This is a genomic window from Ancrocorticia populi (assembly GCF_003123745.1).
Classification (GTDB): domain Bacteria; phylum Actinomycetota; class Actinomycetes; order Actinomycetales; family Actinomycetaceae; genus Ancrocorticia; species Ancrocorticia populi.
Genome location: NZ_QETB01000004.1, coordinates 57,672 through 173,014, shown reverse-complemented (window position 1 = coordinate 173,014; position 115,343 = coordinate 57,672). Strand labels below are relative to the sequence as shown.

Genomic DNA, 115,343 nt, shown 5'->3' with positions numbered 1-115,343 from the left:
GCCGGAATGCGGTTTTGGTTCCACCACTTTCTTGGTCCCGAAAGCGGCAGTTCTTGAAACACACAAGAGCTGCGAGTAAACACTAACCACCTAGTAGAGGAAATCAACGTGGATTTTGATCCCCTATGGCTGATAGCCGCCTTCGGTGGCGGCGCATTCGGCGCAGCAATCGGCGGCCAGACCGCCTTTATTATGACCGGCTTCATGTACATGGTTGGCCTTGCCGGCTACATGGGCGGATTCGACGCCGCCACGTTCATGGATTCCGTCGTGTTCGGCCCAGTGTTCGGCCCGCACATCGCCTTCGCTGGTGGTGCTGCAGCCGCGGCATACGCCGCTAAAAAGAACTATATGCCAGCTGGCATGAATGGACGTGACATTATCACGCCGCTTTCGGGTCTTTCGAAGGCGGACATTTATGTTGTTGGTGGTGTCTTCGGCATGGTCGGCTACACCCTCAACCAGTTCATCGGTTGGATTCTGCCTCAATTCAAGGTGTCCGACGCTTCGATGCACTATGACAACGATGTTCTGGGTTCCACGGACACCGTGGCGCTCACGATTATCATCGTCGCAATTGCCTGCCGTTACATGTTCGGTAGCACTGGCTTGTTCTCCACCGAGCAGGGCCCGCTCCTGTGGGTTGGCGGAGACAAGCATTGGGTTGCACATCAGGAGAAGTGGTCACACTCAGCTTTGATCGGATTCTTCTCCGGCCTTTTGTCCGGCTTCGCTACCCTCATGTTGATCATGTACATCTACCCGATCAACCCAGGAATCGTAGGCCACGCACAGCTCGTTGGATGGGCGATCTCGGCTATTACTTTGGTCTTCCTGACGTGCGGGCTCAACACACCAGTTACCCACCACATGACGATCATTGCTTCGATCGCGGCGCTCCAGTTTGCACCGCTGTTCGCTGGCTCAGATCCGGGCACGTGGACCAGCGGGGCGCTTGTTGTGCCGTTGCTGCTCGCGGGTCTCTTCGGCCTGATTGCCGGCGTGGTTGGCGAGTTCCTCTCGCGTACAACGTGCGCCAATGGCGATACACACATCGATCCTCCGGCATTCGCCATTTGGACGATGACAACGGTGCTCTACGCAATCGGCGCGATCGTCGCCTAGTAAGGCCTGTTGATCCTTTCAACAAACTGGTGGTGCCGGGTTCGCCCGGCACCACCGCCCCAAAACAACATGAAAACCAAGGAGCGCCAAGGTGCAGTACACGTCACCAACTAAGCTTTATGACGCCTACGTATTCGATATGGATGGCACCATTTACCTAGGTGATCATCTTCTCCCCGGCGCAAAGCGGCTGATCGAAGGCCTGCGTACCTTGGGAAAGCCCGTGAGGTTCCTGTCCAATAATCCGACTAAGGATCCCCACCAGTACCTAGCAAAGCTTGAAAAGCTCGATATTCCAACACCCGTAGAGGAAATCGCTAACACCGTAGTCACAACAACGCGGTGGCTTAAGGCCAATCACCCCGACGCGACCGTGTTCCCGATTTCGGAACAGCCACTCAAGGATGCTTTGGCTGCCGCGGGAATCAAGATGAGCGACAATCCTGAGGAAATCGACATCGTCATTGCCTCCTACGATCGCACGTTCGAGTATCGCAAGCTTCAAATCGCTTTCGACGCCATTTGGTATCACAAGCGAGCAATTCTCATCACCACAAACCCTGATCGCTACTGCCCGTTCCCTGGCGGGCGCGGAGAGCCCGACGCGGCCTCTATTGTGGCAGCGATTGAGGCTTGTACCGGAACAAAGTGTGTAGCGAACATGGGTAAGCCCGAAGCTGTCATGCTCACGGCAGCCCTTGGCGATCTAGATGTTGATCCCACCAACTGCATGATGGTTGGAGATCGTCTTATGACAGATATTGGGATGGCGATCAACACTGGTATGGCATCAACACTCTTGTTAACGGGCGATTCAACTTTGGAAGAAGCTCAGGCCCTTCCTGAAGCTGAGCAGCCCACATATGTCCTAGAGCGAATCGATCACCTCATTCCTGAAGAGATCCGGAATGAGTGGGGATGGTCTGATTCCGATTCCTGATTGGTAAGTCCGGATCTCGTTGGCCCGATGTCCGCGTCTGCTCGGGCACGGTAGCCAGCGCATTATTTATCAGCAGCTCCAACTCGAACTTCATTGTGGAGGTTTTCATTGTCCGTTAACCAAACAACACGTCCTGGTGGCCCATTCGTCATGGGAATCGATTTCGGTACCGAATCGTGCCGAGTCGGGATCTTCGATCTGGCCGGATCGCCCGTTTCCTTTGCGGCAACCACTTACAAGACGATTCACCCCCATCCCGGCTGGGCTGAGCAGTCCCCCGATGATTGGTGGCAGGCACTCGTGGCCTCCACCCGTCTGGTTCTGCAGCGCTCGGGCTTGCAGCCACACGAAATCGCCGGCATCTCCTATGACGCAACAACGATGACGGTGGTTGCGCTGGACCGCAATGGTGACGCGCTGCGAAACGCCATCATGTGGATGGACGTTCGGGCAACCGAGCAGTCTGCCCGCGTGATCAACACGCAGTCCACGGCGCGCCGCTACACCGGTAACGGCACCCTGCCCCCAACGGCTGAGTGGTACCCCTTCAAGGCAGCGTGGCTCCGGGAAAACGAGCCCGATACGTACAAGAACGCCTATCGCCTGATTGATGCCCCCGACTGGCTGACCTTCAAGCTGACCGGCGAGTACACGCTCAATATCAACACGGCCGCACATCGCGCTTACTACGATCGCGACAACGGCGGATGGCCTGTAGACCTCTACGAAGAGGCCGGCGCGGGTGACGTTTTTGAGAAGCTGCCAGAAGTAGTGAACGATCTTGGCAGCAACATTGGTGGTCTCCAGCGTAGCGCCGCCGAAGAACTTGGCCTTATCCCAGGCACGCCAGTTGCTCAGGGTGGTGGCGATGCATGGCACGGCCAGATCGGCCTTAACGTTCTCCGCCCAGGCAAGATGACGCTAGTGACGGGCTCCTCTCACGTGATGTCTGGGCAGTCTCCAGACCCAGTTTCTGGCCCAGGCTTCTTCGGTGGCTACACCGATGGTGTGGTGCCCGGTCAGTACACGGTGGAGACCTCGCTAGTCTCCTCCGGTTCTGTGCTCAAGTGGTTCAAGGATCAGTTCTGCACTGATATCTCGGCCGCTGCTGATCAGATTGGCCTTTCGGTTTACGACATCATGAACCGCCGTAGCGCTGATATTCCGATCGGCTGCGATGGACTGATCCTTAACGAGTACTTCCAGGGTAACCGCACCCCGTATTCGGACTCGAAGGCACGGGGTGTATTTACCGGCCTCTCGCTGGCACACACCCGCGAGCACATGTACAAGTCCATTCAGGAAGCCGTGTGCTACGGAGTCGAAGCGAACATGCGTAAGCTGCGCGACGCCGGCTTCGAGGTCAAGGAGTTCGTCGCCTGTGGTGGTTCGACGAAGTCCCGCATGTGGACCCAGATGCACGCCGACGTGACCGGTGTTCCGATCACCCTTACAGAGGTGGGCGACGCGGTCACCCTCGGGTCTTGCATCCTCGCGGCCGCCGGTGCTGGCCTGTACGGCTCAGTTCAGGAGGCAGCGGACAACATGGTTCACGAGCGCGAGCACATCGAGCCGAACATGGCCCGTCATGAGGAGTACAAGTTCTTCGCCGATAAGTACTGCGAGCAGTACCCACTGGTTCAGGAACTTACGCACGAAGTTGTTGACCATGTGGTGGCAGCTCAATAGGAACTAAGATGGTGGCGGGCTGCTTTGCAGCCCGCCATCCGAACTTTGGCCTATAGGTAGAGAGTGAAAGAGGAAGATTATGGCAAGCGAACTCATTGACAAAGCCCTGAAAACGGCTGATGAGACAAAGGCAATCGCGTTCGGAGATGATGTCCTTGGCGAGACTGGCAAGATCTTCGCTGAGCAGTTCCCGGGCGTCCGGGTTCTCGTTGTCGCTGACGAAAACACATTCGCCGCAGCGGGCGAAACCGTTGTGGCATCCCTCAAGGAAGCCGGGGTTGAGTTCGCCGAGGATCCATACCTCTTCCCGGGCAAACCCACGGTATATGCCGGCTACGAGAACGTGGAAATCCTTCGCGATCACGTCAAGGTACTGGACAACACGTTCATCTGCTCAATCGGTGGCGGTACCATCAACGATTTAGCCAAGCTCGCTTCGGGTGAGCTGGGGCGCCAGTACCTGAATGTATGCTCCGCAGCATCAGTGGATGGCTACGCTGCTTTCGGTGCTTCTATCGCCAAAGACGGCTTCAAGATTACGCGTGACTGCCCGGCCCCTCAGGCTCTGGTTGCAGACAACGCCGTGATGGCAGCGGCGCCCGCGCGCCTGACCTACACCGGTTACGGCGATCTGATCGAGAAGATTCCCGCTGGTGCGGACTGGATCCTTGCCGATCGGCTTGGAATCGAAGCAATCGATCCCTACGTCTGGAGCCTTGTTCAGGGCCCGCTGCGCGAGTCTCTGGCCCATCCGGCAGAGCTTGCTGCTGGCGATCTCAAGGCAATCGAGCTCCTCGGTGAAGGCCAGATCATGTCTGGCCTCGCCATGCAGGCCGCTAAGTCCTCGCGTCCGGCCTCTGGGGCTGGCCACCAGTTCTCCCACACGTGGGAGATGGAGGGACACGGCCTCGATTGGGAACCGCCGCTATCTCACGGCATGAAGGTGGGCGTTGGCACCATTGCCTCTTTGGCCATGTGGGAGCTATTCCTGAAGATGGAGCCGGAGGACTTCGATATCGATCACGCGCTTGCGTCCGTGAAGTCGCCCGAGTATATCGAGAGCACGGTTCGCTCGATGCTTCTTCCCCGTATTCAGGGTGAGGCGGTTAAGCACTCGCTCAACAAGCGTACTGAGGGCGATGAGCTCGTTGCCCGCATCGAGCTCCTCAAGAAGGTATGGCCCGAACTGCGCGAGAGCGCTGCCAAGCAGATCATTCCGGCTCAGGACGCGATGGACCGCATCAAGACAGTTGGCGGCCCATACCATCCCGAGATGCTCGAAATTGACTGGGATCGCTTCCGCGAGACCCACTTTAAGGCACAGATGATCCGGTCTCGTTACACGATTCTGGACATCTTTACTGACCTCGGCATCCTCGACACAGTAGTTGAGGAGCTGTTCTCTCCCGAAGGTTTCTGGGGGCAACACCGCCACCCAGAAGCCTGAGGCAACCACATAAGGAGACGATCTCTATGTCCGATCACAAGTACCTTGTAGGTATTGATTTCGGTACCCTGTCTGGGCGAGCCGTGGTGGTAGATGCCGCCGACGGTAAGCAGATGGGTACGGCTGTCACGGAATATCGTTATGCGGTTATGGACCGCACCCTAACGGCCGGTGACAACCAGCCGTTGCCGCCCGAGTTCGCTTTGCAAAATCCGGATGACTACCTTGAGGTACTTGCAACAGCGGTCCCGGGAGCTGTCAAGGATGCCGGCGTTGATCCAGCCGATATCGTGGGTATTGGCGTGGACGCAACGTCTGCAACCGTCTTCTTCACGGATAAAGAGGGCGAGCCGCTGTGTAACAAGCCGGATTTCAAGAACAACATTCATGCATACGTGAAGCTGTGGAAGCATCACGGTGCCCAGAATCAGGCCGATCGCCTGGTGAAGGTTGCTGAGGCGCGCCGCGAAAAGTGGCTCGGCCGTTACGGTGGCGTGCTCTCCTCGGAGCTCCTCCTGCCCAAGGCCCTCGAGGTATTCGAGGTTGCCCCAGAGGTTTACGAGGCCACAGACGAGATCGTGAATCTCCTCGATTGGCTGACTTGGCGGATGACGGGCAACCTAACATACGCGGAGGGCGATTCCGGTTACAAGCGGATGTTCCAGGATGGCAAGTATCCTTCCTACGAGTACCTTGAGGCCGTCAAGCCGGGCTTTGGCCATGTGTTTGATGACAAGATGAGCCACGAGGTCCTTCCGCTGGGCGGCAAGGTTGGCGAGCTGACCGAGGACATGGCGAAGCTGATGGGGCTGACCGCTGGGACAGCCGTTGCATCCGGCAACATTGACGCGCATGTGGTGGTTGCTGGCACGAACGCAGTTCGCCCCGGTCAGCTCACCGCAATCATGGGTACCTCGTCCTGCTACGTGGTGAACGGCAAGGAATACCACGATTGCCCAGGAACCTTCGGAACGGTTCTCGGTGGCGCAGTTGACGGCCTCTGGGGATTCGAGGGCGGCCAAACGGCCGTGGGTGACATCTTCGCCTGGTTTATCGACAACTGTGTCCCCGCAGCCTTCTACGAGGAAGCGGATAGCCGCGGTGTCTCCATCCACGAGCTTCTCGCAGAGAAGGCCGCGGCTCAAGACGTTGGCCAACATGGCCTCGTGGCCCTTGATTGGCACAACGGTAACCGTTCAATCCTTGCCGATGCACACCTGTCGGGCTTGATCATGGGCCAAACGCTAACCACAACGGCCGATGAGATGTACCTTGCCCTTTTGGAAGGTACGGCCTTTGGTGCCCGTGTGATCGTGGACAACTTCGAGGATCACGGTATTGCGATCGATGAGATCGTCGCGGCTGGTGGCCTGCTGAAGAACAAGTTCTACATGCAGTTGTTCTCCGACATCACCCGCCGTCCGATCACCGTCTCGCTTTCGGAGCAGTCCGGGGCACTCGGTTCGGCCGTATTTGCCGCTGTGGCTGCTGGCATTTATTCGGATGTGTACGCGGCGGCTGAAGCAATGGCAAACGTGGAGCATCACGCATACGTACCCGATGAGGATCGAGCCCGTAAGTATGATGCGCTGTACGACATCTATAAGGAAATGCACGATTACTTCGGACGCTACAACGGTCAATCGCCAATGCACCGTCTGAAGGACATCAAGCTTCAGGTATTCGAAGAGCAACGGGGGTATGTAGCAGAATGACACTGGTACTTTCAGAACTATCGCAGGACATTCAGAACGCCGTTCAGGCCACTCGGGAGGAGGTGGCGGCGCTCCACGCGGAGCTTCCAGCCAATAACCTCGTGGTATGGACGGCAGGGAACGTGTCCAGCCGCGTGCCGGGTGCCGATCTGTTCGTTATCAAGCCGTCGGGCGTTCGCTACGACGAGCTGTCTGCGGACGCCATGGTGGTATGCACCTTGGACGGCAACAAGATCGTTGATGGAACGCCGGATCGCCTTTCGCCATCCTCGGATACAGCGGCACACGCCTACGTGTATCGCCACATGCCCGAGGTTGGTGGCGTGGTACATACCCACTCTACATATGCCACGGCTTTCGCCGCGGTGCATCGGCCCATCCCGTGCGTCCTCACGATGATGGGTGATGAGTTCGGCGGGGAAGTCCCCGTAGGCCCGTTCGCCATCATCGGTGACGATTCGATTGGTCGAGGTATCGTTGAAACGCTGCGTGAATCGCGATCCCCTGCGGTCCTCATGGCCAATCACGGGCCGTTCACGATCGGCAAGAACGCCACGGGTGCCGTCAAGGCGGCTGTCATGGTTGAAGAGGTGGCTCGTACCGTAGCTGCGGCAGAGCAAATCGGCACGCTTGTTCCTGTTGCTCAGGAGCACATCGATTCGCTCTATGACCGATACCAAAACGTGTACGGCCAGCACTAGCAGATGAAGAGGCCCACTCGTCTGGTGGCGAGTGGGCCTCTTCAATCCGCTGCATTCTCATACAAATGAGCCGGCACGGTCAGCTACCACGGCAGCCGGCTCACCTCACGGCCAACGAAGGAGTTGCAATGTCTGAGACCAAGGAACAATCTAAAACCACGGAACCACTAGTCATTGCTATCGATTCGTCAACATCCGCAACCAAAGCGGTAGTTGTTAATAAAGTGGGTGAGGTTCTCTCCTCCGGCAAGGCAGAGATCGATCTATTCACCCCGGCGATGGATCAGTACGAACACGATCCAGCCCAATGGTGGGAGTCCACCTCAACGGCAATCGCCCAAGCTGCCGCCGGCCTGAGCGTCGAAGACCGTGCGCGCGTATCCGCCATGTGCATCACTCATCAGCGAGAATCCTTCGCCCTCGTGGATGAAAACGGTGCCGCCCTCCGCCACGCCGTCTTGTGGCTGGATTCCCGGGCTGGCGAAGAGATCAAAGAATTCGGATCGCCCCATATCCACGAACTATCGGGCAAGCCCGCGGATACCACTCCAGCCCTTTACAAAATGACATGGCTGTCCCGCCATGAGCCTGAAGTGCTAGCTGCTGCCGACAAGGTTGTAGATGTCCACGCTTACCTAGCAAAGAAGCTCGTTGGCCGCTGGGTCTCAGCCATGGGCAGCGCAGATACCCTCAACCTCCTAGATATCGCAGGCCGCGACTATTCTCCAGAACTCCTAGATATCGCTGGCGTACGGCGTGACCAAATGGCTGACCTTGCAGAACCAGCCTCGATCATCGGTCCTATCGCCCCGGATCTCCTCTCCTCATGGGCCCTGCCCGAGGGCGTGGTACTTGTTGCCGGTGTGGGCGATGGCCAAGCCGCGGGATTAGGAACCGCCGCGATCGCGGAGGACCTCGCCTACGTCAACGTGGGAACTTCGATTGTCTCCGGCGTTCACTCATTTGAGTATCAGTATTCGCCGGCCTACCGCACCCTTCTTGGCGGCATCCCAGGTTCTTACGTGCTCGAAATTGTTCAAAATTCAGGCTCGGTTCTGGCCAACTGGTTCCGCAAGGAATTGGGAAACCCACTTCTGGATGGAGCACTCGATCCAGAACTGGACGAGGCAGCCGCCGGCATTGAACCGGGAAGCGCCGGCCTACTGACTGTCCCCTACTGGAACGCCGTGCAGTCTCCTCATTGGGACCCTTTTGCCAAGGGTATGATGGTGGGATTTGGCTCGGCCCACACAAGGGCCCACGTGTACCGCTCGATCCTCGAGGGAATGGCCATTGAGCTGCGCGAGAACCTAGAACGTGTGCAGGCGTCCACGGGCCGCCAAATCCGCGAGCTCCGCTGCACGGGTGGCGGATCCCGCAGTCCGCTGTGGCGCCAAATCATTGCAGACGCTACGGGCCTGCCCATGGTTGTTTCCGGCGTTGAGGAGGTAAGTGCTCAGGGTGCGGCGATGATGGCAATGGCCGGAATTGGTGCCTACTCAGATGTGCAGAGTGCCTCCGAAGCCATGGCCACCTTCATTGAACGCACCGAACCTAATATGGAGGCGTACGAGACATACGGGCAGTGGGCGGATATCCAAAAGGACATCTACCCGGCCCTTGCCCCGCTTTTCGAGCGGATCTACGCTCAGTCAAACAAGAAATAGGAACAGAAAGAATAAGAAGGTACAGAAAATGGCAAAGATCGCAGTACTTGGCGCGGGAATCATGGCCACGGCCCTCTCTTTCCCGTCCTCTGAAAATGGAAACGATGTTCACCTCATCGGAACCTTCCTTGACCGCGAGATCATCGATTCGATCCAGAAGACTGGCGTCCATCCGGATCTTGGCCTGAAGGTCAACGATGGCGTGACAGCCCATCAGCTTGAGGAAGCCGCTGAGGTTGTTCACGGCGCGGACGTTGTGATGTGCGGTGTGAACTCCTTCGGAATTGAGTGGGCCGGCGAGCAGTTGGCCAATCTCCTAGAGCCGGGACAGAAGCTCCTGACTATCACGAAGGGTATGCGCGCCGATGATGATGGCACGCTCAAGCTCCTTCCGAATGTCATCAAGTCCTACCTTGATCCGGAACTCGCAGAGCAGATCTCTTGGAACGCCATCACCGGCCCTTCGATCGCTGGCGAGCTTGCAGTCCATCACGACACATGCGTGGTGTTCTGCGGACACGATCAGGACGATCTGGACTTTATCGCTAACCTCTTCCGCACGGATTACTACCATGTGTGGACTTCGCTCGATTTCGATGGATACGAGACGGGTGCGGCCACCAAGAACGTATACGCGTTCGCGGCTGGCTTCGCAGATGGCATGCTCCGCAAGGCGGGCAAGGAAAATGACCGCTACGTCATGTACAACTACTCGGCAGCGGTGTTTGCACAGGGGCAACGCGAGCTGACCTCCTTCATCAAGCTCATGGGCGGCAACCCGGATACAGCCACCGGGCTTGGCGGAGTTGGCGATATGTACGTGACCTCCGCTGGCGGCCGCAACGTCAAGGCCGGCGGATTCGTTGGCGAAGGCGTCCCCTTCTCCGAGGTGCGCGATCGCCTGATGAAGGGCGTAACGCTCGAAGGCGTTGCCGCCATCAACGTGATTGGTGCAGCCCTCAAGCCACTGACCGAACGTGGAGTGATCGGCCCGGAGGAATACCCCCTCTGCCGCTTCCTGTACTCCGTTGTGGCTGAAGATGCTCCGCTCGAGATGCCGTGGGACAAGTTCTTCGGCGGCCTCAAGTAAGACCATTTAGTTGAAAAGTGGCGGGGTTCCGACCCCGCCACTTTCAGCACCTGCCCCCTTTACCACTTGCAAATTCCAGCACCTACCATGCACTGACATGCAGATGGTTGTGAGGGGAGGGAAGTGGTTCGTCGTCGTCGGGAAAAACCCAACGTCACCACCTAGCCAACGGAACGGACATGCCAAAGCCACAAAACAAAGAGGAGCGGCAGCGCGCCATCACTGAGTTTGTGCTGGAACACGGCTCGGTGAAGATTGATGATCTACAGCAGATCGTCAGCGTATCGCCCATGACGCTATATCGGGACCTGCATGATCTGGAGAGCGGGCGGATCATCGATCGCTTTCGCGGCGAAGTGACAGCCGTTGCCACAACGCTCTCGGAAACCTCGATGCGATACCGGATGGAACACGACATTGAGGAAAAGGCAGCGCTTGCGCAGGCCATGCGTCCCTATGTTTCGCGCGGGATGTCCGTTCTGACCGACGATTCTTCCACCGCGTATTCCGCGATCGCCGCCCTCGCGGACATTCCCTCCCTGACCATCATCACGAACAATTGGAAGATCAGCCAGTTGGCGATTGAGAATCCCCGTTGGGACCTCATCACGATCGGGGGCCAGTACGATCGGCATTTAGACGCGAATTTTGGGCCAGCCGCTATCGATATGCTTGGCCGGATGCGCGCGGACGTCGCGATATTTTCTGCCGCCGCGGTCACCGACGGCGTTGTGTATCACCCCTACGAAAATGTGGCCGAGTATAAGGATACGATGCGCCGTACCGCACGTACCTCTTACTTACTAGTAACGACGACGAAATTCCACCGCTCCGCCCTCTACCGCGTGGCGGATGCCGCTGACTATGATGGCGTGATCGTTGAAGCGGATCTGGATCCCGAGATCGTCAGTGATCTCGAGGCTCGCGGGGCCAATGTTGTGCGGGCGGGCGGGAGCTGACGCGGTCTCATTCGGGGTGGTTGGCGCTGTGGGTTGGGCTTAGCTCTTTGGGTTGTGCTTAGCGCTGTGGGATGCCACTACACTGGCAACTCACAGCGGCACTGGCAACCCAAAACGGGGAGTCTCGCGAATGGATATAGATTCGCGACGATGTAGTCAGCTAATATCTTCTTAAGTGACTACATTGTTGGGGTGGGAAAGATGACTGTAGTTGGTGTACGTGACCTCAAGGCGCATTTGAGCGAGCATCTTCGTACGGTTGCTCAAGGCGATGAAGTGGTTGTTACAGATCGCGGAAAGCCTGTTGCTCGGCTAGTCCCGATCGAAGACGGTGCAGGCTGGCATCGGTTAGTTGAATCGGGTGTGATCACTCCCGCAATAGCCATCTCTAGGCCGGAACCCGCACCTGTGAAAGGTACGGGGACGGTGAGTGATCTTGTTGCTGAGCAGCGCGGATAACGGCACTGCCTACTTCGATACGTCGACATTCGTTCCTCTTGTGATTGACGAGCTGGGGACTGCCCGGTGTGTGCAAATCTGGCACGCAGCACGCAGGGTTATCGCCACCCGATTGTTGATAGTGGAAACGGCGGCGGCACTCGCGAAGGCGCGGAGGCTCCACAGATTGACGGATCAGCAGTATGCCGCTGCGCAAGCGCAAGGAGATCGCCTTCTGACAGGTGTGGATTTCATCGATGTAGATAGCCGGCTGATCGGCACTGCCGCTGGCCTCGCGAGGCGGTTTCCCTTGAGAGGCTTCGATGCAGTGCACGTGGCCGGTGCCGCACTGATCGAAGGGACAACGATGGTCTCTGGTGATCGGCAGGTTCTTGATGCTTGCCACGAGCTGGGAATGGCTACGGCTGATTCAGCTCACAGTTTCCGTTGAGACAGTGGCAACCGGTAGCGGCAGTTGTAACTCACAACGAGATTTTCCGTGGCTGAATTAACGCTTCGGAACGGTTTGGGGCGGGATTCGTCACGGTTCAAGAATTAAGCGGCCGAAGCGTGCCGGTTCGGCCGCTGAGCATCACGATATCTAGATACGGACGGTCTATCGGGATTTGCCGATAGTCCCAGTGTGGAGGTGGGGAGCGTCCATGGTTCCCGCCCACGATCGTCTTTGCGCTCGTACACTAGAACTATGGTCGCGATCACAGCAGTACTTGGAGATATAACTGAGCAGGACGTTGACGCCGTTGTGAACGCCGCTAACAATCAGATGAGAGGTGGAGGCGGCGTAGATGGCGCCATCCACCGGGCGGGAGGGCCGGCCATCTTGAAAGACTGTATCGCGCGCTTTCCGAACGGCCTGCCTACGGGTGACGCGGGATGGACTACCGCGGGAAACATGCCTGCCCAGTGGGTCATCCATACAGTCGGGCCGAATTATCGGGCGGGTCAGAAGGATCGGGCGCTGCTCCAGTCGTGCTATAAGCGATCGCTTGGCGTTGCCGATGAGCTGGGTGCTGAGATCGTAGCGTTTCCGCTCATTAGCGCGGGTATCTACGGGTGGCCTCTGGATGACGCGATTGATGTAGCGATTTCGACGATCGCAAAGACTCCTACGAGCGTGGACGATGCTGTCATCGTTGTACGCGATCCGGGAATCCTCGATGTGGTCGAAAGCCGGTTGCCGTAACGTAACAATCCGCTTGGGACCTCGACGCCCCGCTATTTCCATGGCCAAACACATTCTGGGCGGTTGATCCGCATAACTTCGTGCGTGAATGCACGCGGAGCGTTATTGGGAGGGCGATGCGCCCTGACGCGAAACCATGCATGCTCAATTGCGGAATCGGACAATCTTCGGAGCAAACTGAGTGACTCGGCGGCGGCTGTTGATGCTGGAAGGTATACGCAATCGCCACCGCAGCTGATACTTAGCGGTGCAAGGATACTGTTGAGGCCCGTCAATGGTTGGGGCGTGTTTGGATCCTAAGTGTTCCAACCTTCGGAAGTAGTGTTTTCAATACTCTGGGAGAGGCTCGGAGGGGATTCCTGAGAATGCTCGTGCTACCCAAAATGGTCCGCGAGAGCCTCATCAATCTGCCCCATGGCGACCTTCGTGCGTTAGCGCATGTCATATTTGTTCGGACGAGTTCAGAAGGTTCTGAACGTGTAGCAGGGTGGGACGGTTAGCCTCATCGAGGAGCTCTCGGCCCAGCCTCTTTTTGACGACGACAAAAGGGCGGGGCCATACCGGCCCCGCCCTGGGTGTCATCATCCGCAATTGCGTCAGAAATGGAGTGAGGCGCTGTCGCCTCAAGCAGAGAGTTGACGCTGTAAGTATGGGGTTGGCTGGTCTGGGACTGGCTGGCAGGGTTGGTGGTGGCTGTTCTTGGGGCTGGGCGTGACTCTAGTTGACGCTGTACCCACTCTTGGTGGTGTCTAGGGATTGATATGTCCGTCTAGTACTCGGGGGTGGCCGCTACCTGCCCGGTCCACGATGGTGATTTGATTAGAAGCTTGTCCACCCCGAAAGGGGCGTGACTTTTTACAGCATTATCCCGCCGTGAAACTTTCCCGGACTGGTAACGGCCTACGGTCATTCTTTATCAGTTCTAGTGAAAGGATCACCGCAATGTCTATCGTTGCAGATCATCACGGGTTTGTCATAGGCGTGGACTGCCACGCCAAAAACCATGTCTACAGTATCGCCGCCGCTAGGGGCGATATTCTCGCTACTCGCCAGTTCCCGGCCACGAAGGCGGGGATGGATCGGGCTATCTCGTGGGCCGGGAAACACACCGGTGGGGACATGTCGGCACTGTTCGCGATTGAGGGGACCGCCACCTATGGGGCCAACCTGTCCCGGCACGTTGTCCGGGCCGGCTACAAGCGAGTCGAGGCCCCCTGGACGGCCACCTCCTGTAAGGGTAAGAGCGATGAGCTCGATGCCGGCAAGATCGCACGAGCGACCTTGGCCTGTCAGATCGACCAGTTGAGGGATCCACGCGCGGACGGGATCCGCGGGGCCCTCGCCATTTTGCTGGCTAGCCGCAACCAGATCCAAACAGCCAAGACCAGTGCGAAAAACCAGTTAACCGCACTGATGCGTTTCCATGATCTGGGTATCGATGTACGCAAGGCCGTCAGCATGAAACAGGTCAAGACGATCGCTATCTGGCAGGCTCGCGATACTGGGGATATTGCCGTGTTCTACGCGATGAGGGAAGCGATCGACCTCGCACAGTCGATTCTTCAGTTGGAGAAGAAAGCGGACAGTAACCGGGCGGAGATTCTGGCGTTGGTTCGCCAGTGCGAAGCCGCGCCTTTGTTGGAAGAGAAAGGATATGGTCCGATCTCGGTAGCCCAGATCTTCGTGTCTTTCTCCCATGCCGGCCGGATCGCAACCGAGGCCAAGTTCGCCGCCTTGGCCGGGGTTAACCCGGTTCCTGCTTCCTCAGGCAACACCGTGCGCCACCGGCTCAACAGGCGCGGTGACAGGCAGCTTAACCGTGCTTTCCATACGATCGCGTTAACGAGAATGAGGACCGACGAGGAAACCAAAGCCTACGTCGCTCGCCGCCGCCTCGAGGGTAAAACCGACCGTGAAATCCGCCGCTGCCTCAAACGCTACCTCGCCCGCCACGCCTACCGCACACTCAACCACACCCCACCCACCCAACCTTGACAAACATAGAAGCATCAATCCCGGGGAATTAGCAGAGGGTGTGCAGCGGCTCTCCCTTTAGGTATCGCGTCAGCTCCTCAACTCCGATCTCCACCGAGGCCTGCATCGTGTCCGCTGAGGTGCCCGCCAGATGCGGTGTCAGCGTGATGTTGTCCAGGCTGAGGTAGGGTGATCCTCAGCGAGTGGCTCATCGGCGTACACATCGATTGCGGCGCCGCCGATGCGGTGGTCGGACAGAGCGCCGGCTAGGGCTTCCTCATCCACAAGATCGGCGCGCGCCGTGTTTACTAGGTAAGCGGTGGGCTTCATGAGCGCGAGAGCATCCGCGTTGATCATGTGATGGGTGTCCTCGCTAATGCGCATGTGCAGCGAAACGAAATCGGACTGGGCTAGCAACTCCTCGAGCGTTTCCACACGCTCAATTCCGAGCTCCTCAACCTGTTCTGGCCGCAGGTACGGATCATAGGCGATCACGCGAGACTCAAAGCCTGCGAGGCGCTTCGCCACACGCGAGCCGATGTTGCCCACGCCAACCAGTCCCACAGTGCACTTACGCATGTCCCGAATGTGGCTCTGGTTGGCATACTTCTTGCACCAGACTTCGTCCATGAGAAGCTTGTAAGACCGGGCAAGATTCTTGTTCTCCGAGATCCACGCAAGGATGGCCAGAGGGCCTCCAGCGAACAGGGACTGGAGGGTAACAGGCTGGCACTTCTCCTGGAAGCTGCCATCGTTTATCCAGCGGTCCACGATCGGCTGGGCGCGCGAATCGCTGGATACGATGCCGTTGCGCACTTGGTTGCCGAATTCGTCTGCGAGGTAGAGACCGTTACCGTGCCCAGTAAGGATGATCCCTGCAATGTCATGCGGGTCAACGCCTGTTGTCGGTTTTACAGTGGACTCAGCAATTTTGGTTGTCGAGGTCATACTGACTGGTCGTCTATACATCCTGATAATACTGGGAAATATGGGTGGTGATATAGGTTACACTGGCGTCAGTAAGTGTATGTTGAGGAAGCTGCCATGACTCAAGAAGAAACAAATGATCGAACGTTGAGTACGGACGTTCACGGCACACCAGTGGTTACAGGTATGGCGTACGCGCCTGCAATGTGGGTGATCCGGCCGGATGTGCCTCCAACTCAGGCCCCTTCGATTTCGACGGAAAAACGCGCGGGTGAGTTCGCCAAGTATCAAGAAGCTGCCAAGACGGTTTCGAGCAGGCTGGCCTCGCGAAGTGCCACAACGATTGGCTCTGCTGGCGATGTACTGAAGATGTCCGCGGCGCTGGCGGTGGACCGTGGCGTGGAGAAGGACGTTCAGTCCTACATCATGAAGGCGGGCTTGCCAGCCGTTCAGGCCCTTGTCCGTTCAACCGAGAAATACGTGACGCTCTTCGAAAAGGCCGGCGGTATGATGGCCGAGCGCGTGACGGACCTTCGTGATGTGCGGGACAGGATCGTTGCCGAAATCCTCGGCGAACCCGAGCCGGGTATTCCCACTCCGGACGAACCTGTTGTTCTCCTTGCTGACGATCTGGCACCAGCTGATACGGCGGGCCTGAACCCGAAACTCATTATTGGTGTAGCTACGGAGTTCGGTGGGCCCACATCCCATACCGCGATTATTGCTCGGCAGTTGGGTATTCCGTGCATCGTAGCCATGCGTGAGCTGAGGGAAGTCAAAACCGGCGAACTTGTTTTGTTGGACGGCGGCCTTGGCAAGATCACTAGGAACGCGGACCCGGAGCGCGCCCAAGAAAGCGTGACGAAGTATCACGCGTGGCGCGAAAAGATCCATGAGTGGCGTGGGCCCGCGCAAACAACGGATGGCCATCACGCAGAGCTGCTTGTGAATGTTCAGGATGGGCCAACCGCCACAACAGCAGCGCACGGTGAGGCCGAGGGCATCGGCCTGTTCCGCACGGAGATGTGTTTCTTGGACACGGTTGTGGAACCTTCGATTGAGGAACAAGCGGCGGTCTACGCGCCTGTGTTCCACGCTTACCAAGACGGCAAGGTTGTTGTCCGCACACTCGATGCCGGATCCGACAAACCTGTTCCGTACGCCAACAGTGAGGAGGAGGAAAACCCGGCTCTGGGTGTACGTGGCCTGCGCACCAGTGGCCAGAATCCTGAACTGCTCCAACACCAGCTGGACGCCATCGCGCTAGCAGCCAAGGATCACCCCGGCAAGAACTGGGTTATGGCACCGATGGTGGCAACCCTGCGTGAGGCCGAATGGTTCGCCGAGGAGGTCCGCAGGCGTGGGATGGTTGGTGGCATCATGGTTGAGGTTCCAGCTGTGGCGGTTCAGGCCGAACAGTTCTTGGAGCTCGTGGATTTTGTTTCGGTTGGCACCAACGATCTCACTCAGTACGTGATGGCGGCCGATCGCCTCTCGCCTCACCTCGCGGAATATACGGATCCGTGGCAGCCAGCCGTCCTCCAACTAATCGCTCACACGGCCGCCGCTGGCATGAAGCTTGGCAAGCCCGTGGGGGTATGCGGGGAGGCCGCCGCCGATCCGCTTCTGGCCTGTGTACTGCTTGGCATGGGCGTGACGTCCTTGTCCATGGCCTCTTCGGCAGTTTCCTCAGTTGGCGCCCAGATCTCTGCGGTTAGCTTTAGACAATGTGAGGCTGCCGCCGAGGCGATCAACCAGGCTAGGGATGCCAAACACGCTCGCATCCTCGCCAGCCAAGCGCTCGAGATTCGGTAGGCTCGCAAGCCACTGTGGTCGGAGTCTCAAATGTGCTGAAAGGAGCTTCAATCAGACCAATGAGTTCGCACTCATCCGAAAAGTGCGCAACGCATGAGCAATGAAACAACAAGGAGAAAACGATGACCAAGATTGTGAATGACCCGGAAGAGTTTCCGAAGGATTCCCTTGAGGGATTCACTGAGATCTACAGTGAGTATGTGCAGCCGGTGCACGGCGGCGTTGTCCGAACCGCCGCAAGCCCCGAATCCGAGGTTGCGCTGGTAGTGGGCGGAGGCTCGGGACACTACCCGGCGTTCGCGGGGTGGGTTGGCCCCGGCATAGCTCATGGATCGGTATGCGGCAACATCTTTGCCTCCCCGTCCGCGTCTCAGGCACGCTCTGTGATCCGCGCAGCGGACAACGGTGCTGGCACCCTGATGATGTTCGGGAACTACGCAGGAGACGTGCTTCATTTCGGTCAAGCAGCAGAGCAGCTGCGCGCCGAAGGATACGACATTCGAATCGTCGAGATCACTGATGATATCGCCTCAGATTCCCCGCAGAACCATCTGCAGCGTCGCGGCATCGCGGGAGATTTCCCGGTAGTTAAGGTTGTGGGCGCTGCGGCCGCGGAGGGGCACTCGATCGATGAGGTGGAGGCTGTGGCCCGCCACGTCAACGATAAGACGCGCTCTTTAGGTGTGGCCTTCTCAGGCTGTACCTTGCCCGGATCCACTGAGCCGCTCTTCACGGTGGAGGAAGGAACCTTCGGCCTTGGCCTAGGAATCCACGGCGAACCCGGAATTGCGACGGAGAAGCTGGGAACGGCCGATGACCTAGCCGAACTGCTGGTGTCCAAGATCCTCGAAGAAGAGCCTCCCCGGGGAGAAGACGGATACGACGGCCGCGTAGCCGTGCTGGTGAACGGTCTGGGCGCAACAAAGTACGAGGAGCTCTTCCTCCTCTACAGCCGGATCTCTAAGCTGCTGCGCAAGGCGGGCCTCGAGATCATACGCCCCGTGGTGGATGAGCAGGTGACCTCGCTGGACATGGCGGGTGTTTCCCTCACGCTCACGTTCCTCGATGAGGACCTAGAGCGCTACTGGTTGGCAGCGGCTGATACGCCGGCTTTCCGCTCGGGATCGGTGGAGAACAGCGGTGCAACCCGCCGCGAGGTGACCGCGGAGACCGAGGAAGCAGCCAGTGCTGGTGCCCCGGAATCGGCTGAGCAAGCCAAGAAGATCGCGGTCATCCTCGAAGCGCTCGAGAAGACTACGCGGGATGCGGAGCATGACCTAGGCAAGATGGATTCGGTTGCCGGGGACGGCGATCACGGCCAGGGCATGGTGCTCGGTTCAACCGCCGCAGCTGAATCGGCCCGCCAGAGCGTAGCGGCCGGAGCCGGATCGAAGACTCTGCTGGCCCGTGCGGGCGCAGCGTGGTCCGAAGGAGCAGGCGGAACAGCCGGCGCTCTTTGGGGCGGAGCACTTGCTCGCGTTGGAAACGGCCTATCCGATGGCGAAGCCGTAGACGATGCTGCGATCATTGCCGCCGTGGTAGGAGGCACGAAGGCCATCGAGGAGATGGGCGGAGCGGTTGTAGGCGACAAGACGATGGTTGACGCAACGGTCCCGTTCGCAGACGCCCTCGAAGGTGCTGGCGACAAGCCGCTAGCTGAGGCTTGGGATGAGGCCGCAACAGCGGCCGAGAATGCCGCCGCAGATACCGCTTCGTTTGCAGCGAAAAAGGGCCGTGCACGCACGCACGGCGGCAAATCGGTGGGAACTCCGGATCCCGGTGCCATTTCGTTCTCAATGCTTATGAGAACGGTGGCTGACCAGCTGGCAACAAAGTGAGATAATGAGGAAGTAAGGCTTTTCAACGAAAGGTAATGATATGGGTTTCCGTGTAGTAGTCGCGGGCGACAGCGCTGGTGTTGATTACAAGGACGTTATCAAGGCTGACCTTGAGGCGGATCCTCGGATCGACGAAGTGATTGATGCTGGCATCACAAAGGGCGAAGACGTGGATTACCCCCACGTTGCCGTTAACGCCGCACGCATGATTGCGGACGGCAAGGCGGATCGTGGTGTCTTCATCTGTGGTACCGGCATGGGCGTTGCAATGTCCGCTAACAAGGTAAAGGGCATTCGCGCCTCCACCGCGCACGATTCGTTCTCCGTTGAGCGCCTCGTGCTATCCAACGATGCGCAGGTTCTCTGCCTCGGTGAGCGAGTGATCGGCCTTGAGCTGGCCCGCCGCCTCGCCAAGGAGTTCTTCAACTACACCTTCGATCCCGAATCTCATTCGGCTCCGAAGGTTGCAGCGATCTGCTCCTACGAAGAGGACTGAGACTAGCAGTTCGAAGAGGGCTTCCCTTTTGGGGAGCCCTCTTCGTGTAAATAGCTGCGCTGGCATCCGTCGTCGTCGTTAGAAATAGCCCCAAAACGGCCTGAAGTCCGCTACGTGGTGGCCTAGAATGAAAGCGTGCTGAATTCTCCAAAAACCATCAACGACGTGGCCACCTCACTTGGAATTCCAGAGCGATCCGTGCTGCGGTACGGCTCCGATAAGGCCAAGATCGATCTCAACTACCTGCTGGATCTGCCGGAGCGGGATTCGCGCCTGATTCTCGTAACCGCGATCTCGCCTACACCGGCGGGCGAGGGCAAGACCACCACAACAATAGGGCTGGCGGATGGCCTACGTCAGATCGGCGTGAACGCAGTGATGGCGCTGCGCGAACCCTCGATGGGCCCCGTATTTGGTATGAAGGGCGGGGCCACGGGCGGCGGCAAGGCTCAGCTGATTCCCTCAGATGACATTAATCTGCATTTCACGGGCGATTTCGCCGCAATCGCCGAGGCAAACAATCTGCTGGCGGCTGTAGTGGATAACGCCCTGCATTTCGCAACGGTGGAGATCGATCCGCGGACGATCTGCATTCGCCGGGCAATGGACGTCAATGATCGGGCGCTGCGTGACGTTGTAGTGGGGCTGGGTGGGCGCACGGGTGGCGTAACGCGCGAATCCGGATTCGATATCACCGCGGCCAGTCAGATTATGGCCACTTTCTGCATGGCAACGTCGCTTACTGACCTGTCCGAGAGGCTCTCCCAGATCGTGGTGGGTGCAGATTTTGAGGGCGACGACGTCACCGTGGCGGACCTTGGCGTGACAGGGGCCCTTACTGCGGTCTTGCGTGATGCACTCGCGCCGAATCTGGTGCAGTCACTTGAAGGATCCCCGGCGATTGTGCACGGTGGCCCCTTCGCCAACATCGCTCACGGCTGCAATTCGGTGATCGCAACGAAGGCGGCGCTGGGGCTAGGAGACGTTGCCATCACAGAGGCTGGCTTTGGGGCAGACCTGGGAGCGGAGAAGTTCTTTGACGTCATGTGCCGGCAGGCGGGGCTGGCACCCGATCTTTCGATCGTGGTGGCTACCGTGCGCGCTCTCAAGTACCACGGCGGCCAAGACTTGGCCGATCTAGAAAAAGAGAACGTGGAGGCAGTGCGCGCCGGCATGCCCAATCTGACCAAGCATGTGAGGACCCTTCAGGAGGTGTTCGGGCAGAAGGTGCTCGTAGCCATCAACCAATTCGGTGCGGATACGCCGGCGGAGATCGCAGCGATCGAGGAGGCAATGGGAGAGCTGGAAGTTGATGTGGCTCTTTCGAACCACTTTGGGGAGGGCGGCGAAGGCGCGGTCGATCTGGCCCATGCCACCGTGCGCGCGCTGGAGAGCCCGAGCCACACCACCTTGTGTTACTCGAACGAAGCGACGTTGGAGGACAAGGCTCAGACCGTGGTCCGCCGCGTCTACGGAGGGGCAGGTGCCACGTTCACCCGGGCCGCCCAACGTGAATTAACACGGCTCCAGAAGGCCGGATATGGCCGCCTCCCCGTGTGTATTGCCAAGACTCAGTACTCCTTCTCCACAGATCCAAAAGTCCTAGGTGCGCCGTCCGGCTTCGATGTGCCGATCCGGGAGGTGCGGCTCTCGGCCGGGGCGGGATTCGTCGTGCTGATCTCGGGTTCGATCATGACCATGCCCGGCCTGCCCAAGAGACCTTCGGCCTGTGATATCTCTGTCTCAGCCGATGGGACAATTTCGGGACTGCACTAGGGGACATCCGGGCGTTTGCTGAGGTTCGCGGGTGGCCAAGAGGCGGAAATGCCGCGATCCGGCTTGTTCCAGCCGGTTTGAGCGAGGTCTGCTTGGGCCAGAAGGCCCGGTTTGCCTTGATAATTCGCAGAAGAACGTGCCGGTTCTGCGGCGCTCCGGATCGCCCCGAGGGCTGCGCAAGCGTATCGCCTAGCGATACTTTGGTCAGGCCGGTATATCCGGGACCATAGTCAGTGTTAACCTTAGGGGTGGCCCCGCACCAGCGGAATACAAAGCAGCTCCGACGGAGGACTTTTTAATGACGAAGTACGTCTATTCATTCACCGAGGGCAACAAGGACATGAAGGACTTGCTCGGCGGCAAGGGTGCAAACCTCGCCGAGATGACCAACCTTGGCCTACCTGTTCCCCCAGGATTCACAATTACTACGGATGCATGCCGCAGCTACCTCAACTTGGGGGCTACCCCCGAGAGCCTGGACGTTGAGGTAACCGCACAGCTTCGCGCAGTTGAGCAGCAGATGGGTAAGACCCTTGGCGCAGCCGAGGATCCTCTTCTTGTCTCCGTGCGCTCTGGCGCAAAGTTCTCCATGCCCGGCATGATGGAGACCGTTCTGAACATCGGCCTGAACGATGAATCCGTTGAGGGTTTGGCAGCGAAGTCCGGCAACGATCGTTTCGCCTGGGATTCCTACCGCCGCCTCATCCAGATGTTCGGAAAGACTGTTCTGGACATCGATGGAGAACACTTCTCCAAACCCATCGAGGAGCTCCAGCACACCAAGGGTTACGCCGGCGATCTTGATATGACCACCGAGGACCTCAAGGAGCTCGTGGCGCAGTTCAAGGACGTTGTTCTTCGGGACACAGGTAAGCCCTTCCCACAGGATCCGCGCGAGCAGATGGATCTGGCGATTGAGGCCGTGTTCCGCTCCTGGAACACCGATCGCGCCGCCATCTATCGCCGCCGTGAGCGCATCCCCAACGATATCGGCACCGCCGTGAACATCTGCACCATGGTGTTCGGCAACATGGGTGATAAGTCCGGTACGGGCGTCTGCTTTACTCGCGATCCATCCACCGGTCACTCCGGCGTGTACGGCGATTACCTCGTCAACGCTCAGGGTGAGGATGTTGTGGCAGGTATCCGCAACACCCTTTCTCTCGCGGATCTCGAGAAGCTGGACAAGAAGTGTTATGACGAACTCGTGGGCATCATGCATAAGCTGGAAACCCACTACCGCGATCTGTGCGACATTGAGTTCACCATCGAAGAGGGCAAGCTCTGGATGCTCCAGACCCGCGTGGGCAAGCGCACCGCTGGTGCCGCATTCCGCGTGGCCGCCCAGCTCGTGGACGAGCGCCTCATTACTCAGGATGAGGCCGTCACCCGCGTGACGGGTGATCAGCTCACCGCCCTCCTGTTCCCGCAGTTCGATAAGGACGCTGACAAGACGATCATTTCACGCGGAATGGCCGCCTCTCCGGGCGCGGCTGTTGGCGAGATCGTCTTGAACAACGAGCAGGCCATCGAGCGTACGAACGCCGGGGCCTCCGTAGTTCTGGTTCGCCGCGAAACTAACCCGGATGATCTGGCCGGTATGGTTGCCGCAACGGGCGTTCTGACTGCTCGCGGTGGCAAGACCTCCCACGCAGCCGTCGTGGCGCGTGGCATGGGCCGGTGCTGTGTTGTTGGCGCTGAGGACCTCGTTGTTGATGAGGCCGCAGGAACGGTTGACGTGAAGTCCACCGGCAAGCAGTTCAAGCGCGGGGACATTATCGCCATCGACGGCACCACGGGTGAGATCTTCGAAGGCAACGTACCGGTGGTTGATTCCCCGGTCATGACCTATATTTCCCACGGTCTAGAGGCTGGCTTGGCCGCCTCCCCAGACGATGCCACGAAGGAACTTGTCGAGGCCGTGGATCGCATTCTGACCCGCGCCGATTCCAAGCGTCACCTTCTGGTTCGCGCCAACGCGGATAACCCCGAGGATGCTCGGCGTGCGCGCGAGTTCGGTGCTCAGGGTATTGGCCTGTGCCGCACCGAGCACATGTTCCTAGGGGACCGCCGCCAGCTCATTGAGAACGTGATCCTCGCGGACACGGAGGATGAGCGTCAGGAAGCGTTCGATGCTCTGACCCCGCTCCAGAAGGGCGATTTCGAGGGTATCTTCGAGGCAATGGACGGCCGACCCGTCACTGTGCGCCTCATCGACCCGCCGCTACACGAGTTCCTGCCCGACCTGACCGAGATGTCGATCAAGTTGGCCCTCAAGACGGAGCGTGGCGAGGAAATCACCGCTCACGAGAAGAAGGTCATGGCCGCTGTTCGTGCGAACCATGAGCAGAACCCGATGCTCGGCCTACGCGGTGTGCGCCTTGGCCTGAAGATCCCCGGCCTGTTCTCCCTTCAGATCCGCGCCATCGCAGAAGCGTACGTAGCCTGCAAGCAAAAGGGACTTGATCCCCAGCCAGAGATCATGGTTCCGCTTATCGGCTCCGTCCGCGAGCTTCAGATCGTCCGTGACGAAGCAACGGAGATTTTCAAGGAAGTTTCTGAGGCGTCCGGCGTTGAGGTTGATCTGCCTGTTGGCAACATGATCGAGCTTCCGCGCGCGGCCATGACCGCCGAGGACATCGCTAAGGAGTCCGATTTCTTCTCCTTCGGCACGAACGATCTGACCCAGACCACCTGGGGCTTCTCGCGTGATGACGTTGAGGCCTCGTTCTTCAACGAGTACTTCGACGCGGGCGTGTTCGGCATCTCTCCGTTCGAGACGATCGATATCCACGGCGTGGGTGCGCTGGTCAAGGAAGGCGTGGCGCGCGGCCGCTCCGCGAAGCCCGAACTCCACTGCGGTGTTTGTGGCGAACACGGCGGTGACCCCACGTCCATCCACTTCTTCGATTCCGTGGGCCTGGACTACGTATCCTGCTCCCCGTTCCGCGTTCCGATTGCGCGGTTGGAGGCTGGGCGCGCTGCGATTAGCAACGATGTAGCCTAGTTTCTAGGACCGATAGGCGGGGGCGGCACGTGGGTGCCGCCCCCGTTTTCGTCGTCGTTGGAAAAAGAACTGGAACGACGACGAAACATACTCCCCAGTAGGGACTTCGTACCCTCACATGTGAAGCGGATAACCAACGAATTGTGCCGTTCTGGGTGCTGATCTGGCCGTAGCGGGCGCGACGGGTTTCGAGTTAGGAATGAGAAGGCTAACCTAACGAACATGAGGCTTTGTGATTGTCCGATCCGGACCAGAATTGAGCTGACTTCGGTAGCGTTGCCGGAGCGCAGTATTCTTCGGATGCAAGAGTTGGGTGTGCGCCCAGGTGCGCACGCAGTTGTGACACAGCACGCGGGCTTCGGTGGGCTAGTCCTTAATATTGCGGGTTCGCGGGTGGCTGTGGATCATAGGTCTGCGCGGCTGATTGACGCGGATGTCATTGCTGCGGGCAGCGGCGGTGGTGTCGAGGCTAGTGCCACCGCGGTGGCGGGCCGATGAGCTGTCCCAATTGCGGGCCAAGTGGAGCCCCCGCTACAACCACAATGCGCAAAAATGGAACGACGCCCACCATCGCGTTGGTGGGTAATCCAAACGTTGGTAAATCGACGTTCTTTAATCACGTGACCGGTGCCCGTCAAAAGGTGGTAAATGCGCCTGGAACCACCGTGACGGTGATGGCCGGGACGTGGCGGAGCCTCGGGCTGCGTGTGCTGGACCTACCGGGAACATACTCGTTGATCGCGGCAAGCCCGGACGAACAGGTTGTGACAGATACCGTGGCTGGTGCCCCGGGCTCGCTCACCGATCCTGCCGCTGGGCTGGGAATCGATCTGGTGCTGGCCGTGCTGGACGGTGGCTCGCTCACGCGCTCCCTCTATCTGTTGGCCCAGCTCGCGCAAACCGGGCATCCCGTGGCGGCGGCCATCACCATGAGTGACGTGGCCGAGCAAAACGGCGAACCCATCAACGTTGCTGAATTGGCCCGCGCCACCGGCATTCCCATGGTGGCGGTAGATCCGCGCGACGGAGCCGGCTATCAAGCGGTGGACGCGATGGTGAGCGCGGCGTTGGAGAACCGGCCGCATGTTGCTGGGCTTCAGGCGGATCCGCACGCCCCCGGCTACGCCGCCGATTCTGCGTGTACCTGCCAAGAATGTCAGCACGGGGCGGCCGGGGACTCCGAGGTGGAGCGCGCCGCCACACTATTCACGTGGGTGGAAGGCGTGGAATCGCGGGCGCGGGCGCCACGTAAGGATGCCGTCAAGCTCTCTCGATCCGATAGGATCGACCGCTTCTTGCTGCATCCTCTGGCGGGTACGCTCACCTTCTTTGGTTTGCTGTGGCTCCTGTTCCAGATGGCCGGTTCATGGGTGGGACCGGTTCAGGACTGGTTTGATGGAATTTTCTCCTCCACGGAGGAAGGTGCCATTTCCCTCGCTAACGGCGTGGCGTGGATACTTGGGGCGCTCGGGGCGGACGGGACATGGATCGAATCGATTCTCGTCAATGGCCTGTGCGTGGGTATGGGCGTTGTAGCCAGCTTCTTCCCGCTCATGTTCGTGATTTACGCGGCGCTCTCTGTGCTGGAGGATTCCGGGTACATGGCCCGCGTGGCGTTCCTTGGGGATCGGCTCATGCGACGGATCGGGCTGGATGGGCGCGTAATTCTGCCACTCATCATGGGATTCGGATGTAACCTGCCATCGCTAGCCGCGGCACGGACCCTGCCGTCCGCCAAGCAGCGGCTCGTCACCGTCCTCATTACTCCATACACCTCGTGTGCGGCCCGTCTGACTATCTACTTGATGATCGGGAAGGTGTTCTTCGGTGGGCATGCCGGCACGGTCGTGTTCGCGATGTACCTTATTTCATTCATCTTGATCGTTGCGGGTGCGTGGGTGCTCAAGCACTTCATCACGAAGGACGAGGAGAGCACGCCTCTCATGCTGGTACTGCCCGCCTACCAAGTCCCGCGGCTCGTGGTGCTTCTGCGCACCACCTGGCAGCGCGCATGGGCGTTCGTCACCGGCGCCGGAAAGATCATCGTGCTCATGACCCTCGTGGTGTGGTTCATGGGTGCCGTGCCGATGAGCGGGGCGGATGAAGGTTTCGCCGATCCCGAGCTTGCCATGGAGGATTCGCTATATGGGTCCACCGCCCGGGTCCTTGAACCAGTATTCGAACCCGCCGGATTTGGCGAATGGCACATGACGGGCGCTTTGATGACGGGCTTTGTAGCCAAAGAGACCGTGGTGTCCTCGATCGTGACCTCCTACAACCTTGATCCTGAGGTAGATGCGGGGGACGCGGAGGACAATGGAGACGATATGGGGAAGCTGCCTCAGCTCCTGAGGGAGTCCCTCGGTGAATCGGCCGGGGCTGGCTACGAGGGCCTGGCGGCCTTTGCATTCCTCGTTTTCGTTTTGGCGTATACGCCCTGCATGGCCACCGTGGCCGAGCAGGCCAAGCTGATCGGCGGGAAGAAGACGGCTGTAGCGGTTGTTGCCCAGCTCGGGATCGCGTGGGTGCTAGCCACCGCGATCTTCCAGATCGGAAGCCTGTTCATCTCATGAGTGGAGACGTGACGGAGCGGGTCCTGGAAGAGCTCTCTCGCGGCAACACCGTTACCTCTGTGGCTGCTAAGTGTCACACGAGCGAAGTATTCGTCAAGACGATGCTTGATCATTTTCAGAGGCTCGGACTTTTGGCGGAGGCGAGCTCGTTGTGTTCCTCTGGGATGGGGGCGTGCCACGCCACTGAGTCGCTTGGCGCCGAGGCGCGCATTCACTGCGCCGGGTGTTCGCTGGCGGTATAGGCGGCTCCACTGGCCACCAGTCGAGTTGGAGCGGGGCGTAAATGGCATACGGGAGACGTCTCACAAATCGTGTCAATAGCTGGGAACACGTGCTTGCCTATCGTTTAAAAAACCATACACTGACACCAAAAGGTTGGCAGAAGTTGGGTTAGAACCCATGCTTCCTTTCCTTGGTAAATCGGGCCTTAACCCCGTCTTTCCAAAGGTCCCCTGTTCTGTGATATCCGCCGCATAGGCTTACCGCAACATTGAACTTGAACGGGGGATTCGCTCATGGATCAGTCATCACGGTATGTGGACCTCAACCTCAGTGAAGAGGACCTAATTAATCAGGGCCAGCACATTCTGTGCGCCTACACATTCAAGCCGAAGGCGGGAACCGGCTACTTGGAGGCCGCCGCCCATTTTGCGGCGGAATCATCCACTGGAACAAACGTGGTTGTTTCCACCACGGACGATTTCACCAAGCGGTTTGACGCATTGGTGTATTACGCGAACGAAGAAGCCGAAGAGATTCGGATTGCCTATCCGCTTGGACTCTTCGATCGGAACATTCGTGACGGCCGAATGATGATGGTGTCCTTCCTGACCCTGACCATCGGCAACAACCAAGGCATGGGGGATATCGCCTATGCCAAAATGTATGACTTCTACATGCCACGACGGGCGATTGAGTTGTTCGATGGGCCGGCAAAGGGGGCGCAGGATCTGTGGAGGATCTTAGGCAAGCCCGTGGAGAACGGCGGCTACATCGCCGGAACAATTATTAAACCGAAGCTTGGCCTGCGGCCCGAGCCATTCGCCAAGGCAGCCTATGAGTTCTGGCTGGGTGGTGATTTCATCAAGAATGATGAACCGCAGGGTAATCAGGTGTTTGCGCCGTTGCGGGAGACCATTCCGCTGGTTTATGACGCCATGAAACGCGCGATGGACGAAACGGGCGAGGCCAAGTTGTTCAGTGCCAATATCACCGCGGATGATCACGATGAGATGCTGGCGCGCGGGGAGTTCATACTCGAGAGCTTTGGCCCCGATGCGGACAAGGTGGCGTTCCTAGTAGACGGATTCGTTGGCGGCCCCGGGATGATCACCACGGCACGCCGTCACTTCCCGAATCAGTTCCTGCACTACCATCGAGCCGGCCACGGGATGGTCACATCACCCAATTCTAACCGCGGCTACACCGCCTACGTGCTGGCGAAGATGGCTCGCCTTCAGGGCGCCTCCGGCATTCACGTGGGGACGATGGGTTATGGCAAGATGGAAGGGGCGGCAGACGATCGCGCAACCGCCTTCATCATCGAACGAGACGAATATCAGGGCCCTGCCTACTACCAGAAGTGGTACGGGATGAAGCCCACGATGCCCATCGTCTCGGGTGGAATGAACGCACTCCGGCTTCCGGGTTTCTTCACGAACCTCGGCCACGCAAACGTTCTCAATACGGCCGGTGGTGGCTCCTATGGCCACATCGACGGCCCCGCCGCCGGTGCACTCTCCCTCCGTCAGGCACATGCATGTTGGGAGGCCGGCGCCGATCCCGTGGAGTGGGCAAAGGACCATCATGAGTTCGCTCGTGCCTTTGAGTCTTTCCCGGGTGATGCCGATGAGTTGTTCCCCGGGTGGAGAGCTCGTCTGGGGCTGTGAGCGATGGCAACCTGTACCCTGACACGCTATCTGCCTGACGCGGAGGAGGGCCATACTGGGCCGCCATATACGCACCTCGTCAATGCCATTGCTGTGTGCGTGAGGCTCTTGGCTTCCGATGTGAGCCGTGGACCGCTCGTTCTGGATTCGTCTCAGGCGGGAGACCCAGCAGAGCTTCGGCGCGAACTCTATCGGCGTACCACCGAGACGGTTCTGGATCAGGTCTCCAACTTGCCGCAGGTGGCGGCCGTAGCGTTGGCGGACGAGGCAGGCGGGAGTGAGATCCACGTGATTTCCGAGGATCCGCAGGCGCCCTACCTGTTGTGCTTTGAGGTACATCTGGGATCGAGCAAGCTTGTGGAAAACCAACCCGTGGGCCTCACGTTCACGGTGAGGCGCCGCGCTGAACCGGGGTATACCAACGGGAGCATGGAGGATTTTCTTAACCCGAACAACGAACGGGTTTGCGCCGGGATGGGACTGCTTGGGCCATCCACGGTCCTGATCGTGACTACTGGGCAGGGCGTGGACGGTTTTACCCTCGATCGGAGGATTGGCAGTTTCGTTCTGACTCATCCGCACATGAGACTGCCCGAATCTTCGGATGTCCTCGCGGTCAATCTGTCCAACGGCCCCAAGTGGCCGCCGGCAATCACCCGATACGTGGATGAGCGCATCGCCGAAGCAGATTCCGAGGGGCGTGGCCTCGAGATCCGATGGAATAACTCCGCGCTCATCGGCACTTACCGGATCCTACTCAATGGAGGGCTCTTCATGATGCCGGAGTTGCAGAGCCAACCGGGTACTCTTGGCGCTCCAGACACTCCGGGGCTGCGCCTACTCCATGCGGCCGATGCGCTCGCGACCATCATCGAACAGGCAGGGGGCGGCGCGTCTAGCGGCTCGGCCTCACTGAGCGAGTTGGTGCCTGATTCACTCGATTATCGGACATCGATCATCCTTGGGGCGCGCTATGACGTGTCTCTGATTGAGCGATATGCGGTTGAAGAGGAAGAGGGATACGTGGGCCTAGCAAACTCGCCACTGTTCCATAACCGATCCTTGTATTTTCTTCACTAGGAGGAGCTATGTCCCGCAAACATCCCATTGTGGCCATCACCGGTTCCTCCGGAGCTGGCACAAGTACGGTCACGGAAACCTTCGAGCAGATTTTCCGGCGCGAATCTATTACATCCACGATCGTGCATGGCGATTCGTTTCATCGCTTTGATCGCTTTGAGATGAAGCGAGTGTTTAACGAGGCGACGGCGGCGGGGATTGCTCCGCCCAGCCACTTCGGGCCGGAGGCCAACGATTTCACTAGCTTAGAGAAACTCTTTGAGCAGTACGGCAAAGACGGTACCGGCCGGATCAGAAACTATGTGCATGACGAAGATGAGGCTTTCGAATTCGGATGCGATCCCGGAACCTTCACCCCGTGGGAGGATCTTGAAGCACAAACCGATCTCCTCTACTACGAGGGCCTGCACGGCGCGGTGAAAACGGACGATGTAGATATCGCCAAACACGTGGATTTGTGCATAGGCGTTGTCCCCATCATTAACCTCGAGTGGATTCAGAAGATTCACCGAGATCACTCCAAGCGGGGGTACTCCACCGAGGATGTCACAGACACGATCCTGCGGCGTATGCCCGATTACGTCCATTACATATGCCCGCAATTCACCAACACAGATATAAACTTCCAGCGAGTTCCGCTCGTGGATACGTCGAACCCATTCGACGCCCGATGGATACCCACACTGGACGAATCGATGGTGGTGATCCGTTTCGCCAATCCTCGCGGAATCGATTTTCCCTATCTGCTCTCGATGATTGAGGGTTCCTTCATGTCTCGAGCCAATGCCATCGTTGTCCCCGGTGGAAAGATGGAGCTGTCCATGCAACTGATCTTCACCCCGATGATCTGGCGCCTCGTGGAGAATTCTCGGAAGGCGCGCGGATTAACCGGGTTGAGGAGCCCGAGTATCGCGTAGAGGGCCCACCTTCCAGAGACTTGAGTAAATTGGAGGGCGACGACGAAGCCTCGCCTCCGCACCAACGTACGTAAGTGGGTGCGGGCTGGAGGAGACGTCGTCGTCGTAAATCTCCGTACCAGAGAGTTGACGCAACTCCGAGCCGGGCTACCCGGGAGTTGACGCAACCCCGCACTTCATCTTGGCGAATTAGGTGCGAGTCCCTTTGCGTATGCCAGACGGCCCAGAAATTGGCAGGGGTTGACGTGCACAATGGACCAATGGACCAGATGACAAGCGATGATGTAGCCGGAAAGCTCCAAGACGTCCTCAAAGGCGAAGTGGACGGGTCAACGCGGCGCAGGGCCGAATACTCAACAGATGGCTCAACATATCGTGTAGTCCCCAAGGTTGTGGCCTACCCAAAGGATGCCGATGATGTGGCTGCGGCCCTCGCCGTAGCGCGCGAAACCGGTGTTCCGCTTACCTCACGCGGTGCGGGAACCTCCTGTGCAGGCAATGCCGTGGGCCCGGGAATCGTTCTAGATTTTTCACGTCACATGGACAAGATACTGGAGATCGATCCTGAGAAGAGGACCGCACGTGTCCAGCCAGGTGTGATCGAGGCCAGCCTTCAGAAGGCGGCCGGTAAGTTCGGCCTGCGTTTCGGGCCGGATCCCTCTACGCAGAACCGCGCGACTTTTGGCGGCATGATCGGGAACAACGCATGTGGTCCGCACGCCGTTGCCTACGGGCGCACGGCCGATAACATTCACGAACTCACCGCCTTTCTTGCGGACGGCACCCAGATCGTCGCGGGCCGCGGAGACACGGTGGTCGATGGACTCTCCGAAATCGTGAGCGATCACCTGGCCACTATCCGGACGGAGATGGGGCGTTTCAAGCGTCAAGTGTCCGGCTACTCTCTGGAGCACCTCCTGCCGGAAAACGGGACGGATCTAGCGAAGTTCCTCGTCGGGTCGGAGGGTACGCTCGCGGTTGTCACGGAGGCTACCGTGCGGCTGGTCCCCGTGGCCCAGTCACCGGCCCTCGTGGTGCTGGGGTACGAGGATATGCCTGCTGCCGCGGACGATGTTCCGGCACTGCTGGCATACAATCCACTGGCGGTGGAGGGCGTAGATGCCCACCTTGTCGAGGTTGTTCGCCGCCATAAGGGTTCCGTACCTGAGCTTCCCGCCGGTGGCGGATGGCTGTTCATCGAGATCGGTGCCGAGGAAGGCGAAAGCAAGGATGACGTTCTTGCACGCGCCGAGGAGCTGGCGCGTACAGCGAACACCACCTCATACCGAGTTTGCCCCGCCGGGCCCGAAGCCGATGAACTGTGGCGTATCCGCGCCGATGGCGCTGGCCTTGGCGGGCGGACGCCTGAGGATCATCCGGCGTGGGCAGGGTGGGAGGATTCCGCCGTTCCCCCGGAGAAACTGGGCAATTACCTGCGCGAGCTGCGCGCCCTGCTGAACAAGCACGGACTAGACGGGCTTATGTACGGGCACTTCGGCGATGGATGCGTGCACATCCGCATCGATTTCCCCATCGATTCGCGAACCAGCACGCCGATTTTCCGGGCCTTCATGGAACAAGCTGCGGACTTGGTGGCCTCCCACGGTGGCAGCCTATCCGGCGAACACGGAGATGGCCGCGCGCGCTCCGAGATGCTTCCACGCATGTACTCGCCCGAAATTATCGAGACTTTCGCTCAGGTCAAGGCGCTGTTCGATCCGGCCGGTATCCTGAATCCCGGCGTACTCGTGAACCCAGACACCGTTGACGGCCTACTGCGCCGCCCGGAGGCACGCGTGCTCAGCTACGCGGGTGGATTCCATTTTGGGGACGACGACGATAGCTTTACCCAAGCCGTGCACCGCTGCACCGGAGTAGGTAACTGCCGTGCCGATCGATTTGATGCAGGCTTCTTCATGTGTCCGTCCTATGCGGCAACTCAGGATGAGAAGGACGTGACCCGCGGGCGTGCCCGTGTGCTTCAAGAGCTTGCCAATGGGGAGCTCTTCTCAGATTGGGATTCGCCCGAGGTTCTTGAATCGCTCGATCTGTGCCTATCATGCAAGGCGTGCTCGCGAGACTGCCCCACGGGCATCGATGTGGCACGCTACCGCAGTGAGGTTCTCTTCCGCGCCTATCAGGGCAAGAAGCGGCCACGCACTCATTATACGCTTGGTAACCTGCCAACGTTGGCAGGAGCTGTCACTAAGGTGCCGTTCGTTGCCGGAGTTGCTAATGCTTTCATGTCCATAGCACCCGTGAGGAAGATTGGATTCAAGATCTTCGGGATTGATCCCCGTCGCGGCATGCCGAAGTTCGCGACCAAGCGGTTTTCGCGGTCTCCTCAGGCAAAGGGCCTCTCCTCGTTTAATCCCAGCAAGCTGGGGAATAAGCGCTACGTGATGCTGTGGGCCGATTCGTTCTCTGAGACCCTAGATTCGAGCGGTGCGCGCGCGGAGGTTGAGCTGCTGCAGAAAGCTGGCTACACCGTCCTCATTCCGCCGGAGTCAACCTGCTGCGGCCTTACCTCGATCTCTACCGGTCAGCTAACGTCCGCAAAGAGGAAACTGACACACCTCCTAGAGGTGTTGGCACCATTTGCCGCCAACGGTATTCCGATCGTTGGTGTGGAGCCTTCATGTACGGCCGTCCTGCGCTCTGATCTTCTGGATCTACTTCCTGAGGATGCCCGCAGCGAGCTGGTTTCGAAGATGACGTACACCCTCTCCGAACTGCTCACGGCCCCGGCACCGATTGGTCCTGCCGAAGAGTTCTCCGTTCCAGATCTGACCGGTGTAGAAATTGTGGTTCAGCCCCATTGCCATCACTACTCGGTTATGGGATGGCGCACAGATGAGGAGCTGCTCAAACGGACCGGGGCAACAATCACCAAGGTGACGGGCTGCTGTGGCTTGGCCGGAAACTTCGGTATGGAGGCGGGCCACTATGACGTTTCCGTGGCGGTGGCAGAGAACAAGCTTCTGCCCGCCTTACGACATGCCGATAAGAACGCTATCTTCTTAGCCGATGGATTCTCGTGCCGTACTCAAGCCGCTCAATTGGAGGGATCTCACGGTATTCATCTGGCCGAGCTTCTGCGTGACGGGAGGGCTACAGCGTCGCGTCTATCGGAATAGCCTGACTTTCACGTTAATATTAATTGGGTTAGTGGAGACACTAAGGCGGAGCGTGTGCCAGTACTAGAAGTGCTGAAACTCGACTAAACTAAGGGAGTCTCGCAAGCCCAGTTCAGGGGGTATTTGGCATGTCGGTTTTCGCGCTTGAAAATGGGCGATTGGTTCCTGCTCAGGCAGTGAGCACAAGCGATGCCGGAGTAACAGCTGAATCTATGGCGGCAATTCGGGAACGCGTGATTGAGCTGTTGGACGTTCCCTTGTTCCCGGTCGCGTGGCAATCTGAGCCTGCTAGCGACGGTTCGCGAGAATCACTCATTGCGCTGGATCCAACTGGTCAAACTGTGACAGTTGAAGTGATCGATTACCTTGACGCGGACGAGCTTCTTGGCTCCTTGGCGCGCGCTGGCCGGCATGGGGAAATGAGCCGCTCTAGCCTCGCTCTCATCTATGGGCCGGGTGCCCGCAGCTTCCCCCGCGATTGGCGGTTGTTCCTTGATGCGTGCCCGCCGCATCCTGCCCCTGGACCGCGCCTGTACTTGGTGGTTCTTGGCATTGACGATACGGTCCGTGCAGCAGTAGATGCCCTTGCAGGCGGCGGTTTGGATGTTCGCAGGGCCTCCCTCCATGACGGTGGATCACAGGTCTTGGTCTCTTTCGAGCAACTGCGGCCTCAACCCGGACGGCTAGGGGCCATCCTTTCCTCCGCTCAGCATTACAACGAACAGCTTCTGGATGCTCCGGCTGAAGCATCAGGGCCTGAAGAGCTGCCCCTTGCTGCGGAGGTGACAGAGCTCGATGAATCGCCTGCGCCGCAGGAAACTGCTACTCCTGAAGCGATAGCAGAAACATTGCCAGAACCGGCACTCGATCCCATTGAGTCCGAGCAAGAAGTCGAGCCGGAAGCCGTAAGCGGTGAGATCGTAGGCGAAGAAGCTGCGGGACCGGCGCTTCCAGAGAATTGGGGCTCGGGGGGCAATGCAAGTTCGCAGGAGCCGGTGGATGATCCCGAGCCTGTGGCTGGCCAGCCTGAACCGGCAGTTGAAGAATCTGTGTCGCCTTCAGAATCGATCGAGGTATTTGCGGAGCAGGTTACGGAGCACCCTGAACAGCCCGAACCAGTGCAGCCTCAGGTTGTGCGGAATGCGCCAGAGAAGCAGGATAAGCCCGAGACTGACGTGCTCGAAGAGCCCGAGGAATTGTCCACGGAGGCGCAGATCGATCAGCTTCGGTCGATGTTGGCAGGCGAAGAGTCCGAGGCACCGGTTCAGGAAAAGAAGCCGCGGCGCTCCCACAGTAGGCGCTCGCAGATCTCCCGCGATAAGCCTGCTACCGAATCCGGTCCGGAGCGTCCAGTGCGGCTTGACCGCCCCGAGCGCGGTGCCGCGCCTTCGGCATTCGCGAACGTTCCCGGGTACACGGGTCCAACGGCCTTCGCCCAATCGACTGATGCTTCTGGATCTCGGCGAGAGCAGGATCTGTGGGAGAACTCCGCGCCGGTGCACGGCGGCCGCCCAGTGCCGCAAACGATCTCCGAATCATCTGCGGCAACGTTCTCTTCCGAAGCGGTTCAGCGGGCTGCTGATCACGACCATGTGGGAACTCCCAGCCGCCTCATTCAGATCGCTCAGCGCTATGGTGCCCCTTTTTCAGTGGTGTGGAGCCAGCGGCGTCGCAACATCAGCCTATCTGCCCGGGTCACGGCGTGGGGCACGATCGTGCTGCCGGATGGGCGGGTGTACACCGATCCTTCTGAAGCGGCATCGGCCGCTTCGGGAATCGCTGGTGTTGACGGTTGGAGTGTGTGGCGCGTTCCCGGAGGCAAACGCCTCGGTGAACTCTAGTATTCGTTCGTCACGTAAGCGCGGATGAAATGGTTGATCTCATTGAACGCTTTGTTGCGCACGGATTCGCGGGAAAGAACAACGTCGTGAATAGCGCCTTCCAGCTTGGCCAGCGTTACATGGTTTCCTAAGTGGGCCACGCGCTTCCATATTTGTTCAACGTCGAGTACCGAATCCTTGGCGCGCTGTTCTTCGCGCCATTCGCTCGCCGCTGTCACGGATGAGGCTGAAGTCAGCACAAGAACCGGACAGCGAATCGAGAGCCCATCGGCCACCCGAGCTTGGCCTTTGAGGATCGCGGCCAGCCAAGCAGCGCGTACGGGCTGGCCCAAACCACGCCGGTAGCGAGGGTCCGGTTCCCAACCCGTGGTCCAAAATGGATCGGTTGTGCCCGCTGGAACGTTCGGAATCTTCTCCGCACCCGGCGGGGGAGTTGCCGTCAGGGCTCGTTGATAGAAATCGTTTTCCGGAAGCGGGATTTCGGTCTTCGGAGAAAGCCGGGCCACAAGGTCGATAATAGGAGTGCCCATCTGACGGATTGACGTAGAGGCCTGCAACTCTAACCACGGGGAATTTAGGATGAGCCCGTCGATCTGCCCGTGGTTGGCATCGGCCCACAGCGCAGTGATAAGCCCACCGGTGGAGTGGCCGTAAAGCACGAGTGGGATGGAGTCATGGTCAGCGGCAATCACCTGAAGGCAGGCCTTGATCTCCTGACTATAATCAGTCAGATCGGTGATGTAGCCGAACGTCTGCCAGTCCCGCAGGCTGCGTCCATACTTCCGGAGATCTACGGCGTAGAAGGCTCCACCCGCGGCGGCGATGGCCCTAGCAAGTTCGCGGTGATAGAAATAATCGTTCCAGCCGTGCACGGCCAAGACTGCGAAAATTGGAGACGCAGGGATCTCCCGTGATCCCGGATCGAATTCGGGCACGTACTTGATCAGAGTGGCCACAACGGGCCCCTCATCGTCCCTCTGCAAGGGAAGGGTCATCTGTACGTAACCAAGACCTAGAAGGTCGTCCTCCCATACGTTCATAGTTTTATCATGCCACGTGGATGCGGAGGTGTAGACCTGTCGTCGTCCCAGAGATTGCGTCAAGCCTATAGAAACCAAACCGGCTTTGCGTCAGCTCCCGATGGAGTTGTTCGGGTCTACGTCAACTCTCTAGAAACCAAACCGGGTTTGATGCTTCTATGTTTGTCAAGGTTGGGTGGGTGGGGTGTGGTTGAGTGTTCGGTAGGCGTGGCGGGCGAGGTAGCGTTTGAGGCAGCGGCGGATTTCACGGTCGGTTTTACCTTCTAGGCGGCGGCGAGCGACATAGGCTTTGGTTTGTTCGTCGGTTCTCATTTTCGTCAACGCGATCGTGTGCAGGGCACTATTGAGCTGCCTATCACCGCCCCTGTTGAGGCGGTGGCGCACGGTATTGCCGGAGGAAGCCGGGACCGGGTTAACCCCGGCTAAGGCGGCGAACTTGGCTTCGGTCTCGATCCGGCCGGCATGGGAGAACGACACGAAGATCTGGGCCACCGAGATCGGACCATACCCTTTCTCTTCCAACAAGGGCCCGGCTTCGGACTGGCGAACCAAGGCGAGGATCTCAGCCTGATTGGTGGCTGCCTTCTTCTCCAGCTGAAGGATCGACTGTGCTAGGTCGATTGCTTCCCGTCTGGCGTAGAACACGGCAATATCTCCAGTATCGCGGGCCTGCCAGGTAGCGATGGCTCGGATCTGTTTCATGCTCATTGTCTTGCGTACATCGATACCCAGATCGTGGAACCGGGTCAGGGCGGTCAACTGGTTTTTCGCACTGGTCTTGGCTGTTTGGATCTGGTTGCGGCTAGCCAGCAAAATGGCGAGGGCTCCGCGGATCCCGTCCGCGCGTGGGTCACGTAGCTGGTCGATCTGGCAGGCTAGGGTCGCCCGTGCGATCTTGCCGGCATCAATCTCGTCGCTCTTGCCCTTGGAAGACTTTCCTGTCCAGGGGGCCTCGACTCGCGTGTAGCCGGCCCGGGCGGCCAGCCGGGATAGGTTGGCCCCATAGGTGGCGGTTCCCTCAATCGCAAACAGCGCCGACATGTCCCCACCAGTGGTTCTCCCGACCCAAGAAATGGCCCGACCCATCCCCGCCGCCGTGGTCGGGAACTGGCGTGTGGCCAGAATGTCGCCCCTGGCAGTGGCGATACTGTAGACGTGGTTTTTGGCGTGGCAGTCCACGCCAATGACAAACCCGTGATGATCTGCAACGATAGACATTGCGGTGATCCTTTCACTAGAACTGATAAAGAATGACCGTAGGCCGTTACCAGTCCGGGAAAGTTTCACGGCGGGATAATGCTGTAAAAAGTCACGCCCCGCAGGGTGGACAAGCTTCTGATCAAATCACCATCGTGGACCGGGCAGGTAGCGGCCACCCCCGAGCACTAGGCGGACATATCAAACCCTAGTCACCACCAAGAGTGGGAACAGCGTCAAAAAGGGTCACGCCCAGCCCCGAGAACAGCCACCACCAACCCTGCCAGCTCGTCCCAGACCAGCCAACCCCAATACTTACAGCGTCAAAAATGGGATGAGGGGCAGAGCACCAGTTAATTGGGGAGAGACCCGCCAATAGGGAGGGTGGCCAAGAAGTCCTCGAGAATTGCCGAAACCTGATCGTTCTCCACGAGGAAGCCATCGTGGCCGTGCCGCGAGGACACGGTGAGAACCGGCCCGGCGCCGGGCAAGGTATCTGCCAAAGCCTGCATATCATCCGGATAGAAAAGGCGATCGGAATCAACCTGCACCACGAGGGCCGGCATGCGCAGATTCTCCAGCACCGCCGTAGTCCCACCGCGTCCGCGCCCGATATCGTGAGTGATGAAGGCTTGATTGATGACAAGGTATGAGTTGGCGTCAAACCGCATGGCCAGCTTATAGGCGTGGTAATCCAGATAACTCTCTACGGCGAATCGCCCGCCGTGCAGGGGATCCTCGCCCTCTTGGGGTGTGCGATCGAAGCGGCTGGCAAGCTCGGGTGCGCACCGATATGTTAAGTGCGCGATCTCGCGAGCCAAACCCAATCCGTCATGCGGCCCATCCCCGTCGGCGGCATCGTAGTAGTGGCCGCCGCGGAACTTGGGGTCTAGGAGGATGGCTTCCTTTTGGAAGTGAGCGAAGGCAACCTGCTCGGCGGTGGAGGCCGGCCCCGAGACGAGCACGGCGATCGCCCCGGTGCGCTCGGGGAAAGACCCAGCCCACTCCATGACTAGGTTCCCGCCAAAGGATGCTCCGGCAATCAGCGCCCACACGCGCACACCGAGGATATCGGCCAGCTTTGCTTCGGCCGCCACCATGTCCCGCATCGTGATCTCGGGAAATCGCGGCCCCCACGGGCGCCCGTCAGGCGCAATCGATGATGGTCCCGTGGTTCCCTGGCAGCCACCCAATACGTTGGGACACACAACGAAGTATTTGGTAGTGTCGATGGCCTTGCCCGGGCCCACGATCCCGTGCCACCAGCCGCTGTTGCCTGATTTGCTTGTCGCGTGTGAATCGCCCGTTAGAGCGTGACAGAGCAGGACGGCATTGCTGCCATCCGCATTGAGCTCCCCCCACGTCTCGTAAGCCATCCGCACGTTGGGCAGGCGCGAGCCAAGCTCCAGCTCTAGTGGGCCGATGTCCTCAAACACCCGCTCCCCGGGATCATCGCCTTCCTTCCATGCCCCCGAGGCCGGAATATTCAACCGAGGGCGTGGATGGTAGCCGGTATCGAAGTCCCCGATGGGCTCCGCATCGGTCACAGGATCGAGTTGCGGATGGCCAACAAGGAAACGGGGAGCGGGTGGAGGACACATTTAGGCGGACACCTTTGCTGCAGCCTGAAGGCCACGTGTGAGATCGGCAAGGATATCGTCGATTCCTTCAATTCCAATCGAGAGGCGAATCGTCCCCGCGGAAATGCCGGAGGCGGCCAATTCGTCGTCGTCCAACTGGGAATGTGTAGTGGAGGCCGGGTGAATCACGAGGGAACGAACGTCTCCGATATTTGCAAGGTTTGAGAACAGAGTGAGTGCGTTGACGAAGGCGATGCCGGCCTCGCGTCCACCCTTGAGTTCGAACGTGAAGACTGAGCCCGCGCCCTTAGGCGCGTACTTTTGCGCGAGTTCGTAGTAGGGAGAAGTGACCAGTCCCGAGTAGCGTACGAACTCTACTTCGTCGCGCTTATCAAGGAAGTCGACGACGGCGCGCGTATTGCTCAGGTGGCGCTCCATGCGCAGCGAAAGGGTTTCGAGGCCCTGAGCGATCAGGAAGGCGTTGAACGGGGAGATGGTGGCACCGGTATCCCGCAGGAGTGTGGCGCGGATGCGGGTGACGAAGCCGCCTGGGCCAAGGTCTGAGAATGTGATGCCGTTGTAGCTCTCATCGGGGGTGGCTAGCAGGGGGAACTTGCCGTTCGCCCAGTTGAAATCGCCCTTCTCCGTGATGACTCCACCAAGGGCGGTGCCGTGGCCGCCGAGGAACTTGGTGGCCGATTCCACTACGATGTCCGCGCCGTGCTCAAGCGGGCGAACGTTGTAGGGAGTGCCGATCGTGTTGTCCACAACCAGCGGGATGTCGTGTTCGTGGGCCAGTTTACCGAGCGGCTCAAGATCAAGAATATCGCCCTTGGGGTTCGGGATGGTTTCGCCGTAGAGGGCCTTCGTGTTTTCATCGATAGCTGCGCGCCACGAATCGATGCTGTCCGGATCCTCCACCCAGTGGACGTTGATGCCCAGCTGCTTGAGCGTTGTCTTAAGAAGCTGGTACGTACCGCCGTACAGAGATGGCGAGGAGACGATGTTGTCCCCGGCCTGAGCAAGGTTGAGGAACGTGTAGAACTCTGCGGCTTCGCCCGAGGCGAGCAGGAGGGCGGCGGCGCCTCCCTCAAGAGCCGCGATGCGCTCTTCCACCACGGTGCTCGTGGGATTGTTTAGACGGGTGTAGATCGGGCCCGGATCGGTCAGAGCGAAGCGCCCGGCGGCCTGATCGGCATCTTGGAACACGTAAGACGTGGTCTGGTAGATAGGGAGCGCGCGGGCTCCGAACTGTGGATCTGGGACTTGCCCGGCGTGGACCTGAAGCGTGTCGAAAGTCCATGAATCGTTGATGTTAGTCATTTCTTTTCTCCCTCATTGGGAGCGGGCGGCGGACACGCCTGTTGGCCAATTTGTCCTTACCAGCCCGCACAATAATTGTTCGGATGGGCTGGGAAGCGCACGAGGTGCGCGCTAATTGGACATTCGCATGGTCATAAACGGAAGCATAAGCGGCCACAGTGGGGAGGCGTCAAGTGAAAGGCTGAATGTCTCAGGGCATGAGATTATAACGGGCCAATTGCAGTGTGAGACGACCGAAGATAACAGAAGTATGTACGTGAGGACGCCACAATTGGCGGGGTTTATGGCGGTATTTCGGCGATTTATGCGAACATGGCTGTGGTGGGTGAAACGGATGTTACAAAAGATAACTGTGTGAATACTGTTGTAAGTGTTTCAATTTTGACAGAAATGTTATAGATTCAGGGTCGTATGGAATTTAGTGCGCACATTGACGGAGATAATTGTGGGTAAATCTAGGATTCGCGGCTCGTTGTCTTTGACGGCCGCTATCGCGGTAGTTGCGGGCAGCATTGCCGCGCCCGTTGCCGCCGACGATTCGGATAGTAAGGCACTCGAGGATTCGAAGGCCGCTGAGCAGGAAACCACCGAAAGCCTGAGCAGCATTGAAGTTGAACTCGCCCAGCTCGCCGCGGAAAACAATGAACTTGGAAACAAGGCTGCGGACGCGAAGGCTGCTCAGCTTGAGGCCGAAGCGAAGCTTCAAGATGCGCTCGATGAGGCCGTCTACGCCAACAAGGCTGCTGATGATGCAGCTGCCAAGGTGGAAGATGCCAAGCAGGATCTGGGGCAGGTTTCCGCCGCGATGTATCGCGATGGTGCGGGGATGCTTCCGGGTGCCGAGTACCTCTTAGGTGGTAGTTCCTTCGAAGAAGCCACTCAGTACTCCCGCGCTTACGATCTTGTGGGTCAGGATGCTGATAAGCGCGTTCAGGAGTTTGAGGCGCTTCAGGACGTAGCCAACTCCATGCGAGATGAGGCCACTGCCAAGACGGAGAAGTATCAGAAGGCTGCGGACAAGGCCAAGAAGGCTGCCGATGACGCCGCCGCAGAGGAAAAGGAATCTACCCAGCGCCTCGACGAGATCAGTACTCAGCGTGAGGAACTGGTAACTCAGCTTGCAGCTCAGAAGGGCACCACCGCCAAGATTGAGCGTGACCTTCAGGATAAGAAGGAAGCCAAGGCCAAGGAGGAGGCTAAGGTAGCCCAGCAGGAGAAGATTGAAGCCGCTGAGGCTCTCTTCACCGAGAACGCTGATCAGGCGCCAGTGGCCGATAATTCGGCTGAGGACGATGCGGCGAGCGGCGAGGAAGCTACCGATGATGCTGCAGCTGGCGACGAGGCTGCAGCCGGCGAGGATACGTCTGAATCAGATGCGGCCGAACCCGCTGAAACCAGCGAGCCGACTTCCGAACCTACCCAGCCAGAGGCCACCACCGCGCCCAAGCCAACGGCTACATCCACGCCCGCGCCGACGCAGACCAAGACGCCTGCGCCCAAGCCCACGACGACAACGCCTGCGCCTAAGCCAACCAAGACTCAGACGCCTGCGCCTAAGCCGACCAAGACTCAGACGCCTGCGCCTAAGCCAACCAAGACTCAGACGCCTGCGCCTAAGCCAACACAGACGACTCCGTCGAAGCCGAAGCCCAGCACGGGTTCTGCTGCCGCGATTGTCAGTAAGGCGAAGTCCTTTATTGGCATTCCGTACGTCTGGGGCGGTAAGTCGACCTCCGGTTGGGATTGCATCGGATTCGTGCAATACGTGTACAGCCTTCAGGGTGTGACGATTAATGGTTATAACCGCACCAGCTTCACGCCGTCGGTAGGGTACACGGTGCCTTACTCCCAGGCGAAGCCCGGTGACATTCTGTTCTGGCCGGGCCACGTGGCGATCAGCCTCGGTGGTGGGCAGAACATTGGTGCTTGGAACCCGGGGATGGGTACCCGGATCGGGCCGGACAGCTGGATTGGAACCCCTTCCAAGGTGGTCCGAGTATTCGGCTAATCCTTCCCGGTCAGGGCCGCTCGGCCCCGGTCTGGATCCGCTCAGCCTAGGTCAGGATCCGCTCAGTATTCACGTTGTGGTTCGATGCGAGGGACATAACCCTCGTACTCAGCAACAGGGTGAATCCTGAACAAAAAGGTATATGAAAACGGTGGTGTGACCTCAAAGTCACACCACCGTTTTCTCTGTGCTTGAGGCGCTCAAGCTTCTGTGTGCTTACTCAGTGATCGTAGTAGCCCTCTTCTTTGGCGCGATCATAGGAACGCTGGATCTCTTCCTCGGCGTCTGCGCGGCCAACCCAATGGGCACCTTCAACCGACTTACCCGGCTCCAAGTCCTTATACACCTCGAAGAAGTGCTGGATCTCGAGGCGATGGAATTCGGAGACATCCTCGATCTCGGTACGCCAAGAGGCGCGCTGATCCCCGGAAGGCACGCACAGCACCTTGTCATCGCCGCCATGCTCATCGCGCATGCGGAACATGCCGAGCGCACGGCAGCGAATCACGCAGCCGGGGAAGGTGGGCTCTTCGAGGAGAACGAGGGCGTCAAGGGGATCACCGTCTTCTCCGAGGGTGTCATCGATGAACCCGTAATCGTCAGGGTAGCGAGTGGAGGTGAAGAGCATGCGATCAAGGCGGATGCGCCCGCTCTCATGATCAAGCTCGTACTTGTTCCGGTTACCCTTAGGGATCTCGATAGTGACATCGAATTCCATCATCGGCATTCTCCTTCGTGCTGATGGCTTCGGTCAGGCGTGAGCCTGACCGGTTAGCTTTATGCGACACTAGCAGTGTGAATCGTAAAACTCAGGTTGCAGTAATCGCCGTGCTGGCGCTCGGCGGCTCCTACGTTCTAGCGGATGCCTTCGATCTTACCCCGGGACTCATAACAACGCGGCCGGTTGCCGATTCTGCTCAAGAATACCCGAGTATTGAACCGATTGGGGCCTCTGACCCTACCTCCCCTGTGTTTGATGAAGAGGTTGCCGTTCCATCTACGCAGGCCGTATCGGCAGCCATCACAGGCTTCGTGGACGATTCTAGGCTCAAGGGCGATCCATCTGTGCGCGTGACGGATACACTGACGGGAGAAGAACTGGGCGCTCTCAATGAAACTGAGGCGCGACTGCCGGCCTCCAACCAGAAGCTTCTTACGAGCGTTGTAGCACTCGAGGAGCTGGGGCCGGATACGACGATGAAAACAACCGCTTCGTTTGCCGATGGCACGCTCTACCTTGTGGGAGGCGGGGACGTCATGTTGGCGGCAGGTGAAGGAGACCCCGCCGCGGTGAACGGACACGCTGGCCTCGGGGATCTGGCCGATCAGGTTGCCGAACAGCTAACCGAGCAAGGCGAAACCAGCATCAAGCTATCCGTTGATTCTTCCCTCTTCTCAGGTACGGACTATCACCCCGACGTTGAAGGTTCAGATACGGCCTACGTCATGCCAATGAGTCCGATTGCCGTGGACTTCGGGCGCAACGATTCGGGGCAATACTCCAGCGATCCGGGAGGCGATGCCGTCAGTGTATTCGCCGATGCCCTTTCCGAGAGGGGAATTAAGGCGGACGTGATTGATCCAGCCACAGCCCCGGACAACGCCACCACAATTGGCACAGTAGAGAGCGCGAGTGTGCGGGTGTGGGTAGATCTTATGCTCACTGACTCCAACAATTCCTTGGCCGAGGTGCTGGGCCACCTCGTGGGAGTTAGCCAGGGTGAGGAGGGAACGTTCGAGGGTGCAGCACAGGCAACCACGGACATCCTCACCTCGCTGGACTACCCAATGGAGGGAGTGAAGGTGGCGGACAACTCCGGTCTCTCCGTCTCGAATCGGGTCACCACGGAACTGCAAACCACGATCCTCACGAACGTCTACACATGCGAGGGCTGCAACCTTGAGGCCCTGGCGTCGGGCCTGCCAGTTGCGGGCCTAAACGGAACGCTGGGCGACCGCCTCACCGGCGATCTAGGCGGCCGAATTCGTGGCAAGACGGGCACGCTGATTACTGCAGCTTCCTTGTCCGGTTACCTGTATACGGATTCGGGACGTCTTCTCACGTTCTCGGTGCTGGTGGACAACATTGAGGAAGGCAACGCCCCCGGAACTCGCCAAGTGATCGACGATTTCCTTGGTACCCTCGCGGCCCTTTAGGGATTCGCCGCTTTACTACCGGCCGCGTACGGTAGTCATATGATGAATCTCGATTCACGACTTGTTGGACGCATTTCCGGGGGCTTGGCGGGCCGCCAACCCCCGGCGACAACTGACGAGGCGCTGCAGGCTGCCAAACGTCTCCGAGAAAGTGCCGAGCGCGCCCCAAGTATCGTGGCCGAGGTCAGCGGGCTAGATCAGGCGAGCTTCACCTCCCAGATTCCGGTGCGCGTGGTGGACCGAACACGGTGGGCAGAGGCCGCGGCCCAGTCATTCAACGCGATTGCCCGGGCCGCCCAGCCGGCCACAGCGGCTAATCTGTCCGAACCATTCCAATCCACTGGCCTGCCAATGCCCACCCAGCCCGGCACGAGCTTCTCCGAAGCCGCCACAACTCTGCGCGAGCGCGCCCAGTCCGGCATCGAATCGGCCTCGGATCTGGCCACCTCGGCGGGTATGGGAGCTGGGCTGGCGGTCATGGCTTCCTCGGTGCTGGGCCAATACGATCCCTTCACGGGAACGGATGGGCGCCTCCTCCTTGTAGCCCCCAATATCGTGGCGTTCGGCCGCTCCTACGATCTGGATCAAAGTGATCTAGCTCTATGGGTGTCCGTTCACGAGCTCACCCACGCAGCCCAGTTCGCTCAGGCCCCGTGGATTCGCGATTATGTGATCTCCCGGGTGCGCCCGGTCATGAATGGCACGGCATCCGACGACTTTTCGCTTTCCGAGGGTCCTGGCGGGGAGCTCACGGCCATCATGAGCCTGCTTGAAGGCCATGCCGAATACATGATGAACAATGTCTCCCGCCGAATGATCCCCAGCCTGACCAAGCTCAAGCGCGCGATGACCGAGCGCCGCGCCTCCTCGAATCCGCTCAAGACCTTCGTCTATAAGCTCACCGGTATGGACCTGAAGATGTCCCAATATTCCTCGGGGAAATCCTTTGTTCACGGAGTGATTGATGAGGCGGGTATCGAGGGACTGAACCGCCTGTGGGACGATCCGCTGAACGCGCCATCTCCAGCTGAGCTCGCGTCTCCGCTCACTTGGGTGCATCGCGTGCTATGAGCGGTCCCCATCCGGCGAACGCCGCCGCGCGGCGGGCCCTCCGAGACGCTCTAAATCAAGCCCAGATCGGCTCCGGCACCCGCCTTCTCGTCGCGGTTTCTGGTGGGTCCGATTCGATGGCTCTGGCGGCTGCGGCCCTGTTTGTTGCCCGCCACGAGGGCCTCATCATCGATACCCTCACCGTGGATCACGGCCTGCGCCCAGAATCCGCGGGAGAAGCCCGGGACGTCACTGCCCGCCTTCAAGCCCTCGGCGCGCGGCAAACCCTCATCGCCCGAGTTGATGCCGCCCCCGCCGGGGCCAGCGCTGGTCCCGAAGGGATGGCCCGCACGGCCCGATACGGGGCCATCGCCCGCGCAGCCACTGACTTCGGTACCGAATCACCCAGCGAAACCCCAGCGGCCGCCGTTTTGCTCGGCCATACGGCGGACGATCAGGCCGAAACCGTCCTACTCGGGCTGGCTCGCGGCTCTGGCGCTCGCTCCCTGCGCGGCATGCTCCCCGTTGGCCCGCTCCCCGAATACCCGGACATTCTGGCACTTCGCCCGCTTCTCGGCCTGCGCCGGCAGGATCTGCGCGCCGGACTCCGAGACGCCGGCATCGAATGGGTGGACGACCCCACTAACGATCCCACCTCCTCCTGGCGCGCCAAAGATGGCAGCCTGCTCCGCCGTACCGCCCTCCGCTCGCATGCACTAAGGGTGCTTGAGGAGGATTTGGGGTCCGTTATCGTCCCAAATCTCGCACGTACTGCAAAACTTCTTCAGGCCGACGACGAAGCCCTCACCTCCTGGGCCACCCACGAACGTGAGCGGCTGGGTAGTGAACCCGAGATTAAGCCGTTGCGCGAGTTGCCGCGGGCCGTGCGTACGCGGGTGTTGCGTGAGCTGGCGTTAGAGGCGGGGGCGCGTGGCGGCGAACTTGTGGGATGGCACATCGATCATTTAGACGAACTGGTGACCGGGCCCGGTGGTGGGCGCGGAATCGACCTACCGGGGATTCGAGCAGTCCAACGGGGAGGGCGGATCACCTTCGAGGGGCTAGGCTTAGACAAGCGCCATAAGCATGACCATGGAAAGGACCGTGATGGACGCGAAGGACATGGGCAACGATCTCGAGAAGATCTTGCTGACGGAGGAACAGCTCCAGAACAAGCTTGACGAGATGGCCCGTGACATCGATGAGGTGTATGGCAGCGAGGACATCTTGGTGATAGGCGTGCTGCGTGGTGCCGTCATGGTGGTGGCGGATCTGGTACGCAAGATTCACGCGCCTGTCACGATGGACTGGATGGCCGTCTCCTCCTATGGCAGTGGCACCAAGTCCTCCGGTGTGGTTCGGATCTTGAAGGATTTGGATACGGACGTGATGGAGCGCGATGTCCTCATTATTGAGGACATCATTGATTCCGGTCTCACTCTTTCGTGGCTCAAATCCAACCTCGAATCGCGTGGCGCTAGGTCCGTACGGATCGCCACGATGCTACGCAAGCCCGAGGCCGCCAAGGTGGAGATCGATGTGGATTTCCTCGGCTTTGATATTCCCAATGAATTCGTGGTGGGCTACGGGCTGGACTATGCCGAGGATTACCGCCATCTTCCCTTCATTGGGACGCTGGCGCCGCACGTATACGGGGGATAGGGAACGTACATGATCGAGACTCCACCGCCTGAGGTGGCTCAGGAGGGGCCGCAGGAGGAGCTGCCCGAGGCCGCACGGGACATGCCCGTGCCCCCTGAGGAACCGCAGGACGGGAACCCGAAGAAGCGACGGCTGCTGTGGATCATCGCGGGCGTTGTGGGTGCCGTAGCGGTTGCGATCGCGCTGGGCGTGTGGGCGTTCTTGAGCTCTGAGCGTTTCAGTTCGGTGACAACTTCGGAAGGCATCGAGCTCCTCGAAGGCGATACCGTTGAGCGAGCTGAACTGACAGAGGGCAGCCAGCGTGTGCGGTTATGGCTCACAGAGCCCACCGAGACGATGGATAAGGACGGCAAAATCAGTGAGGCAGGAGATCTCGTAGAGTTCTCCTACGTGCGGGCTCAGGCCGAACAGGTGGCCGAGCTGGTGGAGAAGGCCGAACCCAAACTGGGCTACGATTCGCAGGTTCCCCAGACTTCGGTGTGGGGATCCATGCTCACCATGCTGATACCGATGATTGTGATATTCGGGGTGTTTCTCTATTTCTTCCCGAAGATTCAATCCGGGGCAGGGGGGTTCGGGAAGCTACGTGATCGCTCGAAGTTCGAGGGGGATCGGCCCGGCGTCACCTTTGCTGACGTTGCCGGGGAGAACGAAGCTGTGGCGGAGTTGGCGGAGATCACCGAGTTTTTGACGGCGCCCGAACGGTTCCACGCGATGGGCGCGAAGATTCCCCGTGGTGTGCTGCTGTACGGGCCGCCCGGAACCGGCAAGACGCTGCTGGCTCGGGCCGTGGCAGGTGAGGCCGGAGTGCCCTTCTACTCCATCTCCGCCTCAGAATTCGTGGAGATGTACGTGGGCGTAGGTGCCTCGCGCGTTCGCAAACTCTTCGAGCAAGCCAAGGCGCACGCCCCAGCCATCGTTTTCGTTGATGAGATCGATGCCGTGGGCCGTGGGCGTGGTATCGGAACCGGGGGAGGCAGCGACGAACGCGAACAGACCCTCAACCAGCTCCTTGTGGAGTTAGACGGATTCGATGAGCGATCGAACGTCATCTTGATCGCCGCCACCAATCGGCCCGACGTCCTAGATACCGCGTTGCTGCGGCCCGGCCGATTTGACCGGCAGATCGCGGTGGATGCGCCGGATCTGCACGGACGGGAGGGGATTCTAGCCGTGCACGCCGTGGGGAAGCCGATGGACCAGACCGTGGATCTGGCTGGGATCGCACGGCGGACGCCCGGGTTTACCGGGGCGGACTTGGCGAATGTGTTGAACGAGGCGGCTTTACTGGCGGCTCGCGAAGGCGCTGGGAAGATCGCCGAGGCGCAGCTTGACGAGGCGATTGACCGGGTTATAGCCGGGCCGCAGCGCGAATCGCGTGCCATGAACGCCGAGGACAAGCGGATGACGGCCTACCACGAGGGTGGGCACGCCTTGGTTGCCGCTGCATTACGGCACACCGACCCTGTCACTAAGGTGACGATCCTTCCGCGCGGCAGCGCACTTGGCTACACCATGGTGATGCCCACCGAAGATCGTTACTCCGTGTCCCGCAACCAGCTCCTTGACCAGATGGCCTACGCCATGGGTGGCCGGGTTGCTGAGGAACTCGTGTTCCGTGACCCATCTACCGGCGCCTCCAACGATATCCAGAAGGCCACGGGAATTGCCCGCAAGATGGTGACCGAGTACGGCATGACGTCCGTGGTTGGGGCCGTACGGCTCGCGCCTGCGGAGGGTGAGGGTTTTGGGGGCAACGGCGGCGTGTCCGGGCCCGGTGGCGCAGCTAGCGGCGGTGCGGGGCGCCATTCGGATGCGCTTGTGGCAACAGTGGACGAGCAGGTGCGCGATCTGATTGACACGGCACACGCCGAAGCGTGGAGGATTCTAGAGGAGAACCGTGACGTTCTGGATTCTCTGGCGGAGCGGCTTCTGGATAAGGAAACTATTCAGGAAGCTGAGCTTACGGAGATCTTCGTACCGGTGCGGAAGGCTCCCGAGCGCGAACTCTGGCTCTCTGATCCCGGGCGCGGGAGTGCACAGCGGCCCCCCGTTCCGATTCCCGAGCAGGACCTGAAGTATTCGGAGGCCGAGGGTATGGGCCATGGCGGCCTCCGGGATCACAACAACGAATCGGAAGGGCAGCGATGAGAAGCGAGCGTACCTATGATGAGGCCGCGGTTGAGAAGGCGATTCGCGATCTGCTGTTTGCCGTGGGTGAGGATCCCGACCGTGACGGCTTGAGAGATACACCCGGGCGGATGGCGCGGGCGTACAAGGAGATGTTCTCCGGACTGTACACTAATCCGGCGGAGGTGCTCAGCGCTAAGTTTGATATCGGCCATGAGGAGATGGTCCTGGTCAAGGATATCCCGATGTATTCGACGTGTGAGCATCACCTACTGCCGTTCCATGGGGTGGCCCATGTGGCCTATATTCCGGGAAAAGATGGGAAGGTGACCGGGCTGTCAAAGATTGCTCGGCTCGTGGACGGATACGCCCGGCGCCCTCAGGTCCAAGAAAGGCTCACCTCCGAGGTGGCGGATGCCCTCGTGGAATCGCTCGAAGTATCTGGCGTGATCGTGGTGATTGAGGCGGAGCATCTGTGCATGTCCATGCGTGGGGTGCGCAAGCCAGGTTCCCGTACCATTACCTCCGCCGTTCGTGGCATTATGAGGAATCAAGCAACACGCTCGGAGGCGATGAGCCTCATCAACTCCTAGGAGAACAGATGATCACCCGAACGGCTCTGCGCCATCCCGATCGTACGTTCGTCATGGGGATCCTCAATGTCACGCCGGATTCCTTCTCCGATGGCGGGCAATGGATGGATCTTAATTCTGCGATCGCCCGTGGATATCGGCTGGTGGATCAAGGAGCGGACATCATTGATGTGGGTGGCGAATCCACCCGGCCAGGCGCCCAGGCGTTGAGCTCGGGCGAGGAGTGGGACCGGATCGGGGCCGTGGTGAAGGCACTGGCACAGGCGGGCATTGCCGTGTCCATTGATACCTATCACGCCGCTACGGCGCGGCTTGCCGTGGAGGCCGGCGCCGTGATCATCAACGATGTGACGGGAGGCGCCGGGGATCCGTCCATGTTTTCCACCGTTGCTGGGCTGGGGTGTATGTACGTTCTGCAACACACCCGCGGCACCCCGGAAACCATGAATTCTCTGGCCAGCTACGAATCCGTTCCCGGTGAGGTGGCCGCAGAACTGGAGGAGTCCGTACGCCGGGCCGTGGGCAGCGGGATTGATCGCAGCAACATCATCGTGGATCCCGGCTTCGGATTCGCCAAGAATGCGGATCACAATTGGGATCTTGCCGCACACTTCGAGGCCGTTGAGGCGCTAGGGCAACCCGTGCTGATCGGCGTCTCGCGCAAACGGTTCTTGGAAGAGGTTGCCCCCGATAGCGTTCCGAGCTCGCGGGACAACGCCACAGCCACCCTCACCGGATACTTTGCCTCGCGCGGGGTATGGGGCGTTCGGGTTCACGAGGTGGCCGCTTCGAAGGCCGCGATTCTGACAGCCGAGCGTTTGCGGGAATCAGGGGCGTTCACGGGCCAAGGTGCCTTCAGAGGCAGGGCCACCCCCGGAAATCGTGAGGCAAGCGGCGGCGATCGTGAGGCAAGCGGCGGGTCTGAAGGATCTGACGCATAATGACCGATCGCGTCTGCATCACCGGCGTTCAGGCTCAGGGCGTCCACGGCGTCCTGCCCGAAGAGCGCACGTACAGCCAACCCTTCATCGTGGACATCTCAGCAGAGGTAGAAACTCCTGAGGCCGCCCGCACCGATTCGGTGGGGTACACGGTCTCCTACGCGGATCTTGCGGCCGACGCGGTGGAGGTAGTAACTGGCGAATCTGTGAACCTCATCGAGACTCTCGCTGATCGCATCGCCGCCAAGGCTCTGGCACGTGGGGCGCTTTCCGCAACCGTGACGGTACACAAGCCTGAGGCTCCCGTTGGCACCGCCTTTCAGGACGCCAGCGTGCAGATCACGCGGCACTCTCCCGTGACGGATGCAGAAGCAGGGATTCGCCACGCCGTGCTTAGCCTCGGGGCAAACTTGGGCAATACCCGCGAGGCGCTGGGTAGGGCTGTGAAAGCGATCGGGGAGCTGGACGTCCACGTGGATGCCGTCTCCGATTACTTTTCCACTGCGCCCCTTCTGGCGCCGGGCCAGGAGCCCCAGCCCGATTACCTGAACGCCGTGCTCACGCTGGATACGGCTCTGGCGCCGTATGAGCTACTGGCCCAGCTGCAACGCATCGAGGTACGGGGCGGGCGGGTGCGCCACGAGCGTTGGGGCGCCCGGCTGATCGATATCGATATCGTTGACTTTGACGGGATCGCTTGGGCCAACGAGCGCCTAATGCTTCCCCATCCACGCGCAGCAGATCGCCTCTTTGTTTTGGAACCGTGGCTCTCCATCGAGCCTGAGGCCACGTTGGGTGGCCACCGAATCGCGGATATCGTCGGCTCCCTCCGCTCTGAGCTCCACGAGGGTTGAACGTGGCATCGGATGGAGCGGGACACTCCGGGAGGTCACATAGATGAAGGCGATTGAACACCTCGCATGGCTGGCCGCGGGTCTGCTTCTTGGTGTGCTCGTTGGCTTGCTGGTGATCCGGCGGGACGCTCCGCCGCCGTTCCCCGCGCCTACCGCCCTCATTCCAGCCGGTATCGCCATTGCTCTCATGGTGTGGGCCTGGCAGGTTCGCCGGTTTAAGGCGGGCAAGCGTGAGAGCGTTTCGGGTGTGCCCGTGGTCGCGCTGGCTCTGTCCAGCTCTCGAGGTGGAGTGTTACTTCTTGGCCTTTTCGGGGCCGTTGTACTGGCTTACTGGACTACTGGAAGCAGCGACTACGTGCACTCTCAGATGCTCGCCTCAGGTGCGGCTGCGCTCGCGAGCGCCGTTTTGGCAGTGTGCGGGATCATCGCCGAACGCTGGTGTCGCCTTTAAATCTAGAACCGTATTTTTGACGCAGAATGGGAAATCCAACTACAGGTTTGACGCAGAGTTCGAATCGGCCCGTGCTACCGCTCTAAAATCCACATTCCTGACACAATCTCGGGGCGAGTATTTCGATGGGAAAAGCTTGGCTGCGCCTTGGATGGGCCCCGGGAATGGCTCAGATGTTGTTGCGCAGTTCATACAGGTGCCCTACGGTAGATCAATAACCTCCCGCAGATTAGGCATCTGTGAGAAGCTAGGTAAAGCGGCTCCTGCCGAGTCGGCTCAAAATGCGGGGCGCTCCAGTTCTGCGTTCGGCAGTGTCCGGGACTGTGTGCACCGATACCTCAACATGCCAGTCCATTCATCAACGATGGGACATTCATGTGGCAATATCTCACTGATCAGTGGGACCAAATATGGTTTGCGTCGTGGCAGCATCTGTCACTCGTGGTTCAGTGCACGGTGCTCGCGGCGGTGATCGCAATTGCCCTCGGAGCTCTTTGCCACAGAAGTCACGCTCTGTCGGAGCTAGCAAACGGTGTTAGTGCGGTCGGTCTAACCATTCCCTCATTTGCCCTTATAGCCATTCTGGTGATTCCGTTCGGGTTCGGTGTGACGTCATCGGTGGTCACTGTCACGTTCTTTGCTATTCTCCCGATCCTGCGAAACACGATCGTGGGTCTCAACGGGGTAGATAGCAGTTTGATCGAAGCTGCTCGCGGAATGGGTATGAACGGCGCAAGTAGGTTTTTCCGTGTGGAACTCCCGCTCGCTTGGCCGGTTATTTTGGCCGGTATTCGGGTCTCCGCCCAAATGTCGATGGGTGTTGCCGCCATTACTGCTTACGCGCTTGGACCGGGCTTGGGCGGCATGATCTTTACCGGGCTCTCCCGTCTGGGCGGGGCAAATGCACTGAATTCCGTTGTTATCGCTGTTATCGCCGTCGTTATCCTTGCTCAAATTCTAGACCTTGTCTTGGTTGGGCTTGGCCGTCTCACCACCTCTAGGGGGATTCGTGTCTCACACTGAAGAAAACAAAACCGTAGAGGGCCACGTCGGGGCCTCGTCCGCGCCCTCCCCGGATTCAGGGGATCAGGCGGGACGGGCCATCCTGCTTGAGCACATTACGAAGCAATACTCCCGTAAAGGTTTGCCTGCTGTAGACGACATTACGATGGAGATTCCTTCGGGCGAACTCGTCACGTTTGTTGGCCCATCTGGCTGTGGGAAAACCACCACGCTCAAGATGATCAACCGGCTGATTGAGCCAACGTCGGGGCGTATCACCATCGGCGACCGCGACGTCATGGCCATGAACGCCGATAAGCTGCGCCGCGAGATTGGATACGTCATCCAAGGTGGAGGCCTCTTGCCCCACATGACGGTGGGTGCAAACATCGCCCTAGTGCCGAAGATGCTGCATTGGGATAAGGAACGCATTGATGAGCGGGTTGAAGAACTCATGGACCTCATCGCGCTGGATTCAGATACCTACAAGGATCGCTATCCCCGCGAGCTTTCCGGTGGTCAGCAGCAACGCATCGGCGTGGCCCGTGCCCTCGCTGCCGATCCTCCCGTCCTGCTCATGGATGAGCCCTTTGGTGCGGTCGATCCGCTGACGCGGCAAGGGCTTCAGGACTCACTCCTCGAGATCCAAGCGTCCCTGCACAAGACGATCGTTTTGGTCACTCACGATTTTGACGAGGCGCTCAAGCTGGGTGACCGGATCGCGATCATGTCCGAGGGCGCCCACGTTGTTCAATATGATACCCCCGAACGGCTTCTCGCCGCGCCCGCGAATGATTTCGTGGAAGGGTTTATCGGTGGCGGCGCTGGGCTCAAGCAATTGACGCTCAACCGAGTGACGGACGCTGAGTTGTGGCCAGCAGTCACGTGCAGTCCTGGAGAGGACGCCCGTGAGGTTCTGGGCCGCATGAAGGAGGCTGGCGGCCATAAACACGTGGTGGTTGTTGATGAACGGAACCGCCCTCTATCTTGGCCCTCACGCCAGAAGGTTGAGAGGATGGATACCATCCCAGGCACGAAGGATCCCGGCCTCGCAACAGTCTCCGAAGAGTCTTCGCTGACAGACGCACTCAACTCGATGCTGGTGTCCAACGCGGGTGCCGCGCTCATCACGGGGCGGCGGCGCACCTTCAAGGGCGTCATTACGGTGGAGGTGGTCATGGATGCCATCTCGCGCCTACGAACAGTCGAACCGGAAGAAGACGGCGGCCCCGTTGGCGGAAACGGCGAGGACCCGGAGCATTACGATGAGGACCCGGGGAGCATCGGCGAGGCTCCCACATCGGAGATCGAGGATGATGACAGCGCAGCGGACGGATCAGCCGCAGCAGCCTCCGAAAATGACTCCGACGCCCAAGTGCCTAGTGCACTCTCCGGAGGAGATGACGAACAGTGAGTGTCTCCACGGAAAATTCATCGAAGACCTCCAAGAAGAAGTCATCTTCGCGGGGCGGGAAAGGGCTGTGGATTCAGCCGCTCATTGTGGCGGTGATTTTGGTTGGCTACCTTATCTGGTTGGCTACGGCGAACCTCTCCGAAACCGAGCGAGTGACTCTGGCACCATCGGCTCTGTGGGAATCGACGCTCGAACATCTTGAGCTAACGTTAGTGTCCGCGCTGATTGTCTTGGTTGTAGGCGTCCCGTTGGGCATCCTCCTTACTCGCCGGCCGTTCCAAAAGGCTTCGGGCGTCATCTTGGTGCTCGCAAACGCAGGACAGTCCGCGCCCGCCGTTGGCCTGATCGTTCTCCTCGCATTCTGGCAGGGCTTCACCTTTAAGGCGGCGGTGATTGCCCTTGTGCTCTACACGCTTCTTCCGATCCTGCGGAACACCATCATTGGGCTGGAGGGCGTTGATAGATCACTCATTGAAGCTTCCCGTGGCATGGGTATGAGCAGCGTTGCCACGTTGTGGCGGGTTGAGCTTCCGCTGGCCTCACCTGTGATTCTCAACGGTGTGCGCACCGCTCTAGTACTTCTTGTGGGAACCGCGGCGCTCGCGGCCTTTATTGGAGCAGGTGGATTGGGCGTGCTTATCCAGACGGGTATGCGTCTGTTCCTCCCCAGTGTCCTCATATCGGGCGCCCTGCTCAGCTCTCTTCTAGCTCTACTCATCGATTGGCTCGGACGCGTCATCGAAACGTTTGCCCGTCCGAAAGGACTGTGATGGCCATCTTTCATTTGACTGATATGACGCAGACCCGAAGTGGTGAGGACGCTCAAAAGCATGACGGCCAGGCACCCAGCAGGCGCAACAGACGCTTTCGGGGCTGCGCGGGTCTGCTCGCGGCGGGTCTCTTAACTATCACGAGCGCGTGCGGGCTAGAGCCCTCTTCAACTTATGTTCCGGAGTCAGCTCCGGGCTCTGTTGAGCCGATTCCTGACTTGCCGGAGGGCACGCAGCTGACAGTGACCACCAAGAACTTCACCGAGCAGCTCATTTTGGGCAAGATCGGGGTTCTGACTGCCCAAGCCGCGGGCTTCGACGTTGTGGACCAAACAAACATCCCGGGACCACAAGCGTTGCGCCAGCTCATGACGGATCACACGGCGGACATGACGTACGAGTACACGGGGACGGCGTGGCTCAGCTATTTGGGCCACGATGAAGGTATTCCCGATCCGGATGAGCAGTGGGAGGCCGTCCGTGATGCGGATGCAAGCTTGGGCCTCACGTGGCTCCCGCCCGCGCCACTGAACAACGTTTACGCGCTCGCGATGAGTTCGGAGACCAAGGACAAACTCGGCGATGTTTCTAACCTCAGCGATATTGCCGACCTACCGCCTGAGGAGCTCACGTTCTGTATAGAGTCCGATTTCAACTCGCGTTCGGATGGATTCCAACCGATGCTCGAGCATTACGGGATCGATGTGCCCGATGGGAACGTGAAGATCTTGGACGCCGGCGCGGTCTACACTGCCACGGAACAGGGGGATTGCAACTTTGGCGAGGTCTTCACCACGGACGGACGCATCAAGTCGCTGAACCTCACCGTCCTTGAGGATGATGAGAGTTTCTTCCCGGCCTACAACGCTTCGCCGGTGATTAACACCGAGCTGCTTGAGAAGTACCCCGAGCTTGAGGACGCCTACAATCAGGTCTCGGAGAAGCTGACCAACGAAGTGCTCATCGAGCTCAATCGCCAGGTTGATGTAGACGGGCGTGAGCCCGCGGACGTTGCCTTCGACTGGATGGTGGACGAAGGCTTCATCACCGAGCCATAACTAGGGATCTTTTGTTCAGCACTTATTTGCCGACGACGAATCCTCCCGCCCGTCCTATAGTCTAGTTGTCATGAACTCAGCTCTTGCGCCGGATATCGCATTTACTCCCGTGGATTTCCGGCTCGCCAAGATCAAGATCATGAGCGCGCTTGTGGTTGGAGCACCGTTCCTTATTGCAGCCGCGGTGCTCAGCCTGACCCTCTGGCGGGACCACCCATGGACGTGGGTTTTCGCCGTCGTCGTCCTTATTATTCTTCTCTGGGTTATAGCGCTTGTTCCTCGCCGCGTACGCGCCATGGGATATGCGGAGCTTGAGGGCGAGCTCGTCATCAAGCGCGGCATTATGTTTAGCCATCTCGAAGTAATCCCCTATGGGCGGATGCAGCAGGTGACCGTCAGCTCCGGGCCCCTCTTGGGCCGCTACGGCCTAGCCTCCGTAGATTTTGTAACGGCATCATCTGGGACAGACGGTGAAATCCCCGCCGTGACCACGGCTGAGGCGGAGCGTCTCCGAATCAAACTCACTGCCCTTGGCCAAGCCAACATGGAGGGCCTGTGATGGAGGGGCAGCCTATGGCTAGCGCGGCCGCCCCCGAACTCCCCATCGCTCCGGCTCTCACCGAAGGCGAGGATGCCCAGTGGCATCGCTTCGCGAAGGCCACGATGTTGGGTGCGGCTCTAAGACTCTGGGCATTCGTTGTGGTGATCGCGGTGGCGATCGGCCAGCAGTCCCTCAGCGACGGCGATTTTGACGATCTCCGCGATTTCCTCGTTCAGCTTGGGATCGCGTGGCTGTGGCGAATCCTCGGTATCCTCGCGGGCTTGGGCATCCTGGCAACGATTGGCGCCGCGATTTCCTGGCGCTTCAAGAAGTTCGCCATCACGCAGGAAGGGATCCAGTTTAAGTCCGGAGTGTTCGTCAAGAAGCACCTGCACCTGCGCTGGGACCGTATCCAAAGCGTGGACGTCACTCAACAGTTCCTCGCTCGTCTCCTCAAGATGGGCACGGTCAAGGTGGAGAGCGCGGGTGGGGGAGACAGCCTCGAACTTGGCCTGCTCACACGCGATCAATGTGAGGGCCTCCGCCAGGCGATCCTGACCGCGGAGAATCAGGCGCGCTCGGGCGAACCCGTTCGCATCTCAAACTGGGAAACACCGCTTGAGGGCGTTCTCGCACCGGCCAGCGAGCAGCCGATTTACCGGCTTACCCCCAAGCGCCTCCTCGTCTCGATGTTCATTTCTCCCTCCCTCTTGAGTGGCATCGTTTCTCTGGCTGGAGCCATCGCACTCGTTGTTTTTGAAAGCGGGGCGGCCGCCATCCCTTTGATTCTCGTGCTGCTTGGATCGATCTGGAGCATCATCAAGGCGTTCGCGAATAAATGGGATACGTCCGTGTTTCTGGCTTCTAATGGTGTGCGCGTGCGGGCCGGACTGTTCTCTACCACGGCCACTACCACCCCTCCGGGCCGCGTCCACGCAGTAGAGATCTACCAACCGGCATGGTGGCGCCGCTTCGATTGGTGGGTTCTGCAGGTCACCGTTGCCAGCTCGGCCACGGAAGCGGAGGAGGGCAGCGAAAGCTCCACGATCCTTCCGGTTGCCACTCGCGAAGAGGCACTCCGGATGCTCTGGGTGTTCATCCCTGATCTGGGCGTGGAGGATCCGGACCAGTTCCTGGAGGAATCCCTCGAAGGCTCCGGCGCCTCGGCTAGGTTCGTTGCCGCACCCCGCGAATCTCGATTCCTCGATCCGTTCGGGCACAAGCGCAATGCCATGGCGATCACGCGCACTGCAGCCGTCATGCGCTGGGGCGGGCTGTGGCGCCGCTCGATGCGAGTGGTTCTCCACGATCACTATCAGTCCCTCGAACTGAACGCCGGTCCGATTGAACGCCACCTCGGCTTGGCGAACCTGAGTCTGAGGATGGTGGCCACCTCAGTTGATACCGAGCAAACTCACCTCCGCCTCGCGGACGCCCGCGCACTGCTCTGGGAAGAGTCCCGGGTTGGTGCCGAGCGCAGAAAGGTTGCGGAAAAGGAGAGTATCGAATCTTGGCACGCACGCGTGGGTGCTTGAGTTTGTTTAGGGCGGCGGCGGCGAGCGCGTAGCATATTCTCATGTCCCAATCTGCTACACGTCCGGGCCGGCTGAAGATCGGCGTCATTTCCGCTGGCAAGGTGGGAGCCACGATCGCCGCAGCCCTTCGGGCAGTGGGCCACACAATCACCGGCGCTTACGCTCATTCCGAGGCTAGTATCGACCGTCTGGAAACGATGCTTCCCGGCGTTCCCGCGATGGAAGTCGAAGAGATCGCTGCAGCTAGCGAGATGATCCTGCTGGCGGTTCCGGACGATGAGCTGGGCCCTCTCGTTGCGGGAATGGCAAAGCTTGATTTGTGGAAGCGCGGGCATCTGGCGGTGCACGTGGCGGGCCGATACGGCACCGGCGTGCTTGACCCCGCCGCCGAGGCGGGCGCGATACCGTTGGCGGCCCACCCAGCTATGACGTTCACGGGCACGTCTCTGGATCTCAAGCGGCTCATTGATTGCCCGTTCGGGATTACGGCTTCCCCAATGTTTCTCCCCATCGGCCAAGCGCTGGTTGAAGAAATCGGAGGCCGCGCGGTTCCCATCGAGGAAGAGGATCGCGGGCTCTACCACGCCGCAATCTGCCATGGTGCCAATCATGCCGTAACCCTCGTGAACCAAGCGATGCGGATGCTCGAAACGCTCGGCATAGAGGATCCCGGCGCTTACCTAGCGCCCCTTGTTCATGCCTCAATCGATGGAGCCTTGCGCTCAGGTGAGAAGCTCCTGACTGGCCCCGTGGTTCGCGGCGATGCCGGAACTGTGGCAGAACACCTTCAGGCGATCGACGCCCTCGCGGCAACAACCGATGCAACAGACATCCCACCCGTCTACCGCGCTCTGGCCGAAGCTACGGCGGATCGAGCGCACACGCGCCGCGTCCTGACTGATGCTCAGCGAGATGCGGTTACGGGAGCCTTGGGCACGAAAAAGAAATAGAGGTTCCGACGATTCGAGCATCGTTCCAATCAGCATTGTAATGGGTTGGTCCGTTGGTGGACTAGCACGACTTATTCCGAACATGGTCCGATAGTGTCGGGGTGTGTGGGACCTAAGGACCAAAGTGAAAAAAGCTGTCGGTTTTGGAACGGCTTGTAATCGGTAACGCCGGACACCCCTACTGATGTTGTTGTGCAAGTCACCCCGCTGCCACTAGTGTTGGTTTTAGCTTCTTAATGGTGAGGAGCTACCACCAATAAAACAGAAGGATCTCTCATGAGTAGCAGGAAAAGTTGGATGGGGGGGGCTTGCAACTCTCGCATTAGCGGTCAGCGGGTTGTTTGGCACCGCCGTTCAGGCGGATGAAAGTAGCGACGGCAACATTCCAGAACCAACGGCAGTCAGTATCGAGACCGACTCAAACGGCGAGATATCGCCGTTAGCAGCTAGTTGTGCGCTGGGATGGGGGTGTATTTGGAGGAACAACAATTATGGCGGAACATGGGATGCACGGCAATATAATGGCGTCGTATCAATGACTACATCCAATTCAGCTTGGGCGAATGGAAATTCTTGTCACAGAACGAGTTTCCGAACTGGCCCGTTTGATAACAATCCATACTTCATTCTCGATAGCCAAACAAGGATTGGAACCAATTATCGCGATCCTAATCTCGCCAATGGTGCTGGAACCGGGCCATACAACGGTCAAAATTGGAAAGATCGCATCAGATATATTCGATTCTTTCAAGGAGCAAACTGCGTCTGACAAATTAACGGTCTAAAGCCTATGAATTGTGGGCTCAGGCGAGTACTGGCTGAGCCCACAATTCCTTTCTTGAAGGAGGAACAGCTATGATGAGGCATCCAATTGAAGCAAGGCTTGTGGCGTGTGTAATACTCTTGGTCCTGTTCGTTGCTGGGTGTGGAGGAACGCCAACAGACCAGCCGAACAGTGGTGTAAATGGGAACGCTGATCCAGACCTAAGTAGCTTGAGCCGCACGGCGGAAGTTGATCCCGAGACAGCAATCGTGACCTTGCCAGAAGATGCTGTGACTCGAGGCGAGCAGGTTGACAGTTCGACACTTAGTGCTGCGCGAGATGCGCGCGTCGCACAATGTGCACGTGACGAATTGGATATCCCATGGGTAGCGGAGCGTCCGGATCCGTATATACCAGCTATGCATATGTGGAACTGGTTTGGCCCTTGGACAAAGCCTGTTGCGGAGAAGTTCGCGTTCGTCGAACCTATGGGTGATGGTGCGCTGATTGTGAATGGAATAGTTGAGCCGCCGGCGGACTATGAACCAATCCCTTGGGTAAACGAGAATATTGCTGAAGCTGATCGTGATAATGTCTTCGAGACATGCAACTCAACAGAAGCTGTCATGGAATTCGACGAGACACGTTTATGGACGATTGGGCCAGGGCAGGAAGCTCTCAATGAGGAACAAGAGGCTGTAATTCGCGACCCAGAAATGCAGGCACTGTCAGATGAACTTGCAGTGTGCTTCGAAGAAAACGGCATGGAGATGCATCGCGATTTTCCGGGTTTTCCGTTGAACGCCGACTTTAACAACATTAACGAAGAACAGATTGCGCTCGCACTAAAGACGGTCGAGTGTAAAGACCAGACTAATTTCACTCAGCGCGCGGCAGATATTATCGCCGAGCGCCAAGTTCCCATGATTGAGGAGTATGCGGAGGAGCTGTTTGCGGCTCGCGAAGAATGGGACGATACCGTCGCGGAAGCAGAGGAATACATTGCTTCCCATCCGGAATTGTTCGAACTACCAACCAACTGAGCGTTGTCGAAGAGCACTTTATGCGTAAAAAATTGCTTGTTCTTGCTGCTGTGATATCCAGCGCCGTTCTGATTTCGGGATGCGGAAGTTCCACGCCGGATTCAGGCGACGCCTCAACTGAAACGGTAGCTCCGAGCGATCTGAACCTCACGGCGGAAGTGAATCCCGATGCGGGGATGGTGGTTCTGCCTTCTGATCGGTATGCTCCAACGATCGCTGATGAGCTCACACAGTCTCGGAAAGAATTTGATGAAGCGTAGATATTTGTGGATCGGCATCACCATTGTAGTGCGTCTAGCCACGGCCGTCGGTCGCGACTGAATTGCTGCGCTCAGAAGTGAGGGCTTCGACGAGTCCTCACGGATTTCTTGATAGGCGCAAGACTCAGTTTGTATCTCAGATTGTGGCTCTTAGTGCTTAAACACGCTGAGAGGAGCGTAGTTTCGCAAATACCATCAATGTTGAAGGGAAGTAAAAATGAAAAAGAAGACGCATAGTGTTGTCGGTAGCGTACTCGCAGCCGTGCTAGCGCTTGGAGTTTCCGGAGTCGTAATGCCTGCAGCGAGTGCCGGTACTGGGGCCTGTACTTCGGGGTATGGGTGCATCTGGAAAGACACGAGTTACAACGGTCTATCGTTTGGCACCTACAATGGAGGAGGAGTAGCTGACAAGTTGAATGATCAAGGATCTTCTGCGGCAGCTAACGGTAAGACATGCAAATATACTAGGTATTACGATGGGCATAGTATTGCTGGAAGTACGTCTTACTTCATGCTATATAGCAAGCAACTGCTGAAATCGAACTATCGGGATCCAAAGCTGTCTAATGGGGCGGGGACCGGCCCCGGTAAGTCCCAAAACTGGGACAATCGAGTCAGTTCGATCTTCCACTCCGGTTGTTAGCAAATAGGTGTGAGGCGGCTAACCGCCGCCTCACACCTATCTATTTTGATTGGTATCTTATGTTTGCGCGTTCCATTGGAACTCTTATTGCTGTCTTCGGGGTCTTGAGCCTTTGTGCATGCAGTACGAACGCGGGTGATTCATCTGCTTCTTCACCTAGCCTGAATCAAGTTGATGGTTTGGATCTGATGGCTGATGTTGATCCCGATGCGGGTACGGTTGTTTTACCCGCGGATCGGTTTCAGTTGTCTGAGAATAAGTTGACCATCTTGTCAACAGCTGGAGATATCGGGATCACGAAATGTGCGCGGTCGCTTGGTATTCCCATGATGGTTTCGTCTGCTGATCCCGATCCGGTTTATGACATGTGGTATCAGTTCGGGCCGTGGACTGTTGATATGGCTGAGCGGTTCGCCTTTGTTCCTCCGATGACTGACGCCGATATGGTAGTTAATGGAATCGAAGGGGCTCCGGCTGATTCTAAGTCTGCTAATGATGACTATGTGCCGCTTCCTGAAGACCAACTGGATGAGGCAATCGAGAAGTGCTCTGGTGATCCAGATTTCGTGTACTTTAACGGGATTGATGATGGTTTTGGCGGGCCGTGGCAAGAGGATTTTAACCAAGTATATGAGAAGACGCTTGGTGATCCCCGGGCTGAGAAGGTTTTTGATGATCTAACGGCCTGCTACAAAGAAAATGGGATGACGTTTGACAGTAGTACGCCGAGTTTTGTCACTGCTGCTGATCCGAATCGGATAGATGAGGATCAGGTTGAAATGGCTGTGAAGGTGGCGCAGTGTCAGGAATCTACTGATTCTATTCAACAGCTTGCGGACATTATGGCCGAGTACCAAGCACCGACAATTGAAGAGTATGCCGAGGAGCTCGTGGAGATCCGTGATAGTCAAGATGAGGCGTTGGCCAAGGCGGAGGATTACATTGCTGATAACCCTGATGCCTTTCAGCCGGTCCAATAGAGGAACAACATGAAGCGTAGATTTTGGTGGATCGGCATCACTGTGGTGGTGTGTTTGGCCGTGGTTGCCGGCGCGTTTGCGGCGGGGCGTTTCGTGCGCTCTCCCAATGAGGAGGCTATTGAGAACTCTCAGTCTCAAGCGGTGATCACGGCACAGGTTGAGGAGCGGACGCTTCCGGCGGAGATGATCCAATCGAAGGGCAAGCTGAAGCTTGGTAAATCGTGGGATGTGAGCGTTTCTCCTTCCGATGGCTCCTTGCCGGTGGTTACGGGTTCATATGCATCGGTAGGGGATACCCTGTATTCAGGGAGCGTGCTGGCCGAGGTTTCCGGACGTCCCGTGCTGGGCTTGGCATTGCCCTTTGACCTGTACCGGGACATCTACGTGGGCGATTCAGGAGCGGATGTGCGCGAAGTCCAGCGGGCTTTACGCGATCTTGGAGTGTACGGCGGGGCCGTAGATGGGGAATACGGTCCGGCCACCGCCCAAGCGGTCAAGGCAATGTATACCCGGGCCGGTGTGGTGGCTCCGGATCCAGTGGCCGAGGCGAGTTCGGAGGAGGCTGGTGGATCCACTAGTTCTAGTTCTGACGAGGACGATGATTCCGACTCTGGAAGTGCCACCGGCGAAGGCGGTATGGCTGGTGGACCCGCGGGTGGTACATCCTCCGTGCGGCTGGAGCCCGCCAAGGCATACGTGCCGGTGGTCCGCTCGGAGTTTGTGACGCTGACGGCCGGCAGCGCGACAGTGGTCAAGGTTGCCGGTGTGAATACTCAGGTGGGCGAGGATACTCCACTGGCAACCCTGCGCAGCGGTAGCGCGTCAGTCACGGTGCGTGTGGGGGTGGCGGAGAAGGGCTCCTTCAAGTCTGGGCGTAAGGTCAACGTTCAGGCTGCTAGCGACACTCAACAGGTGGCTAGCGGGCGCGTGAGGGGCATATCGGAATTTGCTCAGGCTGATCCGGACGCGGGCAAGGAGATTCCTGGATATGACGTGACCGTGGAGGTGGCAGATCCCGAGGGCCTTTCTGATGACCAAGAAGTTGTGGTGATCGCGGAGGCGGGAGAGGCCGTGTCAGGTATTGCGGTTCCGGTGACCGCGCTGCGCGAGGATGGATCGGACACGTTTGTGGTGCTGGCCGGGGTTGAGGGCAAGCATGTGCCCGTGACAGTCGAGCAGGTGAGCGAAGGATACGCAGTGCTTGACGAGCCCACCGTCAAGCCGGGCGATGAGATCGTTGTTTCGAACCGATGAGCGTTCTAGAGCTGAAGGACATTCGCAAAACCTACACGGTCAAGCCGCCCGTGGAGGTGCTCAAAGGTGTGGACCTGACGGTTCAGGCTGGCGAACGCATAGCGATCGTGGGTCATTCGGGCGCCGGCAAGTCCACGCTCCTGAACATCGTGGGCCTGCTTGATGAACCCAGTGACGGCAGCTACCGCCTAGCAGGGGAAGAAACCAAGTCCCTATCCGCGCGACGGAGGGATCGCCTCCGCGCCAATATGTTGGGGTTCGTGTTTCAGGACTACCACGTGCTTGGGCACCGGACGGTGATTGAGAATCTTGAGCTGAAGCTTGCGATCAACTCCATTCCCCTTAAGAAACGCAAAGAGATGGTGGACCGCGTGCTTGGACAAGTGGGGCTGGACCACCGCGGCGATTCCCTGACCCGGCTACTTTCCGGCGGAGAAAAGCAACGCTTGGCGATTGGGCGCGCTATGCTCACCAGCCCGCAGGTGTTATTGGCGGATGAACCCACCGGCAACCTCGACGAGCAAAACGCCGGCACAGTTCTCAATCTGTTTGATGAGCAGGCGGCGGGAGATGTCGCCGTCGTCGTTATTACCCACGACGAGAGGATCTCCAACTGGGCCGATCGTGTACTCCACCTTATCGACGGGAGGATCGAAAAATGACAAACCCCCTTGATATCTTGGACGAAGACACGCCTGCGAAGCCAAAACGAAAAAGGCGGAGCCGTAAACACAAACGTGGAAACGTATTTTTAAGGCTCCGGGACCTGATGCGGGACGTGAGCGTGGAGCTGTCCTCGCGGATGTCGCGGACGGTGCTCATGGTGAGTGCGGTTGCTTTTAGTACGGGGGCGCTGCTGGCGTCGGTGGGTATTTCCCAGAATGCCGCCCATCAGATTGACGCGGACATTGCGGCTTCGGCGACCCGGCAAGTCCTTGTTACCATCCCTGGCCAAAGCGAGGATTCGGAGGAATCTGCGAGCGAGGATGAGAATGGCGACGAGGCGGATGTGAAGGAGCTTTTGCCCGCCGATACCGAGGCGCGGCTCGCGGCGATTGATACCGTTCAGGCTTCGGGGCGGCGCTTGGATTTGGATCTGCTTGGGCGGTCCGAGGTGAGCCGCCCGGTGATCGGCGAGGACAACATCAACGTGGGCGTCAAGGGGGTAGTCAGTGGCTATCTGGAGGCCGCTGAGATCACGCCAACAACGGATATGGCTTGGATGTTGGACGGGGAGCAGAACGTGGCGTTCCTTGGGGAGGCCGCGGCCGAGAAGCTTGGGATCCCCGTGACGGGCGATACTCGGGGCCTGAGCGTGAACCTGAACAACGTGGGGTATTCGATCATCGGGTTCCTCCCCGGAGAGCATTCCTTCAGCGATTCCTTGGTGATTCCGTACCACAACGCCGTGGAGGTTGCGGGTTCCGATTCAGAGAGTCAGGTGCTCATTCTTACCAAGTTGGGGGCGGGGAGCCAGGTATCCGGAGTGGCGCGGCTGGCAATCCTGCCCGCGCAGCCGGAGAAGCTGGCCGTGTCCCAAGTGATAGCTCCCAATGCGATTCGAGAGAACGTGTCCGATCAGCTCACCACTCAGGCCACCTGGGTTGGCGCGTTTCTTATTGTGCTGACGATCCTGTTGATTACAAATTCGATGATCGTTTCGGTGACCGCGCGGACCACGGAGATCGGGGTGCGGCGGGCACTGGGGGCGTCTCGCAGTTCCGTGGGTGGCGTGTTCCTATGCGAAGGTGGGTTGATCGGGGCGCTGGGCGGGCTGGCTGGGGCCGCGCTGGCGTCCGTGGTGATCACCGTGGTGGCCGCCATAAACGATTGGAGCGCCTACCTGAATCCCGGGTGGATCGCGTTGGGGCCCGTGCTGGGCATGGTTGTCGGGCTGGTGGCATCCGCGTATCCGGCCATGCGTGCGGCTACCATTCAGCCCGCTATCGCGGTGCGGTCTGATTAGGGTGCTGGGGCGATGGGGCCACTCGAACACTGGAAGAACGCCTTGGTGTAGTGACATTTAGCGTCTTATTCCCGTATTATATAAATAAATATATGGAATTAGGAGGTTGACATGACTCTTACGAGTGTGGATCTTGATCCTCAACTGATTGCTCGAGCTAGGGACCTGACCGGAGAAAGGTCAAATCGTTCGGTCATTGACCTTGCGTTGCGTCGTTTGATCGCTTCGAAGCAGAAGGGCGCCATGATTTCCGGTATTGCCGAGCTTGCTGATCTGGAATCACAGCTTGGTGCCCCTGTTATTGTGCCGGACGGGAAGAAGTGACAGATTACCTTGTAGATAATTCTGTCTGGGCCAGGCTTTCTTCAGGGGACATAGCGATTACTGAAAGGTTGAGAAGGATTGAGCGTGCGCCGTCCGATCTCATGGTCACGTGCCCTCCTCAAGTTTTAGAGTTTTGCCACAGTGCTCGGACGCCGGCAGAGTACATCCGTTACTACGGGAGACTATCGCTCGGTTTTCCACTTGAGAATGCGCCGGAAGAATCATTGGTTGTCGGGATTCAACGTGCGTTATGGGATTCCGGACTTGTGAGAGCAGCTGGTGCAGTGGACATTCTCATTGCAGGGTACGCGATTTCTAACGATGCAACGGTATTAACCGCAGATCACGATTTTGATTACATAGCACCTGTTTCTGAACTCAGGCACGAGTATGTGGCTCCTTCTGATCGCTAGGGAAACTAGGAACGATGGGGTTCATGCTGGTTGTAGGGCTGGTTGCATCCTCGAATCCGGCCATGCGTGCGGCTACCCTTCAGCACGCTATCGCGGTGAGGTCTGATTAGTGCTCCGGCGCGATGGTGTCTCAATTTGAGCACTGTCAGTTCGGGGACCACTACATTATCCTTGGAATATGAACGTACCTACGCCAGAGAGTGAAGCGCTGCGCAAGCTCATTGGAGTTCGCTGGGCTGAGCTAAAAGCCGTTCTTGAAAAGTACGGTGCAACGAACCCCCGTTTGTTCGGGTCGGTTGCTCGTGGGGATGCGGGTGCCGAGAGCGACATCGACATTCTGGTGGACTTGGACCCGGCCGGGGGGAACGTTCTTTTTCGTGCTGGAGGGCTAAGTGAAGAGTTTCGAGAGATCCTCGGACATAAGGTGGATATCTTCTCTCCGGAGTTACTGAGGGAACCTGTATCGCAGGCCGCTCTTTCGGATGCCGTGTCTCTATGAGTAGGGGTGTTGAAGAGAGGATCGGCGACATTCAGTCGGCAATCGCTCGCTCTTTGCGCTACGTCGATAGCCTTGACGACGCGGACACTGATATTGCTGATATGGCTGTGGATGCCATAGAACGGAATATCGCGGTTATCGGTGAAGCGGTTCGGCACCTGCCGGACTCTGTGACACAGGCGTTGCCGGAGATTGACTGGGCAGCGATTCGAGGTATGAGAAATATCCTTATTCATGAGTACTTTGGAGTGGACAACGTGGTTCTCCGCGAAGTCGTTACCAGCGAACTTGGCCCGTTGAATACCGCGCTCAAGCACTACCTCGAACAGGGACAGTAATGCTCTGTCTGAGATAGTTTGTGGGAGCCATAGTATCCGCTTATTCTGCCGTGCGTACGGTCACAACATCCAGCTGCCATTATGGTGCGCTCTAATCAGGAGCCGGGTTCAACTACCGCCTCGCTATACTCGCTACCTACGCCGCGGTAGTCTTTTCACGTGAGCGAATTGATTCGTACTAAAGAAGACCTACGCGGGGCAATGGACCAGCTTTCGGGAAGCGTCGCCCTTGTGATGACGATGGGTGCTCTCCATGAGGGTCACCTCTCGCTTGTGCGCGCCGCAAAAGAGGCGGCGGATCACGTAGTGGTATCGGTGTTTGTGAATCCGTTGCAGTTCGGACCGGACGAGGATTTTGATTCCTATCCGCGCCAGCTTGACGCGGATATTGCACTCCTTGACACGGTTGGGGTGGATCTGGTGTTTGCTCCTTCGGAATCAGAGATGTACCCGCGCGAGCCGCTGATTCGTATTGACCCAGGCCCGATGGCAACGGTATACGAGGGAAAGACGCGGCCCATTCACTTCGCTGGCGTACTTCAGGTGGTGCACAAGGTTCTGAATCTTGTGCGGCCGGACGTGGCGTTCTTCGGGCAGAAAGACGCCCAACAGCTGGCCCTCATTCGGACGATGGTGGCGGATCTGGATATGCCGGTTCGTATTCAGGCGGTGCCGATTAAGCGCGAAGAGTCGGGCTTGGCGCTATCCTCGCGCAACGCCTACCTGAGCGAGGACGAATATATCGAGGCGTTGGCGCTTAATCAAGCGCTCGTTCTTGGAAAGGACGCAGCACGCCACGGGGCTTCCCCTGTGGAAGTGCGCGACCGCGCTACCGCATATTTGGACAAGGCGCCGGGTGTGAAGCTCGACTATCTGTCTGTGGTAGATCCTGAAACGTTCGAGGATCTGACAGAGGTTGGCGTGCCGGATCATGGCCGAGGCCTCATCATTACGGCAGCGTGGGTTGGTTCCACGCGACTGATAGACAATAGGGAGGTGCGCTTCGATGGCTAGAATGCGCACGATGATGACCGGCAAGATCCACCGGATCACGGTGACCGGAGCAGATCTGAACTACGTTGGGTCTGTAACAATTGATGCGGACCTTCTGGATGCGGCGGACATTCTGGTTGGTCAGGCGGTGGACATTGTGGATATTACCAACGGTGCCCGCCTTACCACCTACGCAATACCCGGCGAACGAGGTTCGGGCATCATGACGATTAATGGGGCGGCCGCTCATCTGATCAATGAAGGTGATCTTGCGATCGTCATTTCATACTCGCTTCTAGACGAAGCCGAGTGCCGAACCTATCAGCCGCACGTTGTATTTGTGGACGCTAACAATAGGGCGGTCGAGGTTTCCGATGAGCCCGGACAGGCCCCCGACGGAGCTTCGGTACAGTCCTCCGGTATTACTTTCGAGGAATACCGCCGGTAGGTTGGGCCGGATAGTAGGGGTAGTGCGGGCGCAGCGCTCGCACTCTGTGGCGGCGCATCGTTAGTACTTCCGCCTCACCCGTAGATATTCCTTCCTGCAGCTACAGGCGAGAGGCGCAGGCAAAAGGAGCGGGCGCCCCGAAATCTGGCCAAGATCACCCCTTCTGGCCGTGCAGCGGCGGCGTGGTGCCGATAGGCTGGGGTGCGTGAGTGAACAAACGAAGCCTGTACAAGATGAAACGTCCGAACAGATGCAGGTCCGCAAGGCCAAGCGTCAGGCGCTGCTAGACCGAGGTATTTCGCCCTATCCGGTGGAGCTTCCCATCACCACAACCATTGCCGATATCCGCAATAAGTTTGAAGGCACCGAAGCGGGTGTGGAAATGACTGAAGAACGCGTGGGCGTTGCTGGGCGCGTCATGTTGTTCCGCACAGGCGGCAAGATTTGCTTCGCTACGCTCCAAGATGGTGCAGGTACGCGCCTCCAGGTGATCGTGTCCCTGAACAACGTGGGCGCTGAGGCGCTCGCGGACTTCAAGCAGCTTGTTGATCTTGGCGATCACCTGTTCATTGAAGGCTATGTGGGCGCTTCCAAGCGCGGGGAACTCTCCGTGTTTGCCACCTCGTGGCAGATTGCTTCTAAGGCATTGCGCCCTCTTCCCAAGGTGTACACGAACGCGGATGGCGAAGACGTGTCCCTTTCCGAGGAGTCGCGCGTGCGGCTGCGCCACCTTGACCTCATCATGCGTCCTGCTGCCCGCGACATAGTTCGCCTGCGCGCCGGCGTCATGAAGTCGCTGCGACGCACCTTCGATGAGCGCGGCTACCTAGAGCTAGAAACGCCGATGCTTCAGGCACTCCACGGCGGAGCTGCCGCGCGTCCCTTTAAGACGCACATCAACGCGTATAACGAGGATCTTTACCTCCGCATCGCTACCGAGCTACACCTCAAGCGCGCTGTGGTGGGCGGGGTCGACCACGTGTTTGAGATCAACCGGAATTTCCGCAACGAGGGTGCCGATTCCACCCATTCACCCGAGTTCACGGCGATGGAAGCTTACGAGGCATACGGCACGTATGACACGATGGCTGAGCTCACCAAGTCTTTGATCCAGCGCGCATGCATGGACACACTTGGGACCATGGTGGTCACGTTGGCCGACGGCACCGAGTACGACTTCGGCGGCGAATGGGCCAACATAGATCTCTACACCTCTATCTCTGAAGCAGTGGGCGAAGAGGTCACGGTGGAAACTCCGAAGGCTCGGCTCGAGGAACTGGCCGAGGAACACGGCATTTCGGTAGCTCCTTACTGGGTTGCAGGGAAGATCGCAGAGGAACTGTTCGAGGAACTCGTAGGCTCAAAACTCTGGGCGCCCACGTTCGTGCGGGACTTCCCCGAGGACACTTCCCCGCTGACCCGCCCGCATCGCAGCAAGCCTGGCCTCACCGAGAAGTGGGATCTTTATGTTCGCGGCATGGAGCTGGCAACTGCGTACTCAGAACTGGCCGATCCGGTGATCCAGCGGGAGCGCTTCGTGGCTCAGTCCCTTGAGGCCGCCAACGGTGATCCCGAGGCCATGCAGCTGGACGAGGACTTCCTTGAGGCCATGGAGCAGGGCTTTCCGCCCGCCGGTGGCATGGGCATGGGCGTTGACCGCCTGCTCACCGCGATGACTGGCTTGGGAATCCGCGAGACCATCACGTTCCCGTTCATTAAGCCGCAGTCCAAGTAAGTACGCATAATTTGTAGCTGCCCTGCGCGAGGCGTAGCCCACGCCTAGGTCAATCGTGATATCAATCACAATATACGAGAAGTGTGTACGCAGGTCTTTTCCGACGAATATGGTGGAGATACCCAAGCAAAAATACCTCACTAGCTTGGCCACACAATCTGGATAACGGATTGCTCCCGGCGTGAACGTTCACAGCGCGTGTACGCTCGGTTTGCTCGTGAGAGCATTTTCCATCCGCTCGATATCGAGTTGATGGCCTTATATGATTTCTAGTTTTGTTGGAAGGCATAACGGCATGCCTACCCTGAGATGATAAGGACATATTATGAAACCTTTTAGAAAACTAGCAGCCCCCCCGCTTGCAGCGCTAATATTGGCAGCTAGCGGTTTTGCTGGATCTGCTGCGTTCGCCGATGAGCCGACTCCCGAACCAGCGCCGGTGGTTGAGATTACTGATGAAATCGGCACTCAGGCCTATCCAGGATGCGCGTTAGGATACGCGTGTTTATGGAAGAGTAGTAACTATGGTGGTAGCTGGGCGGCAGCGCCCGCTAATGGTCCTTTCTCTGTAGGTACTGCAGCAGTTAGGGATACGCATAATTCAGCTGGAGCAAATGGTAAGAGCTGTAAGTACACGCGATTCTGGAACAATAAGAACAACCGATACTTCTCCCTCAAGAGTGAAAGTTGGGATGGAAGTGCCGCAAGTAGAGATGCGAATTTAGCCAACGGGGCCGGTATTGGGCCGTACAAGGCTGAGAATTGGACCAATAGAGTCAAGAGCGCCGAATTCCATACAGGCACCAACTGTAAATAGCTAGACATGTTTAGTAGGGGTGGGAGCGGTGAGGAGCCGTTCCCACCCACAATGACGGGAACGCGCATGAATTCTTTGAGGTCTGTTGCTGTTGCATTGGTTGTTTGTCTGGCACTGATCGGTCTGGTGGGATGTTCCAACGATACCGGTGGCGGTAGTGGTGCCACACCGAAAGTGAGCGGTATCAACCCGAGTGCTGAGTTGGATTATGACAAGGCCACTGTTCATTTGCCAGAGGATTATGTGAAGACATGGGATGAGAACGAGGTAGAAATCGTAGATAGTGCGAAGGAGGGGAATTTTATTCAATGCGTTTATGAAAAGACCGGCACCAAGCTGGATCCGTATCCGGTGAGCCAGTATGAACAGGTGCGTGAGGTGTTTTTCTTATACGGACCGTGGACGATGCCGATTGCAGAAAAGTTTGCTTTCGTCCATCCAAAGACGGATGGTGAACTCACGTTTAATGAAAACGTACCGAAGCCTGATGACTATGAAGAAGCCGCCTCGGGCAACCCCTACGAAAACCTCACTCAGGAGCAACGCACTGAGTTCGCGGAGCTGTGTGGTTCAGAACCTTCCGAAGACAAGTTTGATGTCGAAGCTGCACAGCTGGACGGGCCGGGCAGTGTTGCGATGGGAGAGGTGCCAGACAAGGTATCCACTGATACAAGAATTACCACCCTTGTTGATGAATTCGATGAATGCCTTCAAACGAAGGGGATGAACGCTGACCGTTCGGCAATTGGATACCCACAAGGGGTGGAGTTTTGGACTGTGGATGAAGACCAGATTGAAATGGCGATAAAAACTGTCGAGTGTAAGGATCAGATCGATTTTACTCAGCGGTTAGCGGATGTTACCGCCGAGTATCAGATGAAGGTTATTGATGAATATGGCGCAGAACTTATGGCACAACGGGAAGCGTGGGATGATCTAGTTCAGGACGCCAAGGATTATATTGCTGCGAATCCGGACTATGTTACTCAAAACTAGGATCCGTGGATCAGAAGGAATAAGCGAATTCAACCGATTGACCCTACCGCGCCCGCGCCAGCAGATTGGTCAGCACCTCGTGGGCCTCTTCCCAGCTCACCAAGCGCAAGCCTTTAGAGACAAAGTATTCGTAGCGCGCGGGCTCGGCGAAGAAGTGCGCGATTCCGCGGCGCAATAGGTTGATGGGTGGCTTGCGGGCCTCGTCCAGATCGCGCATGAGCCGGAACCAGAACGTTTGGGCGCGCGGGCGCTTGAGCGCGATGGCATCGGCGAGGATTCCTTCGGCGCGCGCCCTATCCACGATCTCAGGAGCGAAAATCCCCTCAACCAAGACGAATCTGGCCCCGTCTAATTCCACGCGCCGTTCGCCCAAGCGCTTGCTGGCCGAAATATCGTAGATTGGTACCGTGGTTTCGCCGGTGGTGCACAGCTCAACGAGCGCCGCAACGGCGCCGATTCCATCCCACGTGGCCGGTGAGTCCCAATCCACCATGCCGTGACGATGGGGCAGGCCGGGATGGTCGCCGTCAAAATAAAAATCATCCAGTGAAATGACGGGGAGGCCCGAACGTGTGGTGAAGCGGGTCTTGCCGGAGCCTGACGGCCCTGCCACGATCACGACTTTGGCGAGCGGCTTCCGTTCAGCCGGATCAATCTGAAAGAGCGCGTCCACTACCCGCGGTACTCCCTCGTGGGCTGGCCAGCTACCTCGGCGCGCATGTGCCACACGGCACCTGCACCCGGAACATCCGCCATCTCCTTGGACGTGGTGATGAAGACGTCCTTACCGTCGGCCCCGCCCAAGGTCACGGCGGTCACGCCGGGGCAGGGGAGCGTCCATTCGCCCAGGATCTCTGCGTCCGGCGAATACAGCCGCACGGCACCCACGCGGTTCAGCGCGCACCAGACGTTACCTTCCGAATCAACCGCGAGCCCGTCCGGACTGGTTCCCTCACCAGTGTGGAAGAACGTACGCCGGTTGGTGAGATCGCCTTCGGCAGTCACGTCGAAAACGTCCGTCTCGCGCGTAGCCGTATCGTTGTAGTACGCACGCGTCCCGTCCGCGGTGAACTCTATGCCGTTGGAGGTTGTGACGTTTTTTAGAACGACGACGACGTCACCTTCCCCATCAACCCTGTACAACTTGGCTGCACCGGGCGTCTTATCGTAGGGCATGGAGCCGGCGTACAGGCGCCCCAGCGGATCTACCCCGCCCTCGTTCATGCGAACGTTGGTATCAGACCACATCTCGGGGAGCGGCTTGGGCGCGGCGAAGGCGGAATCGGCCAGCGCAATACCGCGTTCAGTTCCCAGAACATAGCCGCCCGTGGCGCGCGGGCGCACGAAGGCGGCTATGGGGGAGCCGGTGCTTAGGCGCGTGAGTTCGCCAGAGGGAGCGAGGGTCAGCAGATCGCCAGCCAGCATGTCCACGAATCGCAGACCGCCCCACGATTCGTGCCACACCGGGCCTTCCGCGTGGAAGGCTACAGAATCAGTTATTTGTTCAGGATGCATCATCCACGATGATAACCCGAAGTGTACGCGGGCCGTGTACACCGTCTACTCGAACCAGCTCGATGTCCGAGGTAGCCGATGGCCCTGCAATCCAAGTAGTGGGCCGCTCGGGATGGGCGGAGAGCACCTCAACCGCCTCGGGAACCGTGGCATAGATGGAGCTGGCGGCCAGCACAATGACGTGGCAATCGGGAACCAGAGTGATGGCGCGGCGTCCCTGATCGGGTTCGCTATCCAGCATGATCGTTCCCGAAAGGCTCACCCCGGCGCGTGCGCCCGTAACCACCGCTTCGGTCTTATCCAACGTGTCCTTGGAGAGTGGCGGATCGTCCACGCGGACCTCGCGGCCGTCCGCGCCGATCGCATCCACCCAGTTTTGTGGAAGCCCCGGCGGGATCACCACGGTGGTCTTATCGCTGAGCTGCTCGGCGATCACCTGAGGAAGTGTGGCGCCAGTTGCGTGAGCGACCGTTGCCGTGTAATCGATCAGGGCCTGTTCCATCTCCGCGATCACTTCGTCGCGGGTGGCAGTGGTGCCCATTCGGTAATCGCGGGGGATGGCCGGGGCGCTGATGGGGCCGGCCGCCCGAATGCGATTGAGGATCTCAGCCTTGGCGGCGTCACTCATTTCGTCTCTCCTTGAGTTGATTCAGCTGCTGGTCCGCCCGGAACTTCCGCTGGCTCTGTGGGTCCTGTAGCCGGAGACGGAGTTGGTTCAGGCTTTCCTGTGCTGTCCTGCTCGCGATCCTTCCACCAATCTCGGAAGGTCTGGGTTGGTGGTGCGGGCACGTCGCGCACGAACGTCCAGTTCGAAACCACGGGGAGCGGGATATGGCCGATCTTGTGGTCGGGGCCAGCGATGAGATTGCCGGCGGGCATCACCTTGCCCGCCGCTGCCATTGTTTTGCCGGAGGACATGGCCTTGGCGCTCGCCTTCATTCCAATGTCCCAGCCGCTGGGGACGCCGCCGCGATTTGCCTCGGTATAGCGATGCCGCAGGTGAACGAGGATCTCCGGGATATTGATCTTCACCGGGCACGCGTCATAACACGCGCCGCACAAGGACGATGCGAAGGGGAGCGTGGAGGCCGGATCGTGGTGATCGAAGGCGCCCAGCAACTGTGGCGTGAGGATCGCGCCGATCGGGCCGGGGTACACCGAGTTGTAGGCGTGGCCACCAACATGCTGGTACACCGGGCAGATGTTCATGCACGCGCCGCAGCGGATGCACTTGAGGGCTTCGCGGCCAACCGGATCCTTGAGAACATTGGTGCGTCCATTGTCCAGAAGGATCAGGTGAAACTCTTGCGGGCCGTCCCCTGGGGTTACTCCGGTCCAGAACGAGGTGTAAGGGTTCATGCGCTCGCCCGTTGCCGATCGCGGCAGAAGCTGGCTGAACACCTCCACATCCCTGTAGGTGGGAACGATCTTCTCGATGCCCATCACGGTGATGAGCGTTTCCGGGAGCGTCAGGCACATGCGCCCGTTGCCCTCGGATTCGAACACGGAGAGAGTGCCCGATTCCGCGATGCCCATGTTGGCGCCCGAAATGGCCACCTTGGCCGAAAGGAACTTCTTGCGAAGATGGGCGCGCGCCGCCATGGCAAGCTCGCGCGGCTCATTACCCATGTTTTCCGGAGCATCGCCCATCCTTGCCTCGAAGATGGCCTTGACCTCGGCTCGGTTGCGGTGAATGGCCGGGACTACGATGTGCGACGGCATATCTTCGGAGAGTTGGACGATCATTTCGGCCAGATCGGTCTCCCACGCCTGAACGCCACGGGCCTTGAGATACTCGTTGAAGTTGATCTCCTGAGTGGCCATGGACTTGACCTTGACTACCTCGTCAACCTGCTTGGCCTTGATGATGTCAAAGGCAATCTTGTTGGCTTCTTCGCCATCGCGCGCCCAGTGCACAATGCCGCCGCGAGCCTTGACGTTCTCCTCGAACTGCTCGAGCAGTTCTACTTGATTGGCCGCGACATTGCGCTTGATGTTGGAGCCAGCTTCGCGCAGCTCCTCCCAATCGGGCATCTCATCCACGCGAGTGTTGCGCTTGGTCCGAATCTTGGTTGTGGCGTACCCGAGATTCCTTCGCATCTGCGTCTTGCGAAGTGTCTTCTTGGCGCCGTCGGGGAAGCGATCTCCCCACCGGAGTGGATCTTCGGGAATGGGGTGGCCCGGGCTCCAACCCAACTCGTTTTCCTCCTTCGAGGATTCCTGCCATGTGGCTGGGTTGAGGTTGAGCTTATCCGCGAGCTTTTCGATTGAATCGATCATCAGATGCCTACCTTCGTGGTTGTGGCCGGGGCATTCCACGGCTGATCCTTGGTTCCGGCCAGCACCTCAGCTAGATGCATCGCGCGAATCCCGGAACGGATGCGCTGGAGGCCGCCAGCAATGGACATCATGCAGGAGTAATCGCCAGCAACTAGAACCTCGGCGTCCGTTGAGAGAATGTTCTTCATCTTGTCCGAAAGCATCGATGCTGACGTCTCGGGATTTTTGAGGGAGAATGTTCCGCCAAAGCCGCAGCACACGTCTGCATCCGGAAGCGGCACATAATCGATACCGTCAACGGCCTGAAGGAGCCGGAGTGGACTATCGCCCACCCTTGCAACCCGGAGCGAGTGGCAAGTGGTGTGGTAGGTGACCCGATGGGGGAAGTAGGCACCAACGTCCGTCACACCCATTTCGTTGACCAACAGTTCCGGCAGATCGAAGGTGCGCTTAGCCAGCGCGGCAGCCTCACGCGCCAACCGCATGTCCCCCTGATCCTCGGCCACCATCTCGGCCTGATGACGGAGCGAGCCAACGCACGAACCTGACGGCGCAACGATAGCGTCCCATTCGCCATCAAGCACGGGCCGGAAGGCCTCCACGTGATTGCGGATAATGGGCACGGCCTCGGGATAATACCCAGTATTAACGTGCATCTGGCCGCAGCACGCTTGGGATTCAGGGAAAACAACCTCGCATCCCAGGCGCTCGAGAAGGTGCACGGTGGCTTGTGGTGCCTGAGGGAACATCACGTCGCCGATGCACGTGGCAAACAAAGCGATTTTCATAATTATCTTTCCTATGATGCGATAACAAATCCGAGCGTACCGCGCGATGCTAGAAGCACGATAACACCAAGTATTACAACGAATGAGATGGAATAGGGGGCGGCTTTTCGAAGAAGCGTTGCCTCCGAGCCGGGTTCCTTGATTGCCGTTGCGGCAATCGCCAAGTTCTGCGGGCTCATAATCTTTCCGATACCGCCACCGATCTCATTGGCGGCCAGCAACAGCTGTGGGCTCAGATGCGCTGCGGAGGCTGCGGTTGCCTGCAGGTTAGCGAACAGTGCGGCTGCGGAGGTTGCTGAACCGGTGACGGCGGTACCGATCCACCCGAGAATTGGGGAGAGGAACGCGAAGGAAGCGCCGGCGCCAGCCAACCATGTCCCGATGGCCACGGTCTGGCCCGAAAAGTTCATCACATAGGCCAGTGCCATGATCACGGCAATCGTCAGGATGGTGATCCTGAGATCGTAGAACGTCCTGCCCAGAGTCCGAATACCTGCGCTGAAGGAGAAGGGGAACTTGCCGTCGCTATCAAAAACTCCGTACGCAATCGAAACCACTAACCCCGTGAGCAGAAGCATCGTCCCCGGAGAAGAGAGCCACTGGAGATTGAACACGGGGTTCTCTGATACTGCTCCGGATCCATCCAAGAGGTTGCCGTAGAGTCCGGGCCATTCAATGTGAATATCGGTTGAAGCTAGCCACGCCGGAACATCTACTCCGATCGTCCAGAGCTTGGCGATGCCGAAGATGACAATGACCAGCCAGTAGGGCATGAGGCCGAGGACGGTGCGGGAGACGGTGAGCTTTTCGGGTGCCTCCTCGGACTTTTGCGATTCGGGTGTGGTGGGGGACCAGATTTGCATGAAAAGCGCAACGAGAATGAAGGAGAGTAGGGAAGCGAACACTGCCGTGAGCGTATAGGACACGTAATTCGATGCGACGAAATGACCGCCCGCCATGCCAATGCCCGCAACAAGCGCTGGTGGCCAGCACTGCTTAACGCCGCGAATGCCGTCGTAGATGGCCAGCAGAAGGATCGGGACCCACACCAAGAAGAAGGGGGTGATTCGGCCCATGGTGCTAGCGACGATCTCTGGGGTGGAATCGCCGAGCTGAGCCACAGTGGCCACCGGAATCGCCATGGCGCCAAAGCCCACGTTCAAGGCGTTACCCACCATGGCAATCAGTGCCGCTTTCACAGGTGGGATGCCGATGGCAAGGAGCATGGCGCAGGCGATGGCAACTGGCGCACCGAAACCTGCTAGGCCCTCGAGAAGGCCGCAGAAGCAAAAGCCGATGAGGAGCGCCTGAACCCGCTGATCTCCCTTGCCCATCACGGAGAATACCGTGCGAACATCCTCGGAACGCCCGCTGCGTTCGGTCAAGTTATAAATCCACACCGCCATGATGACGATGTACAAGATGGGAAGAAAGCCGAAAGCGGCTCCTTGAGTAGCTGACAAAAGGGAAAGATCTGCCGGCATATTGAAGCCGAAAACCGCAACCAACAGCGCGGTGACCAAAGAGGCAACCGCGCACCAGTGTGTAGGGACCTTGAACACCCCAAGAAGTACAAAAAACAGAACCAGCGGCAGCAGCCCGAGCAAAGCGGTGAGCGGAAGACTAGACGCCACGGCTGTGGTTGATGGAACGTACCCGGCGGTCACAAACGGAACCACGGAGTCTCCTCCTTTGGAGATCGGTTTTCCTGCGCAAAAAAGCTTCAAGGTCCAAGGCCTTGAAGCTCGGTAGGTTTCTCCTACGCAATCGGGAGAAACATAAGCAGCTATTTACGATGTTACAACTGGTAAAAATCGTCCTCAAACTAACTCGATATATGTGAGGGAAATGTTCCGGAATGACATATCGCGACTGAGAATTCGTTCTTTGTGGTGTTTGGGCAGGTTTTCCGCAGTCTTGACGCAACCCCGGGTAAGGACCCCGAGAGTTGACACAACTCTGGGGGATGGGGAAAACGGACAGCATGCAAAAAGGGGTGGCCCGGAGAATCTCCGGGCCACCCTGCGCTAGTGGGTTGGACGCTTAGTGCCACTGGCTAGTTGTGCGTCTGACACCTAGTGCTATTGCCTAGATGGCGGTGTCCTCATCAACCCAGTCGAGGGTCTTGGTGACTGCCTTCTTCCACTGGCGGACTAGGCGCTCGCGCTCGGCGGCATCCATCTCCGGGGTCCAGCGCTTGGCCTCGTTCCAGTTATCGATAACGTCCTGCTCGCCCTCCCAGAAGCCAACGGCGATACCAGCGGCGTACGCAGCGCCGAGTGCGGTTGTTTCCGCAACCTCGGGCAGCACCACGCGGGTATCCAGAACGTCGGCCTGGAACTGCATGAGCAGGTTGTTTGCCGTCATGCCGCCGTCAACACGGAGCTCTTCGAGCTTCACGCCGGAATCAGCCTCCATGGCATCGAGTACCTCGCGGGTCTGGAAGGCTGTAGCCTCCAGCGCAGCGCGGGCAATGTGTGCCTTGGTGTTGTAACGGGTCATACCAACGATGGCTCCGCGGGCGTCTCCACGCCAATGCGGCGCGAACAGACCGGAGAATGCGGGCACGAAGTAAACGCCACCGTTGCTATCAACGCTTGCTGCGAGTGCCTCAACATCAGGGGAGGTTGGGACGATCTCCAGATTGTCACGCAGCCACTGGATCAGAGAGCCGGTCACGGCGATGGAACCCTCAAGGGCGTAGACAGGTGCCTGATCGCCGATCCTGTAGCACACAGTGGTGATAAGACCGTTCTCAGACATCTGCGGCTCGGTGCCGGTGTTCATAAGCATGAAGCAGCCGGTTCCATAGGTGTTCTTGGCCATGCCGGGCTGGAAGCAGGCCTGGCCGAAGGTTGCGGCCTGCTGATCGCCAAGGATGCCTGCGATCGGGGTATCGATCAGGAGGCCTTCCTTGCGCCCGTATCCGTAAACCTCGGACGAGGACTTAATCTCAGGAAGCATGGACATCGGGATACCTGCAATCTCGCAGATATCTTCGCGCCACTCGAGGGTCTTCAGATCCATCAGCATGGTACGCGAAGCGTTGGTCACGTCGGTCACGTGAACGCCGCCCTTGACGCCACCGGTCATGTTCCATAGCAGCCATGTATCAGGATTACCGAACAGCAGATCGCCCGCTTCAGCGCGCTCGCGAACGCCTTCGACGTTCTCGAGAATCCACATGATCTTGGTGATGGAGGCGTAGGTAGAGAGGGTCTCACCAACGATGGGACGGAAGCGATCGGGGCCACCATCGGCAGCGAGACGATCCACGAGATCCTGTGAGCGGGTATCCTGCCACACGATCGCGTTGTATACGGCTTCGCCCGTGTTCTTATCCCAGATGATGGTTGTTTCGCGCTGGTTGGTGATGCCAACTGCTGCCACCTCGTGGCGGTTGATCTGAGCGTCTGCCAGAGCGATACCAACGGTCTGGCGTACGTTATCCCAGATCTCCGCAGGACTGTGCTCAACCCACCCGGCGTGCGGGAAGATCTGCTCGTGCTCCAGCTGGCCCGAAGCAACATTCTCTCCAGCGTGATTGAAGATAATGGTGCGGGAGGACGTGGTGCCCTGATCGATGGCTACAATGAACTTCTTCTCAGTCGTCATTGACTGTCCTTTCTTGAGGACGATCAACTGTTGGTTTTTCCAACAGGTCTTAACGGAGCACTGCGGGTGCAGTGCTGGTGCATAAGGACGCGCAGGACGTGTCCCTCGCCACAACTGTACCCGATAAAATGCCCAAGATAGAACTTTGGTCCCTGCGCAATTGCGCAGGGACCAAAGATTGTTTGAAATTATGTTCAGCGCTGCTTATCCGGTGACGGAAGCTCCCTCAGGAACAGTCGAAAGTCCAAGCGCGGCGTGAACCAATTCGATCGGATGAATAACTTCAGCATTCGTGCCCTTACGGATCTGCCAGCGGCAGGTCTCTGTCTCACACGTAGCCAGCTTCGGGTTGGTTTCCTTGATCATGTCGAACAGGGGCTTACCTACCTTCTGAGCGATGTCGAACTTCTCAGCCTTCAGGCCATAGGTTCCGGCGATGCCACAGCAGGGCTGCCCGGATTCGATGACCGTTACACCTGGGATAGACTCCATGACCTCGATGGCCGGCTTGCCAATACCCTGCGATTTCACCTGACACGGCTGGTGGTAGGGAATCGTAGTATCCATCCGGCGTAGCTCCTCAACGGGGAACTCGCCGTTTTGGATAAGTTCGGCAAGGAACTCCGAGGTCTCGACCATACGGGCACCCACGTCCTTGATCTCCGGATCTTCGAGGCCCATAATCTCGTGGGCTTCGTGGCGGAGCATTCCCGCGCACGATCCGGAAGAGGAGATGATCGTCAGGTCGCGATCCGCCTCGCGTAGCTGGTTAGCCAGTTTGCGAACAAGTTTCGAAGCTCCGTCAAACAAGCCGTTGGACTGCTGGGCTAGGCCGCAGCACCCCTGCTTGGGGACGATCACTTCGTAGCCCAAATACTCCAGCACCTCAACAGTTGCCTTTGATGTGGCCACCTCGAAGTATCCGCCAGCACAGCCGTGGAAGAACACGAGTGGCCCGCGGGATGGAACGTTTGGATTCGGCTTTGAACCGCCGCGCTTCTTGAACCAAGACATGAAGCTCTGCGTCGTAGCCTTAGGCATCGGGGCATCGGCGTGAACGCCAATCACGGCCTGGACGATCTTTCGAACGGGCTTGACACCAAGCGCCCAGTTAGCAACGGGCGCCACCGGTGTGAGCAGCATGCCTTCCATCGACGTCTGGGTAATGAGCCGATCGCGAAGCGGCACCCCGTTTTGTGCCTTCATCACGGCCCTTGCCTGACCGTTGATTTCGGCGATCTTCACTCCCTGAGGGCATACCGTGGTGCAGATAGCGCATCCTGAGCAATAGTCCAGAGTGTAATCAACACTTTCACCATCACGCAGACGCTCGGCCTGCGGCCCCACGTACTTCGGTCCGGGGAACAGTGGCGTTACTCGTGCCACTGGGCACTGCGTTTCACATATAGTGCACTTGACGCAGCTATCGAGGCTCGCGCGTGCTAGTGAGCCCTGTGCATGCTCTAAAGCGGTCATGCTTTCCTCCTGAGAATTGCGGCAACTGCCTGAGCGGCACTTCCGAGTGCGATGCCCTCGCCAGATTTCTCTTCGTGGCGATGAGCCCCACCGATTACTCCGCCAGCGGCATACAGGTTCGAGTACACGGGCCTGTCATCTTGACCCACCGGGCGCATATCGCTATCCACCTTGAGTCCCGCGGCAAATAGCGGCTGGGGAGCTCCCCAGTAATCGCCAGTCACCAAGTCCTCGTACTTAGTGGAAGGGAAAATCGGCAGATCAAAGACGGTATCGGAGAGCGTGCCGTAAGAATCGAGGACGAATGCGCCAGAATCTAAACCGCCGGCTGCATACACCACGGCATCGGCCTTCACGTGCTTGACGGCTCCGGCAACCTTTACTTGGATGCCGGTTACAACACCATCAGCAGCATCAACACCGAGTGCTTCAGCATTCAGCCACAGCCGAATTCGCCGATCTTCCGTATCCTGACGAAGCCGCTCGTTCATCTCCAGACCGGGAATGGAAGGCGGCGGAAGCGGAATCTGGAACACTGGAGCAGAGCAAGCACCTTGAATGCGTGCCCATACGTCCTCGCGCACAACCGCGGGAATTCCAACGCGCTCACCTTCGCGCGCCAACTTGCCCAACCGAGCGCCGAGTTCTTCAGCGGCGCCTGGCTCAGCGAGCGAACGCGAGTAGGCAAGAGCAGTATCCCCGGCGGCGGAGAGGTTAAGAACCTCGGCGCGCGCTTCGTAACCCTGATCAGTAAGGTTCTCTGCGGCGAGCTTCGGGTAGAAGTCCTTGAGGCCCGAGAATCCTACCAAGAGATACTTCGCACTCTTATCCATCGCACCGGCCGCAAACGAAGGCGGATAAAGCCCCGTGCGGCGTAGTGCGCCAAGCGCCGTGGTAATCATTGTGGATTCTTCAAGGTTGCCCTCTAAAGGAACAACCTTGTTGAAGGCCGCTAGGCCCTCACGCAGCGAATCGGCGCTGATCTTGTGATACGGATGCTCGGCTGGCAGGGCATCGAACGCTTTGAGAGGCATGGGAGCATCGAAAATATCGATCGTGCCCTGTCCAAGCTGCAGACCACCAAATCCCTTGGTGATGATCGTGACGTCTTGGCCCGCTTCCTTGAGCATAATTGCGGCGGTCAATCCGGCGATGCCGGAGCCGATAACTACGGTTCTCACTTGGCTGCCTCCTTTGCGGGATAGCGGGTTGCCGATGGAAGTTCGGCACCAGCGGGAAGCTCGGTAACAGGCAGCCCGTCAAGATCGAGCGTGCTTCGGTAGATCCAATCATCAAGTGAAGCTTCACGAGCCTGAGCTCCGTAGAGAATCGGGTAGATGCCGCCCCAGCGGTTTTTCATAAACAAACGCAGCAGTTCGTTCGTCTGAGCCGCAGTCCAGCATCCGTGTTCGTGAGCAATGCCGGCCGTACGGGAGGCGCAGAAGCCACCCTGACACGGCCCCATGCCGATACGCAGCTGGCGGCGGAGATCATCAAAGGTGGCGTCCGGCTGCTCATCGAGCAGATCGGTAATCATCTTCTTGGTGACGAACTCGCACTCGCAGATCACCGGATCGCGATCTGGCGCTCCGTGATCAGCCTTCTTGGCAGCCTCGACTTCTGCAAGGCGATGGGTCACCTTGTAGTTGCTCCCGGATGCAACGGGCTCTTCTGCGGTGCGGCACGGGCGGTTTTCGCCCAGTTCCTCACACACAGCATCCACAACGCGCGCCGCCATGAGGCGATAGGTTGTGAGCTTGCCGCCAGCAACGGTAATCAGGCCCTGAACGTCGTGCCTGACCACGCTCATGTTACGAGACATGTGCCGGGTATCGTCTGCAGCCACTCGCTTATCCTGAAGCAGCGGGCGGGCTCCCACCCACACGTGCAGTGCGCGGGACTCGCGGAAGCCGGGAATCAGATCCTCGCCGGCATCCAACATCTGCTGGACTTCGTCGCGTTCGATCACCAGATGATCGGGATCATCATCGCGATGATCCGTTGTTCCAATGATGGACACGGTGTGAACGGGAACGATGATGTCACCGTCGGCAGGGTACACGCAGCGGTTCACCACAGAGTTGACCAGCCGGTGGTTCATCGCCACCATGATGCCGCGTCCGGGAACAACCTGAACGTCGTGCTCTCCAGCCATAGCAGCGATGTGGCCGCCCCACGGGCCAGCCGCGTTCACTACTGCACGGCACTCGATGTACACATCCTCGCCAGTCTTATCGGCGTGGCACATAACGCCGCGAACGGCGCCGTCCTTGACGTCAATATCGGTGACGCGATGGTAAGTCAGGCATTCGGCCCCGTACTCCCGAGCGGATTCCACGGCGCCCCAGACCATGCGCCAGCCGTCAACGGTTCCGTCTTGGACTTCGAAGGCCCTCGCGAGCTTGGGGGTTAGGCGAGGCTCGCGTTTGCGGGCCTCGGCGATTGTGATTTCAGCTGCGGGCACGCCCGTTGCCTCGGCGCCTTTGATGAACCGGTCGGGGAATTCGTCGTCGTCCCCCGCAACCGAAACAAACAAACCACCGGTGGCTTCCACGGCATCGGGATGAATCCGCTTGAGAATTGCGTTTTCTTCGGCACACTCAGTTGCCGATTCGGGATCGGACACAACGTAGCGCCCGCCCGAGTGTAGGAGGCCGTGATACCGGCCTGTGGTTCCTTGGGCAAGATCGACGCGCTCGACCAAGATGGCTTTCAATCCGCGCATGGCCGCATCTCGAAGGACACCAACACCGGTAGCCCCTCCGCCGATAATGACGACATCGCAGTTCAATTGTTTTGCTGACACAGTTCTACTCTACCGATGTGTTCTTGGTCTCGAATACCAAATGGCTGATGTGCATTCGTGCAAATAGGCACTGGGAGATTGTGCAGACATCGGGCACAATGGTGGTGTGGTAGATAGTTTGGAACGCAGGCGTTTGGCATACGAAGCTGCTCTGTTGTATTACATGGAGCAGCAAACCATGGAATCCATTGCGAAAAAGATGGGGTTGTCGCGCTCAACAGTGTCGCGGCTTGTGGCCTCCGCTAGGGATGAGGGGCTGGTTCGCATCACTCTGCACGCCCCCCAGGAGCCGGCCGCCACTACGGCCTCACGATTGAGTCAGCTCTACGGCGTGTCGGTCACGATCGTTCCCGTGAGCCAGCCAACCAGCGAGATGCGCCGGCTCGAGCGCGTGGCGGCAATGGCCGGAGCGATGGTTTCGGACATCGTGGATGACGGGGCAACGATCGGTGTCGCGTGGGGTACCACCCTGTCGGCAGTGGCCGAGCGCCTGGTCCCCAAGCCGCTGGAGCGCGCCACCGTGGTCCAGCTCAACGGCGCCGCGAATCCCGGCACCACCGGCATCCCGTTCGTTGGCGAGCTGATGGGTCAGTTCAGCCGTGCCTATGGCGCGAAGGTGGCTTCTTTCCCAGTGCCGGCCTTTTTCGATTACGCCACCACGCGGGCCGCACTGTGGCGGGAGCGTTCCATCTCCGCAGTTAGGGAGATTGGCCGAAATGCGGATCTTGCGGTGTTTGGCGTAGGCGCCTTCAGCGCTCCGGTGGCCTCACACGTGTACACGGCCGGCTACCTGTCCAACAATGACGTGGCCTCCTTGCGTAACGACGGCGTGGTGGGGGACGTTTGCACCGTGTTCGTTCGCGCGGACGGCAGTTATGCCGATCTGGAGATCAACTCGAGAGCATCCGGGCCCACGCCCGCCGAACTCAAGAAGATCCCACGGCGCCTGTGCGTGGTTGCCGGTCCCGCGAAGGCCACAGCTCTGATCGGGGTGCTTCGCTCGGGGGCAGTGACCGACTTGGTGGTGGACGACGAGTGCGCCGCCCGGGTACTCGAAGAAAGTGAACATCCGTGGCGTCCAGGACCGCAAGGTGCTGGAATGGGCCTGTGACCGTCCAGCTCCGCCCTGCTAAACCACACGATGCCCGTGCCATTGCCGCTCTGATTTCACCGTATGCACGCGGGGGAATTCTGGTCCGCAAGCAGCTCATCAACTACTTCGAGGATATTCAAGAGTTTTTCGTTGCTTATCGGGGCGATTACATCGTTGGTTGCGGAGCACTTCACGTCTTGTGGGACGATATCGCCGAAATCCGCACGCTCGCCGTGGCCCCCGAGGCGCTCGGCACCGGGGTTGGGCACCTTCTGGTGACCCGGCTAGAGGAGCGGGCGCGCGAGTTGGAACTCCAGCGCCTTTTCTGCCTGACCTTCGAGGTGGATTTTTTCGCCAGTCACGGTTTCGCCCCGATTGACGGGACCCCGGTGGGAATTGACGTTTACGAGCACATGCTTGCTTCGCACGATGACGGCGTAGCCGAATTTCTGGACCTCGCCCGCATGAAACCCAACACTCTGGGAAACACGCGAATGCTCAAAGAGCTGGACTAACGTAGTGCACGGGACATCTGGCGCGTGAGCAGAAACATTGCAAACGGCCCTTGGATTCCCACAAGTGCGATAAGTAAAACCTGCGGCGTTGGCACGTCCGACCGAACCATGACGGCCGTAATAATCGTGGCAAAGAAACCAATGAGCGCGCCCGTCTCGAGACCAATAACCGATCGCTTGTAGGCGCCGCGCCAGTTGTCCGGCTCCGTCCGCAGCGCGAGCCACAACATATAGGCGGCAACGAGCACCATAACACCGCCCGGGATTACGAGGATCAGAGCTACGTGGGAGCTGGCTGCGTCCCCGAACCAGCTCGTGAGAATCCCGACCGCGCCCATCACAACCGCACCAAGCGCAAGGATGATGGCGGATTGGGCGAGCCGTTGGACGCGGAGGTGAGGTTCCATAGATACATCCTACAAAGGGCTTGGCCAATGTTGGGGGCGTCTGGAGCGCGTATTTCTCGCGGCTCTTTTTCTTCCACTCCGGTTTGCGGCAACTCCCGAGAGAGTTTTTTCCGACGACGGAGCCTCCCGTACGTACCCACTCCGGGAGGTTTGTGCGGAGGCGGGGCTCCGTCGTCGTTCCCAAATCTTGCATCAAATCTCTTGGTGTGCGGACAAGTCCGCTACTGGGCGGCGGGTAGTTGGTAAGTACCTGCCGAATCGCGGGCGGCCAAGCCATCGGAAAGGAGAGAATCGAGAGCCTCGCCGAACCGTGATTCGGTGAGGCCCGACTTCTTCAGCAGATCTGCGCGAGAGATCGGGGAGTGAGCCGAACGCAGAACTGCCATGATTTTGCCACGTGCTTCGCGGTGCGTGCCCGTGAACCCCTGCGGCTTGCGGGGTGCGGCGTTCATCGGTTGTCCTGCCGCCAACCACTGGCATTGGGCCACCAACGGGCATTGCGAACACGCGGGATTGCGAGAGGTACACACGAGTGCGCCAAGTTCCATGAGGGCGGCGTTCCACTGAGCGGCTTCTTCACCGTCCTGTGGAACCAGCGCCTCGGCCCGCGCGATCTCCTCCTTTCGCAGGGTGGCAGGAGGCAGGGCCGTTCCGTTGATCCGGCACAAGACGCGCCGGATGTTTGTGTCCAGAACAGTGGAGCGCTCGCGGTAGGCGAAGGCGATGATTGCGTCTGCGGTGTAGGGGCCGATGCCGGGAAGGGCCAACAGGTCCTCGCGTTGGCGGGGAAGGACTCCACCATATTGTTCAGTTACTACCACCGCGCATTCGCGCAGGCGCAGCGCACGGCGCGGATAGCCGAGCTTATCCCACGCAACCAAGACTTCAGCCGGTGCGGCCGCGGCCAGATCGGAGGGCTCGGGCCAGCGCTCCATCCACATATTCCACCGTGGAAGCACTCGAGATACTGGGGTCTGCTGGCTCATCACCTCGCATACAAGGATGGCCCACGGGCAGCATCCCGGTTCCCGCCAGGGTAGCGGACGGCCATGGCGTGCAAACCATTCGATCAGTGTGAAGAACACCGTCTCAGTGTGCCCCAACCCAAGCGAGTCCGCGAATTGGGCGATTGGGTTTTGCGGTACCGTGGGATGCGTGAAGTCTGATCGCGATGAGCCCGCCAACACCAATGGTCGGGGTGAATCGCGCCCTCAAAAGAAGCGTCGCAAGAAGAACACGCGCTGGCCGGGGCTTCCTGGCCCCACAGACATGGGTGCTAGCCGCGGTGAATCCTCCGGTTCCGAGGCTGTGCGTAAGCCTCCGCCGGCCGATCAGGAGCGAACCCGTAAGCCGCGCCCCAGCGAGCAGGACGGTGGACGAAGGCCGCGTTCCGGTGGTCAGGAGCGAGGGCGGAAGGTGCGCCCATCTGAACAGGGCAGTGCGCGCAGGCAGCATACCTCCGGTCGGCAGCAGTCCCATAGGCCGCGCCCCGAGGAAGGCAGGCGGGCAGAGGCTGATGGCCGCCGCCCTAGCGGACAGCAGGGCCGCCCGAAGCAAGCCCGGGCTGGTCAGGCGGCGCGCCCGCAACAGGAGCGATCCAATCACGCGCGCCCCAAGAAGCTGCGCGGGAGCGAAGCAGCTACCAGAGACGAACGGGTACGGGCGCAGCAAGCCCGGCGCAAACAAAATGCGACGGGGCGGACGGGGCGGAGCAGCGAGGATCCGCAGCAGGTACGCCGTGGTGAACGCGCGCAGAAGGGCAAACCTAGACAGGGTCAGCCACGTCAAGGACAACCGAGGCAAGATCAACGGAGACAGGCCGAGCTAAGGAAAGGCCAGCCACAGCGGCCGAGGCCGAAGCGCTCGGATCAGGCGGGCCACCCGCCAAGAGACAAGGCAGCGCGGGCACGTGCGGCCAAGAAGGCTAGGATCGTCGAGCAGCAGAAGGCTGCACGGCGGCGCCGGATCATCATCTTCATCGCCATGATCGCGGGCATTATCCTCTTGGCTGCTGCCGCCCTCTATCTACTGAACGGGCGCGCATCTTCCGGTGCCCCGGTTCAAGAGGACCCAGTGGAGAAATGGGCACCGGTGGCGTGCGAGCAAAGTTCTCTCGATGCTGAGCTTGAGATCCCGTCATCCAGTTCCGTGGGCAGTGAAATCCCGCTGAAAGTCAACCTCCACAACACGTCCGACGCCAAGCCCTGCTATGTGGATGTGGGCTGGGATAACGTGAACGTCATCGTCACCTCGGGCGACGATGAGATCGTCTCCAGCCAAACCTGCGAGATGGGTGACCAGAATAAGCAGCTCCTCCTCGACCGCGATATGGAGACATCCTTTACGCTGTCTTGGCGGGGAGGGCGTGGCTGCGGCACCGGGGACTTGGCACAGGCCGGAACCTACAAGGCAACTCTGACCTTCTCGGATCAAGCCGCCGATGAGGAGACTGCGGTTTTCACTCTGGAGTAGATGTGCCTTTCCAGTGAAACGTAGTGTGGCCCGAGTCTCGCTTGGTACGATTTGCCCATGAGCGGGAACTCATGGAGAGATTTTTTCGAAACCCCCAGAACCCCACGCCCAAAACTACGCCGGAAACCATTGCCGGAGCCGTGTATCTACACGTTGCGAATCGACCTTCTAAATGCCAAGCCACCGATCTGGAGACGAATCGAGGTACGCTCGGACGTCTCGTTGCAGACTCTGCACATCATTATCCAAGCCGCTTTCGATTGGTTTGATTATCACCTTTATCAGTTCGCGCTTGGGGAGCCGTTCGATTATCGCAGTGAGTTGTTCCTTTGCGATTACGACGCAGAAGAAGACCCTGAAGAAGGTCTGTCTGTGAGGCAGGTGAGGCTTGACGAAACGCTACAGGAGCCAAGGGATCTACTTGCATACGTATACGATTACGGCGATAACTGGCGCTTGCGGATCAGGCTGGAGAAGGTGCGGGAGGCAAGCCCAGGTGATCCCACCGCACGGTGTATCGATGGCCGGCGTGCCGCTCCACCTGAGGATTGTGGCTCGCTGAGGGAGGCGGAGGAACTCGCTGAGGTATTGGACGACCCTGCATTTTTCGACGTATCTGCCACCGATGCTGACATCTAGAATTGGTTAGGCACACCAGAGGGATTTGTGCCCGCTCATCTTCTAACCGAGGAGCAAGAAGCCGTCCAAGAAATCATGGGTCGCTTCCCTCAGTTCCGTCAGTTGATTGATGCATTAGATACCCCGTTTGAATCTGATGCGCGCGCGATTGCATGTGGTGATATCGTCGCGCGCCTGAGAAGCCTTCTCGATGATCCGGAACCGGCCAATGTAGAGCCAATCGCTGGGGCATCGGCCATGGTGGAAACGGACGATGCCACCACATGGCAGAGCTTTCACCCAATCTTTGAGCTGCTCAGCGCCGCGAGCGAGGGCACAAAGTTGACGGCGGCCGGATATTTGCCACCCGCCATTGCTGACAGAGTGGCGGATGTGCTGGGCCTTGAGAGCTTCGAACGATCTACCGGCGGTGAATCCAAAATGCGCGACGTTTTCGGGCTTCGCACGGCTCTGCAAAAGGCTGGTCTATTGCGGAAAACCAAGGGAACGCTGGTACTCACGAATGCTGGGAAATCGGTACTGAGCAACCCCGGGTTCCTGTGGAATCACCTAGTTACCCGGATGCCCCCCAAGCCCGTCGAGCCCCGATCCCGAGACTTCGTGGCAGAAGGAACTCTGCTTGTGTTGCTTACAGCCGCCACGGCCCATGGCGAGCTTGATCTGAGCGGGGCAGCGCGAGCAATGACGCTATCCGGATGGCGGATCGGCGATCAAGATGTGGATCCGTACCATTTGTGGAATATGGACATCTGGCAGGCCGAAATCTTGCGGTCGGCTGGGCCGCGGGAACAACCCTTCTGGATTGCTGCTCGGATAGCTCCGCAAGCTGTCTGGCTTGCCCGTGCATCGTTGCTCTCCATGCCACCCGTACCTCTGATCGGCCGCAGATAGAGCGCCGCGAGCTGAGTATGCTGGCTGCAGCCCCGGCCTCCTCCGTGGAACCTAGCCGTCAAGTGGCAAGACTGACCGCATTGCGTCCACTATGTCCGAGCACGGGCGCGCCTGAATCCCACCGGGAAGCTTGGGCCCGCCTCCGCCGCTCTCGGGTGGAATCAACGCCACGGTAAAGCCCAGCCGTGCGGCCTCGGAGAGGCGGTGTGAAAGCCCGGAAACCGGCCGGAGCTCTCCGGTCAGTGAAACCTCGCCGATCGCAATGACGCCTGGAGCAAGTGGCAGATCCAGATAGGCAGAGGCAAGAGCCAAGGCGATGGCCGCATCTGCGGCGGGCTCGCTCGCTTTGGCTCCGCCAACCGTTGAGGCGAAAATATCGCGCCTATCCAGCTCGAATCCAAGGCGGGACTGAAGCACGGCCACCATCATGGCAACTCGTGGGGAATCCACCCCGCTCGTGGTGCGCCGCGGCGGTCCGGCTGCGGGAACCACGAGCCCCTGAACCTCCACGGGCATGGGCCGCCTACCCTCCAGCGTCATGGTGGCGCAAGTCCCCGGAACAGTGCGATTTCGGGCGGAGAGGAAGAGCCCGGACGGATCGGATAGCCCGAAGATCCCGTCTTCGGTGAGCTCGAAGCATCCCACCTCATCGGTTGGTCCATAACGATTTTTCACGGCGCGAACCATGCGTAGTGGCGAATGGCGATCTCCCTCAAATTGGCAGACAACATCTACTACGTGTTCCAGTACGCGCGGCCCGGCAATAGACCCATCCTTCGTCACGTGCCCAACCAGCAGGATGGGTAAGGAGTTTTCCTTGGCCAGTGCCACGAACGCCGCTGAGACCGCTCTTACCTGAGCGACACCGCCCGCCGCCCCATCCACGTTGGAATCGGCCACCGTCTGAACGGAATCGATTACCAACAGGGAAGGCTTAGAACTCTTCACGTGCCCGATGATGCGCGAAACGTCCGATTCAGCGGCAAGGAGCAAGTGCTGATTCATGGCACCAATGCGCTCTGCGCGCAGCCTAACTTGCGAGGCGGATTCCTCCCCGGTGATGTAAAGGACGGGAGCCTTCCCATCCTTCGCCGCTTGCTCTGCCGCCCGCGCTGCAACATCCAGCAGTAGCGTAGATTTTCCCACTCCCGGCTCCCCGGCCATCAGGATGACGGCGCCGGGAACCAGCCCGCCACCCAGCACGCGGTCCAGCTCCGAAACGCCTGTGGCCTGTTTGACAGATGCCTCAGCGGAAACCTGCGTGATCGGTTCGGCTGGGCTGGACGGAGCTAGCGCCTGTGGGGCGCGCTGAGCGCTCTCTTCCTCGATCGATCCCCACTCTCCGCACTGGGCGCAGCGTCCAACCCACTTGTGGGTAGTCCATCCGCATTCGGTGCATGAGTAGGTAATTGCCGGTGCTTTTGCCATGCCTCAAGCATACGGGCGCCCTCCCACACCTTTCTCACCCGGTTCAGTTTCCGGAGGGTTACCGTAAGAGCATGCTGCATTAGGTGGCAGGACAATTCGCTAAGCCAAAATTCAGTGATGCGAACCACAGGAAGAGTCCCTACTTCTAGCTCTCGTCCGAGCGTACGATTCCGGTTCGTGATTCAAAAGCTATCGCGTCCAGCCGTGAAAAGAACGGCGGTGCTGGGTGTGGGTGCACTCGGCGTTGTGTTTGGGGATATCGGAACTAGCCCTCTCTATGTGATGCGCACTGTATTCACCGTTGGCGGCGGTGCAGTGGCGTTGACAGACAGGAACATCCTGAGCGTGGTCTCTTGCATCATCTGGCTGCTATTGCTGATTGTGACTGTCAAATACGTCGTGTTCGTTCTGCGCGCGGATCACGATGGCGAAGGTGGTATCCTCGCGCTTTCCACGCTGGTGTGCGGGATGCTCAAGCCGGGCCGCCTGCTGAAGCTGATGGGACTTCTCGGCGTGTTTGGCGCTGCGCTCTTCTTCGGCGATTCGGTGATTACACCGGCGATCTCCGTACTTTCCGCTATCGAGGGTTTGGAAGTGGCCTTCCCAGACATGCCAAACGTGGTTCTACCTGTTGCGTTGGCGATCCTGACGGCACTTTTCGCGATCCAGAAGTCCGGTACCTCCAAGGTGGGGCGGGTTTTCGGCCCGCTGATGGTGGTGTGGTTCATCGGCCTCGCGCTTGCTGGGCTTCCGCACGTCATCCAGAACCCCAGTGTGCTCATGGCGCTTTCGCCCACAGTTGCCGTTCAGTTCCTTATCCTGCATCCGGCGGCCGCCTTCGTCATGATGGGTGCGATCGTGCTGGCCGTGACTGGGACAGAGGCTCTGTACGCGGACGTCTCCCACTTTGGCCGCACCCCAATTCAACTGACGTGGATCGGGGTGGTGCTCCCGTGCCTGATCCTCAACTACCTCGGGCAGGGCGCGCTCCTCATCGAGGACGAATCGCATCTGGCCAACCCATTCTTCCATCTTGTGCCATCAAGTCTCACGATTCCGCTGGTCATCATGGCAACTATTGCAACTTTGATCGCCTCTCAGGCCGTGATTTCCGGGGCCTACTCGATCGCTCGTCAAGCGTCCCGGTTGGGCTACCTGCCTCATCTGCGGATTGTCCACACCTCGGAATCAGCGGCCGGCCAGATCTACCTGCCCGCGGTCAACATGCTGTTGTACGGCGCGGTGGCGGTGGTGGTGCTGGTATTCCAGGATTCTGACCGCCTCTCCGGTGCCTATGGCTTGGCCGTCACCACCGATTTCGTCATCACCTCGCTCCTTTTGGTTGTGCTCACGCGTGTGGGTTGGAAGTGGCCGGCATGGGCAACGGCAGGGCTCGCAGTGGGTCTTGCCACGATCGAATGGCCGATGTTCGCGGCTAATCTTTCCAAGATTTCCACCGGTGGATGGCTTCCCTTGGGCGTGGCGCTCACGATGATGTTCATGATGATCACGTGGAATCGAGGCGAGCGGCTCGTGACACGGGCGCGCAAGGACCAGGAAGGAACTCTCAAGGAGTTCCTCGATAATGTTGCTAAGCACCCGGTTCGGCGCATTCCAGGCACTGCCATTTATCCGCATTCGATGATCTCTACGACGCCCAGATCCCTCAAGCTCAACACGATGATTAATCATTCGCTGCACGATCACGTGGTGATTGTGTCCCTGAAGACCATGCCGGTTCCCCGGGTTCCCCTAAACGAGCGCATGACCATTGATCGCTTTGAATCGCCAATCTCCGGAGTATCTCACGTGACCTTGCGCTTTGGCTTCATGGATACTCGCGACGTTGAAGAGACTTTGGCCGCCGGCCAGAAGCAACTTGGTCTGCGATCGTGGAATCTGGACTGTGCCTATTTCATGCTCTCCCACCTGAAAGTCACGGCCACCAAAAGCGGTTGCCACTGGTGGAAGCACGGCTTCGTGTTGTTGTCCCGTATGAGTGCCTCGCCCCAGTGGACCGTTTCGCTTCCCGCCTCGCGTACCGCGGAGATTTCTTCAACGGTCACGATTTAGGCGTTTGAACGACGACGAATTTCGTTCCTATTCGTGCAGAGCGTGCAAGTGGCGATAGAACTCCGCCTTACCTTCTAAGCCGATTCCGGGCAGTTCGCCGGGGCTCACGTGACTGTCACGAATCACCGCGTCGTCCGTAAATCCACCCGTGGGCTGGAATTCTCCGGGGTACGATTCGTTGCCTCCCAGATGCAGAGCCGCAGCGATATGCAAAGAGAATTGGTGTCCGCCGTGGGGGATGCATCGCTTGGATGACCAGCCGTGTTGCTTCAGTGCTTCTTGAACCCGAAGGTATTCGACCAAGCCGTAGCTGAGGGCCGGATCCACTTGAATGTAGTCGCGATCCGGGCGCATGCCGCCATACCTCAGCAGGTTGCGAGCGTCCTGAACCGAGAAGAGGTTCTCTCCGGTGGCGATGGGATGAGGATAGTGCTCTGCCAGCGTGGCGTTGAGCGAGTAATCGAGGGGATCACCCACCTCCTCGTACCAGAAGAGGTGGTACGGTTCGATTGCTTGGGCGTATTCGAGCGCGGTGGATAGATCGAACTTGCCGTTCACGTCCACCGCCAATCGGGAGCCATCGCCATCGAGGACCTCAATAACGGCATCTATGCGCTTGAGATCCTCGGTCAGGTCCGTTCCACCAATCTTCATCTTGACCACGTTGTAGCCAGAATCGAGGAATCGGCGCATCTCATCTTGAAGATCCGTGAGCGTCTTTCCCGGCGCGTAGTAGCCACCCGCGGCATACACGAACACGGAATCGTCCGGATGCCCGTCCCCGTAGTGATCCGAGATCCACCGGTAGAGTGGAACGCCCGCGGCCTTGGTCACCAGATCATGCAGGGCCATGTCAACAACGCCCACGGCAACCGATCGCTCGCCGTGACCGCCCGGCTTCTCATTACGCATCATGACGTCCCATGCCAAAGATGGGGAGAATTCGCCGGAATCGTTGTGGAGCTCGGCCGGGGCCGCTGCGAACAGGCGCGGCAGTAGGCGATCCTCAATAATATGGCTCGCGTTGTACCGGCCATTCGAGTTGAATCCGTAGCCAACTAGCGGCTTGCCATCAACAATAACGTCACTGACCAACGCCAGAATCGAGCTGTCCATCTTGGAGAAGTCAATGTATGCGTTGCGCATCGATGACCTAATGGGGATCGTGCCCACATGAGCGGAGACAATTTTCAGGGGTGGCCTCTCATAGGCCCTCCCCGCGTTCCCGAAGCTGTGAGCCCGAGCGCGGGGAGGGCATCGTCGTCGTTAATAAACTAGGACCGGGCGATGTTCTCGATCCAATCGGCTGCGATCGGAAGCGCGCGCTCGTCAATATCGAATGTGGCCGAATGATGCGGGCCGGGGCTGGAGCAGCCCACTACGAGGAACGTGCCTTCACCGCCGTTGTCTTGCACACGCTCGATGAAGATTGAGACATCGTCGCTCGCGGCAAACAGCACGGTGTCCTCGCACTTTTCTAGTCCAGCAACTCCCTCGGCAGCCTTGACACACTTATCGATCACTGGCTGATCGCACAGGAGCGTGGTTGCCTGACCCAGCGGCGTGATCTCCGATTCCACGCCGTATGCCTGAGCATTACCCGCAACAACTGCGGCGACTCGCTTCTTGAGATCGGCTAGGACCTCGCGCGTATCCGAGCGGTATTCCACGTTCATCGTCGCGTGGTTGGCGATGATGTTGAGGCCGCTGCCAGCGTTGAGGACGCCAACATTCAGACGGGTGTTGGCATCAGCTCGCTGGGGGAGGCTGTGCAGTGTCAAGGCGGTGGAGCAAGCCGCCAGAAGAGCATTACGGCCCTGCTCCGGGGCCATTGCCGCGTGAGCCTGAGCGCCGGTGAAATCAATCTGGGTCTTTTCCGTGGCGAGCTGGCCGTGTGTTCCGGCACCAACCTCGCCTACCTTGAGGCTAAGGCCGAGGTGCATGCCCAGCATGATATCCACGCCGTCTGTTGCGGAGGCCTTCGTGACCATCGCTCCGCGCACGCCCTCTTCCGCCGGCTGGAAGATGATGCGGAAGGAACCTGGGAAATCGCGGTTTTCGGTCAGTCGCTTGACTAGCTCTAGCGCCACGGAGATGTGGCCATCATGGCCGCAGGCGTGCATCACGCCAACAAGTTCAGAGACGAACCCCTTGGCCGTGGGTACGTGGCTCTCGGAGTCTGATTCGGTGACACCGAGGCCGTCGATGTCCGTGCGCAGGCCCATCACCGGGCCGGGGCGATTGCCCTTGATCTCAGCCACTATTCCTGTGCGGCCGTTGGAGAACTTCTCCACGAGTTCCTTCGGAGTACCGTGCTCAAGGGCGCGTGCCGCCGCTGCATCTAACTGAGCTTGCGTGAGGCCGGGAATTGCGGCGGTATCAATTACATCATCGCCGGTGGTGATGCTATCGCCAGCTGAAGGATCCATCAGGGACTCGAGGCGCTCATAAATGTAAGCGGCCGTTTCGATCTCGCAGAAGCCTGTTTCGGGGCGCAGATGTAATGTACGCCGATCATCGATCATAGTACTCATTGTGTTATTCGATCCCTTTCTTGGTGCGCCTGACTGGCCCATACGTGTACGCCAGCCTGGTGGCGCGTGGAGGCTCTATCATGAGCGCTAGTTCTCTGTTTTCTCCACAGGCCGCGCTCGCGTGGTGCGCTCTGCGGGTACTGTTCCATTCTCGCAAAATGTATGGAATTTGTGGGAGAGAATCAGGATCTGGTCATGCTGGAGGATAGGTAAATGGAGGACTCGGGGAGGCAGTTTGGGACGGGTAGGTTGAAGGTCCTACGGTGAGAAAAAGAGGGCAGGTGTGGTGCGAGAATCCGCGCGGCAACGCGTCCATTCCCCACGGGGTCCACAACGTAGTTGGTAGCGTGAAGACATTCACGTAAATACCACCACTGTTCTATTTAGGGGGAGCGATTCCGTCATGCTTTCGATAATTATCGGGCTAGTGATGATCGTTATCACGGCCTATTTGGTGATCAAGCGCTACTATCCGCAAGCCGTCTTGCTGATATCCGGCTTGGTCATGATTTTTCTTTCTATTCCGATTCAGAGTTCTCAGATTCTCGATGAGGAGACCACCACCGGGTCAGCTTGGTTAGATGTTTTCGATCTGATCCGGATCACCATGTCGGATACCTTCTCTGGGTTGGGCCTGACGATCATGGCTGTGGGTGGCTTCGCCCTGTATATGGAGAAGATCGGCGCATCGAACGCGCTTGTGCAGCTTGCCGCGAAGCCTCTGTCCAAGGTCAAGAGGCCATACCTCATCTTGGGGCTGACCTATATTCTGGGACAGGCCCTCTGCATCGTTATTCCTTCTGCCGCCGGGCTAGCCATGCTCCTCATGGTTACGGTATACCCGCTGCTGATTTCCATCGGGATCTCGCGGCTTTCCGCCGCAGGCGTGATTGCTACGGCATCCTGCTTGGACATCGGGCCGTCATCGGCGAACTCGAATCTTGCGGCAGACCTATCCGACATGTCCGTGCAGGTATTCTTCGTGAGCTATCAGGGACCAGTTGTGCTGTTGACCGTGGTGGTAATTGCTCTTATGCACATGGCGGTTCAATACTGGTTCGATAAGCGTCAAGGGACGATGCCAGGAACGGAAATTCAGGTTCCTGTGGGCTCGTCTAACGCCATTGTGAAGGCTGCACTGGCCGAAGAAGAGCGCCGCCGGGAACTGGTTGCTCAAGGCAAGGAAGTGCCTCCTGCTTCCAGCATTGATGTTCATTCCCTTCTAGAATCTGGTGACGGCGCTGCTCAGACGCAAACTGAGGATATCCCTGACGCGCCCAAGTGGTACGCCCTGATGCCTCTCCTGCCACTCATCCTCGTGATCGTCTTCTCGGAGTTCGTGGTCAGCTCCATCACCCTAGACGTCATCACCGCGATGATCATCTGTACTTTATTCGCGCTGATCTGCGAGACGATTCGTATCGGTAGCCTTTCCGAAGGCCTCGGAACCCTGAAGATCTTCTTCGAGGGCATGGGCCGTCAGCTTGCTAACGTGGTTTCTTTGGTTATTGCTGGTCAGATTTTCGCCGAGGGACTCATTCAAATCGGCTTTATCGATACTGTGATCGAGACTGCCCAAGGTGCCAACTTTGGCCTTGCAGGAATGGCGATCGTGCTCTCGCTGGTGATCCTCGGGGCTGCCATCGTGACTGGTTCGGGCAACGCTGCATGGCTTGCCTTCGGGCCGCTTTCTCCTCAGGTAGCTGCTTCCGTGGGCCAGCCAACCGTGAATCTGGCCCTTCCCATGGAGCTCTCCTCCGGCGTTGGCCGATCCATGTCACCAATCGCTGGTGTGGTGATCGTGGTTGCCGGTATGGCTGGGGTAAACCCGATCGATGTTGTGAAGCGAACCATCCCCGTCATGGCGGTAGGGTGGATCACCATGATGGCGGGTGTTTTCATCTTCGGATAGGGAGGACGCCCATCTCTTGACGGTGCGAGGGTTTGGTCTGGAAGTGTGTTGCTTCCGGGCCGAACCCTCGCTTTTTGGGTCAAGAGAGAGCCCAAATGTACTGATTGGGGCGGCCTGTTGTTGGGAGTTTATTGTGAATCCCTTCAGAGAACGGGGGTGAGATCCTCACGAATCCAACCACGCAGATTCGTTGGTGTTGTGGTCAGCAGGGTGCGATTTTGTTCGGGTACGAACCCCTCGCGCAGACCGATGGACATCCCAAGGATTGCCTCGGCCATAGCTGGTGGCATCCCTGCCTGAAGATACTGTTCACGCATCTGGACATCGCCGATGTGCTCGACTCGGATTTCCCTGCCGAGCTCTTCTGAAAGGATGCTTGCGACCTGAGACCATGTCAGATCCTCAGGGCCGTGAACGGCCCGTACGTGGCGTCCGCTCCAGTCGCGATTTAGCAGGATCAGCGCTGCTACTTCGGCAATATCTCGCGGGGCTACCCAGCCCATTGGGAAGTCGGTTGGTAGTACGCTCTGGAGGCAGCCTGATCTGATCGACGCCAAGTCCAACAGCAAATTGGTGAAGAAAAAGCCGCAACGAAGGTGAGTGACGTCCACCTCGCAGGCATCGAGAGCAAGTTCCGTCTCGGCCAAGCCATCGATTTCGCCCGCACCGTGACGTTTTTCCGCGCCAACACTGCTCTGGAACACCACTCGTCTGATGCGGTTCCTCTCGACTGCAGCGGCGATGGACTCGGTCGCGTGATGATAATCTTCCAGCGGGTCTAACGAGAAAGCCGGTGGATCGACCCAATAGATGGCATCGACACCAGCCGTGGCAGTCACGATCTGCTCTGGGTCAAACGAGTTTGCTTCCACCAGATCCGCATACTCTGCAACGGAAGTGGGGATGTTTTCCGGGTGACGTGTGAGCAACAGCGGTCTAACTCCAGCCCGGATAAGCATGCGCGTCAGATGTTGACCAACGTTGCCTTGTGGGGTCGTGATGGCGATCTTCATAGTGCTTCCTCTCTTCCATTCGTATTTACTTCCATGTTAGATGTAGATCCGGTCTGTTTCTGGCCGCATCTTTTGAGATTATGGGTCCATGGACACCCCAACCACACGATCATTTAGTTTGCTGGCACTGCTCCAGTCCGGCCGTGAATGGAACGGTCGCGAGCTGGCGGATCGCCTGCAAGTCAGCGAACGGACCGTGCGCCGGGACACCATGCGTCTGCGCGACATGGGTTACGACGTCCGGTCCCGCCCGGGCCCCGGTGCCGGATACGTGTTGCGGCCGGGCATGAAGATTCCGCCGTTGCTGCTCACAGCGGACGAGGTTTCAACGATTATTACGGGCCTGCTGGTTCTCGAAGCGTGGTCGCCCGACGACGCCACCGCTGCGACCGCACGGACCAAGCTTGAGCAAGTGCTGCCCAGAAAGCTGCAACAGCGCGCCGCAGCGGTGGCCCTCTCGACACAGGTCTCTCGGAAACCTCCGGAGTCCGTGGACTGGAATGTAGTGGGGAAGATCGCCGACGCCGTCGCGGCCGGTTCGCGACTCATCTTTGACTACACTGACCAGTATGGTGACCGTTCACACCGCACAGTGGAACCGTATCGACATCTCTTAAGACAGCAACGTTGGTACCTCATCGCCTACGACCTTACGCGCGAGGACTGGCGCATCTTCCGCCTTGACCGCATGCAGGAGGTGGCAACCTCCGTTGGACCGCGTAGCCCCAGAAGATTCATGTGGCGCTCGATTGAGGACTGGCTCACGAGCGACTTCGGATCCACCAGCGAACACTGAGCTGTTGTCTCCGGTCAGTACAGCCAGAGCGGAGAATTCGTCGTCGTTGAAACTAATACCCTCTCACGCAATCTCGGCGAGGTACTTGAGCATTATCCGGGTGCCTAGCACGGCGTCCGCGTAGTCCGCGCTTTCCTCGGGGTTGTGGCTGATACCGCCCGCGCAGGGGATAAATACCATTCCGGTAGGGCATAGATCGGCGAAGTTCATCGCATCGTGGCCGGCGCCGCTCGGCATCTCCTGGAACGGAACCTTGAACTGCTCCGTGGCCTTGACGAGGCCGCGGATGACGTTCTGATCTAGGGTGACTGCGGGGGAGCTGGAGACTAGGCGCACATCTGCTTGGATCGATCGCGCTTCGCAGATCTGCCCGATCGCGGCCTCCACTTCGGTGCGCATGTGGGCGATGCGTGCGTTATCGCCATCGCGCAGATCAATGGCCATATCAACGCCTCCCGGGATCACGTTCATTGATCCCGGGGTGATCTCCAGAACGCCGACAGTTCCAACCGAGGTGCGCATCGGATCGTCCTTGGCAATCTTTTCCACGGCCAACACGATCTCCGCCGCGGCGCACAACGCGTCCTGCCGGATGATCATCGGTGTGGCGCCGGAGTGTTCGGCGAGGCCCTCTAGGTGGACCTTGAGGCGGTTATTGCCGGCGATGGATGTGACAACGCCGATACGCTGGTTGTTGGCTTCGAGCATCCGGCCCTGCTCGATGTGCAGTTCGAGGTACTCCTTCACGCCCTGGATCTGATTGAGTTCGAGGCTGTGGCCGCGCTGCTCGAAGATTTCCTTGAGGGTGCGGCCGTCCCGTGCGGTGAGAGCGGTGAAGTCCGATTCGTTGAACTTTCCCGTGATGAGAGAACTGGCCAGCGTGGCTTTCATGAAGTTCGTGGATTCTTCGCAGCGGAAGATGCCTACCTTGACCGGTAGGTCGCTCCCTTCCTCCTTGACCATCTTGAGTAACAACATGCCCGAGGCAACCCCGATGATGCCATCGAAGCGGCCACCGTTCTTCACCGAATCTAGGTGTGAGGCCACGAGGTAGTACTCATCCGAGGGAGCGAGCGAGAAATAGAGGTTGCCCACCGGATCCGTTTCGATCACGTAGCCTTCGGCTTCGGCGATCGCCGTGGCTGCCGCGTGCATCTCATCCTCCACCTCCGAATACCCAAGGCGGGTGACACCACCCGTGGGGTCAGCGCCGATGGGGTAGAAGGTCTCCATGATCATCGTGATATATGCCAGTGGATCGAAATCTGTCATGATGTCCCTCTTAACGTGTCCTCTGTACCAAATGCGTGCTCGTCTTTCCCTCACCAGTCTATTGGCGCCGGTGGTGTTTAGGAGCTGAAATTGGTCCCCATCGAATGGGTGCGGCGTCTTGAGTTTGGTGGGAAAAGGAAGGCGCGAGAGGTGATTCGGCCCAGATTCGGTTCGCTGGACAGAATGGCGGCCGTAGCTCCCCGTAATACGGGAGCCACGGCCGCCATCAGAATCAACCGTTACGTAACGGCTGGGTCTTTTTCCTAGTACCGGTTAGCTGCGCATAGACCTGGACCTTCGCACCACGAGCGCTCCGGCTGCGAGCAACGTCAACGCAACCAGGGCGAGAGCAGCTCCACCAAATCCCGTGTTGGGAAGGGAGCCGTTGTCATCAGCGGTTGCGGTGCTCGAACCGTCTGAAGGCTCGTCAGAAGAGCCATTCGTGGGTCCGTCAGTGGAACCATCGGTTGGGCCATCAGTGGACCCATCGGTCGGGCCGTCCGTTGGCTCGTCAGTTGGTTCGTCCGTTGGTTCATCGGTCGGCGGGTCCGTCGGATCCGTTGGGTCCTCACAGTCAGTGCCCGTTGTGATGACGACCTTCTGGGTCGAACTCGGGACGGTCACAACTCCGGCTTCAAGATCGTACTCAGCACCCTCACCCTCAACGGAGCAGATATTGTCCCGCAGGGCCATCAGCTCGATCGAGAACTGATCAACCTTGTCTGTGTCGCCAGAGAAATCAACCCTGACCTTGTTGCCACTTGTTGCCATCTTGTAGCCGACCCGGCCGCCGTCGTTGACGGGGTAGTTATCGATATCGATAACCTCACCATCGGCGATCCACTCAACCGGGACGCCACGCCCAATAATCGCCGTGCCATCCGTCTTCAATGCGATCAGTGAATCGAAGAGAACCTTCGTAGCTGTGGATTGACCCCACATGTGCTGGTTTGAACCGCCACCACCGGCGGCATGGTCAATCGACCAAGGTGAACTCGGGTTCGGGTAGTCGACGCCTTCCCACCAGCCAAATGGACCGCTTTGGGATTCGTTGATCATAAACTCATAGCCACGAATTCCTGCCTCGCGATGGTCTTCGCCGCGTAGCCCTGCACTCCCGTAACCGGCGTTGTACGCACTGGAGAAAAACCCATGCGGGTAGCCACCAAAATTGTAGAGAGTATCCGAGGCACCTTCGTTTGCGCGTCGTTCAAAGCCATAGGTGTAGGTCTGGTCTATCCAATCCAGCATCAAGCCAGATTGCTCAGCACCGAATAAGTAGCCATCCCAACCCCAGCGGCCGAACAGGAACATCGATGCCCAGTTGCCGTCGCGGGGATCGCTACGGGGGCCATCTTCGTTCGGCTCAACCATCGACATTGGAATGTAGTCCAGACCGTACTTCTCAATGGTTTCACCCAGCTGTGCGTTCGTAGCCTCGAGCAGCGATTCGTACTGGTCTTTGGCCCACTGGACCTCTTCAGCCTCACCGACCTGTTCGGCGATCCAGCCATAGGTAGTCAATCCGGCGAGAGCTGACCAATTGTCGATCGTCCAGTACCCGTGGCTATCGATAGCATCGGTTTTTTTGATGACACCCGTACCGTCATCAATACGATCTGTCTCAACGTTATGAGTGTTCGTCTTGATAGTCTCGAACTGTTGCTTGATGAAGTCTTGGTCACCGGTCCGCTGCAAATAGAGAGCATACGGCCATGAGTACTTCCACTTTGCATCGTCATACTGCAACTGAGCAGGCAACGTAAGCAGATAGTCTTTGGCGTCTGTATAATCGCCGATGGTTAGCAACGATGCGACGATGCCTATCGTGTCATGATCGAACATTTCGTCGTAGCCGTTCTCGCCCACATGGAGCCGCTTCTCCTTCTCTATGTCATCGCGAATGATCAGCGTGTAGATGTATCCAGCCTTATAGGCGTTGATGAGATCCTCATTCGGTAACTCGTTTATTGAGGCGATACCTTTGAGTCCGTCATTACCATCGATTCGCTCATTCCAATAGGTCTTCATCTCAGCGTAGTTCTCATCATAAGAACCCTGAGCCGAAACCTGCTCGGTGGAAGGCCATTCGTACGTCCCATTGAACCGATCTGCTGCAATCGCGAAGTCCATCGTCACGGAGTCGCCGGCACCAATCGTGGTACGGCTAGCCCCCTCATTGAGAGGGACCAACTCGGAGCTGACCACTGGAAGTCGCATCTCGCTATTGTTTGTGTTCTTCACAGTCATTCGCGAGTATGCGATCTCGTACCGGTTGTCGCTGATCGTTGCTTCGTTCGCGAAACTTTGGAGCGTGAACTCCATCCCTGCTTTCTCATACTCGGAGACGAACGCGGGGAGATAGTCTTCGGCGTTGTACCAATCGATCTTCCCCGGGATTGAAGGAATTCCGAAGGTGATCATAAGGTCGTCACGATCGCGAAGGAGGTATGAGCCATCGATATAGGCGATCGGCGCGTGCCGGTCTCCCTCCCAGCCAAATGAAGAAGTAAGGCCGGGATTGGTGGCCGAAGTGTAGGAACCTCCGGCATTCGCAGCTGCGTTGTAGGCCAGCGTCAGCATCCGCAATTGTGCCGAGATCTCATCACTCGAAGGCCCTCCATTGAGTAGGGATTCAGTGGAGTCGATGACCGCCTTGAGCTGTGTCGCTGTGAGCTCGGAACTGGTTAGCGGGCTCATTTCCTTGGCATCGTCCAACAGGTCTTGGAGTTTCTGAAGTTCATCTCTTGTGTCCGGCTCTGACACGGCAATTCCAGCTAGTGCGATGTTTGCCCAGTCATGGTTCGCTGAGGCTATTTGTGCTGTTACCTTTGCGGACACACCAGCTGGAATCTCAATCTCAAACTGCCGTGCGTATGAGGCGTCATTGCTTGACTGCAAGCTTGTGTCCGAGGCGGATGCTGCGGATTCGTCGTCGAGAAAAAGGCTCAGCTCTACGTTGGCGTTCCAAGAGCTGGCAACAAACGTCACCAGACGTGCCTCATCCGAGGAGGTGAAATCGAGATCGAAGCCGCGAGGCTCTCCGTCGGCCACGTCATGCGCGGAGAATACGCCACCACTACGAACTTGGTCAGCTGACTCCGTCGGATCGCCATCAGACCAAGAGAAGGCAACCGGATGATCTGAAGCCGAAATTGGATCGATTTCATCGCCAGACCGATTCTGGACCGTAATCGTTTCGCCACCGGAGGCCTTATGATCGGAGTTCGCGCCATCTAGATGCAGCCAGTCCACCGTGCCTAGATCAGTCAAGTCGATATGGTCCGGGGCAGCAGAGTTGGTGATGCTGGCCTCGGTTGCCTCGAAATCAACCTCGCTTAGCGCCACAGCGGCGAGTGAAGCGTTTCCATCGACGGTAACACCATCAAGAGTCTCGACGGTGAAGGATAGCCCTTCCCCAGGGGCAATGAGGACGGTGTAGTCCTTGACGACTGGTGACCCTCCGGCCGAGAGCGCCTCGACGTAGGATGGCTCAGAATCTGACGTAGCCTCAACTCTCAATTCTGCGGTCGTTTGCCAGAGCCCCCCAATTAGCCGCATTTCGCGCCAAGAATCAGACTTCGGGATCGTCACTTCATATCCGCCAGATTTACCTTCTTTCGGGTTCTGGAAGAACACTCCTGCTGAGGTCACCCCGTCAGTCGAGGTCGTGGGATCACCGTCTGACCACACATACTTCATTGGGCTATCGCCGGTGGTCCCGACTGCTCGGTCGGTGTTGAGACTGCTGACCTCAATGAGGTCAGCGCCGGCCTTGCGGTTGGTCTGGTCTCCCGTGATGTGGACCCAGTCGAGGTCGCCAACAGCAGTCAGATCAAGGGATCCCGCGGCGCCATTTTGACCGTTCAAACTTTGAGCGTCAACAACGAACGGTACGTCTTGTGAGGCTTTCACCGTGTCGGCAAAAGTTGCTGGAGCAACTGCAGCCAACCCCACCGGTATTGCCAACGTCAATGACATAAGCGCGCAGATTCGCGACCTGATGCCTTTTTTCATGTTTGTCCCTTCCTTGGGTTCAGGTGGTGCCAACTTTCATAGTCAGGCCCGAGCCACCCATTTATAAAACCAGAGGGGATCGTTCATGGTCAAGTTGAATTTCGATTTGTCAAGTTTTGACAAGCGGTATTTTGTAGACGCATGTGTGAGGTTCGCCAGCGCTTGGAAAAGGGAAACATGAGAACTCTGGCAGGGGAACCGTCGTCGTCCTTTAAGAACGCGCGAACTGCCTAGGCACCCTAGCGGTTGGCAAAGGCTTCGAGGAGGCTGGAGTCCCCCGAAACGATGATGATGTCCTCGGGGCTCACACGTGTTTCCGGGCTGGTGTACTCGAAGGGTTGGCCGGGGGATTTTACACCGATGATGGTGACGCCGAAGCGTTCGAGGATGCGTGATTCCCCGATGGTGAAGCCCTGGATATCCCGAGGTGGGTGCATTTTGATGATGGAGAAGCCGTCTTCCATTTCGATGTAGTCAAGCATCTTTCCGGAGACCATGTGGGCAACGCGCGCCCCGGCATCGTACTCGGGATAAACAACGTGATGTGCACCGATTCGGCGCAAGATCCGCCCGTGTGAACGAGTAATGGCTTTGGCCCAGATCTGAGGGATCTTCAAATCCACGAGGTTCGCGGTAACTAGCACGGAGGATTCTATCTGGGTGCCAACTCCAACAACTGCAACGGAGAATTCGCCGGCGCCGGATTGCTCGAGGGCGTCCAGGTTGGTGGCATCGGCCTCTATGATCCTGAAGCGGTGGGACCAGCGCTGAACGATATCGGGGTTGCGTTCGATTGCCAGTACTTCGCGGCCCAGATTATCCAACGTTGAGGCGATGGCCGATCCGAATCGTCCCAGCCCCACAATGAGGGCAGCTCCATCATCCTGCGCCATGAATTCTCCTAACCGATGACCGGACGCTCTTCGGGTAAGCGTACAACGCGCCGGCGGTTGCGAAGTGCCAATGCTCCCGCCAACGTCATGGTTCCAACGCGCCCGGCGAACATCATGAATACGAGTACTCCCTTACCTGCGTCAGGAAGCTCAGGCGTGATACCAGTGGAAAGCCCGCAGGTGGAGAAGGCGGAGATGACCTCAAAGAGGACGTTGCCTAAGGGCAGGCCCGTGATCTGGAGGAGGGCTAGGGTACCAAAGCCAACCAAGCTGGCTCCCAAGAAGGTGGCCGCGATCGCGAGGCGGAGGACGTCCGGTGGGAGGCGCTTGCCGAAGGCCTCGGTATCGCGATCGCCCCGGGCCTCGGCCACGATGGCTAGAACCAGCACGGCAAGGGTGGTGATCTTGATACCACCGGCAGCAGAAGCCGATCCGCCGCCCACGAACATCAGCGCGTCCAGTACGAACCATGTGCTCTCGTGCATGGATTCGATGGGTACCGTGGCCAAACCGCTCGATCGTGCAGTGGTGGACTGCAGCAGGGCCGCATTCACTCCTTCGGACACGGAGAGGTCTTGGAAGGAGTTGCCCCATTCGAGGAGCCCGATGGCGAGGAAGCCCAGGATCCACAGCGTGCCATAGGTTACGAGCGAGATCTTTGTCGTGAGATTCCAGCGCGAGGTCCGGCGCTTGTTGCGCCACATATCGAGGATGACGGGGAAACCTATGGCGCCCACGACGGTTCCCAGCATGATGGGAATGGTGAGGCTCCAATCGCCTACGTGGGGTGCCAAACCTTCCGGCATAATGACGAAACCGCCATTATTGAAGATGGAAGCGCCCATAAAGAAGGCGTGCCAGCAGGCCATGAGGAGGGCTTCTCCCTGACGGAGGAAGAAGGGGATCAGGGCGACGAAGAGAATGGCGTGAGCGGACAGCGAAACAACTACAACTGCGCGGACTAGGGAACCAACCTCACCAAGCCCCGTGTGTGTTTCTTCGGCGGTGAGGAACCGCTGGGTCAGCCCAATACGTCGAGATACGGCCGTGGCGAGGATCGAGGCGAGCGTCATGACGCCCAAGCCGCCCACCATCATGCCAATCGCGATGAAAAACTGTCCTAGCGGGGACCAAAACACTGCGGTGTCTACGGTGACTAGGCCGGTCACGCACACCGCAGAGGTGGCGGTGAACAGGGAATCGATCAGGGGGGCCCGCTGTCCGGTAGTTGTGGCGGCAGGAATCTGGAGCAGGACGGTGAGTGTCAGGATGATAATCGCGAACACTGCCATCGCAAGGCGCGCGGGAGATTCACGAGCAATGTGATCAACCCAATCGCGGCCCCGCTGCCACACGGATGGGTGTGGCAGCGGGGCGATCGGTGCATTATGTGTTTCCCGCATAAGCACTAGAGTACTCAGCAAGTCCGCGGAAGGAAGTCACCTTTGGTCCACCTTTGGTTCATACTTGGCTGCTCAAGGACACAGCCGGTTTTCCGCCGTCAGGAAGTGAGCGGATTGATCCACTCCGCAAGAAGTACGGGCTAATTTGCCGTGAGTCATGTATCGTTGCATTGTTCCGGCTGAACGCCGGACCTAGTTGATGGGTTGATCAGGACGGATTAATGACACAGCTTCCGCGCTCCGCACCTCAGTTTTATACTGTGGCTGAAGTGGCCGAGCTGACCCGCGTTTCGCGTATGACTGTGTATCGAATGGTACATTCAGGCGATTTACCGGCGGTCAGAGTGGGCAACTCTTACCGTGTGCCCAAATCCGCCGTTGAAGAGCTACTCGGTTCGTTTGACGCGCCCGAGGATCAGCGCGCCGCTGGCGAGTAGCCTAATGTGGCGTGTTTCCCCATGCTCTGAAGTTCCATCGGGGCTTAGCTAGCCTGTACGATAATCACTGTTCCTATGAGGGGATGCCCCTCTTTCCAACGTCCGGAGGTAATCCGTGGGTTCCGTTATCAAGAAGCGCCGTAAGCGTATGTCCAAGAAGAAGCACCGCAAACTTCTTCGTAAGACTCGCCATCAGCGTCGTAATAAGAAGTAGCATGAAGGGCCCGGGAATCCGGGCCCTTTGCGTATGAATTTTTAAGAGGGACCAACTCTGAGATGGACCAAATGGAAGAGTTTCAATGGCTTGATTCAGCCGAGCAGCACGCCTGGCGCCAATATTTGCGGGCAACGGCCACTCTGACCGAGGCTCTGAACCATGATCTGATTGAGGAAGCCGGGATCTCGCTCAATGAATACGAGGTGCTCTCTAGACTGTCCGAAACTACCGGCCACACACTGAGGATGTCCACGCTGGCCGAAGGGTTGGTTCATTCGCGTTCTCGGCTGACCCACACGGTACGCAGGCTCGAAGGCGAAGGCCTTGTGGCTCGTTCGGCAGCTGAGGATGATCGGCGTGGGGTGAACTGCTCACTGACGGAGAAGGGGTATAAGTTCCTCGCCGATATCGCCCCGATCCACGTTCAATCCGTTCGCAATCACATCGTGGATAAGCTCGGCCATGAGAAGATGCTCCAGTTTGGTAAGCTCTGCGAACTACTCGGTGAAGACAACAGCGGCGACAGTGAGGAAAACGAATGAGCGACTTCACGCAAGTCCATCTGGTGCGCCACGGAGAGGTAGATAATCCTTCTGGCGAACTCTATGGGCGCCAGGCTGGCTTCCATCTGACTGAGCTCGGCCATTCGATGGCTGGGAAAGTAGCCGAGCATTTTGACGGGCACGATATCCGCACCATCATCGCCTCGCCCCTCGAGCGTGCTTGCGAGACAGCGGCCCCAACCGCCAGAGCCATGGGACTTCCCATTCTGACCGATGACCGGATCATCGAAGCAGGCAACAACTTCGAGGGCATTAACGTCAACAAGAATCGCTTGATCCTCGCCTCTCCGAGGTTCTGGCCCTGGTATATCAACCCGTTTGAGCCCTCGTGGGGTGAACCCTACACGGAGATCGTCGATCGTTTTTCGGCGGCGATCCGCCGTGCGATCACACTCGCGAGCGGCGGCGAGGCCATCATGGTGTCTCATCAGCTGCCGATTTGGACTATGCGCAGCTTCGTGGAGGGATGGTCGCTAGCCCACGACCCGCGCAAACGGCAATGTGCACTTTGCTCAGTTACCACCTTGAGCTTTATAGATCGCCAGCTCATTTCGGTTGATTACGAGGAACCGGCTGCTGCGCTTCTCGCCACAGCGCGCGACGTTACGCCCGGTGTTTCAGTGGCCAGCGAGAACAAGGGCGCCTAGTTCGGCCCCCGTAAGGGTTTTTTGGGACGACGACGGTGCTTAATCCCGCTAAGAGGAAACTTCGCCGCCGTCCTCTTCACCCTCACGCTGCTTGCGCTCCCACTCACGGAAGCGGTTTTCCGCGTCAAGGCGGGCTAAGAAGTCAGGATCATCATCTGGGGCAACGGGGCCGCGGGGTGGCTGCCGGCGCGGCCCGCCACCTAGATCGCCCCAGCCATCGGGGTGCTTGGTGTTCCAAGAAAGCCATAGCCAGATGAATGAACCGATCACTGGAAGCACAATCACGAGTGCCATCCACGCGCCCTTGGAGAGCCGCCCGGGCATCAGAGAGCGGTCGGTACGCGCACAGTCAATGATCGCGAAGATCCACACTGCAACAGCCAAAACGATGGGCACAATCCTTGCCATGGCTTTATCCTAGTAGACCTATCGCTTGGATTCCCACGGGCTTAGCCCAACGCGAAGGCCAATCCAAGCCCAGCCCCGTAGGCAAGCTCCAGGAATCCTGTATCGCGTAGCACAGGGATCAACGCCTTTCCCGTGGCGTGATGCGCGTGAATCCGCAGAAGGTTGTGTATTGCGAGTCCAGCAGCGGGAAGCAGCAATGCCAACCACCACCCAAGTTCAGGGATAAAGGCGAGTGCCATGATCAGGGGGAGTGTGATCATCGCATCATAGGTGAGGCGTGCGGGAAGCTCCCCGAGCCGTACCGCAAGCGTGTTTTTGCCGGCCACAGAATCGGTGGGGATATCGCGAATGTTGTTCACCATGAGTAGTGCGCACGCGATGAGTCCGATGGCGATCGCGCTCACCCAAGCGTGCCACGTCACGTGAAGCGCCTGCGTGTAGGTGGTGCCTACGGTTGCGAGCAGTCCAAAGAACACGAAGACGAAAACTTCGCCCAGCCCCATATATCCATAGGGATGCCGCCCGCCCGTGTAGTACCACGCGGCGACAACCGCGAGGCCACCAGCCAAGATCATCCACCACGCCCCGGCCAGCGCCACAAGCCAGAGGCCCGCGAGGCACCCGATGCCGAAGCACGCGAACGCCGCCCGCTTTACCGTGGAGGGCTTAGCCTTCCCGCCGCCGGTTAGGCGTGGGGGACCCGTCCGAACATCGTCTGTTCCCCGGATCCCGTCCGAATAATCATTAGAAAAGTTGACGCCTACCTGGAAGGCGAGTGCAACGGCGGCGGCCAGAAGCCCTCGCACCACCGATCCGTGTCCCATCCAGAATGCGATTCCGGTGCCGGCTAGGACGGGTGCCACGCTCGCTGGGAGTGTGCGCAGCCGCGCCCCTTCGATCCAATCGTTGACAGTTGCCACGAGGGTTCATCCTACTCGGTTGCGCGGCGGGCTTCTTCACGGCGGCTGAGAAGCTTCTCGAGGCGGACCCGGTCGGGCTTGCCGGAGTCGAGACGCGGGAACGTTTCGATCCCCAGTTCCGCCACGGTCACGAATTCTTGGGGCACGGCTTCAACCAGCGGCTTCAGCTCCGCCCGGGGAGATCCGAGGGCGTTTTCCGTGACCGCCACTAGTTTTTCACCCCAGTACGGATCAGGAATACCGACGACGACGTTTTCCCCGCCACCCAGCCCCTCCAACTCACGTTCGATCGGTTCGGGCAAAACGGTGAGGCCGCCGGTGGTGATAGCCCGGTCCAGCCGGCCCGTCACCCGCAACAAACCGTCTGATAGGTGGCCGGCATCATTTGTAGGGAACACTCCAGAAAAGAGAGAAGCTCCGAGGTAGCCATGGGCTACGACAGATCCAGTGATGGTGATCCGCCCGCGGGCGCCCGTGGTGATCTGTGTGTCTCCGATTGGGCGTCCGTTGTAGGCGCAGCCTCCGCAGGTTTCCGTCATCCCATATGTGGTGACGAGGTTCAGGCCGATCGAGCGTCCGCGTTCCAGAAGATCGGGCGCGGTTCCGGCACCTCCCACGAGGATCGCCGAAAAGGCCGCCGCAGCCCCGGCGTGTGGGGAATCGAGGAGACGCTTGAGCTGGGTGGGAACAAGAGAAAGATATGTCCGGGTGCCGTCCAACGCGCTTACGCACTTGGCAAGCTCGTCAGGTGTTCCCTTTCCGGCGTCGAAGAATCGGTGGCCCGTCAGGAGTGGACGGGCCACCGTCTGGAACCCGGCAATGTGATGGGTGGGCAAGGCGCACACCCAGTTGCCAGGTCCTCCCAGTGCCTCGTTGGTAGCCCTCGCGGAATACGCGAGTGTGGAACGCGGGAGCACCACGAGCTTGCCCTGCCCCGAGCTTCCCGATGTTTGCATGATGGCGTAGGGCTCGGCCGGGAGAAGAGCCGTGTTGCTCGGATCGGACAATGCTGTTTCTAGGGCCTCGGCGATTGCAGCCGCGGCCGGCGTGAGCGCCAGGGCGCCGTTCCACGATTCAAGGGCCGTGCCAACCTCGGCTGGGGTGGGTGCGGTCAGTATGTCAGGCATAGTAGGGGAAATCGGACCAATCGGGCGCGCGGCGCTCGAGGAAGGCGTCGCGGCCCTCTCTCGCTTCCTCCGTCATGTAAGCAAGCCTCGTTGATTCACCAGCGAACATCTGCATCCCGGCCATCCCATCGTCCAGCGCATTGAAGGAGAACTTCAACATGCGGATGGCCTGAGGAGACTTGGAGGCGATGATAGCTGCGTACTCCAACGCCTTCTTCTCTAGCTCGGCGTGGGGCACAGCCTCGTTCACAGCGCCCCACTCCTCGGCCTGTTCCGCCGAGTATTCGCGTGCTAGGAAAAAGATCTCGCGGGCGCGGCGGTCTCCTACTTGGCGGGCCAGCAGTTGCGAGCCGTACCCGGAGTCAAAAGACCCCACATTGGCGTCCACCTGCTTGAACCGGGCATGCTCCTTGGAGGCAATGGCCAGATCGCACACCACTTCGAGGGAGTGGCCGCCGCCCGTTGCCCAACCTGGGATGGCGGCGATGACGATTTTAGGCATGGATCGGATGAGCCGCTGCACCTCTAAGATGTGGAGGCGTCCGGCGCGTGCGGGATCGGGCTTCTGCCCATCGGAGTAGCGGTAGCCATCGCGTCCGCGCACCCGCTGATCGCCGCCCGAGCAGAACGCCCAGCCGCCGTCCTTCGGGGAGGGCCCGTTGCCGGTGAGGATTACTGCGGCAACATCCGAGGTGAGCCGGGCATGGTCTAGCGCGGTATAGAGCTCATCAACAGTTTCGGGGCGGAAGGCGTTGCGAACCTCGGGACGGTCGAAGGCAATCCTCACCACCGGGAGATCACCGTTCGGGCCGATGCCCCGGTGATAGGTAATGTCCGTGAAATCGAATTCCTCGACTGTCCGCCACACCGCAGGATCAAATAGATCAGATACGTGCCTACTCATGTGATGGGTCCTCTGGGTTCCGATCGGTGGTTTGGTCCGGTTGCGCCGGTTGGACCTGCGTCTGGTTTGGAGGCATTGGCGCCTGCTGTGCAGGTGGCTGAACAGGAACCTGGCTCTGAATTGGGCCCTGTGCCGGAGCCTGAGCCTGCGTCTGAACCGGCGCCTGAGGTGCCGGGTATCCGGGTCCGCCCGGGTAGCCCGGGTATGCCTGCCCAACAGGATATGCCGGAGCGGGGGGATAGATAGGGGCAGGATGTCCAGATGGCCGCGATACTGTGGCGATTAGCTCGATCAGGACACCCATGGCGG

The 115,343-nt window shown here is 58.8% G+C and carries 102 protein-coding genes (2 of these 102 cut by a window edge); 71 read left to right on the top strand and 31 right to left on the bottom strand.

What is annotated here, in order from left to right:
- The 14 genes from DD236_RS12190 to DD236_RS07845 form a co-directional block, all read left to right on the top strand.
- Positions 1–79, top strand: the final stretch of a protein-coding gene (locus DD236_RS12190) for a hypothetical protein (RefSeq protein WP_207785750.1). The gene continues 221 nt to the left of window position 1, outside the view; 79 of the gene's 300 nt are visible here — the last part of the coding sequence; the start codon falls outside the window, past its left edge; its stop codon occupies positions 77–79.
- A 29-nt stretch (positions 80–108) separates the two neighbouring features.
- A complete protein-coding gene (locus tag DD236_RS07905; RefSeq protein ID WP_109093842.1) occupies positions 109–1,125 on the top strand; it encodes a DUF7973 family transport facilitator in 1,017 nt (338 codons plus the stop codon).
- 91 nt (positions 1,126–1,216) lie between these two features.
- On the top strand, positions 1,217–2,065 hold the full coding sequence (locus DD236_RS07900; RefSeq protein ID WP_243410127.1) for an HAD-IIA family hydrolase: 849 nt from the start codon (positions 1,217–1,219) through the stop codon (positions 2,063–2,065).
- 150 nt (positions 2,066–2,215) lie between these two features.
- The gene (locus tag DD236_RS07895; protein WP_109094087.1) at positions 2,216–3,754 is read left to right on the top strand and encodes an FGGY-family carbohydrate kinase; all 1,539 of its coding nucleotides are present in this window, start codon (positions 2,216–2,218) and stop codon (positions 3,752–3,754) included.
- 79 nt (positions 3,755–3,833) lie between these two features.
- The gene (locus DD236_RS07890; protein ID WP_109093841.1) at positions 3,834–5,201 is read left to right on the top strand and encodes a sn-glycerol-1-phosphate dehydrogenase; all 1,368 of its coding nucleotides are present in this window, start codon (positions 3,834–3,836) and stop codon (positions 5,199–5,201) included.
- A 26-nt stretch (positions 5,202–5,227) separates the two neighbouring features.
- Positions 5,228–6,916 (top strand): ribulokinase, encoded by a 1,689-nt coding sequence (locus tag DD236_RS07885; RefSeq protein WP_109093840.1) that lies wholly within the window; start codon positions 5,228–5,230, stop codon positions 6,914–6,916.
- On the top strand, positions 6,913–7,617 hold the full coding sequence (locus DD236_RS07880) for an L-ribulose-5-phosphate 4-epimerase (RefSeq protein WP_109093839.1): 705 nt from the start codon (positions 6,913–6,915) through the stop codon (positions 7,615–7,617). Before DD236_RS07885 ends, DD236_RS07880 begins: the two co-directional genes overlap by 4 nt.
- A gap of 128 nt (positions 7,618–7,745) precedes the next feature.
- A complete protein-coding gene (locus DD236_RS07875) occupies positions 7,746–9,284 on the top strand; it encodes a xylulokinase (protein WP_109093838.1) in 1,539 nt (512 codons plus the stop codon).
- 28 nt (positions 9,285–9,312) lie between these two features.
- Positions 9,313–10,374 carry an NAD(P)H-dependent glycerol-3-phosphate dehydrogenase gene (locus DD236_RS07870; protein ID WP_109093837.1) on the top strand — a complete coding sequence of 354 codons (1,062 nt, stop codon included), beginning with the start codon at positions 9,313–9,315 and terminating at the stop codon, positions 10,372–10,374.
- 179 nt (positions 10,375–10,553) lie between these two features.
- Positions 10,554–11,333: a DeoR/GlpR family DNA-binding transcription regulator gene (locus DD236_RS07865; RefSeq protein ID WP_109093836.1), complete on the top strand. Its 780-nt coding sequence runs from the start codon at positions 10,554–10,556 to the stop codon at positions 11,331–11,333.
- A 201-nt stretch (positions 11,334–11,534) separates the two neighbouring features.
- Positions 11,535–11,792: a type II toxin-antitoxin system Phd/YefM family antitoxin gene (locus tag DD236_RS07860; RefSeq protein ID WP_109093835.1), complete on the top strand. Its 258-nt coding sequence runs from the start codon at positions 11,535–11,537 to the stop codon at positions 11,790–11,792.
- On the top strand, positions 11,770–12,222 hold the full coding sequence (locus DD236_RS07855) for a type II toxin-antitoxin system VapC family toxin (protein ID WP_165819862.1): 453 nt from the start codon (positions 11,770–11,772) through the stop codon (positions 12,220–12,222). The genes DD236_RS07860 and DD236_RS07855 overlap by 23 nt, the downstream gene beginning before the upstream one ends.
- 255 nt (positions 12,223–12,477) lie before the next feature.
- The gene (locus DD236_RS07850; protein WP_109093833.1) at positions 12,478–12,975 is read left to right on the top strand and encodes an O-acetyl-ADP-ribose deacetylase; all 498 of its coding nucleotides are present in this window, start codon (positions 12,478–12,480) and stop codon (positions 12,973–12,975) included.
- A gap of 933 nt (positions 12,976–13,908) precedes the next feature.
- Complete coding sequence (locus tag DD236_RS07845; protein ID WP_165819885.1) at positions 13,909–14,970, top strand: IS110 family RNA-guided transposase; 1,062 nt, start codon at positions 13,909–13,911, stop codon at positions 14,968–14,970.
- A 138-nt stretch (positions 14,971–15,108) separates the two neighbouring features.
- Here DD236_RS07845 and DD236_RS07840 read toward each other — a convergent pair whose 3' ends face one another.
- Positions 15,109–15,897 (bottom strand): NAD(P)-dependent oxidoreductase, encoded by a 789-nt coding sequence (locus DD236_RS07840; RefSeq protein WP_207785748.1) that lies wholly within the window; start codon positions 15,895–15,897, stop codon positions 15,109–15,111.
- Between the two features lie 96 nt (positions 15,898–15,993).
- Here DD236_RS07840 and ptsP point away from each other — a divergent pair, with 96 nt between their 5' ends.
- The 13 genes from ptsP (at position 15,994) to DD236_RS07775 (ending at position 36,245) form a co-directional block, all read left to right on the top strand.
- Positions 15,994–17,691, top strand: coding sequence for a phosphoenolpyruvate--protein phosphotransferase (gene ptsP / locus DD236_RS07835; RefSeq protein WP_243410121.1), 1,698 nt, complete (start codon positions 15,994–15,996; stop codon positions 17,689–17,691).
- Between the two features lie 122 nt (positions 17,692–17,813).
- Positions 17,814–19,529: a dihydroxyacetone kinase family protein gene (locus tag DD236_RS07830; RefSeq protein ID WP_109093831.1), complete on the top strand. Its 1,716-nt coding sequence runs from the start codon at positions 17,814–17,816 to the stop codon at positions 19,527–19,529.
- A gap of 40 nt (positions 19,530–19,569) precedes the next feature.
- Positions 19,570–20,025, top strand: a complete 456-nt coding sequence (locus tag DD236_RS07825) for a ribose-5-phosphate isomerase (RefSeq protein WP_109093830.1) — start codon at positions 19,570–19,572, stop codon at positions 20,023–20,025.
- A 135-nt stretch (positions 20,026–20,160) separates the two neighbouring features.
- Entirely contained in the window at positions 20,161–21,801 is a 1,641-nt protein-coding gene (locus DD236_RS07820; RefSeq protein ID WP_243410112.1) for a formate--tetrahydrofolate ligase, read from the top strand.
- A gap of 298 nt (positions 21,802–22,099) precedes the next feature.
- Positions 22,100–24,808 carry a pyruvate, phosphate dikinase gene (gene ppdK, locus DD236_RS07815; RefSeq protein ID WP_109093829.1) on the top strand — a complete coding sequence of 903 codons (2,709 nt, stop codon included), beginning with the start codon at positions 22,100–22,102 and terminating at the stop codon, positions 24,806–24,808.
- A gap of 222 nt (positions 24,809–25,030) precedes the next feature.
- Positions 25,031–25,306, top strand: a complete 276-nt coding sequence (locus DD236_RS07810; RefSeq protein ID WP_109093828.1) for a FeoA family protein — start codon at positions 25,031–25,033, stop codon at positions 25,304–25,306.
- A gap of 80 nt (positions 25,307–25,386) precedes the next feature.
- On the top strand, positions 25,387–27,381 hold the full coding sequence (gene feoB, locus DD236_RS07805; protein ID WP_341476532.1) for a ferrous iron transport protein B: 1,995 nt from the start codon (positions 25,387–25,389) through the stop codon (positions 27,379–27,381).
- A gap of 8 nt (positions 27,382–27,389) precedes the next feature.
- Positions 27,390–27,623: a hypothetical protein gene (locus DD236_RS07800; protein ID WP_109093826.1), complete on the top strand. Its 234-nt coding sequence runs from the start codon at positions 27,390–27,392 to the stop codon at positions 27,621–27,623.
- A 273-nt stretch (positions 27,624–27,896) separates the two neighbouring features.
- A complete protein-coding gene (locus DD236_RS07795) occupies positions 27,897–29,270 on the top strand; it encodes a ribulose-bisphosphate carboxylase (protein WP_109093825.1) in 1,374 nt (457 codons plus the stop codon).
- Positions 29,271–29,273: 3 nt separating this feature from the next.
- Positions 29,274–30,350, top strand: a complete 1,077-nt coding sequence (locus DD236_RS07790; protein ID WP_109093824.1) for a hypothetical protein — start codon at positions 29,274–29,276, stop codon at positions 30,348–30,350.
- A gap of 8 nt (positions 30,351–30,358) precedes the next feature.
- A complete protein-coding gene (locus DD236_RS07785) occupies positions 30,359–31,267 on the top strand; it encodes a phosphoribulokinase (RefSeq protein WP_109093823.1) in 909 nt (302 codons plus the stop codon).
- 260 nt (positions 31,268–31,527) lie between these two features.
- Positions 31,528–34,404: an FAD-binding and (Fe-S)-binding domain-containing protein gene (locus DD236_RS07780; RefSeq protein ID WP_109093822.1), complete on the top strand. Its 2,877-nt coding sequence runs from the start codon at positions 31,528–31,530 to the stop codon at positions 34,402–34,404.
- Between the two features lie 128 nt (positions 34,405–34,532).
- Entirely contained in the window at positions 34,533–36,245 is a 1,713-nt protein-coding gene (locus tag DD236_RS07775) for a restriction system modified-DNA reader domain-containing protein (RefSeq protein ID WP_109093821.1), read from the top strand.
- Here the strand turns inward: DD236_RS07775 and DD236_RS07770 are convergent.
- The 4 genes from DD236_RS07770 to DD236_RS07755 all read right to left on the bottom strand — a co-directional run bounded on the left by DD236_RS07770 (position 36,242) and on the right by DD236_RS07755 (position 41,385).
- Positions 36,242–37,285, bottom strand: coding sequence for an alpha/beta hydrolase (locus DD236_RS07770; protein ID WP_109093820.1), 1,044 nt, complete (start codon positions 37,283–37,285; stop codon positions 36,242–36,244). The genes DD236_RS07775 and DD236_RS07770 overlap by 4 nt on opposite strands.
- Before the next feature lie 165 nt (positions 37,286–37,450).
- The gene (locus DD236_RS07765) at positions 37,451–38,512 is read right to left on the bottom strand and encodes an IS110 family RNA-guided transposase (protein ID WP_165819884.1); all 1,062 of its coding nucleotides are present in this window, start codon (positions 38,510–38,512) and stop codon (positions 37,451–37,453) included.
- A 323-nt stretch (positions 38,513–38,835) separates the two neighbouring features.
- Complete coding sequence (gene metX, locus DD236_RS07760; protein WP_109093818.1) at positions 38,836–40,083, bottom strand: homoserine O-acetyltransferase MetX; 1,248 nt, start codon at positions 40,081–40,083, stop codon at positions 38,836–38,838.
- A complete protein-coding gene (locus DD236_RS07755) occupies positions 40,084–41,385 on the bottom strand; it encodes an O-acetylhomoserine aminocarboxypropyltransferase/cysteine synthase family protein (protein ID WP_109093817.1) in 1,302 nt (433 codons plus the stop codon).
- A 421-nt stretch (positions 41,386–41,806) separates the two neighbouring features.
- On the opposite strand from DD236_RS07755, the gene DD236_RS07750 reads away from it, so the two are divergent.
- Positions 41,807–43,393: a C40 family peptidase gene (locus DD236_RS07750; protein ID WP_109093816.1), complete on the top strand. Its 1,587-nt coding sequence runs from the start codon at positions 41,807–41,809 to the stop codon at positions 43,391–43,393.
- A 220-nt stretch (positions 43,394–43,613) separates the two neighbouring features.
- On the opposite strand, the gene DD236_RS07745 is transcribed toward DD236_RS07750, so the two are convergent.
- Positions 43,614–44,111 carry an inorganic diphosphatase gene (locus DD236_RS07745; protein WP_109094084.1) on the bottom strand — a complete coding sequence of 166 codons (498 nt, stop codon included), beginning with the start codon at positions 44,109–44,111 and terminating at the stop codon, positions 43,614–43,616.
- A gap of 77 nt (positions 44,112–44,188) precedes the next feature.
- Between DD236_RS07745 and DD236_RS07740 the strand changes: the two genes are divergently transcribed.
- The 31 genes from DD236_RS07740 (at position 44,189) to DD236_RS07595 (ending at position 73,973) form a co-directional block, all read left to right on the top strand.
- Complete coding sequence (locus DD236_RS07740; protein ID WP_165819861.1) at positions 44,189–45,550, top strand: D-alanyl-D-alanine carboxypeptidase/D-alanyl-D-alanine-endopeptidase; 1,362 nt, start codon at positions 44,189–44,191, stop codon at positions 45,548–45,550.
- Between the two features lie 39 nt (positions 45,551–45,589).
- Positions 45,590–46,621: a zinc-dependent metalloprotease gene (locus tag DD236_RS07735; protein WP_109093814.1), complete on the top strand. Its 1,032-nt coding sequence runs from the start codon at positions 45,590–45,592 to the stop codon at positions 46,619–46,621.
- Positions 46,618–47,781, top strand: a complete 1,164-nt coding sequence (gene tilS / locus DD236_RS07730) for a tRNA lysidine(34) synthetase TilS (RefSeq protein WP_109093813.1) — start codon at positions 46,618–46,620, stop codon at positions 47,779–47,781. Before DD236_RS07735 ends, tilS begins: the two co-directional genes overlap by 4 nt.
- Entirely contained in the window at positions 47,708–48,262 is a 555-nt protein-coding gene (gene hpt, locus DD236_RS07725) for a hypoxanthine phosphoribosyltransferase (RefSeq protein WP_109093812.1), read from the top strand. Before tilS ends, hpt begins: the two co-directional genes overlap by 74 nt.
- Before the next feature lie 81 nt (positions 48,263–48,343).
- On the top strand, positions 48,344–50,413 hold the full coding sequence (ftsH, locus tag DD236_RS07720; RefSeq protein ID WP_109094083.1) for an ATP-dependent zinc metalloprotease FtsH: 2,070 nt from the start codon (positions 48,344–48,346) through the stop codon (positions 50,411–50,413).
- Entirely contained in the window at positions 50,410–50,985 is a 576-nt protein-coding gene (folE, locus tag DD236_RS07715; protein ID WP_109093811.1) for a GTP cyclohydrolase I FolE, read from the top strand. Before ftsH ends, folE begins: the two co-directional genes overlap by 4 nt.
- An 8-nt stretch (positions 50,986–50,993) precedes the next feature.
- Positions 50,994–51,926 (top strand): dihydropteroate synthase, encoded by a 933-nt coding sequence (gene folP / locus DD236_RS07710; protein ID WP_243410098.1) that lies wholly within the window; start codon positions 50,994–50,996, stop codon positions 51,924–51,926.
- Positions 51,926–52,780 (top strand): 2-amino-4-hydroxy-6-hydroxymethyldihydropteridine diphosphokinase, encoded by an 855-nt coding sequence (gene folK, locus DD236_RS07705; protein WP_109093810.1) that lies wholly within the window; start codon positions 51,926–51,928, stop codon positions 52,778–52,780. Before folP ends, folK begins: the two co-directional genes overlap by 1 nt.
- A 43-nt stretch (positions 52,781–52,823) precedes the next feature.
- The gene (locus DD236_RS07700) at positions 52,824–53,231 is read left to right on the top strand and encodes a DUF3180 family protein (protein WP_109093809.1); all 408 of its coding nucleotides are present in this window, start codon (positions 52,824–52,826) and stop codon (positions 53,229–53,231) included.
- 375 nt (positions 53,232–53,606) lie between these two features.
- Positions 53,607–54,254 (top strand): ABC transporter permease, encoded by a 648-nt coding sequence (locus tag DD236_RS07695; RefSeq protein ID WP_109093808.1) that lies wholly within the window; start codon positions 53,607–53,609, stop codon positions 54,252–54,254.
- Complete coding sequence (locus tag DD236_RS07690; protein ID WP_109093807.1) at positions 54,241–55,647, top strand: ABC transporter ATP-binding protein; 1,407 nt, start codon at positions 54,241–54,243, stop codon at positions 55,645–55,647. The genes DD236_RS07695 and DD236_RS07690 overlap by 14 nt, the downstream gene beginning before the upstream one ends.
- Complete coding sequence (locus DD236_RS07685) at positions 55,644–56,417, top strand: ABC transporter permease (RefSeq protein ID WP_109093806.1); 774 nt, start codon at positions 55,644–55,646, stop codon at positions 56,415–56,417. Before DD236_RS07690 ends, DD236_RS07685 begins: the two co-directional genes overlap by 4 nt.
- Positions 56,417–57,475 carry a glycine betaine ABC transporter substrate-binding protein gene (locus tag DD236_RS07680; RefSeq protein ID WP_243410090.1) on the top strand — a complete coding sequence of 353 codons (1,059 nt, stop codon included), beginning with the start codon at positions 56,417–56,419 and terminating at the stop codon, positions 57,473–57,475. Before DD236_RS07685 ends, DD236_RS07680 begins: the two co-directional genes overlap by 1 nt.
- A 70-nt stretch (positions 57,476–57,545) precedes the next feature.
- The gene (locus DD236_RS07675) at positions 57,546–58,034 is read left to right on the top strand and encodes a PH domain-containing protein (protein ID WP_109093805.1); all 489 of its coding nucleotides are present in this window, start codon (positions 57,546–57,548) and stop codon (positions 58,032–58,034) included.
- 14 nt (positions 58,035–58,048) lie between these two features.
- Positions 58,049–59,551 carry a PH domain-containing protein gene (locus DD236_RS07670; protein WP_207785747.1) on the top strand — a complete coding sequence of 501 codons (1,503 nt, stop codon included), beginning with the start codon at positions 58,049–58,051 and terminating at the stop codon, positions 59,549–59,551.
- A 41-nt stretch (positions 59,552–59,592) separates the two neighbouring features.
- Entirely contained in the window at positions 59,593–60,501 is a 909-nt protein-coding gene (locus DD236_RS07665; protein ID WP_109093803.1) for a Rossmann-like and DUF2520 domain-containing protein, read from the top strand.
- An 855-nt stretch (positions 60,502–61,356) separates the two neighbouring features.
- Positions 61,357–62,307: a hypothetical protein gene (locus DD236_RS07660; RefSeq protein ID WP_109093802.1), complete on the top strand. Its 951-nt coding sequence runs from the start codon at positions 61,357–61,359 to the stop codon at positions 62,305–62,307.
- Positions 62,308–62,327: 20 nt separating this feature from the next.
- Positions 62,328–62,567 carry a hypothetical protein gene (locus DD236_RS07655; protein WP_109093801.1) on the top strand — a complete coding sequence of 80 codons (240 nt, stop codon included), beginning with the start codon at positions 62,328–62,330 and terminating at the stop codon, positions 62,565–62,567.
- Positions 62,568–62,784: 217 nt separating this feature from the next.
- The gene (locus DD236_RS12455) at positions 62,785–63,210 is read left to right on the top strand and encodes a peptidase inhibitor family I36 protein (RefSeq protein ID WP_423716462.1); all 426 of its coding nucleotides are present in this window, start codon (positions 62,785–62,787) and stop codon (positions 63,208–63,210) included.
- A 188-nt stretch (positions 63,211–63,398) separates the two neighbouring features.
- Complete coding sequence (locus DD236_RS07650; RefSeq protein WP_133246080.1) at positions 63,399–64,190, top strand: hypothetical protein; 792 nt, start codon at positions 63,399–63,401, stop codon at positions 64,188–64,190.
- 9 nt (positions 64,191–64,199) lie between these two features.
- Entirely contained in the window at positions 64,200–65,444 is a 1,245-nt protein-coding gene (locus DD236_RS07645; protein WP_109093799.1) for a peptidoglycan-binding protein, read from the top strand.
- The gene (locus tag DD236_RS07640) at positions 65,441–66,106 is read left to right on the top strand and encodes an ABC transporter ATP-binding protein (protein WP_109093798.1); all 666 of its coding nucleotides are present in this window, start codon (positions 65,441–65,443) and stop codon (positions 66,104–66,106) included. The genes DD236_RS07645 and DD236_RS07640 overlap by 4 nt, the downstream gene beginning before the upstream one ends.
- Before the next feature lie 107 nt (positions 66,107–66,213).
- Positions 66,214–67,410: an ABC transporter permease gene (locus DD236_RS07635; RefSeq protein WP_165819860.1), complete on the top strand. Its 1,197-nt coding sequence runs from the start codon at positions 66,214–66,216 to the stop codon at positions 67,408–67,410.
- Positions 67,411–67,521: 111 nt separating this feature from the next.
- Positions 67,522–67,734, top strand: a complete 213-nt coding sequence (locus DD236_RS07630) for a type II toxin-antitoxin system VapB family antitoxin (protein WP_109093796.1) — start codon at positions 67,522–67,524, stop codon at positions 67,732–67,734.
- A complete protein-coding gene (locus DD236_RS12450; RefSeq protein WP_109093795.1) occupies positions 67,731–68,147 on the top strand; it encodes a PIN domain-containing protein in 417 nt (138 codons plus the stop codon). Before DD236_RS07630 ends, DD236_RS12450 begins: the two co-directional genes overlap by 4 nt.
- A gap of 178 nt (positions 68,148–68,325) precedes the next feature.
- A complete protein-coding gene (locus tag DD236_RS07620) occupies positions 68,326–68,646 on the top strand; it encodes a nucleotidyltransferase family protein (RefSeq protein WP_109093794.1) in 321 nt (106 codons plus the stop codon).
- Positions 68,643–68,984 (top strand): HepT-like ribonuclease domain-containing protein, encoded by a 342-nt coding sequence (locus DD236_RS07615; protein WP_109093793.1) that lies wholly within the window; start codon positions 68,643–68,645, stop codon positions 68,982–68,984. The genes DD236_RS07620 and DD236_RS07615 overlap by 4 nt, the downstream gene beginning before the upstream one ends.
- A 159-nt stretch (positions 68,985–69,143) precedes the next feature.
- The gene (gene panC, locus DD236_RS07610) at positions 69,144–69,998 is read left to right on the top strand and encodes a pantoate--beta-alanine ligase (protein WP_273487101.1); all 855 of its coding nucleotides are present in this window, start codon (positions 69,144–69,146) and stop codon (positions 69,996–69,998) included.
- The gene (gene panD / locus DD236_RS07605) at positions 69,991–70,425 is read left to right on the top strand and encodes an aspartate 1-decarboxylase (protein WP_243410088.1); all 435 of its coding nucleotides are present in this window, start codon (positions 69,991–69,993) and stop codon (positions 70,423–70,425) included. The genes panC and panD overlap by 8 nt, the downstream gene beginning before the upstream one ends.
- Positions 70,426–70,675: 250 nt before the next feature.
- Positions 70,676–72,160: a lysine--tRNA ligase gene (lysS, locus tag DD236_RS07600; RefSeq protein WP_109093791.1), complete on the top strand. Its 1,485-nt coding sequence runs from the start codon at positions 70,676–70,678 to the stop codon at positions 72,158–72,160.
- Between the two features lie 868 nt (positions 72,161–73,028).
- Entirely contained in the window at positions 73,029–73,973 is a 945-nt protein-coding gene (locus tag DD236_RS07595; RefSeq protein ID WP_109093790.1) for a hypothetical protein, read from the top strand.
- Between the two features lie 43 nt (positions 73,974–74,016).
- On the opposite strand, the gene DD236_RS07590 is transcribed toward DD236_RS07595, so the two are convergent.
- The 10 genes from DD236_RS07590 to glpA form a co-directional block, all read right to left on the bottom strand.
- A complete protein-coding gene (locus DD236_RS07590; protein ID WP_109093789.1) occupies positions 74,017–74,646 on the bottom strand; it encodes a uridine kinase family protein in 630 nt (209 codons plus the stop codon).
- Positions 74,646–75,491, bottom strand: coding sequence for an SMP-30/gluconolactonase/LRE family protein (locus DD236_RS07585; protein ID WP_109093788.1), 846 nt, complete (start codon positions 75,489–75,491; stop codon positions 74,646–74,648). The genes DD236_RS07590 and DD236_RS07585 overlap by 1 nt, the downstream gene beginning before the upstream one ends.
- Positions 75,478–76,116 (bottom strand): LutC/YkgG family protein, encoded by a 639-nt coding sequence (locus tag DD236_RS07580; RefSeq protein ID WP_109093787.1) that lies wholly within the window; start codon positions 76,114–76,116, stop codon positions 75,478–75,480. The genes DD236_RS07585 and DD236_RS07580 overlap by 14 nt, the downstream gene beginning before the upstream one ends.
- On the bottom strand, positions 76,113–77,768 hold the full coding sequence (locus DD236_RS07575) for a LutB/LldF family L-lactate oxidation iron-sulfur protein (protein ID WP_109093786.1): 1,656 nt from the start codon (positions 77,766–77,768) through the stop codon (positions 76,113–76,115). The genes DD236_RS07580 and DD236_RS07575 overlap by 4 nt, the downstream gene beginning before the upstream one ends.
- Positions 77,768–78,556, bottom strand: coding sequence for a (Fe-S)-binding protein (locus DD236_RS07570; RefSeq protein ID WP_109093785.1), 789 nt, complete (start codon positions 78,554–78,556; stop codon positions 77,768–77,770). The genes DD236_RS07575 and DD236_RS07570 overlap by 1 nt, the downstream gene beginning before the upstream one ends.
- A gap of 11 nt (positions 78,557–78,567) precedes the next feature.
- Positions 78,568–80,235: an L-lactate permease gene (locus DD236_RS07565; protein WP_109093784.1), complete on the bottom strand. Its 1,668-nt coding sequence runs from the start codon at positions 80,233–80,235 to the stop codon at positions 78,568–78,570.
- A 409-nt stretch (positions 80,236–80,644) separates the two neighbouring features.
- Positions 80,645–82,171 (bottom strand): glycerol kinase GlpK, encoded by a 1,527-nt coding sequence (gene glpK, locus DD236_RS07560; RefSeq protein ID WP_109093783.1) that lies wholly within the window; start codon positions 82,169–82,171, stop codon positions 80,645–80,647.
- Between the two features lie 204 nt (positions 82,172–82,375).
- The gene (locus DD236_RS07555) at positions 82,376–83,647 is read right to left on the bottom strand and encodes an anaerobic glycerol-3-phosphate dehydrogenase subunit C (RefSeq protein ID WP_109093782.1); all 1,272 of its coding nucleotides are present in this window, start codon (positions 83,645–83,647) and stop codon (positions 82,376–82,378) included.
- Positions 83,644–84,828 (bottom strand): glycerol-3-phosphate dehydrogenase subunit GlpB, encoded by a 1,185-nt coding sequence (gene glpB / locus DD236_RS07550; RefSeq protein WP_109093781.1) that lies wholly within the window; start codon positions 84,826–84,828, stop codon positions 83,644–83,646. Before glpB ends, DD236_RS07555 begins: the two co-directional genes overlap by 4 nt.
- Positions 84,825–86,453 (bottom strand): anaerobic glycerol-3-phosphate dehydrogenase subunit GlpA, encoded by a 1,629-nt coding sequence (gene glpA, locus DD236_RS07545; RefSeq protein ID WP_243410084.1) that lies wholly within the window; start codon positions 86,451–86,453, stop codon positions 84,825–84,827. Before glpA ends, glpB begins: the two co-directional genes overlap by 4 nt.
- Positions 86,454–86,559: 106 nt before the next feature.
- On the opposite strand from glpA, the gene DD236_RS07540 reads away from it, so the two are divergent.
- Complete coding sequence (locus tag DD236_RS07540) at positions 86,560–87,564, top strand: sugar-binding transcriptional regulator (RefSeq protein WP_338079007.1); 1,005 nt, start codon at positions 86,560–86,562, stop codon at positions 87,562–87,564.
- On the top strand, positions 87,525–88,061 hold the full coding sequence (locus DD236_RS07535; RefSeq protein ID WP_243410077.1) for an amino-acid N-acetyltransferase: 537 nt from the start codon (positions 87,525–87,527) through the stop codon (positions 88,059–88,061). The genes DD236_RS07540 and DD236_RS07535 overlap by 40 nt, the downstream gene beginning before the upstream one ends.
- Here the strand turns inward: DD236_RS07535 and DD236_RS07530 are convergent.
- Both DD236_RS07530 and DD236_RS07525 read right to left on the bottom strand, forming a co-directional pair.
- A complete protein-coding gene (locus DD236_RS07530) occupies positions 88,058–88,468 on the bottom strand; it encodes a hypothetical protein (RefSeq protein ID WP_109093779.1) in 411 nt (136 codons plus the stop codon). The two genes, DD236_RS07535 and DD236_RS07530, sit on opposite strands and share 4 nt — an antisense overlap.
- A 221-nt stretch (positions 88,469–88,689) precedes the next feature.
- Positions 88,690–89,553, bottom strand: coding sequence for an HhH-GPD family protein (locus DD236_RS07525; RefSeq protein ID WP_109094077.1), 864 nt, complete (start codon positions 89,551–89,553; stop codon positions 88,690–88,692).
- Between the two features lie 70 nt (positions 89,554–89,623).
- Here DD236_RS07525 and DD236_RS11960 point away from each other — a divergent pair, with 70 nt between their 5' ends.
- The 3 genes from DD236_RS11960 to DD236_RS07505 are packed head-to-tail and all read left to right on the top strand — an operon-like array spanning position 89,624 to position 92,470.
- On the top strand, positions 89,624–90,940 hold the full coding sequence (locus tag DD236_RS11960; RefSeq protein ID WP_133246079.1) for a hypothetical protein: 1,317 nt from the start codon (positions 89,624–89,626) through the stop codon (positions 90,938–90,940).
- A gap of 57 nt (positions 90,941–90,997) precedes the next feature.
- Complete coding sequence (locus tag DD236_RS07510) at positions 90,998–91,579, top strand: plasmid pRiA4b ORF-3 family protein (protein WP_109093776.1); 582 nt, start codon at positions 90,998–91,000, stop codon at positions 91,577–91,579.
- A 27-nt stretch (positions 91,580–91,606) separates the two neighbouring features.
- Positions 91,607–92,470 carry a hypothetical protein gene (locus DD236_RS07505; RefSeq protein WP_109093775.1) on the top strand — a complete coding sequence of 288 codons (864 nt, stop codon included), beginning with the start codon at positions 91,607–91,609 and terminating at the stop codon, positions 92,468–92,470.
- A 51-nt stretch (positions 92,471–92,521) separates the two neighbouring features.
- On the opposite strand, the gene radA is transcribed toward DD236_RS07505, so the two are convergent.
- The gene (gene radA / locus DD236_RS07500; protein WP_109093774.1) at positions 92,522–93,898 is read right to left on the bottom strand and encodes a DNA repair protein RadA; all 1,377 of its coding nucleotides are present in this window, start codon (positions 93,896–93,898) and stop codon (positions 92,522–92,524) included.
- Positions 93,899–94,102: 204 nt separating this feature from the next.
- On the opposite strand from radA, the gene DD236_RS07495 reads away from it, so the two are divergent.
- Positions 94,103–95,971, top strand: a complete 1,869-nt coding sequence (locus DD236_RS07495) for a potassium transporter Kup (RefSeq protein WP_243410075.1) — start codon at positions 94,103–94,105, stop codon at positions 95,969–95,971.
- 27 nt (positions 95,972–95,998) lie between these two features.
- Here DD236_RS07495 and DD236_RS07490 read toward each other — a convergent pair whose 3' ends face one another.
- Positions 95,999–97,117, bottom strand: a complete 1,119-nt coding sequence (locus DD236_RS07490) for an enolase C-terminal domain-like protein (RefSeq protein ID WP_207785746.1) — start codon at positions 97,115–97,117, stop codon at positions 95,999–96,001.
- Between the two features lie 128 nt (positions 97,118–97,245).
- Positions 97,246–98,505 (bottom strand): amidohydrolase, encoded by a 1,260-nt coding sequence (locus DD236_RS07485; RefSeq protein ID WP_109093771.1) that lies wholly within the window; start codon positions 98,503–98,505, stop codon positions 97,246–97,248.
- Positions 98,506–98,908: 403 nt separating this feature from the next.
- Here DD236_RS07485 and dcuC point away from each other — a divergent pair, with 403 nt between their 5' ends.
- Entirely contained in the window at positions 98,909–100,417 is a 1,509-nt protein-coding gene (gene dcuC, locus DD236_RS07480; protein WP_109093770.1) for a C4-dicarboxylate transporter DcuC, read from the top strand.
- Positions 100,418–100,560: 143 nt separating this feature from the next.
- On the opposite strand, the gene DD236_RS07475 is transcribed toward dcuC, so the two are convergent.
- A complete protein-coding gene (locus DD236_RS07475; protein WP_109093769.1) occupies positions 100,561–101,430 on the bottom strand; it encodes an NmrA family NAD(P)-binding protein in 870 nt (289 codons plus the stop codon).
- Positions 101,431–101,518: 88 nt separating this feature from the next.
- Between DD236_RS07475 and DD236_RS07470 the strand changes: the two genes are divergently transcribed.
- Positions 101,519–102,226, top strand: a complete 708-nt coding sequence (locus DD236_RS07470) for a helix-turn-helix transcriptional regulator (RefSeq protein WP_109093768.1) — start codon at positions 101,519–101,521, stop codon at positions 102,224–102,226.
- Between the two features lie 63 nt (positions 102,227–102,289).
- Here DD236_RS07470 and DD236_RS07465 read toward each other — a convergent pair whose 3' ends face one another.
- The 4 genes from DD236_RS07465 to DD236_RS07450 all read right to left on the bottom strand — a co-directional run bounded on the left by DD236_RS07465 (position 102,290) and on the right by DD236_RS07450 (position 109,811).
- A complete protein-coding gene (locus tag DD236_RS07465) occupies positions 102,290–103,498 on the bottom strand; it encodes a M20 family metallo-hydrolase (protein WP_109093767.1) in 1,209 nt (402 codons plus the stop codon).
- Positions 103,499–103,771: 273 nt separating this feature from the next.
- The gene (locus DD236_RS07460) at positions 103,772–107,515 is read right to left on the bottom strand and encodes a PT domain-containing protein (RefSeq protein WP_133246078.1); all 3,744 of its coding nucleotides are present in this window, start codon (positions 107,513–107,515) and stop codon (positions 103,772–103,774) included.
- Between the two features lie 239 nt (positions 107,516–107,754).
- Positions 107,755–108,408, bottom strand: coding sequence for a potassium channel family protein (locus DD236_RS07455; protein WP_109093765.1), 654 nt, complete (start codon positions 108,406–108,408; stop codon positions 107,755–107,757).
- An 8-nt stretch (positions 108,409–108,416) separates the two neighbouring features.
- On the bottom strand, positions 108,417–109,811 hold the full coding sequence (locus DD236_RS07450) for a TrkH family potassium uptake protein (RefSeq protein ID WP_109094076.1): 1,395 nt from the start codon (positions 109,809–109,811) through the stop codon (positions 108,417–108,419).
- A 221-nt stretch (positions 109,812–110,032) separates the two neighbouring features.
- Between DD236_RS07450 and DD236_RS07445 the strand changes: the two genes are divergently transcribed.
- The 4 genes from DD236_RS07445 (at position 110,033) to DD236_RS07430 (ending at position 111,675) form a co-directional block, all read left to right on the top strand.
- The gene (locus DD236_RS07445; protein ID WP_109093764.1) at positions 110,033–110,248 is read left to right on the top strand and encodes a helix-turn-helix domain-containing protein; all 216 of its coding nucleotides are present in this window, start codon (positions 110,033–110,035) and stop codon (positions 110,246–110,248) included.
- 115 nt (positions 110,249–110,363) lie between these two features.
- Positions 110,364–110,462: a 30S ribosomal protein bS22 gene (locus DD236_RS07440; RefSeq protein ID WP_005504750.1), complete on the top strand. Its 99-nt coding sequence runs from the start codon at positions 110,364–110,366 to the stop codon at positions 110,460–110,462.
- 71 nt (positions 110,463–110,533) lie between these two features.
- Positions 110,534–111,007 (top strand): MarR family winged helix-turn-helix transcriptional regulator, encoded by a 474-nt coding sequence (locus DD236_RS07435; RefSeq protein ID WP_207785745.1) that lies wholly within the window; start codon positions 110,534–110,536, stop codon positions 111,005–111,007.
- On the top strand, positions 111,004–111,675 hold the full coding sequence (locus tag DD236_RS07430; protein WP_109093762.1) for a histidine phosphatase family protein: 672 nt from the start codon (positions 111,004–111,006) through the stop codon (positions 111,673–111,675). The genes DD236_RS07435 and DD236_RS07430 overlap by 4 nt, the downstream gene beginning before the upstream one ends.
- Before the next feature lie 48 nt (positions 111,676–111,723).
- On the opposite strand, the gene DD236_RS07425 is transcribed toward DD236_RS07430, so the two are convergent.
- The 5 genes in view from DD236_RS07425 to DD236_RS07405 are tightly spaced (at most 41 nt apart) and all read right to left on the bottom strand, a layout consistent with a single transcriptional unit that may run on beyond the window.
- The gene (locus DD236_RS07425; protein ID WP_109093761.1) at positions 111,724–112,083 is read right to left on the bottom strand and encodes a PLD nuclease N-terminal domain-containing protein; all 360 of its coding nucleotides are present in this window, start codon (positions 112,081–112,083) and stop codon (positions 111,724–111,726) included.
- A 41-nt stretch (positions 112,084–112,124) separates the two neighbouring features.
- The gene (locus DD236_RS07420) at positions 112,125–113,003 is read right to left on the bottom strand and encodes a 1,4-dihydroxy-2-naphthoate polyprenyltransferase (RefSeq protein ID WP_109093760.1); all 879 of its coding nucleotides are present in this window, start codon (positions 113,001–113,003) and stop codon (positions 112,125–112,127) included.
- Positions 113,004–113,014: 11 nt separating this feature from the next.
- The gene (locus DD236_RS07415) at positions 113,015–114,130 is read right to left on the bottom strand and encodes an AMP-binding protein (RefSeq protein WP_109093759.1); all 1,116 of its coding nucleotides are present in this window, start codon (positions 114,128–114,130) and stop codon (positions 113,015–113,017) included.
- Positions 114,123–115,034, bottom strand: a complete 912-nt coding sequence (locus tag DD236_RS07410) for a 1,4-dihydroxy-2-naphthoyl-CoA synthase (protein WP_109093758.1) — start codon at positions 115,032–115,034, stop codon at positions 114,123–114,125. The genes DD236_RS07415 and DD236_RS07410 overlap by 8 nt, the downstream gene beginning before the upstream one ends.
- Positions 115,027–115,343 carry the end of a hypothetical protein gene (locus tag DD236_RS07405; protein ID WP_109093757.1) on the bottom strand. 1,279 nt of this gene lie beyond the right edge of the window, so only the last 317 of its 1,596 coding nucleotides appear in the window; its start codon lies off the right edge, out of view — the gene reads right to left on this strand; the stop codon is at positions 115,027–115,029. Before DD236_RS07405 ends, DD236_RS07410 begins: the two co-directional genes overlap by 8 nt.

Excerpts from the sequence above, each read along its gene's own strand:
- DD236_RS07895 (WP_109094087.1), top strand. The coding sequence starts at position 2,216 with ATGGGAATCGATTTCGGTACCGAATCGTGCCGAGTCGGGATCTTCGAT.
- DD236_RS07890 (WP_109093841.1), top strand. The coding sequence starts at position 3,834 with ATGGCAAGCGAACTCATTGACAAAGCCCTGAAAACGGCTGATGAGACA.
- DD236_RS07885 (WP_109093840.1), top strand. The coding sequence starts at position 5,228 with ATGTCCGATCACAAGTACCTTGTAGGTATTGATTTCGGTACCCTGTCT.
- DD236_RS07880 (WP_109093839.1), top strand. The coding sequence starts at position 6,913 with ATGACACTGGTACTTTCAGAACTATCGCAGGACATTCAGAACGCCGTT.
- DD236_RS07875 (WP_109093838.1), top strand. The coding sequence starts at position 7,746 with ATGTCTGAGACCAAGGAACAATCTAAAACCACGGAACCACTAGTCATT.
- DD236_RS07870 (WP_109093837.1), top strand. The coding sequence starts at position 9,313 with ATGGCAAAGATCGCAGTACTTGGCGCGGGAATCATGGCCACGGCCCTC.
- DD236_RS07865 (WP_109093836.1), top strand. The coding sequence starts at position 10,554 with ATGCCAAAGCCACAAAACAAAGAGGAGCGGCAGCGCGCCATCACTGAG.
- DD236_RS07860 (WP_109093835.1), top strand. The coding sequence starts at position 11,535 with ATGACTGTAGTTGGTGTACGTGACCTCAAGGCGCATTTGAGCGAGCAT.
- DD236_RS07850 (WP_109093833.1), top strand. The coding sequence starts at position 12,478 with ATGGTCGCGATCACAGCAGTACTTGGAGATATAACTGAGCAGGACGTT.
- DD236_RS07840 (WP_207785748.1), bottom strand. The coding sequence starts at position 15,897 with ATGACCTCGACAACCAAAATTGCTGAGTCCACTGTAAAACCGACAACA.
- ptsP (WP_243410121.1), top strand. The coding sequence starts at position 15,994 with ATGACTCAAGAAGAAACAAATGATCGAACGTTGAGTACGGACGTTCAC.
- DD236_RS07830 (WP_109093831.1), top strand. The coding sequence starts at position 17,814 with ATGACCAAGATTGTGAATGACCCGGAAGAGTTTCCGAAGGATTCCCTT.
- DD236_RS07825 (WP_109093830.1), top strand. The coding sequence starts at position 19,570 with ATGGGTTTCCGTGTAGTAGTCGCGGGCGACAGCGCTGGTGTTGATTAC.
- ppdK (WP_109093829.1), top strand. The coding sequence starts at position 22,100 with ATGACGAAGTACGTCTATTCATTCACCGAGGGCAACAAGGACATGAAG.
- DD236_RS07810 (WP_109093828.1), top strand. The coding sequence starts at position 25,031 with ATGAGGCTTTGTGATTGTCCGATCCGGACCAGAATTGAGCTGACTTCG.
- DD236_RS07795 (WP_109093825.1), top strand. The coding sequence starts at position 27,897 with ATGGATCAGTCATCACGGTATGTGGACCTCAACCTCAGTGAAGAGGAC.
- DD236_RS07790 (WP_109093824.1), top strand. The coding sequence starts at position 29,274 with ATGGCAACCTGTACCCTGACACGCTATCTGCCTGACGCGGAGGAGGGC.
- DD236_RS07785 (WP_109093823.1), top strand. The coding sequence starts at position 30,359 with ATGTCCCGCAAACATCCCATTGTGGCCATCACCGGTTCCTCCGGAGCT.
- DD236_RS07780 (WP_109093822.1), top strand. The coding sequence starts at position 31,528 with ATGGACCAGATGACAAGCGATGATGTAGCCGGAAAGCTCCAAGACGTC.
- DD236_RS07775 (WP_109093821.1), top strand. The coding sequence starts at position 34,533 with ATGTCGGTTTTCGCGCTTGAAAATGGGCGATTGGTTCCTGCTCAGGCA.
- DD236_RS07770 (WP_109093820.1), bottom strand. The coding sequence starts at position 37,285 with ATGAACGTATGGGAGGACGACCTTCTAGGTCTTGGTTACGTACAGATG.
- metX (WP_109093818.1), bottom strand. The coding sequence starts at position 40,083 with ATGTGTCCTCCACCCGCTCCCCGTTTCCTTGTTGGCCATCCGCAACTC.
- DD236_RS07755 (WP_109093817.1), bottom strand. The coding sequence starts at position 41,385 with ATGACTAACATCAACGATTCATGGACTTTCGACACGCTTCAGGTCCAC.
- DD236_RS07745 (WP_109094084.1), bottom strand. The coding sequence starts at position 44,111 with ATGGAATTCGATGTCACTATCGAGATCCCTAAGGGTAACCGGAACAAG.
- DD236_RS07735 (WP_109093814.1), top strand. The coding sequence starts at position 45,590 with ATGATGAATCTCGATTCACGACTTGTTGGACGCATTTCCGGGGGCTTG.
- tilS (WP_109093813.1), top strand. The coding sequence starts at position 46,618 with ATGAGCGGTCCCCATCCGGCGAACGCCGCCGCGCGGCGGGCCCTCCGA.
- hpt (WP_109093812.1), top strand. The coding sequence starts at position 47,708 with ATGGACGCGAAGGACATGGGCAACGATCTCGAGAAGATCTTGCTGACG.
- ftsH (WP_109094083.1), top strand. The coding sequence starts at position 48,344 with ATGCCCGTGCCCCCTGAGGAACCGCAGGACGGGAACCCGAAGAAGCGA.
- folE (WP_109093811.1), top strand. The coding sequence starts at position 50,410 with ATGAGAAGCGAGCGTACCTATGATGAGGCCGCGGTTGAGAAGGCGATT.
- folP (WP_243410098.1), top strand. The coding sequence starts at position 50,994 with ATGATCACCCGAACGGCTCTGCGCCATCCCGATCGTACGTTCGTCATG.
- folK (WP_109093810.1), top strand. The coding sequence starts at position 51,926 with ATGACCGATCGCGTCTGCATCACCGGCGTTCAGGCTCAGGGCGTCCAC.
- DD236_RS07700 (WP_109093809.1), top strand. The coding sequence starts at position 52,824 with ATGAAGGCGATTGAACACCTCGCATGGCTGGCCGCGGGTCTGCTTCTT.
- DD236_RS07695 (WP_109093808.1), top strand. The coding sequence starts at position 53,607 with ATGTGGCAATATCTCACTGATCAGTGGGACCAAATATGGTTTGCGTCG.
- DD236_RS07680 (WP_243410090.1), top strand. The coding sequence starts at position 56,417 with ATGGCCATCTTTCATTTGACTGATATGACGCAGACCCGAAGTGGTGAG.
- DD236_RS07675 (WP_109093805.1), top strand. The coding sequence starts at position 57,546 with ATGAACTCAGCTCTTGCGCCGGATATCGCATTTACTCCCGTGGATTTC.
- DD236_RS07670 (WP_207785747.1), top strand. The coding sequence starts at position 58,049 with ATGGCTAGCGCGGCCGCCCCCGAACTCCCCATCGCTCCGGCTCTCACC.
- DD236_RS07665 (WP_109093803.1), top strand. The coding sequence starts at position 59,593 with ATGTCCCAATCTGCTACACGTCCGGGCCGGCTGAAGATCGGCGTCATT.
- DD236_RS07660 (WP_109093802.1), top strand. The coding sequence starts at position 61,357 with ATGATGAGGCATCCAATTGAAGCAAGGCTTGTGGCGTGTGTAATACTC.
- DD236_RS07655 (WP_109093801.1), top strand. The coding sequence starts at position 62,328 with ATGCGTAAAAAATTGCTTGTTCTTGCTGCTGTGATATCCAGCGCCGTT.
- DD236_RS12455 (WP_423716462.1), top strand. The coding sequence starts at position 62,785 with ATGAAAAAGAAGACGCATAGTGTTGTCGGTAGCGTACTCGCAGCCGTG.
- DD236_RS07650 (WP_133246080.1), top strand. The coding sequence starts at position 63,399 with ATGGCTGATGTTGATCCCGATGCGGGTACGGTTGTTTTACCCGCGGAT.
- DD236_RS07645 (WP_109093799.1), top strand. The coding sequence starts at position 64,200 with ATGAAGCGTAGATTTTGGTGGATCGGCATCACTGTGGTGGTGTGTTTG.
- DD236_RS07640 (WP_109093798.1), top strand. The coding sequence starts at position 65,441 with ATGAGCGTTCTAGAGCTGAAGGACATTCGCAAAACCTACACGGTCAAG.
- DD236_RS07635 (WP_165819860.1), top strand. The coding sequence starts at position 66,214 with ATGCGGGACGTGAGCGTGGAGCTGTCCTCGCGGATGTCGCGGACGGTG.
- DD236_RS07630 (WP_109093796.1), top strand. The coding sequence starts at position 67,522 with ATGACTCTTACGAGTGTGGATCTTGATCCTCAACTGATTGCTCGAGCT.
- DD236_RS07620 (WP_109093794.1), top strand. The coding sequence starts at position 68,326 with ATGAACGTACCTACGCCAGAGAGTGAAGCGCTGCGCAAGCTCATTGGA.
- DD236_RS07615 (WP_109093793.1), top strand. The coding sequence starts at position 68,643 with ATGAGTAGGGGTGTTGAAGAGAGGATCGGCGACATTCAGTCGGCAATC.
- panD (WP_243410088.1), top strand. The coding sequence starts at position 69,991 with ATGGCTAGAATGCGCACGATGATGACCGGCAAGATCCACCGGATCACG.
- lysS (WP_109093791.1), top strand. The coding sequence starts at position 70,676 with ATGCAGGTCCGCAAGGCCAAGCGTCAGGCGCTGCTAGACCGAGGTATT.
- DD236_RS07595 (WP_109093790.1), top strand. The coding sequence starts at position 73,029 with ATGACGGGAACGCGCATGAATTCTTTGAGGTCTGTTGCTGTTGCATTG.
- DD236_RS07585 (WP_109093788.1), bottom strand. The coding sequence starts at position 75,491 with ATGATGCATCCTGAACAAATAACTGATTCTGTAGCCTTCCACGCGGAA.
- DD236_RS07580 (WP_109093787.1), bottom strand. The coding sequence starts at position 76,116 with ATGAGTGACGCCGCCAAGGCTGAGATCCTCAATCGCATTCGGGCGGCC.
- DD236_RS07575 (WP_109093786.1), bottom strand. The coding sequence starts at position 77,768 with ATGATCGATTCAATCGAAAAGCTCGCGGATAAGCTCAACCTCAACCCA.
- DD236_RS07570 (WP_109093785.1), bottom strand. The coding sequence starts at position 78,556 with ATGAAAATCGCTTTGTTTGCCACGTGCATCGGCGACGTGATGTTCCCT.
- glpK (WP_109093783.1), bottom strand. The coding sequence starts at position 82,171 with ATGACGACTGAGAAGAAGTTCATTGTAGCCATCGATCAGGGCACCACG.
- DD236_RS07555 (WP_109093782.1), bottom strand. The coding sequence starts at position 83,647 with ATGACCGCTTTAGAGCATGCACAGGGCTCACTAGCACGCGCGAGCCTC.
- DD236_RS07530 (WP_109093779.1), bottom strand. The coding sequence starts at position 88,468 with ATGGAACCTCACCTCCGCGTCCAACGGCTCGCCCAATCCGCCATCATC.
- DD236_RS07510 (WP_109093776.1), top strand. The coding sequence starts at position 90,998 with ATGAGCGGGAACTCATGGAGAGATTTTTTCGAAACCCCCAGAACCCCA.
- radA (WP_109093774.1), bottom strand. The coding sequence starts at position 93,898 with ATGGCAAAAGCACCGGCAATTACCTACTCATGCACCGAATGCGGATGG.
- DD236_RS07490 (WP_207785746.1), bottom strand. The coding sequence starts at position 97,117 with ATGCGCAACGCATACATTGACTTCTCCAAGATGGACAGCTCGATTCTG.
- DD236_RS07485 (WP_109093771.1), bottom strand. The coding sequence starts at position 98,505 with ATGAGTACTATGATCGATGATCGGCGTACATTACATCTGCGCCCCGAA.
- dcuC (WP_109093770.1), top strand. The coding sequence starts at position 98,909 with ATGCTTTCGATAATTATCGGGCTAGTGATGATCGTTATCACGGCCTAT.
- DD236_RS07475 (WP_109093769.1), bottom strand. The coding sequence starts at position 101,430 with ATGAAGATCGCCATCACGACCCCACAAGGCAACGTTGGTCAACATCTG.
- DD236_RS07470 (WP_109093768.1), top strand. The coding sequence starts at position 101,519 with ATGGACACCCCAACCACACGATCATTTAGTTTGCTGGCACTGCTCCAG.
- DD236_RS07465 (WP_109093767.1), bottom strand. The coding sequence starts at position 103,498 with ATGACAGATTTCGATCCACTGGCATATATCACGATGATCATGGAGACC.
- DD236_RS07460 (WP_133246078.1), bottom strand. The coding sequence starts at position 107,515 with ATGAAAAAAGGCATCAGGTCGCGAATCTGCGCGCTTATGTCATTGACG.
- DD236_RS07455 (WP_109093765.1), bottom strand. The coding sequence starts at position 108,408 with ATGGCGCAGGATGATGGAGCTGCCCTCATTGTGGGGCTGGGACGATTC.
- DD236_RS07450 (WP_109094076.1), bottom strand. The coding sequence starts at position 109,811 with ATGCGGGAAACACATAATGCACCGATCGCCCCGCTGCCACACCCATCC.
- DD236_RS07445 (WP_109093764.1), top strand. The coding sequence starts at position 110,033 with ATGACACAGCTTCCGCGCTCCGCACCTCAGTTTTATACTGTGGCTGAA.
- DD236_RS07435 (WP_207785745.1), top strand. The coding sequence starts at position 110,534 with ATGGAAGAGTTTCAATGGCTTGATTCAGCCGAGCAGCACGCCTGGCGC.
- DD236_RS07430 (WP_109093762.1), top strand. The coding sequence starts at position 111,004 with ATGAGCGACTTCACGCAAGTCCATCTGGTGCGCCACGGAGAGGTAGAT.
- DD236_RS07425 (WP_109093761.1), bottom strand. The coding sequence starts at position 112,083 with ATGGCAAGGATTGTGCCCATCGTTTTGGCTGTTGCAGTGTGGATCTTC.
- DD236_RS07415 (WP_109093759.1), bottom strand. The coding sequence starts at position 114,130 with ATGCCTGACATACTGACCGCACCCACCCCAGCCGAGGTTGGCACGGCC.
- DD236_RS07410 (WP_109093758.1), bottom strand. The coding sequence starts at position 115,034 with ATGAGTAGGCACGTATCTGATCTATTTGATCCTGCGGTGTGGCGGACA.